Origin of the sequence: Hymenobacter cyanobacteriorum (assembly GCF_022631375.1) — a bacterium.
GTDB classification, from domain to species: Bacteria; Bacteroidota; Bacteroidia; order Cytophagales; family Hymenobacteraceae; genus Hymenobacter; species Hymenobacter cyanobacteriorum.
In genome coordinates this window covers 113,045-228,387 of sequence record NZ_JALBGC010000005.1, presented here as the reverse complement: position 1 = coordinate 228,387, position 115,343 = coordinate 113,045, and the positions used below count along the sequence as shown (strand labels likewise).

Sequence of the window (115,343 nt, the reverse complement as noted above, 5' to 3'; positions counted from 1 at the left end):
GGTTTTCATTGGAAAGAAGAATCAAAAGCGTGCGTCATTCTGAGCGCACTAAAACCGGAACGTTTTGCTGAACGAGGGCAGAATGGGAAACAGCGACACCTGCCGGTAGCTGGGGGCGGTGGCACCCGCCGCCCGGCCCAGGTAGATGAAATAAGGGTTGTGCCGGTTGTAGGCGTTGTACACGCTGATGCTGTTCACGACTTCGCCCCACTTCTTCTTTTTGGTGTGGCTCAGGTCGAGGTCGAGGCGGTGGTAGGCGGCCATGCGGTAGCTGTTGCGCGGGCCGTAGTCGTCGTAGGTGGCGTAGGGGCCCAGCTGGTAGCGGCCCTGGGCCAGCGTCACGGCGTTGCCGGTGCCGTACACAAAGGTGCCCGACAGCGTGAGGCGGTTGTTGAACTCGTGGATGACGACCAGCTTGAAATCGTTGCGCCGGTCGTACTTGTAAGGATACAGCTGGCCCTGGTTCAGTTCGGCGAAGCGGCGGTTGCTCCAGGCCAGGGTGTAGCCAATCCAGCCGGTGGTGCGGCCGGTTTTCTTCTGCAGGAATAGCTCGGCCCCGTAGGCCCAGCCCTGCCCGCTCGTGATTTTGCTCTCGTAATTGTCGTCGGTCGTCCCAATGAAATCCGCCCCTTCCCGAAACTCCACCAGGTTCTGCATGGGCTTGTAGTAGGTTTCCACGCTGAACTCGAAATCTTCGCCACCGTAGCGCAGGTTGCGGGCCGCCCCCAGGCTGAACTGCTGCGCTTTTTGGGGCAGCGTGCGGGCCGTGCTGGGCACCCACAGGTCGGTGGGCAGGCCAATGCCGCTGTTGGTGAGCAGGTGCACGTACTGCGTGGTGCGGGCGTAGGCGGCCTTCAGGGCCCAGTCCTCGGTGAGCAGATAGCGGGCCGACACGCGCGGCTCGAGGCTGGGGTACAGCTTTTTTTCCACCAGAAAGCTGTTCAGCCGCAGGCCCACGTTCACCTTCAGGCGGTCGGTCAGCTTCACATCGTCTTCGGCATACAGGCTGGCCTCGTTGGCCCCGATGTTGCGGCCGGTGGCCTGGTTATCGGCGGGGTTGGTGCTGTTCGCCGTTTGCATGGCCCCGGGCCGGAACTGGTGCCGGATGTACTGCCCGCCAAAGCGCACGTAGTGGTTGGGATTGGGCACGTAGTCGAAATCCAGCTTTGCGCTCACGTCCTGAATGTTGGACAGGTAGTTCAGCGAGAACTTGTCGGTCTGGGCCTGGCCGTTGGTGGTGTAGCGGTCCTCCTGCGTGATGCCCACATCGAACTGGTAGCGCGTGTAGGTGAGGTGGGTGTTGAGAAACAGCCGGTCGTTGATGATGTGGTTCCAGCGCAGCGCCGCAATGCGGTTGCCCCACCCCAGGGCGTTGTTTTGCAGGCTGTAGTCGCCGTTGCCGCGGGTGCTTTTGTCGTCGGCGTAAAACTCGTCGCGGCCAAAATAGCCGCTCAGGTACAGGCGGTCGCGCGGGCTCAGCTTCCAGTTCAGCTTGCCGTTCAGGTCGTAGAAGTAGTAGCCGGCGGTGGCCCCGTCGGTCTGGGCTTTGATGAGGGGCCGGGCCAGGATATCGATGTAGGTGCGGCGGGCCGAGAAGATGAACGAGGCCGTGTCCTTCTTGATGGGCCCTTCCAGGGTCAGGCGCGAGGCAATCAGGCCGATGGCGCCTTCGCCGTGCAGCTTCTGCATGTTGCCTTCCTTCATCGTAATGTCGAGGACAGACGACAGCCGCCCGCCGTAGCGCGCCGGAAACCCGCCCTTTATCAGCTCCACGTTCTTGATGGCATCGGCGTTGAACACCGAGAAGAAGCCGAACAGGTGCGAGGCGTTGTAGATGGGCGTGCCGTCGAGCAATATCAGGTTCTGGTCGGGCGAGCCGCCGCGCACGTAGAGGCCGCTGCTGCCCTCGCCGCCGGCCTGCACGCCGGGCAGCAGCTGCAGCGCCTTCAGCACGTCGGTTTCGCCAAACAGGGCAGGTAGCAGCTTAATTTGCTTCACCGGGATGTTGATGGTGCCCATGCGCGTGCTTTCGGCAATTTTCTCCTCGCGGCTGCCCACCACTTCCACGCCCGCCAGCTCGGCCGACGACGGCTTCAGCCGAAAGTCGTAGGTGAAGCTGCGCTCGGCTTTGCGCGTCAGCCGCAGCTTCTCGTAGCCCAGCGCCGACACCAACAGCCGCACCGAATCGGGCGCGGCGGCCAGCGTGAGCGAGTAGAAGCCGTAGGTGTTGGTGCTGGTGCCCTGGCCGCTGGCCGGGTGCACCACGGCCACGCCGGGCAGGCTTTCGCCGGTAGCCCCGTCGCGCACGTAGCCGCTGATGGTGAGCCGATTGGGTTGTTGCGCCAGCGCCGTAGTCGCGCCCAGCAACGCCACGCTGCTGAGCGCGGCCATCCGGAAAAGTGTTTTCATGCAGCAGAAAAGGTGGAAAGGAACCGGCCCTCAACCGGCCAGCGCACGGCTCCAATGGTAGCGGGGCCGTTTTATTGGCAAAGATGAGGGCACAGTGAAGAGTGTATTTTGGTGGCCAGGGTTGCCTAGAATTAATGGAAGTCACAAAAAAAAACGTCATGCCGAGCGTAGCCGAGGCATCTCGCGTGCGGCAGTAATCAAAGTCGTTTTAACGATTGAATTACTATCCCACGCAAGATGCCTCGGCTACGCTCGGCATGACGTGCTTTTCGGACGTTTAAACCTCGCCCAACAAACCGCCGCCTACTTCTTGCGGTAGTTGGCGTTCAGGTAAGCCAGCACCGGGGCCGTGATGTCGAGGTTTTTCTCGCCGTAGGCAATAGTGCCGCTGGGGGCGGCAATGAGGATGAGCTTGTAGCCGTGGGCTTTGCCGTAGGCTTCCACCTTTTTGTTCACGCTTTCGAGCACGCTTTGCGTCAGCTTGCCTTCTTCCTGCTGGGCCTGGGCCTGCAGCATCTGCTGCTGCTGGGCTACCTGCTGCTGCTGCTCCTGCAGCTTCTGCTCGGTGGCGGCGCGCTGCTCGGCGCTCAGGGTCGGGGCCTGCTTCTGGTAGCTTTCCACGTTGGCTTTGAAGGTGGCCAGCATTTGCTGGTTCTGCTTTTCCCAGCCGCGGGCCTTGCCCTCGAACGACTTGCGCGCGTCCTTCATGCCCTGGTAGCCGTCGAGCATCTTGCCCGATTCCACGTAGGCCAGCTTGCCCGAGAAATCGGTGGTGTTGTCCTGCACCGGAGCGGTGGCCACGGCGGGCGCAGCATCAGCGACGGGCGTTTCGGCGGCGGTGGCGGCCGTGTCGGCAGCGGCTTCGTTGGAAGTTACCACGGCCGTGCTGGTGTCGGTGGCCAGGTTCGGGGCCACGGGCTTCTGGTTGAAATGCAGGAAATACAGGGCGGCCACGGCCAGCGCCAGCACAACGTTAATGGTAAGCTGAATCGGGTTTTTCATTGAAAACAAGAGATGAGGAAAGGACAAAAGTAGGGACGCAAGCGGGATGGAAAGTGTGGAGGCGCGAAACCATCGTCCGTCATGCAGAGCGCCGCGCAGCATCTTGCCCGCAGGCAGTAATTCAATAAGAATGATTAGCGGTGGCGGGCAAGATGCTGCGCGGCGCTCTGCACCACACTCTTTGACCTTCCTGCCCCATTTTCAGCGCTACTCCGGCACCCCGATGTGCAGCAGCGCGTCGCCCTGGTTCACCACGGGCATGTAATTCAGGCCTATCACGTAGCCGCTCACCGGCGACTCCAGCCGCACGGCCTGCTGGCCGTATGGGTCGGCAATAGAGCCGTAAATCTGGCCCTTTTCGATGAACTGCCCGTTCTCGACGTGCGACCGGAACAGGCCCGCCCAGCGCGCCCGCAGCCACGTATGCCGCCGGCAAATGATGCCCGCCCGGGCCGGCGGCGGGGCCTCGGGGCCCATGCCCAGGTGGTGCAGCACCCGCAGCGTGCCCGCCAGTGCCTCCTCAATGCCGGGTTCGTCGAGGCGCAGGCTTTCGCCGGTCTCATACACGATAATGCGCTTGCCCAGCTCCTGCGCGGCCTCGCGCAGCGAGCCGCCCCGCAGCCCCGCGTGCAGCGTGAACGGGGCCGCGAAGGCCGCCGCCAGGGCATCCACCTCGGGGTCGATGCCCAGCAGGGCACGCACCTGCGGGTAGTTGGCGCGCGCCGCGCCGCCGGTGTGAAAATCGATGCCGTAGTCAATCAGGGGCATGATTTCGCGCATGAAGCGGTGGGCCACCCGCCCGGCCAGCGACCCGCGCGGAAACCCCGGGAACGAGCGGTTCACGTCCTTGCCATCGGGCACGTCGCGGCTAAAATTCAAAAAGCCGTAGATGTTGAGGATGGGGATGGCGATGACCGAACCCCGCAGCGGCATCAGCATCTCGCGCCGCACCAGCCGCCGGATGGTTTCGATGCCGTTCACCTCGTCGCCGTGCATGCCGCCCATCAGCAGCAGCGTGGGGCCGGGCTCGGTGGCGCGCAGCACGTGCACCGGCACGTCAATCACCGTGCCCGAGGGCAGCTTCGAAATCACCAGCCGCGTGAGCACCTGCTCGCCGGGCTGAATGGTGAGGCCATTGAGGTAGAACGGAGCGGCGGGGCTTGGCATGGGCAGTGAGGGTTTGAAAACAGGTGTAGGGGCGGGGCTTGCCCCCGCCCGGACGGTCGCACCGAGTAGAATGGCACTGTTGTAACGAGGCGACCGTCCGGGCGGGGGCAAGCCCCGCCCCTACCGCCAACGTCCCCTCCTTACTTCCCGCCCGGCACGTCCGATTGTGCATCGACGGCCTGGGCGGCACCTTTTTTGGGTTTGGCCTTTTCCTTTTTCTTGCTGGCCAGCGCGGCCGTGTATTCGATGATGCGGCCGGCGATGTCCTGTCCGGTGGCTTTTTCGATGCCTTCGAGGCCGGGCGAGGAGTTCACTTCGAGCACCAGCGGGCCGCGCTTGCTTTGCAGCATATCCACGCCCGCAATGCCGAGGCCCAGGGCTTTGGTGGCGAGCAGCGCCGCGGCCTTCTCGGCTCGCGTGAGCTTCACGAGCGTGCCCGAGCCGCCGCGGTGCAGGTTCGAACGGAACTCGCCTTCCTTGCCCTGGCGCTTCATGGCGCCCACCACTTCGCCATCGACCACGAAGGCGCGCAAATCGGCCCCCTTGCTTTCGGCAATGAATTCCTGCACGATGATGCGGGCCTTGAGGTTGTGAAAGGCTTCAATGACGGACTGCGCGGCTTTGGCCGATTCGGCCAACACCACGCCCAGGCCCTGGGTGCCTTCGAGCAGCTTGATGATGACGGGAGCGCCGCCCACCTGCTCAATCATGGCCGGCACATCGGCCGAGAAGTTGGTGAAGGCAGTTTTGGGCATGCCCACGCCGGCGCGGCTCAGAATCTGCATCGAGCGGAGCTTGTCGCGCGAGCGCACAATGGCCTGGCTGTCGATGGCCGTACGCACCTTCATCATCTCGAACTGCCGCACCACGGCCGTGCCGTAGAACGTGACCGAGGCCCCAATGCGCGGAATGATGGCGTCGAAGCCTTCCAGCCGCGCGCCTTTGTAGATGATGCCAGGCTGGCCCTTTTCGAGCACCAGGTTGCATTGTAGGTGGTCGATAACCACGGCCTCGTGGCCTAGGGCGACGGCAGCCGCCACCAGCCGCTGGGTCGAGTAAGAGGTCGGCTCGCGCGAGAGAATGGCCAGTTTCACGGGAAGGCGGCGTTTGTTTTAAGAGAGAAGAGCAGCAAAGTTTCAGGCCGCAAATACGGCACAAATCAACTCAGGAACGGGCGCGGCGGGCGGCGGCGCGGGCCTGGGTTTTGTAGGAAAGGTTGCGCCGGCCCACATCGACCACGAAGCGCCCCTCGCGCAACAGGCTGCGGCCCAGCAACACCGGGTACTTCATGTCGGAACGGTCGGAGAGCGAAAACTCAGCCTCAAAATGCTCGCCGTAGAGCTGCACCACGGCCCGAATAACGTAGCGCTCCTGCACCTCGCCGTTGCTGGAGCGGATGTCGCGCAGCACGAAATCGGGGAAGGTGAGCGACCGGCCGTCGGCGCCCTCGTGGCCGGGGTCGAGCAGGTTCACCACCAGCACGGGCCGGCCCTGAGCGTCGGTTTCGAGGTGAATGTTGGTGCAGTGGATGGCACTGGTGTAAGCCCCGGTATCGACTTTGGCCTCGACGCCGCCCAGCGCGAAGGCCGGAAAATCAACAAGCTCGCGGCGGCCGAGCAGGCGCTTGGGGGGGCGGTTCATGCGGTGAATATAGGGCGCGGCCCTGATGCGGCACATTAAATTGGCCGCGCCGGCCCTGGGGCCCGAAACAAACCGGCCGAATCCGTCGGGCTGTCGGGGAATCCGGCGGGCCCAACGGCTTCGGCCGGAGCAGAAAAAAGGAAGGGATAACGGTGCGCAAAGCCGGCTCGGCTTAGCGGTACTTGTCGAGTGGGTCGGTAAATTCGCGGGTCAGGCGGTCGTACTCGCGCTGGGCGCGCTGCTCGTAGGTAAAGCCGCCGTAGGCCGCAATGCCGCGCTTAATCAAGCCCAGCCCCCAGAAAAACGTCACCCACAGCGGCCAGGGAATGCCCACGTGGAAATGGTGGCCGTAGTGGTGCGAGGATGTGAAGGCCCAGATAACCCACAGCGTCGCGTTCACGAACAAAAACGACAGCAGGTGCGCCTGAAATTTGGCGCGGGCTTTGGCTTTTTGCCACAGGTAAGGGTCGCGTTGCAGGGGTTCCATGAGCGGGAGCGGTTGGGGTTGGTTGGAATTGATGATTAAATATAGCAGTTGGGCTAAGCCGTGCGCAAGCGGCTGTTGCCGAACGGTCGGGAAAGGCTTCCCAAGCGTCGAAACCGGGGGCTGAACCGGGCGGCGTGGCAGCCGAATCAATTGCCGCAACTGCCGCTTACTGCATCAATCGCCAACTTGCGCTTTCCATTACAGCCCATTTCCGCATGCCTGCTTCTCCCCTTTCCGCCCGCATCCAGCTCGTGCAGGGCGACATCACCCGCCAGCCGGTTTCGGCCATCGTGAATGCCGCCAATTCCAGCCTGCTCGGGGGCGGCGGGGTCGATGGGGCCATTCACCGCGCCGGCGGGCCAAAAATTCTTGAAGAGTGCCGGTTTTTGCGCGAACGGAAATATCCATTCGGCCTCCCTTCCGGCCAAGCGGTAGCAACAACCGGCGGAAACCTACCAGCGGCTTTCGTTATTCATACTGCCGGCCCAGTGTGGCATGGCGGTAACCAACACGAAGCCGAAGAATTAGCAGCATGTTACCAAAGTTGCTTGCGAATTGCAACGGCACGGAAGTTTGAAAGTGTGGCCTTCCCCGGCATCAGCACCGGCATCTACGGCTACCCAAAACCGGCCGCCGCCGCCGTGGCCGTGCGCGAGGTACGCCAGTGGCTGGCGGCACACGAATGGCCGCAGACGGTGGTTTTCGTGGTGTTCGATGACGAAAACCGGCGGCTGTACGAGCAGGAATTGGCGCGCTAGAACACTATCTTGCAAGTCAATGCGCCGTAGCGGAGTAGCAGACTGGCAGCACCAGCACACTCACGGCCAAACAAGCGTCACCTAACAACATCTTCAGGCTGTTTGTACTGTGTTTGTACTACAAGCGCGCTTTCTCAATCAACTTTTTTACTGCTTGTACCGTGGTTGTACTACAAGCGTGCCATTTGGGTAAGCATTATTGGCTCAGACAGCCAATTTAGGGACTTATCTGAATTTGCGGCGGCTACGCTTCCGGCGGGCTGAACGGGCTGGGCACCTCCGTCTGCTTCGCATTCAGCACCGATTTATCGGCCTGATATTTCTCGTAGATGCGCGGGTCAATCTGCTTGCGGTCGATAAAGAACAAGCCAGCATTGAAGCCCCGGCGGCGCACCCACTCGTTTTCTACGAAGGCCACCAGCCGCTCCACGAAGTGCGAGCCCGGCACCGGCTGCCCGTAGCTGGCGGTGAAATACTGCCCGGCCGCCAGCGGCGGGCGCAGAAATGAGGGTCGGCCCCGGCGCAGCGCGTCCACGTCGCGCACCCAACTGCCGTTGATGATGTTCATGGCGGCATAGGGGGCGGGGTTGCCCCACATCACCTTTTTGCCCGGCCCGTTCACGTTGGCAAACCACGGAAAATTGGCCATGATGAAGCCCGAAAAATAGGCGTACTCCACGGGGTCGTACTTGCGCTCGCGGAATACGAGCGTGACTTCGCGCCGCTCCTGCCGCACCAGCCGCACAAACTCGCGCCGGAAGCGGGCATCGGCGAAGAAGTGCTTGGCCTCCTCAAAATCATTGAACAGCAGCCACATGCCGTTGAAGTGCACCGAGCCGTGCAGGTAGTTCACCACGTGGGGCATGCGCCGCTCGGGGCCGTGCGGAATTTCGGGCACTGGCGTCGACTTCTTCACCATATCGGCCAGGAAGCCGCCCACTTTGGTCAGAATCGTTTCGTCGGGCTCGTAGCCCGCGCCGGGCGTGGGCGTGGTCCGAAACACCACGTTCTGGGGCCACACGGGCTGGCCGGTGGCGGGGTCGAGGCCGGTGGCCCAGGCGTGCTGCCGTCCCACGAGGCCCGAGGTCAGCTTCTGCACGTGCCAAAGCCGCAACACGTGGAAGGCCCCGAAGGTGTTGTGAATAATGTCGCCCCGAATGATGTTAATCAAGCCCTTTACATTGTAGAGGCCGGCGCGGACGCCGCGTCGGCGGCGGGCGGCGGGCAGCACGGCGGGCGTGGGGTGGCTGGCTTTCAGGGCCGGGCCAGCATGCGGAGCTTCGGAGGAGTCGGACATGTAGTTAAAGTTAGGTGAGAAAGAACTCCCGCCACTTTCGGCAGCGGCCTGTAACTTGGAGGTAATATCGACGCGGTTTGGCGGCCCTGGCTAATACTTCAGAACGTCATGCTGAGCTTGCCGAAGCATCTTTACCGCGCAACGCAATTTCGCCGATTGCATTGCGTTGCCTTTTGTCGGTTGGATTACATTGTGCGGTAAAGATGCTTGGCTACGCTCTGCATGACCCGTCTGACAATTTCCCTAACCCGCCTACCCCGCCCCGCCAATGAGCACGCAGCTGAGCAACTTCCGCTATTTCTTTCTGGCGCGCATCTACGACGCGGCGTTGCTCTGGTTCTACCAGCCGCTGGTGCGCCGGCTGGTGGAAGCGGTGAATGCCGAACCAGGCAACCAGGTGCTGGAAGTGGGCGTGGGCACCGGCATATCGCTGCCTTACTACGCCGCCCGCAAGCACGTCACGGCCATCGACTGCTCGCTGCCGATGCTGCAGCGGGCCCGCAAAAAAGCCGCCGAGCACCCCAAAGTGCAGGTCGAGTTGCAGCACGCGGCGGGCGAGGATTTCCAGCACGAGGCCGGCCGGTTCGAGCACGTGGTGTTCTGCAATTCGCTGTCGGTAGTGGAGAACCCGAGCGCGCTGCTGGGCGCTTATTATGCGTCGCTGCGGCCCGGCGGACATATTTATCTGCTCAATCATTTCACGCCCGAGCGCGGCCCGCTCCGGCAGCTCGACCGCCTGCTAACCCCGGCCGGCAAAGTCCTGGGCTTTAAGTCATTTTTTCCGTTGAGCCCGTTGCTGGCTCCCGATGCCATCGTGCGCACGCACCGCGGCCGGGCCGGCTATTGGCGCATCGTGCACATTCAAAAACCCCTTTTGCCCACATGCTAACCACGCGCCGAACGCTGCTCTATTGCCTGCTGCCGCTGCTCATCAGCTTCACCATCTACGCCGGGTTCCGCTCCCCGAACACCATCGTGAACCAGGTGCTGCTGGCTTTCTGGCCCGCTAAGCCGCCCATGCTGCGCCTGCCGCAGGCCGCGTGGTTCGTCTACAACCTGCCCGGCGCGCTCTGGCTGTTCGCCTTTCTGTGGATTGGCACGCTCTCGGCCAGCCGCCGGCTCACGCTGCTGCCGCTGGCCCTGGCGCTGGGCATCGAAGCCGTGCAACTGCTGCACTTCACCGATGGCACCTTCGACCCGCTCGATGTGCTGTTCTACCTGCTGGCGCTGAGCGTATTCGCCGCCCTCGGCGGCCTAGCCAAGCAAGCGCCCGCCGTAGCCGAAACCACCGCCGAGCCCATCATGCGCCACCTTTCGAAGCGCTACAAGCTGGCAATGGCCGTGTTCGTGGGCATGGTACTGCTGTCTGATGTGTGGGTGAAATGAGTGCGGCCCCACTCCTCTCCGTCATCATTCCCACGCTGAATGAGGCGCACAGCCTAGCCGCCACGCTGGCCCACGTGCACGCCGCCGTGGGCGCGGGCATCGCCTACGAAGTGCTGGTGAGCGACGGCGGCAGCACCGATGCCACGCTGGCGCTGGCCGCCGCCCACGGGGCCCGCGCCCTGCCCGCACCCCGGCCCGGCCGGGCGGCACAGCTCAATTTCGGCGCCAGCCAAGCTAATGGCTCCATCTTATACTTCCTGCACGCCGATACGCTACCGCCGGCCGGGTTCGGGCAGCTCATCCGGCAGTACCAGGCGCGGGGCTACCGCAGCGGCTGCTTCCGCCTGCGCTTCGATGTGCGCCACCCGGTGCTGTGGTTCAGCGGCTGGTGCTCACGCTTCAATGCGCCCGCCTTCCAATTTGGCGACCAGAGCCTGTTCGTTGAAAAAGCCCTTTTTGATGAATTGAGCGGCTTCAACGAGCAAATGCTGTTGATGGAAGACGTGGACCTGCCCATTCGCATCAAGCACCGCGCGCGCTTCGTAGTGATGCCGCAAAGCGTGGTTACCTCGGCCCGCAAGTACGTGGTGCACGGCGTGCTGCGCACCGAGCTCACGCATTTGGCGGTGCAAACGCTGTTTCTGGCCGGCACGCCGCAGCCTACGCTACTGCGGGTGTACCAGCGGTTGCTACAGCGCCGCCGGCCGCGCCAGATGCGGCAGAGACTCGGTTGAATGGAGTAGGGGCGGGGCTTGCTCCCGCCCGTCGTTGAACGGAATCGTTGTAACAATGCGACCGCCCGGGCGGGGGCAAGCCCCGCCCCTACTCCATTCAACCCCGCCCTGTTTACGCCGGCTCGCCCACGCCTTCCACGCGCTCGGCGACTTGCTGCATCAGCCACAGCGGGGTGCTGGTGGCGCCGCAGATGCCCACGGTTTGCGCGCCATTCAGCCATTCATCTTCCACCTCGTCGGCGTTTTCGATGAAGTAGCTGCGCGGGTTCACGGCATTTACCACCGAGAACAGGGCTTTGCCATTGGAGCTTTTGCGGCCGCTCACGAAGAGCACCACGTCGTATTCGGTGGCGAATTTGGCCAGCGCGGGCTCGCGGTTACTCACCTGCCGGCAGATGCTGTCGTTGGCATCGAAGCTGTCGAGCGTGCCGCCGGCGGCCTGGATGCGGGCCTCCATCAGGGCCTTCATTTTGTAGAAGCCAGCCGTGCTTTTGGTGGTCTGGCTGAACAGGGTGACGGGCCGGGCGAAGTCAATCTGGTCGAGGTCGGCCTCGTTCATCACAATAATGGCGCGGTTGCCGGTCTGGCCCGTGAGGCCGGCCACTTCGGCGTGGCCCGGCTGGCCGTAAATCACAATCTGACCATCCTGGCGCTGGCTTAGGTCGAAGGCATGCTTCACGCGGTTTTGCAGCTTGAGCACCACCGGGCAGCTGGCGTCAATCAGCTCCAGGTTGTTTTGTAGGGCCAGTTGGTAGGTTTCGGGCGGCTCGCCGTGCGCCCGGATGAGGACTTTGCAGTCGTGCAATTCGGCCAGCTGCTCGCGGTCGATGATGCGCAGGCCCTGCTGGTGCAGGCGCTCCACTTCCATGCGGTTGTGCACGATATCGCCGAGGCAATACAGCGTTTTTTCGTGCGCCAACTCATCTTCGGCCATCTGAATGGCGAATTCTACGCCGAAGCAGTAGCCGGAATTCTTATCAATCGTAACCTTCATGCTGGGCCGTTAACACCACTGCGGCGGCGAGGAGTTCGCCGGGGGGCAAAGGTACGGCAGTTGCGCGGGGGATGGGCATGCGTGAAAAACGCCTGTCATCCTGAGTGTATCGAAGGACCTTATCACGGCTGCTTGCTTTTAATTACGGCAAGCTGCTCAAACATGACAAGGTCCTTCGCTACGCTCAGGATGACAGAAGTTAATTCCAACTATTTACTCCCAACCCGCCGCAAACAGTGCCGACGACACCCTATCGAGCACAAAGTCGACCTGCTCGGAAATGGTAATGTGCGTGGTGTCGAGCAGCACGGCATCGGGGGCGCGGCGCAGGGGGCTTTCGGCGCGGGTCGAATCGAGGTGGTCACGCTTGCGCAGGTTCTCGATGATGTCGTCGAGCGGCACGATTTCGCCTTTCTCGGCCAGTTCGTCCTGCCGGCGCTTGGCGCGGAGCTCCACTTCGGCGGTCATGAAGATTTTCACCTCTGCATCGGGAAACACAGTGGTGCCGATGTCGCGGCCGTCCATTACCACGCCGCGCTTGCGGCCCATGCGCTGCTGCTGAGCCACCATGGCGTGGCGCACCATCGGAATCACCGAAACTTCGCTCACGGAGTTGGAAATCCGCATCTGGCGGATGTCGTCCTCCCGGTTCACGCCGTTCAGGAACAGCTCGTTGCGGCCGGTGCGGCGGTTGCGGCGGAAACTGATGCTGATGTCGCGCAGCGCCTGTTCGATGCCGGGCAGGTCGTCGAAGGCGATGCCTTGCTCCAGCAGGTAGAGCGTAACACCGCGGTACATGGCCCCGGTGTCGACGTAGGCGTAGTGCAGCAGGGCCGCCACGGCTTTGGCGGTGGTGCTTTTACCACAGGAAGAGTAGCCGTCAATGGCGATAACGAGTTGTTTCATAACGACGCGGGCGGCCATTGGCCCCGCAAGATTACGAAATCCAACCCTTACGAGCGGCGACCGGCGCTTTTAAGCGCTGCGGAACGGAGGCAAAAAAGGCCGCTACCGACGCGCTTTCTCCCTCATTCAGTTGCGCATCGACTAAATGGAAGGGATTAAAAAAAAATCGACCGGCCAGTCCCACGCCGGTGGTGCCGTCCTTGCCGGTGGCCCATTCGCCCCCATAGGCCTGCACCAGGCACTGCCCCAGGAAGCAGCCCAGCGCCAGTACCACGCCCGGCCGCTCGGCCGCGGGCAGTTGCCCGCGCTGGGCCTGAATAAAGTTGGCCAGGTGTGCCACCCCTTCGGCATCGAAGGCCTTGAGTTGAAGCTGCTGCCGCACCTGCTCGGCGGCGGCGTTAATGGAATCGAGGGGAGTGGGCTGGGTGTCGGGCATGGGGCAAAGTACGCCGAAAACGGGGCGACGGGTTACTTGCGGGCCTGCAAAATGGCTTCACGACGGTCGGCCGCGTAGGCCGCCAGCAGTTGCGGCGCCTCAAAGCGCGCATTCAGTTCGCCGGCCCGCAGCCGGGCGCAGAGGGCCGGGTCATCGGCCAACAGCTGCAGCATGCGGCGGCGGTAGGCGCCCGGCTGGGTGGGCAGCGCCTCTACTTGGCCGGCATGGCGCAGCAGCGTGGTTTGGTAAGCCCGCGGAAACACGAACATGTCCATTAGAAAACCAAAAAAGGAGGTAGCGTAGGCATCCGAAGGGTTCGCCACCGGCTTGGGCATCGACTCCAGCCCAGCGGCCGTTACGACCGGCCCGTTGGGCACCACCGGGGTATTAAAAGTGCGCAGCACTTCGGGCGTGGGGGCCTGCACCAGCAATACCTCGTACTGATTGTCGCGGTACTGGCGCCGGGCAAAGCTGGCCGGCACCAGCCGGTGGCCTTTGCGCTGCACAAAGGCCGGCACGGTCACAAACGTGTCGCCGCGCACCACGTATGCGCTCACCTCGCCGGGCCAGAACACGGCGTAGTCGGTCAGGTTTTCGGGGCGCAGACGCACGCGGTCGGCCATATCGGGGCCGAATATTTCGGCCGGGTGCCAGCTGCCATCGGGTAGGCGGTAGGTGCCGGGATGGCCGCCAGTGGCGTAGTGCGGCGCGGGCGTGAGCGGATAATCGGCCGGGCGGGTGGTGGCTGGTGTGGTAGCACCTGCAGTAGCTGCTGGCCGCGGGTTGCGGTAGGGTATTCGGGCAAAGCTGCTGAAGCTTAACAGCAACAGGGCCAGGAGCAGCCCATCGGAAAGGAAAGGGTTTCGCATGACGGGTAGAGTCGGGCGAGCGATAAATGGTTGCGTAGAAACCCTTTGCATAGCCATTATTTCTGTCATTCCAACGAAGGAGGAATTCGAGGAACAGCTGTTGCCGAATTCCCTCAGATTCCTCCTTCGTCGGAATGACAAGAGACGGTTGCCTAGTGCCCGCAGGGGCAGGGCACCGACTTACCGCCGCTGTGGTGCTTGTACCACGAGGTTTTTTTCTGCTGAGCGGTGCGGCGGGCGCAGCCGCTTTCAGCCAGCAACAGCGGCAGCACGAGCAGCAAAAGGGCCAGGTTCTTTTTCACCGGAAACGGTTTTTTGTCAAATATAAGGTTCTTTGCCGGCGGGGGGGCTGGTTGTCGGTTGTTCGTTGTCAGTTGTCAGCTGCGACTCTAAACGCAACCAAACCAGCCGAAATGCCCAAAAAGCGGCGTTTCGGCAGCCCCTGCTAACAACTGACAACGAACAACCAACAACTAATCATGTCCGCTGATTTCTCGCTCACCGCCAACGTCGTCGACGTTTTTTCCCGTTCCATTCAGCCCGCCATTATTTCCGTCGAGGGCGGCCGCATTGCCAGCATCGCGCCCATTGCTGAGGCCGAAGCCGACCCCACGCTGCCCTACGTACTGCCCGGCTTTGTCGATGCTCACGTGCACGTCGAAAGCTCGCTGCTGGTGCCCACCGAGTTTGCCCGCCTGGCGGTGGCCCACGGCACGGTAGCCACCGTGAGCGACCCGCACGAAATCGGCAACGTGCTGGGCGTGGCCGGCGTCGAGTTCATGCTGGAGAACGCCGCGCACTCGCCATTCAAGTTCTGCTTCGGCGCGCCCAGCTGCGTGCCGGCCACGCCGTTCGAAACGGCCGGGGCCGAAATCACCGCTGATGATATCAAAAAGCTGTTCGAAAACCCCAAAATCGGCTATCTGGCGGAGATGATGAACTGGCCCGGCGTGCTGCACCGCGACAGCGACGTGATGGCCAAAATTGCCCTCGCCCACGCCGCCGGCCGCCCCGTGGATGGCCACGCCCCCGGCCTGCGCGGCGACGACGCGGCCCACTACGCCAGCGCCGGCATCAGCACCGACCACGAGTGCTTCACCGCCGCCGAAGCCCGCGACAAGCTGGCCGTGGGCATGAAAATTCTGATTCGTGAAGGCTCGGCGGCCCGCAACTTCGATGCGCTCATCGAGCTGATGCCCGAGCATTACTCGAACCTGATGTTCTGCTCCGACGACAAGCACCCCGATACGCTTATTCTCGGCCACATCAACCAGCTGGTGCAGCGGGCCGTGGCGCTGGGCCACGACGTGTTTCAGGTGTTGCGCGTGGCCTGCGTGAACCCCGTAAACCACTACCACCTGCCCGTGGGCCTGCTCGGCGAAGGCGACCCCGCTGACTTCATCGTGGTGAAGGACCTGGTGAATTTCGAAGTGCAGCAAACTTACCTCGACGGCGAGCTGGTGGCCGAAAACGGTCAGTCGCGCCTGCCCGCTGCGCCCATTGCTGTGGTCAACAACTTTCACGCCCAGCCCGTGCAGGCGGCCGACTTCGCGCTGCCCGTGCCTAACGAGCAGGCCACGCTGCGCGTCATCGAGTGCTTCGACGGCCAGCTTATCACGGCTCGCGTCGACTTGCCGGCGCGCGTTGAAAACGGCCTTGCCGTGTCCGATATGGAGCACGATGTGCTCAAGCTGGCCGTTATCAACCGCTACCAGCCGCACGTGGCGCCGGCGCTGGCCTTCATCCGCGGCTTTGGGCTGAAGCACGGCGCGCTGGCCAGCAGCGTGGGCCACGACTCACACAACATTACCGCCGTGGGCTGCGACGATGCCAGCCTGGCCCGCGCCGTGAATCTTGTGATTGAAGCCAAGGGCGGCCTGGCCGCCGTGGGGGCCGACGGCCGCGAAATTCTGGTGCCGCTGCCCGTGGCCGGCCTCATGTCGGACCAGCCCGGAGCCGACGTGGCGGCGGCATATGCTGCCGTCGATGCGCTGTCGAAGGAGCTAGGCTCGCCGCTCGGCGCGCCGTTTATGACGCTGTCGTTTATGGCCCTGCTGGTTATTCCCAGCCTCAAGCTCAGCGACAAAGGCTTGTTCGACGGCCAGCAGTTCGCCTTTGTGGATGCGGTGGAATAAGGACCGGCGCAATTTTTAGCGCGGTTTCTGCGTAGGGAGCGGGGTTGTCTTCTGCTTGTCTTTGAACGTTACCTGCCGCAGGTCGTTCAACGGCGGTCGGGGCAAGCCCCGCTCCCTACGTTTTGCTCATGAAACTGCTGCCTCTCCCCCATTTCCTCCGCTCCGCCGGTTTCCTGCTCCTACTAGCGTTGCTAGCGACGCGGCCCGCCGCCGCGCAGAAATACCGCACCGCCGCCGGCCTGCGCAGCGACGGCAACAACTACGGCCTCACCATTCAGCAGGTGTTTCTGCCCAAAGCCACGCTCGAAGGCTTGGCCATGTTTGCGCCCCGCGAGCGCAGCTACACAGTGCTGGCCGAGCGGCACTTCGGCATCCTCGGCCCCAGCCTGAACTACTACTTCGGGGCGGGCGCGCACTACGGCAACAACCGCGACTCCGGCGACTTCTGGGGCTTTGATGGCCTGGTGGGGGCCGAGTATAAAATTGCCTTCACCCGCCTCGTGGTATCCTTCGATTTCAAGCCCACTATCGAGCATGGCTCCGACGACTGGAACCGCTTTCCCACAGCGCTGTCGTTGCGCTACATCATCGTCAAACAAAAGAATACCGGCTTTTTCCAGGGTATCCGCGACAAATTTGGGAAGGATTAAAAAAGCCCCGCCTTCATCCAGAAAGCGGGGCTTTTTTATTGAAAATTTCAGGCCGTTTACTGAAACCGTTTTTCCAGCAGCTTGCGCATTTTTTCTTCGGTCAGCGGCTTGGTGAGGTACTCCACGTTGGGATACTGGGCCACGCGGGCGGTATCGGCGCCGTGCATCGAGGTGGTAAGCACGGCCATCACCGTCTGCTCCTGCACGGGCTGGGGCAGGGCGTTGTAGAGCTCCAGAAACTCGAAGCCCGACACGCCGGGCATTTTCAGGTCGACAAATACGAGGTCGGGTGCGGGCGTGCTGCCTTCGCTGGCCTGCTCGCCCCAGAGCTGCTCAAACGCCTCGTCGGCGCGGGCAAACGTGCTGACCTGGTTGGCCACGGCCAGCCGGCCCAACAAACGGTTGTTGAGGAAGCTCGTGGTTTCGTTGTCGTCAACGAGTACAATGTGATTCAAATTGGCGGACATGGATTTGGATGATATTGCTAGCTGATACGAAGATACGAACCCGGCGGCGCGCCCACAATGGCCCGGCTGGCTACAGCCAGCCCTGCGCGCGCATCCAGTCGTCGTTGTAGATTTTGCCGAGGTAGCGCGTGCCGTGGTCGGGCAGCACAATTACCATGGTGTCATCTTCTTGGAGGTGCTCGCGGGCGTATTCCAGCGCGCCGTGCACGGCCGAGCCGCAGCTCCAGCCCACAAACAGGCCTTCTTCCTTGGCGAGGCGGCGCGTCATCACGGCCGCGTCCTGGTCGGTTACTTTAATGAACTGGTCGATGACATCGAAGTTGACATTCTTGGGCAGAATGTCTTCGCCTATGCCCTCGGTTTTGTAGGGGTAAATTTCGTTTTCGTCGAAAATGCCCGTCTCCTTGTATTTCTTGAACACCGAGCCGTAGGTATCGAGGCCCAGCGTGAAGATGTCGGGGTTCTGCTCCTTCAGGTACTTGCTCACGCCGCAGATGGTGCCGCCCGTGCCCACGCCGGCCGCCCAGTGCGTGATTTTGCCTTCGGTCTGGGCCCAGATTTCGGGGCCGGTGGTGTCGTAGTGCGCGGCGGCGTTCGAGAGGTTATCGTACTGGTTGGGGTAGAACGAGTTGGGCGTTTCCTGATTCAGGCGGCGGGCTACCGAGTAGTAGCTGCGCGGGTCGTCGGGGGCCACATCCACGGGGCAGACCACCACCTGGGCACCCACGGCGCGCAGAATGTCCTGCTTTTCCTTGCTCTGCTTGTCGCTCATCACGAAGATGGTTTTGTAGCCCTTCGCAATGGCGGCTAGGGCCAGGCCCATGCCGGTATTGCCGCTGGTGCCCTCGATGATGGTGCCACCGGGCTTAATCAGGCCGGCCTTTTCGGCATCTTCAATCATGCGGATGGCCATGCGGTCCTTCACCGAGTTGCCGGGGTTGAAATACTCGACTTTGGCCAGAATGGTGCCCTTGATACCGTCGGTTACCTTGTTGAGCTTGACGAGGGGCGTGTTACCAACAGCGTCGATTACGTGGTTGAAATACATCAGAAAATGATGGGTGGGGAGATGGGAGGTGAGGCCGCAAAGGTACAAACTCTCATCCGGCGCAAGGCCGCGCCGTGCCCCCGGCCGCTGCGGGCCGTTTGGCCCGCGGCCTCAGTGCGCACCCGGGTGGAAGGCGTCGAGCAGGGCCTGCAGGTCGCGCAGGCGGCTTTCGACCTGGGCCAGAAACGCCGCCGGCACCGGCACCAAAGTACCGTGGCGGGCACCAAGGTAACGCACTAAGGCGTTGAGCGCCTGTACTTCTTCTTCCAGCTCGACGCTAAGGCGGGCCCACTGGGCCTCGCCGGTTTGGGGGTAGAGGCGGCAGAGGTGGCGCACGGCCACGGTGCGGCTCACCAGCGCCGCCAGCAGCTCCAGAATGCGCTGCTCTTCGAACGTGAACGCGCGGGGTACCCGGTCGATGACGCACAGCGTGCCGAGCGGGCGCTGGTCGGGCAGCAGCAGCAGCGCCCCCGCGTAGAAGCGCAGGCCGTTGGCTTCGGCGGCGCGCAGCGCCTGCGGGGGCACGTCCGGCAGCTCTTCCAGCAGCAGGTCGTGGTACACCACGGCCCGGGCCTGCGCCACGGCGGTAGAGCACAGGGCCGCGGCCCGTGGCTGCTGCTTGTTTTCGGGCATGCCCACGTTGGCGGGGTAATACACGTCGGTTTCTTCCACCACCGAAATGAGGGAGATGGGCAAGTTGAAAATACGGGCCGAGAGGGCCACAAATTCGCTGAACACCGGCTCGGTGAGGGCTGGCAGCAATTCGACCGCGCGCAGACTGCGCAGGCGTGCGGCTTCGTCAGGGGGCAGGGCGGAAAACGGGATGGTAGCCAAAGCGGGAGCGAACAGGCGTGGGGAAGCGCCGCTAATATACAGGCCAGCCCCGGGGCACGGCGGCGCGGCCAGGCGGCGGCCGGGAAAGGCCCGGCCGGGCGACCCGCCCTTTGCTCGCCGGCCCCGAATCTTTTTCGGACGTTTGCAGGCCCCGGCTGCCCCGGCCCTGGCGGCTTTTCCGCGCGCGCGCGGCTTCTCTGCGCCGGGCGGCTTGCCCTAGCCCCAAAATGCCCTACTTTTGCAGCGCCGCAGCCCGACCGGGCCGGGGCGTCCCACCCCACCAATCTCCTCAAAAACACCTCCGAATGAGCGTTCTGGTCAATAAAAATTCCAAGGTTATCGTGCAGGGCTTCACCGGCTCCGAGGGCTCGTTCCACGCCCAGCAAATGATGGACTACGGCACCAACGTGGTAGGCGGCGTGACGCCCGGCAAAGGCGGCACCGAGCACCTCGGCCGTCCCGTGTTCAACACCGTGGCCGAGGCCGTGGAGAAGGCCGGCGCTGATACCAGCATCATTTTCGTGCCCCCGGCTTTCGCCGCCGATGCGATTATGGAAGCGGCCGATGCCGGCATCAAGGTGATTATCACCATCACCGAAGGCATCCCGACCAAGGACATGATTGCCGTGAAGCACTACCTGAAGGACCGCAAGGGCATCACCATGATTGGGCCGAACTGCCCCGGCGTGATGACCGCCGGCGAGTGCAAAGTGGGCATCATGCCCGGTTTCATCTTCTCGAAAGGTAAAATCGGCATTGTGAGCAAGTCGGGCACCCTGACTTACGAAGCCGTTGACCAGCTCACCAAAGCCGGCCTGGGCCAGACCACGGCCATCGGCATCGGCGGCGACCCCATCATCGGCACCACTACCAAAGAGGCGGTGGAATTGCTGATGAACGACCCCGAAACCGAAGGCATCGTGATGATTGGCGAAATCGGCGGCGGCATGGAAGCCGAAGCCGCTCGTTGGATTAAAGAAACCGGCAACAAGAAGCCCGTGGTAGGTTTCATCGCCGGTCAGACGGCCCCTCCCGGCCGCCGCATGGGCCACGCCGGTGCCATCGTAGGCGGTGCCGACGACACGGCCGCTGCCAAAATGGCCATCATGCGCGAGTGCGGCATCCACGTCGTGGATTCGCCCGCCGAGATTGGCGACACCATGCTGCGCGTGCTGGGCGGCAAGTAATTCGCACTGCTTATTTAAGTTTTTGAAAAAGCTCCGGCCATTGCGGCCGGAGCTTTTTTATTTACCTTCATTCATCCTTCACTTTTCCGAGCAGCTCTATGCGCCAACCCTTTACACATTGTCTTTTGGTTCTGACGCTGCTCATCACCAGCCTGGTGGCCCATGGGCAAACGTTGACGGCATTACCCGCTAGCCTGGGGGGCTTCACCACGGCCGTGGGCACGCCTTCGGCGCAGCAAAGCGTGCTGGTGAACGGCAGCGGCCTGACAGGCAACGTGACGGCTACGGCGCCCGCAGGGTTCGAGGTGTCGTGGACGTCTGGCTTTAGCTTCGGCTCGTCCATTGTGCTAACCCAAGCCGGCGGCCGATTCGTCAACATTCCGCTGTATGTGCGCCTGACCGGGGCCGTGCTGGGGCCGGTGAGCGGCAATATAAGCATCAGCAGCCCGGGGGTTGCCACCCAAAACGTTGCCGTATCCGGCACGGTGACAGCCGCTCCCACGCCCAATCCGGCCAGTGTTCTGAATAGCATTGCGCCTACATCCGGGCTTGGCGGCACCCAGGTTGTCGTTAATTTTTATGGCAGCGGGTTTGTACCGGGTGCCACTGTTGGGATGCAGGCCGGCTCCGTCAGCATCACGGCCACCTACGTTTCTTCCACGCAGCTAACGGCACTGGTTGCGCTTCCGAGCGTGTCGGCCCCGGTAACTACCTATTTCAACGCGGGCAATCCGCCGCCCGGTGGCGGGGGCAGTTCCATGGGAGGCATGAAGTTTTTCACCATCAACCCCGGTCCGCCTACCATCACCGGTTTCACCCCCACCAGCGGGCCGGTTGGCACCAGCGTCACCATCAACGGCACCAACCTGGCGCCCGGCAGCTTCGGCTCCAGCATTTTTTTCAATGGCTTACAGGCGGCGCCTTTCCCCAGGGTGCCGAACCCGACGGAAATCTATGCGGTGGTGCCGCCTGGCGCTACCACTGGCCTCATCAGCGTGACGAACCCGAACGGGGCCGCCGTGAGCGCCGTGCCCTTTACCGTAACAGCCGCGCCACCGTCTTTCTTCGAAGACTTTGAAGCCGGCACGAAAACCGCTTATGCTCCGGCCTCGGTGCAGTTGCAAAGCGGCGGCTGGACTTTCGGCGAAGCGCTAATTGGCACAACCAGCGGGGCCGACAAATTCAACGGCCTTAAATCGGCGCGACTGCGCGGGGGCGGGTTCATCGAAATGGACGTGGACAAGCCCAATGGCGCGGGCGTGGTGACGGTGAGCGCCGCCACCTACGCCACCGAAACCGGCGCCTCGTTCGTGCCCGAAATCTCAACCGACGGTGGCGTCACCTTCACCAGCCTGCTGGGCACGGCGACTGCGCCCACGCTCACGGGCACGCTCTCGCCCTACACCTTCACGGCCAACCGGACGGGCAACGTGCGCCTGCGCTTCAGCAGCACCAACACCGCCGGCGCCACTAATCCGCGCATCAGCCTCGACGATATCGGCATCACCGACTACCGCCTGGGCACTGCCACCACACCGGGCCAGCACCTGCCGGAGCTGCGCGTATTTCCCAATCCGGCGCGGAGCCGTGTTACGGTACAGGGCACTGGCACGGGACCGGCGCGGTGCAGCCTCTACGATTTGGCCGGGCAACGGCGAACGGTACCAGTTGCCTTGCCAGCAGATGGCACGCTGGCCCTGCCGCCTGATTTGCCCACCGGCCTTTACCTGCTGCAAGTGGAGACACCGGCGGGCCGGCGCACCCTGCGGCTGGCCACCCAATAAGCACCCACGACACGGCCGCCGCTAAATATGGCCATCATGCGCGAGTGCGGCATCCACGTGGTGGATTCGCCCGCCGAGATTGGCGACACCATGCTGCGTGTGCTGGGGGGTAAGCAATTGCCCGCTGCTACTTCAGCTACGAAAAGCTCCGGCCGTTGCCGGGGCTTTTTTTATGGATATTCATCTGCCGTTGGGCTAGCTTTGCCAACTGTTTCCGCTTCCTTTCTTCTGCATGAAATTTCGTTTCTATCTCCTGGCCGGCAGCTTGCTGGCCGGCGCTACTGCCCGCGCCCAAACCACCTCGCCCCTGCCCACCATGAAGGCCACCCTCGATACCGTGGCCGTGACCGGCACCACCCGCGTGCTCACGCTGGCGGCAGTGCCAGGGCCGGAAGTCGTAACGGCTTCGCTTACACCGGGCCGAAAATTTGCTGTGTTCCACAAGCCGCCTACCCGTTCGCACGAATACGACCTCACCGGAATTCGCGTGCTGGTGTCAAAACAGTATAACCGTAGCAATACGGGCCTGTTGCTGCTGAACTTGGCCTTGCCCGATAGCAGCACGCACGCTCCTTCGGCGCAACTGTTGCTGCCCGCGCCGATTGCGGTAACCGACCGCGAAGTGCGCCGTGCCCACGACAGCGTGCTAACGCTCGACGTGCGCGCTTATCACATCACGATGCCAGCCAAAGGCCTGTTCGTCGTGGCTGAAGGCGCGCCCGAGCCGCCTTATCAGTTTTTGGGCGATACTACTTTTGCGGACCACGGTTTCGGCAAACCGCGGCCCTTCGTACACGTGCGCTTGGGGAATCCGGCTACCCCACATAAACAGCTCTTCGTGAATGCCATGGATTTCATTAACGTGCGCGGCATTCGCACCACCGGGCAGCCCCAAACCTGGGACTACGTGCGCCGAAAAAACAGTTGGCAGCAGCGGCTGGCTTCCTATCCCAACTGCCCGCAATGCGCCATTAGCAACGCGGGTCTGGAACTAGTGGTGCGGGAGCTGTAGGCCGAACCCCAGACACCTCAGTCGTCCAGCGTGGTGTTTTTGTCGAGGTTGATGACGATACCCACCTGAAAAACCGAGTTGGCGGCTTTCAGAAACTCGTTGTTGCGCAGGCCGAAAATCTGGCCGCTGATGAGCTGCAGCTGCACGGGGCCCGCAATCTGGGTGCGAGTGAAGGTGATGGGTTCGAAAAACACGTTGTTTTCGCCGGGGGCCGCCGCGCCGTTGATGGTGAAGTTGTTGAGCTGCATGTAGCTCAGGCGCATGGCCGCGCCGTAGGTGAGCGGGAAGTCGCGGTTGAAGAGGTGCAGGCTGTTCTGCTTCTTCTTGGCGTAGTTTACCTGGGCGAAGATTTTGGACAGGCTGCCGTCGAGGGTGCGGGTGGTTTGCTGGGCGTCGTTGCGCTCGATGCGCTCGGTAGCCCCGCCGCCGCCGCCCACGTACACTTCGAGCACGCGCTTGTCGGGCAGGCGGGTGAAGTAGCCGAGGCTGGCTTCGGCGAAGTCGATGTTCTCGGTGCGGTTGGCCTTTTTGCGGTGCAACGACGAGAACGTGCCCGCCACCGCCAAGTGGTTGGTGAGGCCGTAAGCCCCTTGCAGGGCGTAGTTGGTGTGCTGGTTGGTGCTCACGGCCCCGTAGAACTCGCCTTGGTGCGTGAGCATGGGCGCGTGTGGCGGCGGCGGAAAATACAGCGAGGCACAGCCCGATACCCCCAACGGCCCCAGGGCCCACAGCAAACGCGAGAATGACTTCATGGTGCAATAATCGGCACTGGCGGCCGCTGCGCTAACGGGCGGGCGCGGAATTCCGTGTATCGCGCCGCCATTCCTACCTTTTCACCGCCCGAAACCGGCCACCGGCTTAGCCCAACCGTAAGGAGTAGTCCACGTTCCCTCACCCCCCAAATATGCCCGCTGCTGATTCATTCGATGCCCTCATTATTGGCGCTGGCCAGGCCGGCACGCCGCTGGCCTACGCGCTGGCCGAAGCCGGCCGCCGCGTGGGCTTCATCGAGAGTGACCACCTGGGTGGCTCCTGCATCAACTACGGCTGCGCGCCCACCAAGGCATTGCTGGCTTCGGCCCAGCGGGCGCACCACGTGCGCACGGCCGGCGAGCTGGGCATTGGCGCGATGGAGCCGGTGGTGGATTTCGCGGCCGTGATTGCGCGCATGCACCTGCTGCGCCAGCACTCGCGCGACAGCCTGCACCGCAAGCTGACGGAAGACCGCGAGGGCATTACCGTTATCCGGGGGCGGGCCCGGTTCACGGCCCCGCACACGCTGCGCGTGGTGCTGGCCGAGGGCGGCGGCGAGCAGCTGCTCACGGCCCCGCTCATCTTCATCAACACCGGCACCAAGGCCGCCGTGCCCGACCTGCCCGGCCTGCTCGAAAGCGGCTACCTCACCAGCGACTCGCTGCTGCTGAACCTAACGGAGCAGCCCGAGCACCTCATCATCATGGGCGGCAGCTACATCGGAGTGGAGTTTGGCCAGATGTTCCGGCGGCTGGGCTCACGCGTGACCATCGTTGACACCAAGCCGCGCCTGATGGCTCGCGAAGACCCCGACGTGAGCCACCCGCTCGAAGAATGCCTTGTGGAAGCCGGCGTGGAGCTGGTGCTGGGGGCCACCGCCCGCCGCGTGAGCCGCGCCGCCGATGGCCACCTTACCCTAACGGTGGATACCAAAGACGGCGAGCGCCGCCTGCGGGGCAGCCACCTGCTGGTGGCCGTGGGCCGCGAGCCCAACACCGCCGACCTCGGCCTCGAACACACCGGCATCACGCTCGATAAGAAAGGCTACATCGAAGTGAACGAGCACCTGCAAACCGGCACCCGCGGCGTGTATGCGCTGGGCGACGTGAAGGGCGGCCCGCAGTTCACCCACATCAGCTACGACGACTACCGCATTGTGCGCGACGCCCTGCTGCACGGCAGCAAGCGCACCACCGAAGGCCGGGATATGCCCTACGTGGTGTTCACCGAGCCGCAGTTGGGCCGCATCGGCCTCTCGAAGAATCAGGCCAAGGAAAAGGGTATCCCCTACCGCGTGAGCCGGCTGCCGGCCCGCACCATCGGGCGGGCGGTGCAGACGGGCGAAACCGAGGGCTTCGTGGAAGTGCTGGTGGGCGAGGACGACCGGCTGCTGGGTGCGGCCGTGTTCTGCGAGCAGGGCGGCGAAATCATGACCATGTTCCAGCTGGCGATGGCCGGCAAGCTGCGCTACCAGGACTTGCAGGATATGATTCTGGCCCACCCCACCTGGGCGGAGGTGCTGAATAACGCATTCCAGCGGCTGAAGCCGGGCGAGTAGCGCCGTTGGTTTGTGTTGCCGTAGGGGCGGGGCCTGCCCCCGCCCGCTCGTTTGCACCTTATAACGATTCCATTAAACGAAAGGCAATTCGTTCAACGACGGGCGGGGGCAGGCCCCGCCCCTACTTCCAGAAACTCGCGCACCGCGGCTGAGTCGTTGAGGACCTTCAGCACCACCAGATGCAGCACGGTGGTCAGGCTGTAGCCTAGGTACGGAGCAGAAGCATATTGCTCACCCATTTTCCAGCTCCACCACACGATAAAAACGGAGGCCAACAACTGCAAGCCACTCAGCAACATGATGAGTTTGCGAACTGGCTGCCATTTCGCAAACAATAGAATAACCAGCACCAAGTTGAAGGTTTGGTTGTGGCCAACGTTACCTGTTTCACTCACGAACCATAGCTTGTGGTGGGCTGGAAGCCAAGAGGTAAGCAACAAACAGATTGCCGCGAGTACCAGTAGCCAGAACCCTTTGTTGTTGGTGCGCATGATGGAGCGGAAAAGCGTTTGTTAGGCGAATTACAGCAGATAAAGAAAAGCAAGTCTTTTGGCAGATACAAGTTTCTTTTAGCAAGCTATTGTGTACTTGCTCGACGGCAAAAGCCTCTACAAAACCAGCGACAAAACCAAGCTCAAAGACTACCCCTTGCGCAACGTGCGCCAGCAAGTGCGCAAGAAGCAGGGCGATGCGGTGCCGCCGGTGGCCCAGTAGCCGGGCCAGCCTTTTTTATGTGCCTTTGAAAGAACTGGCGCGAGTTTAGCGCAGTGTAATTTATACCCTGAAAACACGAAGAATTATTTCTTTATCATCTTCTCTGAAATTAACCCAACAGCTGTTGCGCTATCACCATATCCCCATGCTATTCTTTGAATGAAAGCCCCGCTATCACGATATGTTTTCAAATACAATTCGTCCTGCTGTTTCACTAACGAATCACCTTTTCGCAAATAATACTTACACGCCGTTGGAATCCGCGGATAAAGTCTTTTGCCTTTTATTAGAATAATTGGAGTTCCCTTATCGTATTTATACACGGTATCTATTTTGCCATTAAGCGCTAATTTCAAATAGGCATCTCCGCTAATTAGAGGAGGAAGACTGTTATCCCGTTGTCGCTGATTTAAGAAAAAACACAGTACTGCGAATCCTAGGATATTGCACAGGACGATTTTTGTTATTTTATTCATTGTTGCAAAACCAAAACCCCCGCGCCAGCCAAAGCCGACGCGGGGGTTTCTGTGAGTGCTTAGGCAGCAGCCAAGCTACTACATATTCTTGATAATCTCCTGGCCGAATTCGCTCGTTTTGAGGAGGGTGGCGCCTTCCATCTGGCGTTCGAAGTCGTAGGTAACGCGCTTGCTGGCGATGGCGGCTTCGAGGCCTTTGTTGATGAGGGCGGCGGCTTCTTTCCAGCCCATGTATTCGAGCATCATCACGCCGGAGAGGATAACCGAGCCGGGATTCACCTTGTCCTGGTTGGCGTATTTGGGGGCCGTGCCGTGGGTGGCTTCGAAGATGGCGTGGCCGGTGCTGTAGTTGATGTTGGCGCCCGGCGCGATGCCGATGCCGCCCACGATGGCAGCCAGCGCGTCGGAGATGTAGTCGCCGTTCAGGTTCAGCGTAGCTACTACCGAGTACTCCGAGGGGCGCAACAGAATCTGCTGCAAGAAGGCGTCGGCGATGCTGTCCTTCACGATGAGCTTGCCCTGCTCCACAGCCTGCTTCTGCAGCGCGTCGGCTACCTGCACGCCCTGCTTGGCCACGATTTTATCGTACTGGGCCCAGGTGAACACCTTGGCGCCAAATTCCTTCTCGGCCAGCTCGTAGCCCCAGGTTTTGAACGCGCCCTCGGTGAACTTCATGATGTTGCCCTTGTGCACGATGGTCACTGAAGGCTTCTTGTTGTCCAGCGCATACTTGATGGCGGCGCGCACGAGGCGCTCGGTGCCTTCCTTGCTCACCGGCTTGATGCCGAACGAGGACGACTCGGGGAAGCGGATTTTCTTCACGCCCATCTCATCCTGCAGAAATTCGAGCATTTTCTGGGCCTGGGGCGTGCCGTTCATGTACTCGATGCCGGCGTAGATGTCCTCCGTGTTCTCGCGGAAGATGACCATGTCGGTCAGCTCCGGGTGCTTCACGGGCGAGGGCACGCCGTCGTAGTAGCGCACGGGGCGCACGCAGGCGTAGAGGTCCAGTTCCTGGCGCAGGGCCACGTTGAGCGAGCGAATGCCGCCGCCCACGGGCGTGGTCAGCGGGCCTTTGATGCCCACGAGGTAGTCGCGGAAAGCGTCGAGGGTTTCGTTGGGCAGCCAGTTGTTGGTGGCTTTGTAGGCTTTCTCACCGGCCAGCACTTCCTTCCACACCAGCTGCTTTTTGCCGCCGTAGGCTTTTTCCACCGCGGCGTCGAACACCAGCTTGGAGGCGCGCCAGATGTCCGGCCCAATTCCGTCGCCCTCGATGAAGGGAATGGTGGGTTTGTCCGGAACGGTCAGCTTGCCGTTTTTAATGGTGATTTTTTGCTCTGCCATGTGGTGTTAGTTGTCAGTTAATAGTTGTCAGTTGTCAGTTTGTTGGAAGCGTTGCCGGGGGCGCGGGGTGAAGCTCACCGGGGCGCGGGGCCATCAGCCTGACAACTGACAACCAACAACCGACAACTAGAAAATCAGTACCCGAAAATCTCTTTCAGCGTGAGTTGCTGCACCTGGCCATACTTGGCCAGCTCCTTGAAATTGAGCCGGTCCTTCGAGCCAATCACCAGAATAACCTGATTCTGGCCGCGCACCTTGGCCTGCTGAAACTTTTTCAACTCGTCGAAAGTCATTTTCTGGGTGCTGGCGTACACGTCGCGGCGCAGGTCGTAGTCGAGGCCGAGGCGCTTGGCGCGCTCGTAGCTCATCAGGATGTCGCCCTTAGTGATGCGCTCGGTGCTGATGCTGTTGCGGATGGCGTTGCGGGCGATTTCCAGGTTGGCTTCGGCCACGGGCATATCGGTGAGCAGGGCTTCCATGCCGGCCATGGCCTCGGGCAGCTTGTCGCTCTGTGTGCCGATGTAGCTCAGGTTGTAGTTGGAGCGGCCCAGCTTGTCGGCGCTGCTGTAGCCGGAGTAGGCCGAGTAAGCCAGCGCCTTGCTTTCGCGCAAATCCTGGAATACGATGCTGGCCATTCCACCGCCGAAATACTCATTGTAGAGCGCCAGCGTGGGGGCCAGCTCCTTGCTGTACAGGTCGCCCTTGGTCAGGAACAGGATTTCGGCCTGCACCATGTTGTAGTCTACCCAATACACCTTTTTGTCTTTCAGCGGCTGCTCGGCGAAGTCCTTGGCCGCCGGTACGGGCATGAGCTTGGTGGGCGTGCGGTGTTCGGTTTTGATAACGGCCACCGTGGCATCCTGGGCGCGCGGCCCATAGTAGAGCACGTGGTGCTCGTAGGTCGGCAGCTTCTGAATGAGCGCCGTGAGCTGCTCCGGTTTCAGGGCTTTTAGCGCCTGCTCGCTCAGGTTGTTGGTAAAGGGGTTTTTCGGGCCGTACTTCACGTAGTTCACCATCGCGGCGTTCAGAATAATGCCCTTGTTGAGCTTGGCATCCTGGCGCTGCTTGAGCACGCCGGCCACCATATTTTGCAGGGCGGCGGCATCGGGCTTGGGCGCGGCCATGAGCTGTTCGAACAGCTTCAACACGGGCTCCAGGCTAGTGTCGAGGCCATTCAGAGTCACGTAAATGCGGTCGGCCCCGCTTGTTACCCGGAACGAGCAGCCCAGCTTGAAGAACTCCTGCTGCAGCTGCGCGGCGGTGTACTGGCCGGTGCCGAGGTATTTGAGGTAGTCGGAAGCCAGGCTCCAGCGCGGGTCGTTGTTCTTGCCCAGGTCGAAGACGTAGGACAGGTTGAACAGGCCGTTTTCGGCGTTGTGCGTGTAGTAAAGCGGCAGGCCGGGCTTGATTTCCGTTTCCTGAATGTCCTTTTTGTAATCCAGAAACACCGGCTGCAGCTCCGTGCTCGGCAGCGAGGTGAGCTTTTTGTAATAAACCGAAGCCACGTCGCGGTTGGCGGGCACGGGCGTGATGGCGGGCTTCACCACCTTCACCTTGTTGGGGTCGACGCCGGTGCGCTTGAACACGGTCACGTAGTTCTGGCCGTAGTTGTCGTTGGCGAATTTCACGACTTCGGCCTTCGTAATGGTCCCGAAATCGTTTTGCTGCGCCACATAGTCCTTCCAGTCGATGCGCTCGATAAAGGCCTCGTACATGGCGCTGGCGCGGGCCTCGTTGCTTTCGTAGCTCTTGGTGCGCGTCAGCTTATCGTTGTTGATGATGGCCGGAATCAGCCAGTCGGGGAAGTTGCCGGCTTTGGCTTTGTCTAGCTCGGCCAGCATCAGCGCCTGCACTTCCTCCAGCTTCTGGCCCTGGCGCGGCGAGCCCTGCAGCGTGTGGGTGGAGTAGTCCACCATCGGGTCGAAGCCCGAATAGGCTTGCAGTACCTTCTGCTTCTGGTTCAGGTCGAGGTCCATCAGACCGGCCTGGCCGTTGCTGAGAATAGCATCGAGCATTTTCAGGCGCAGGCCGTCGCGGGTGGCCTTGCCCGGCAGGCGGAAGCCAATGAGGACGTTTTCGGCCTGCGGCCCCAGCACTTCCCGCGTGATGGGCGCGGTAATGGGTTTCTCCACGGGGGCCACGAACGTGGGCACCGGCTTGGCCGGCAGCGAGCCAAAAGCCTGGTCGATAATGCGAATGGTCTGGTCGTAGTCCAAATCGCCGCTCAAACACAAGGCCACGTTGCCCGGCACGTAGTATTGGCCGAAATACTTTTTAATCTCGGTAATCGACGGATTTTGCAGGTGGTCAATCGTGCCGATGGTCGTCTGCGTGCCGTAGGGGTGCGTGGGGTAGAGCGCGGCGTTCATCGTCTCGTACTGCTTCCAGCCGTCCGAATCAAGCCCGCGGTTTTTCTCCTCGTACACGGCCTCCAACTCGGTGTGAAACAGGCGCGGCACCATCTCACGCAGGCGCTCGGCCTGGATGGCCGCCCACTTCTCCAGCTGGTTGCTGGGGATGTCTTCCTGGTATACCGTTTCCTCGTTCGAGGTGTGGGCGTTGGAGCCTTTCGCGCCGATGGCGCCCATCACCTTGTCGTACTCGTTCGGCACGGCGTACTTGGCGGCTACGCCCGAGATGGAGTCAATCTGGTGGTAGGTGCGCTTGCGGGCGGCGGGGTCGTTGCGCTGGCCGCGGTACACTTCGTATAGCGCCTCAATCTTATCCAGCTCTACCTTTTCTTTGGCCCAGTCCTGCGTGCCCAGCTGCGAAGTGCCTTTGAACACCATGTGCTCCAGGTAGTGCGCGAGGCCGGTGGCGGTGGCGGGGTCGTTCTTGGAGCCCGCGCGCACGGCTAGGTAGGTCTGGATGCGCGGCGCGTCTTTGTAGTCGGACAGATAAACCGTTAAGCCGTTATCCAGCTTATAAATGCGGACGCCCAGCGGGTCGCCGGGCACCGATTCGTAGCGGTATTCTTTGGAAGTTGCTGCCGGAACAGCGGGCGCGGTGGCGGGGGCAGTCGTGGCAGTTGCAACCGGCTTACTCGATTGACATTGCGTAGCAACACCCAACACCGCCAGGGCCGGAATCAACAGCAGAAAATTCTTTTTCACGAAGGGCGCAGGCGGGTGCAGTAGGGGATTCAAAAAACAAAGGTAGCTGGCTGATAGGGGAATAAAAAACAAAATTTCACCTTATCTTGCAAGGTTATACCGTGCTCAAGCACCGCCTGAATTTGGCTGGCTGCTTATCCCCAAACGTTTGCGGAATTTGATGAAGTAGAGACGCCATATTTTGCGTCTCGTCGTTGAACGACTGAGGCCGCGCCGCTTGCAATGCCGTGATAACAACATCAGCAACGACGAGACGCAAAACATGGCGTCTTTATCTTATTCTGCCCTTTTCCTTAAAACTCGTTTTCCAGGCCCAGTCGCTGCTTAGCCTCACGCAGGGCGGGAAACTTCTCGGCCAGGTACTCGAACTTATCGGAAGACGTGTAGAGCTTTCGGGCGGTGGGTGCAGCCTCCGTCACCACGGGCTGCACGTTGAGGCGCGGGTTGCCGGTGCGGCGGCGCAGGTCGGCCAGGAATTCCACGCGCATTTCGTTGAACTGGTCGACCTGGATGGGGTTGTCGACGGCCAGCTCGATGTGGTGCTCCTCATTAGCCGATACCGGACGGTTCAGCACCCAGAATTCGCTCATGCGGTCCTGGGCGCGGCGTTCTTCGGCCAACTCCTTCCACACACGCTGCAACAGAGCGGGGTCGGTGGGGGCCTGCGGGCCACTGGTTGTCACCGGCTCAGCCAAGGCCGCGGCCGATGGGCCGGCGGCCGGCCGGGCGCTCATGTTCTTGAGGCTGGGCAGCTTGCTAGCCAGGCTGGGAATTTTGGCAAAAGCCGCCTGCGGCTTGGCACGCGGGGCCGGCTCGATGCCCTCGAAGCTGGGCACGCCGATTTCGACGTGCGGCAGCGTGTCGCGCATCTGGTGGCGCTCAGTGATAGCGGCGTCCGGGTCGGCTTCGATGCTGGGGGTATCGTGCAGCTCCTCCACCCCGTTTTCAACGGGCAGCGGGTCGGGGCCATCGGCCGGGGCCGGGCCGGTGGCTACGGGCGCGCCGGCTGGCATGGGCAGCGGCGCAGGCGCAGCGGCCGGCGCGGGTCGCGGGGCAGCCGTGTAGGCGGCGGCCGGCGACTCGGTGGCGTAGGCAGCCGGCGCGGCGTGAGAAACTGCCGGGACCGGAGTTGCTTGCGCTGACTGAGTTACGGCTGACGGAGCAGCTGGCGCGGGCTGGGCGTGGCCGCTGATGTTTCCCCCATAGCTGCCGTTGCTGCTTGGCGCAGCAGCAGCCGAAGCTTCGCCGTCGCTTAGGCTGCTAGTTTTTTTTTTAGCCTCGCCGTTGGCGGGGCTTAGCTCGCGAACGAACTGCACGGCCCCGTTCAGGTAAGCCAGCTTCATCAGCGCCAACTCGACGTGGAGGCGCTGGTTTTTGGCCTGCTTGAACTCGCGGTCGCACTGGCTGATGAGGTTGAGGGCCGAGAGCAGGAAGGCCAACGGCGCGGCCTGGGCCTGCTGTACGTACTTCAGCCGGATGCCCTCGGACACTTCCAACAGCTGTACGGTCACGGCGTCTTTACACACGAGCAGGCCGCGCAGGTGCTCGGCAGTACCTACCACGAAGTTGTGCAGGTCGAAGCCGTTCTGCATTACCTCATCGAGCAGCAGCAACGCAGCCGAGAGGTTTTCGGTGAGCAGACTGTCGACTAAGCGGAAGTAGTAGTCGTAGTCGAGGATGTGCAGGTTTTGCACCACCTCTTTGTAGGTGAGGTTGTTGCCGCCGAAGGTGACCATCTGGTCGAACATCGACAGGGCGTCGCGCAGGCCACCGTCGGCCTTCTGAGCCAGCAGGTGCAGGGCGTCGTCTTCGGCCGTGATGCCTTCCTGGGTGGCCACGTAGCGCAGGTGCCCGCGCATGTCCTCCACCTTGATGCGGCTGAAATCGAAAATCTGGCAGCGCGACAGGATGGTGGGAATAATCTTGTGGCGCTCGGTGGTGGCGAGGATGAAAATGGCGTAGCTCGGCGGCTCCTCCAGCGTTTTCAGAAACGCGTTGAAGGCCGCGTTCGAGAGCATGTGCACCTCGTCGATAATATAAATCTTGTACTTGCCGGCCTGCGGGGCGTAGCGCACCTGCTCCACCAGCGAGCGGATGTCTTCAACGGAGTTGTTGGAGGCCGCATCCAGCTCGTGTACGTTGAACGAGGCGTTTTCCTGAAAGGCTACGCAGGAGGCACACTGCCCGCAGGCCTCGGTTTCGGGGCTGAGGTTGGTGCAGTTGATGGTTTTGGCCAGGATGCGGGCGCAGGTGGTTTTGCCCACCCCGCGCGGGCCGCAAAACAGGAACGCCTGGGCCAGGTGGTGGCTCTGGATGGCATTCTGCAGCGTGGTGGTAACGTGCTGCTGCCCCACCACGCTGCGAAACGTAGAAGGACGGTACTTGCGGGCCGAAACGACGAAATTATCCATAAGTTCTGTCTACAAAGTTACCCAGAAACGGGCGGCTTTGGAAGGGAAATCGGGTGGGTCTGGGACCAACTAGCTTTACCGAAACGGTCATAGTGAGCGCAGCCGAAGCATCTCTATCACGTAAGTAATTCACTGCTTGCGACGAAGCGGTAGAGATGCTTCGGCTGCGCTCAGCATGACCGTTCTTTTATTCCAGCGCCTTCCTTTTTTCCACCTGCCAAACACCCAAACCACGGGAAACCTTCCCTCCTCCCCCGTCGTTTCAACTTCACCGCGTACCTTCGCGGCCCGCCTGGCCCTAACCGGCCATTCGGGACTCGTTCTTTACCATTTGGGGATGACCGGAATTGACAGCTTGCGCAAATTGCGGGTAAGCGTGCCAGGAGTTGATGGAAGCTCTCCTGTCAAAAAATCTATCAACAATCAACTGGCGACTATTCGTACGCCATGGCTGCCTAGTTCAGAATTAGGTAATTGCCATCGTGCCGCCCGGGTAAGTTTCTACACCTGGGAGTTCGGCGCGTCGTAAGTAGAAAATAGCCTTCGAGGAGCTGTGACTCGGGGGCGAAACCCAACTGCAGCTAGGGGCGGTGCAAAGGCCTGATGTGCGCCTGTACCGCCATGAAAATCCAAGCATAGATACGCACGTAGAAAGCACGTTGATTTCCTTGTCTGGACCAGGGTTCGAATCCCTGCATCTCCACTTTAAACCCCGTTTGCCTGGCGCAAACGGGGTTTTTTGGTTTCCGGCCCGGGCCGAAGCCAACCGTTTGCACATGCTGTTCCCACTTCTTTTTCCCCGTTTGCGATGCTGAACTATACCCGCCGGCTGCTGGCCCTTTGCTGCTTGGCTTTGCTTTGGAACTACGCCCAGGCCCAGTCCATTAAGTCGCCCAACGGGCAGCTCACGCTACAATTTGCGCTGCAGGTCGACGGCGCGCCCACCTACCACCTCACCTACAAGGGCCGCGACGTTATCAAACCCAGCAAGCTGGGGCTGGAGCTGAAAAATGCGCCCGCCCTCACCAACGGCTTTGCCGTGGCCGAGAGCAAGCAGCGCAGCTTTGATGAAAGCTGGACGCCGGTTTGGGGCGAGGTCAAAACCATTCGCAACCACTACAACGAGTTGGCCGTGACGCTCGCGCAGGCCGCCACCGGCCGCAGCATGCGGGTGCGGTTTCGGGTGTTCGACGACGGGCTGGGCTTCCGCTACGAGTTTCCGCGCCAGCCCAAGCTCGACTATTTCACCATCAAGGAGGAGCGCACGCAGTTTGCGCTGGCCGGCGACCACAAGGCCTTCTGGTTGCCCGGCGACTACGACACGCAGGAATACAGCACCGTCACCTCGAAGCTTTCGGAAGTGCGCGGGCGGATGAAGGCAGCCGTGACGGGCAACGCCTCGCAAACCACCTTTTCGCCCACCGGCGTGCAGACGCCGCTCATGCTCAAAAGCCAGGACGGGCTCTACATCAACATCCACGAGGCGGCGCTGATTGACTACTCGTGCATGCACCTGGAGCTCGACGACAAGACCTTTGTGCTCGAATCACACCTCACGCCCGACGCAGTGGGCGATAAGGGTTTGATTCAGACGCCGGCGCTCTCACCCTGGCGCACGGTGATTGTGAGCGACCGAGCCGGCGACATTCTGGAATCGAAGCTGGTGCTTAATCTGAACGAGCCTACCAAATTCAAGGACACGAGTTGGATTAAGCCGGTGAAATACGTGGGCGTGTGGTGGGAGATGATTACGGGCAAAAGCACGTGGTCGTACACCAATCAGGACAATATCAAGCTCGATTCCATCGACTACAAAACGGTGAAGCCCAACGGCACGCACGGCGCCAACACGGCTCACGTGAAGGAGTACATCGACTTCGCGGCCCTGCACGGCTTCGACGCGGTGCTGGTGGAAGGCTGGAACACTGGTTGGGAAGACTGGTTTGGCAAGCACAAGGACTACGTGTTCGATTTCGTGACGCCTTACCCCGATTTCAACGTGGCCGAATTGCAGCAGTACGCGGCCAGCAAAAAGGTCAAAATCATCATGCACCACGAAACTTCGGGCTCGGTGCGCAACTACGAGCGGCACCTCGATTCGGCCTTTGTGTTCATGAACAAGTACGGCTATAACGCCGTGAAAACCGGCTACGTGGGCGACATCGTGCCGCTGGGCCACCACCACTACGACCAGTGGGTGAATAACCACTACCAGTACGTGCTGGAAAAAGCGGCCGAACACAAGATTATGGTGAACGGCCACGAGGCCGTGCGCCCCACCGGCCTGTCCCGCACCTACCCCAACCTCATCGGCAACGAGGCCGCCCGCGGCACCGAGTACGAAGCATTCGGCGGCAGCAACCCCGACCACACCACCATCCTGCCCTTCACCCGCCTCATCGGCGGGCCGATGGACTACACGCCGGGCATTTTCCAGACGCAAATCAGCGCCATTAATCCGCAGAATAAGTCGTTCGTGCACAGCACGCTGGTGCGCCAAATGGCTCTGTACGTGACGATGTACTCGCCCCTGCAAATGGCCGCCGACCTGCCCGAAAACTACAACAAGCACCTCGATGCCTTCCAGTTCATCAAGGACGTGGCCGTGGACTGGGACGACAGCCACGTGCTCGAAGCCGAGCCCGGCGACTACATCACCATTGCCCGCAAAGCCAAGGGCAAGAGCAGCTGGTTCATCGGCAGTACCTGCGACGAAAACGGTCGCACCTCGAACATTAACCTGAGCTTCCTCGACCCCGGCAAGAAGTACGTGGCCACCATCTACGCCGACGCTAAGGACGCCCACTACGAGAAGAACCCGCAGGCCTACACCATCCGCAAAATACCGGTGACGCGCAAAACCAAGTTGGCGCAGTACTGCGCGCCGGGCGGCGGCTACGCCATCAGCGTGGTGGAGGCGCGGTAACAGGCCTTGTAGCGGTAACCCATTCACAATTCATTCCAGAGCAGGCTTTTAGATGAGCTTCGCTGGAATGTTTTGTTTTACGGCCGACTGAAGCCAGCAGCGGCATCAATAATAAGTGGAATGCAGCGTTGGGTGCTTGGTCGCCAGCGCTTTTGGGCTGACGCGCAGCCGCCCTTTGCCAGTGGTAACTACTTCGGCCAGTGGGTCGCGGAAGAAATAAGCGCCATCTTCAACCACAAGTTGTCCGGCAATGGTGACTTTGGTGTGACGCAGAATTTCCAGCGCGCCACCCTTCTTTACTACCAAGCGCGAGGTGGGACCGATGTAAAGCTCGGGCACCTTACCCGGCATTTCATTAATGACCAAGGCATTGCTACTGGCGATTATTACTTTGGCCGAGTCGCGGGCACGGGCTGGCTGCCGGCCGATGTCTAGTCCGCCGATTACTAGATAATATGAATTGGGAGCTAGAAACTGCAGGCTGCCGGGGACCCGCAACACCGTAGTACCCGGCGTGCTACTGTTGCCTAGCATGAAATCGGTGCGGTGCGGGCTAGTGCGGCGCGGTCCGTTTTGAAACACCGTGTTGCCGCTAAACACACCACCCAATATTTTATCGTAGGAGTTACGGGGCGGCTGCGCATAATCGTATAGGAATGCGCAGTTGCGAAAATGAAACAGGCTGGCGGTATCTATAGCAGCAGGCACAGCCTGAATGAGATAGCCGTGCGTGCCAATGAACCGGCAATCGGTGAAGCTCATGCGGGTGGCGTGCGAGTCCGAATGCATGGTGAACGGCCCGTAGGCCGATTGGCCATGGTAGGGCCGGTCCTCGAAGGTGCAGTTCACAAAACGAGTGGCTTCCAGGGTCGTAGCCGCGTGGCAGCCATGTACGAATGCACCATAAATGCGGCAGTTTCTGAACAGGTAGCCCTTCTGCGTAACCCAGGCCGACCAGTTGCTGGTGCTCCAAAGCAGGCTATTAGATATTACAATATTGCGAGTGCCCGAGGGATGGCTTTCGTCAACCCAGTCGGATACGATACCTTGGCCAGCATTGTCTATGAAGCGGCAATTTTCCAGGCTTACGTTGGTCACGAAGCCATCCTGCGGCTCCAAATCGATGCCCGCACCGGGGTTCGAGAACAGAGCCTTACTAGTGGAGGCTGGTACGATGCGCCCAGTATGGCTGAAGCTGCAGTTCACGGCCCGAAAACCGTTCACGCCGGTGAGCGATAAACCTTGGCGGCCGTTGTAGTTACAGGTAGAATTTTCGAGCAGAATATCTTCGCGGTTGGGGTCGTCGAGGCTTTTGGCGAGGTGATTGAGCACTTGGATACCGTCGCGCCCAAAGTGGTGCAGCGACAGCCGCCGCATTGAAATCCGGCGTGAATCACTCACAAAAATGCCATCGAATTGCAACTGAATTCCGGTATCGCCCCAGTGCCCACCCACTTCCAGCTTGGCACTGCTCCCATTGAAGGCCAGATTAGTTATCTGAATATTATCGCAGCCCTGAAGCACGAAACAGGTTCCCCCGCTAAAGGCGTATTTCCAGTCGGTAAAATAGGCATTTGGGGACTCAAAGGAGCGTTTCGAGACAGGTTCGAACGAGCCGTAACGCATGCCATCGGCATAACGGATTTCAGTGGTAGCACTATCGTCGCCAGTCACTGTCAGGTTGCGGCAGCCCGAGAGCTGCAATACGTTGATACCTTGATTAGCGGCATCTTGCCGGCCCACCAGGTACACGCCTTTGGGTATGCGCAGCACAGCGGCCCCGGTGCCGGTGGGTGTTTGGGCGCGTTTATTGAAAAATTCAGCGGCCCGCTCGAATGCGGCCTGGTCATTGGTTTTGCCATCGCCCACGGCGCCGAAGTCGGTTTTCAAGTTTTTACGCAGCACTGCGGGGGCCTGCCCGTACGTGAGGCTACTGGCCAGCACCAGCAGTAGCACGACCCAAAGCCACGAGGCCTTTAACTGCTCCCGCACCATCTTCATTTGTACGGTTATAACGTTCATATTGCGGCTACCATCATATGTTGGCTGTACCCGATATTGGCCAGCTTCAAGTCCAATTAACTTAATCCAACGCAGCCTAGCGGGTTACGCAAGCGCTTATTACTGTGCCAGTTCCTCAAACAGCCGCTCCAGCGTGGCAGCCGCGTCGGCGGTGCGGCCGGGATGCAGCGGCGAGCACTGCACTACCGTGCTGCGCGTGGCCGTGAGCCAGCGGAACCGCTCGGCCACCGGCAGTTGGCCGATAACGCCGCCGGCGGCCCGGCCCTGGCAAATTTGCTCAAACGCCCGCAGGCGGGCGGCCACTTCGGTCTGGTCGAGGGCCGGGGCGAAGGCGTGCAGGCGGGCTTCGGGCAGCTGCCAGCGCACCTGCAAAAAGCCCAGCCCGCGGCAGTACAGCACCACGCCCACGTTCAGAAACTCTTCGCGCTCCACGCGGGGCACCACCCGCAGCACGGCGTACTCAAATACGTGCATGGCGGGCGTCGTTGATTTCCTGAATGAAGGTTTCGGAATGCGCCAAGCGGTTTTCCAGAAAGCTGATGTAGGCTTCGCGTTCCTCGGCGGGCGTGCCGGCGGCGTGCGCCAGCCACTCATCGGGCACCAGCGCCACAATGCCACGAATGACCTCGGGCGTGAGGCGGGCGCGGCCCAGGGCATCGGCCGCGGCCAGCTCGGTGGCCTGGGGCAGCAGCACGTGGGTTTTTATCTGGGGGAAAGGGCGCGGGCGCGGCGCGGCCCACTCGGGGCCGGCGTGGTGCACGTAAAGGGCCGCGCCGTGGTCAATCAGCCACAGCTCCTTGTGCCACATCAGCATGTTGGTGTTGCGGGCGGTGCGGTCCACGTTCAGCGTCAGCGCATCGAGCCACACAATGAGCGAGGCCAGGCCGGGTTCCACGGTCGTCACCAATGAGTCGAACGTGATGGCCCCCGAGAGGTAATGCAATGCCAGGTTGCGGCCGGTGCTAGCCTGCAGCAGGTCCTGGATTTCCTCGTCGGGCTCGGTGCGGCCGAAGCACTCGTCGAGCTCGCAAAACACCAGCTCGGGCACGCGCAAACCCAGCACGCGGGCCATTTCGCCCACAATCAGCTCGGCAATCAACGCCTTCACGCCCTGGCCCGCTCCGCGGAATTTCACCACGTACAGGAAACCGTCGTCGGCTTCGACCAAAGCCGGCAGCGAGCCGCCCTCGCGGAGCGGAGTCACGTAGCGCGTTACGGCCACGGTGCGCAGTTCAAAGGGTTCGGGCATTGGCGGGAATGGATGTATTGAGAACAAACCACAAAGAACGTCATGCTGAGCGCAGTCGAAGCATCGCTACCGCCTCGTTGCAGCGAGTAGATTACTCCTGCGGCAGAGATGCTTCGACTGCGCTCAGCATGACGTTTTGTTTATTCGAGGCACCTCCCTCGGTGGTTACGTCTCTACTTCCGCTTGCGGAAATACACGTCGTTGCTGATGGATTCGAGCTTCACCACCGGCCCGCTGCCTTTGAGCTTGCCCTGCAACCAATAGCCAAAATCGGGGTTGCGGCGCAGAGCGGTATTGAATGCAATATCCTGGTCGGTATATACTTCGCCGTTCAGGGTTTTTAGCGAAATCTCGGCGCCTGTATTTGAAGGCCAGCTCACGTCGATAAAGCCACTTAATGACTTGGCTTCGATGGCGTTGCTGAAACCCACGATATCCACATTGCCGCTGTAGGTGAACACGCGCAGGGCCACGTCGGCGGGCAGCGTAATTTCGTAGGCGATGTCGTCGCACACCTGCTGGCCGTACCACATGTTGCGGCCGTGGCCGTGGTCGTCGTAGCTGGCACAGTCGCCAGGCTGGGCTTTTTTCAGCATTTCCTTGTCGAAATCGGCCGTCACGCGCAGCTGCTCGGCGGTCGGGACCACGGTTAGCTGCAAGGCGTCATTCAATCGGTTCTGGTTGATGCTAACGGTGGCTTTCAGCGCCATCTGGCCCGGCGCACCGGTGCGCACCCGGATGCTGGTGGCCTGGCGCAGGTCGAGAAACACACGCTGGCCGGCCGCGACGGGGGCCGTTTTTTCGATGATTTTCTGGGCGACGGCCGGCCGGGCCATCGCCACTACGAGCAATAAGTACAGGAAGCGGTGCATGGGATTGACAGAATTAAGATGAAAGAACAGGCCGCCGGGCGCCGGCAAGCCAACGCCACGGCAGCCGCTTTATTTGGCCTTGCGAACATAAATATCGCCGCTCACCGTTTTGAGCGACAGCGCATTGCCTCCGCCGTTGATACTACCATCCACCACTTGCCCGCCAATGTGCTGCATGTCGTTCTGCTTGCCCGCCAGGTTCATGTCGAAATCGGTGTACACTTCGCCCGAAATCGAACGCATGCGCATGGTGGCCTTGGTGTTCGTGGGCAGGCTGATGTCCACGTCGCCGCTCACCGTCGAAATCGAGCTCGGCCCCTGCCGCAGCGGCGTGAAGCGCACCGTCACGTCGCCGCTCACGGTGTTGGCCACCACGGGGCCGGCCACGTTGGTCAGCTTGATGTCGCCGCTGGTCATGCTCACCTCCAGGTCGCCGCTCACATCGCGCACCGACACGTCGCCGCTGCCGTTCCAGCCGGCCTGCTTGTACTGCACGGCCGAAGCGCGCGGCACCCGAATAACGTAGCTAGCCGAGCGGCGCGAAGCCCGCGCGATGCGCACTACGTTGCCTTCCTGCGTCACGGCCAGCCCCAGGCGGGTGTTGTCCACGGCCGTGTTGTACATCGGGCGCAAGCCGTCGGCGCGCTTGGGCGGCTCTTCGTAGCCGTCGCCCTTGATGATGAGTTCGTCGCCATCAATGCCTTCGACGGTCACGTCGTTGCCCTGCATGTCGATGACAATTTTGGGGCTTTTGCTGGTGAGGCGGGTTTTGAAATCCTGGGCCTGGCCCGACGCGGCGAGCAGCACGCCCGCCAGCGTTAGTAAAAACAGATTATTCATGGTTATTGCAATTGAAAGCGAGTGAAATAAAAGTCCCGACATTGCGCCGCGAGCCGGCGTCGGTAGCGCAGTTGGGGAGAAAAATCGGTTTGATTGTCGTTCCGACGAAGGGAGAATTTGGGGAAACTCGGGAAGAGGCATTCCCCCAGATTCCGCCTTCATCGGAATGACAGATGCTAAATCAGTTTGCCGATACCGGCCTCGGCCTGGGCGCGCACCACAGGCAGCGCATCAGGGCGCTTGGCGAGGCGTTGGAGCTGGGGCACGGCGCGGTGCACCCGCAGCGATACCACCATGTCAATCAGCGCAATCTGCACGTTCGGGTCGGTTTGGATGGGCAGCGAATTGGCGAGGCCTTCGCGCACGCCGGGCGCGTCGCGCAGGCGGTAAAGGGCCTCGCAGGCGGCCAGCCGCACGTTGGGATTGGGGTCGAAGTTGAGGGTATTGAGCAGCACCTGAACCGTGGCGTCGTCGGGCTCAGCAGTCTTGGTTGAGTTGGTGACGAGGGCAATGCGGCTGCTGGCCGATACCGCGTGGCCGCTGTCGCCGCTCAGGGCGGCGGCCAGGGTGGCGGGAGCTGCCTGCCCGGTGGCCGGGGCCGTGGTAGCCACAGTATTGCCCGGCTGGCTGCTCCAGGGTAGCTGCCGCCCCAGGAAGACGCCCGCTGCCACCAGTACAATGCTGGCCGCAATGCGCACCCAGTTGCTGGCCAGCGCTGTGGGCCACATCGAAATTACCTTGGCGGCGGGCTGCTCGGCCACTGGCGCAGCCGGCCCACCAAAAGCAGCTTCCGGTTTCAGCTGCTGCTTTTGCTGCTCCAGCATGGCCATGAAATTGTGGCGCAGGGCCGTACCGGGCACTTCGGGCAGGGCCGCGTCGAAGTCGGCCGAAAGGGCGCGCAACTCGCGTAGCTGCTGCTGGCAGGCCGGGCACCCCGGCAGGTGGGCCACCACACGTTCGGCCTCGGCAGTGGGCAGGCTGCTCTCGGCGTAAGCCGGCAGTAGGCTTTCCAGTTCGGAGCAGGTTGAAAATTCGGACAGTTTCATAGTCGATTCAGTCTGGGGCAGTTAGTAGCAAGTGTAAGTATCGAATAGCGGATATTTTATGCATCGCATTGTCAATCACATAGTTAATAAGCCTTTCATCTACTTATTATCTTCTTGATATTCACTACTAATTCAAGCGAAATAGATTTTCCGCAGTGCCTGCAACGCGCGGTGGGCTTTCACGCGAGCGGCCTCGGCCGTGCAGCTCAGCAGCTGGCCAATTTCGTCGTAGCTGAAGCCTTGGAAGCGGTGCAGCACCAGAATCTCGCGCTGCGGGGCAGGCAGCAGGGCCAATGCTTCGTGCAGGTCGTCGTGGCTGCTGCTGGTGCGTTGTTGGCTGAAGGCGGCGGTGCGCAGGCCGCCGGTGCGTTCTACTTCGTCCACGTCGTCGGCGCGCTGTTTTTGGAGGCGGTGCCAGTGGTCGGCGTGCACATTGCGGGCCATCTGGTACACCCAGGCTTTGAAGGGCTGGGTGGGCTGGTAGCTGCTGCGGTATTTCAGAATGCGCTCGAACACAGTCTGGGTGAGGTCTTCGCCGGTTTCGCGGTCGTTGGTAAGGCGGGTGAGGTAGTTGAACAAGGGCCCGTGGTAGCGCTCGAACAGCGGCACCAGCTGGTCGAGGTGGTCGGCCCGCACGGCCGTCATCAGCGCTTCGTCGCTCGTGGGTTCCACGGAAAGGGTTATAGGGGTTGGAATGCAGGGAGTACCCGGCCCGGTGCCAATCGTTACAGCGGGGTGCGAATATTTTTCCGGCAAGGTCGGCGATGCGCTTTTCCGCAGCAGAATCAAGTATTTAAGACTAGCATTTATTCATATTTAAACAGCTGAGCTTAAATAATTTATTAAAATAAAATTTTGGCTTTATGTAGCTTTTGTCTGGCCAGATTGCGTACAAGGCCCAGGCAACAGCCTTGCTGCCAAGCCTACCTATTCTTTCTCCTCTTCTCTAATATTCACCTTCATGAACACCTTCAAAACCGCTCTCGCCCTCATTCTGGCCGCTGGCCTGAACACCGCTGCTTTCGCTCAGACCACCCCAACCAGCCCCAGCGGCACTGTACCAACCACCCCGGGCACGACTACCACTGGCCGCGACGTGAACCAAACCACTCATGGCAATGCCACAATGAACAACGGTACGGTACGCGACGGTGATATGCAAAACGGAACCATGCAAAATGCCAACGGCACCATGCGCACCCGCACCGGCTCGACCGACCGTCGCATGAAAACCAAAGGCAACATGACCAACGGCAAAAGCAAAATGAAAGCCAAGCCCATGAACTAACCATTTGTCGCTCAAAAGCGTACAAGTAGTAAGCCGGCTGTTTCTTCCGAAGCGGCCGGCTTTTTTATTTCTCTTACTTTCCGTGCCATGAAATATTCCCTCCTCCTCGCTGGCCTGTTGCTGGCCGCTACCGCTCAGGCCCAAACCGTCCCCTTCGACCCCACTGCCCCCGTGCGCGGCGGCAGCCAGGGCCAAACGGTGGTACCGCCCGTCAACCCGGCCCTCAACCAAAGCACCATTCAGGGCCCACCCGATGTGCAGCGCACCACCACCAACCGCGATGCCCAGCCCAGCCGCCTGCTCAACGACCGGGGTTTCTCGCCAGCCGCCACGCCCGAAACGTCGCCCAACACGATACCCGACGTGCGCGAGCAGCCCATCATCCGCGACCGCCGGCCGCGCCAGTCCACCGACGTCGTGCCCAGCCGCTCGCGTCAAAGCAGCAGCAGCAACGTACGGCCTAATTAATCGGCTACGACCAGCCCCAACAAAAAGCCCCGATTCGAAACGAGTCGGGGCTTTTTGTTGGGGCTGGTCGTAGCTATTTCTTCGTTTTCTCGGCGTGGGCCAGCAGGTCGCTGCCGTGGCGGCGCAGCAGGTCGGCCAGTTCCACGAGGGGCTTTTTGAGGTCGGCCGGCGCTTGGGCGCTGGCTTGGCTGGTCTGGTCGCCGAGCATGCTCAGCGAGTTGCCAATGGCGCGGGCACTCAGCACGCCGCCCGTGAGCAGCGACTGCAGGTTGCCGATTTCGCGGGCAATGTCCTGCAAGCCAGGCAGGCCGCTTTGCAGAAACTGCTGCTGCCAGGTTTCGGTGTTGTCCATGGCCGAACCCAGGGGCAGGCTGGTGAGGCCGTTTTTCAGGGCGCTGATGGTGGCGAGAAGGTGGTCGGAGGGCATGATATTCAGGGGTTTATTAGGGAGAATGGAGGCGGCAGCGGTCAACTATTCGGCCGCGAGAGAAGAAGTGCGTTTGGGTTTGGGCACGCCCGGCAGCTGCAGGGGCGGGCTGGGCAGGCCGGGGGCGGCGGGGCTCAGGCCGCGTTCGCGCAGCTGGGCCACGGCGCGCAGGGCGCTGGCTTCTTTGTTCTTGATTTCGAGCATGATGTCGAAGTCCAGCCCGTGCAGGTTATCGAGAAAAGCCGCGAAAAGGTCGTCCACCAGGTCGTCGGTGTGCTTGCCTTTGCGCTCGCCGAGGGCCTGCGAGCTGTAGTCCATCATCGGCACGCCGTCGGCCACGGGGTGCCAGGTGCCGGCGGCCAGGCGCAGGGCCTCCGCCATGGGCTCGCCGTGGTTAAGGCACTCGTGGTGGAAATTATCGAACAGAATTGGCACTCCCGTCAGCTGGTGCAGTTCCAGGCAGTCGCGTAGCGAGAACAGCCGGTCGTCGTTTTCGACCACCAGCCGGGCCTGCACGGCGGCGGGCAGCGTGGCATACACCTGTGCAAACCGGCTGATGGCCAATTCTCGGTCGCCATACAGCCCGCCCACGTGAATCTGCAGCTTGGCTGTGCTGTCCAGGCCCATCAGGTCCAGCATCGAGCCCTGGTACACCAGCTCCTGAATGCTGCGCTGCACGATTTCGGCGCTGGGCGAATTCAGCACCACAAACTGGTCGGGATGAAAGCTCACCCGCAGGTTGTTGGCCTTGATGTAGTCGCCAATAGCCCGAAACTCGGCCGCGAAATGCGTTTGCCACGGGAAAGTATTCACCGGGTGCGAGCCGAAGGGCACAATGCTGGAGCCGATGCGGAAGAACAGCAGGCCATGGGCCACGTTCCACTCCAGCATGCGGCGCAGGCAGGCCAGGTTGGCCGCTACGGCTGCTTCCACTCGTTCGTCGGAATACGAAGCCAGCCGAAAGGTGGTGCTGGAGCTGCAATCCATGGCCGCGTTCACGCAGGGATACCCGATTTTCATACTCCGGGCTTACGCGGATACACAATGAACAGTTATTGGTAAAACCCGGAACGTCATGCTGAGCGCAGCCGAAGCATCTCTACCGCAGCAGTAAACCTAACTAGCAGGGTCACTTGCGCAGTAGAGATGCTTCGGCTGCGCTCAGCATGACGTGCTTTTTTGTCTGCCGTGTTCGCCTACGGCTCGTAGCCGCGGTTATCTTTGAAGGCCTTGTTGTATTGCGCGCGGGCTTTGCGGGCTTTCTCGGCTTTCTGCTCGGCTTCGATTTCCTCCATTTTGCGGCGCTGCTTGCCCTCGCGCGAAAACTGGTCGTAGATGAAGCTGACGGGATTGGCAATGGTGGACACCGGTGCCTTGGGCGCCGTGGAGTCGACGGCGAAGAGCGGCTTGGGCTTGGGCGGGCGCTTCACGCCACTCACCACGGGCGGGGCGGGGCGCTTGATGTTGCGCAAGGCCCGGTTGATGATGGCGCGGTCGGGCCGGTCGGCCGTCACCTGCACGTTGCCCAGCTGCACGCTGTCGCGCACCAGCTGAATGCGCACCACCAGCTGCGAGAGGCCCGAGCCGCCCAGCGGCATGCGCTGCGCCTTGAAGCCCAACGCCCGAAACAAAATGGTGTCGGTGGGCAGCGCGTCGATGCTGAACTCGCCGGTAGTGCTGCTCACCACCCCCCGGCGCGTGCGCTGTACCTGCACCGTGGCCCCCGGAATGGGCAGGCGCGAACGGGCCTCGGCCACACTGCCGCTCACCCGAATGGTGTTGGGGGCCTGGGCCTGGGCACGGGTGCCGGCCAGCAGCCACAGCCCCGCCAGGAGCCCCAGCACGCGGCTCAAATTAGGCCAACGCCCACTTACACAACGCAATACTTCAGAATTCATCCGGAAAGCAAACTCAACTCTACCACAAAGTAGCAACCCCGTGAGCCAAAAAAAGCCCACGCCGTTGCAGGCGCGGGCTTTTCAGCGATGGTTCGGCCGATTGCATCGACCAAACGGTTAGTTTTTTACTTTGGTGCCGTCGGCGTCTTTCGTTTTCACCTTGCCGTTTTCTTTCACCTTGATTTTGCTGCCGTCGTCGGCTTTGGCTTTCATTTTCGATACCGACGTGCCGCTCATGTCACCCGAGCCGCTCATGTTGTCGGTGGTGGTGGTGGTCGAAGTCGACGACATGGTCGACGATGACATCGAACCCGTCGTGTCCGACATCGACATGTCCGACGAAGCGTTGTCCATCGGCGCGTTGTCTTCGTCGTAGTACGTGGTACGGCTGGTTTCGTAAGCCTGGTACTGCGTGGGGTCGGTGAAGACCGATTTGAACTCGGTGTCGGTGTTCATGTTCGACTCGCGCATGGCGGCAGCCATACCGGTGGTATCGGTGCCGTACTTGGTGCGCATTTCATTCATGCGCTTGTAGCGGTTCACGTACACGGTGCGGATTTTGGTTTTCGTGGCCTCGTCCGTGATTTTCATGTTGGCCGCCATTTTATCGGCAATGCGCTGGGCGCGGGCTTCGATGTCGGCATCCGACATCGGGCCGGTGGTCGTGGTGGTCGTCGTGGTGGTGGTACCGTCGGCGGGGGCTGTAGTTACCTCGGTGGTTTTTTCCTGCGAGCAGGAAGCCAGAGACAGGGCGGCAGCGCCGGCGAGAATCAACAGGGAATTTTTCATGACTTAGGGAGGGGGTGAGAAAGTTAACCCAAACGGGTTTGGGGGCACTTTACGGCAACCTTCTAAAAGATGTTACTTCAGCGATATAGCCCCGCCCGTTTTTTTAAGCGCGCCGCAGCTCAAACACCGTGATTTCGGGCAGGAAACCCACCCGCCCCGGGTAGCCCAGAAAGCCCAGCCCCACGTTCACGTACAGCTTCTGGCGGCCTTTTTCATACAACCCGGCCCACTGCTTATACACGTACTGCACGGGGCTCCACTTCATAAATGGCAGGTTCACGCCGAACTGCATGCCGTGGGTGTGGCCGCTCAGGGTCAGGTCGATGTCGGGGTAATTCAGAATGTTGGTTTCCCAGTACGAGGGGTCGTGCGAGAGCAGAATTTTGAACGGCGCGTCGCCGCTGGCCGCGTGGGCTTTGGGCAGGTTGCCGTAGGTGTGGAAGTTGGCGTGCGAACTGCAGTTCTGGATGCCCACCACGGCGATTTTATCGCCGCCGCGCTCGATGTGGTGGCTGGTGTCGTTGAGCAGCGTCCAGCCCATGGCGGCGTGGTTGCGCATCAGGCGCTCCAGGTTGGCGCGCTTCTCGGCGGGGCTTTCCCAGGCCACGTAGTCGCCGTAGTCGTGGTTGCCGAGGCTGGAAAAAATGGGCAGCTCGGACTTGATGCCGCGCAGGGCCGGAATGTGCGGCTCGACCTCGGTGGCGCGGTTGTTCACCAAGTCGCCGGTCATCAGAATCAGGTCGGCGCCCTGCTGGTTTATCATGGCCACGGCCCGCTCCAGCGGCTCGGTCGAGTTGAAGCTGCCGGTGTGCAGGTCCGAAATCTGCAACACCTTGAAGCCATCGAAAGCCGGTGGCAGGTTCGGGAATTTCAGCGTGACGCGGCGCACCGTATAATCAGTGCCGCCCTTCAGCATGCCCCACAGCAGCGCCACGGCCGGAATGGCCCCCAGCGCCAACGTGAACTTGGCCAGAAACTCGCTGCGCGGAATCGTCACGGCCTCGCTGCCGGTGGGCCGGCCGCTGTTGCCCACGGCCCAGCGGCCCAGGCGCGTAAGGTCCTCCAGCAGCAGCGGCAGCAGCATGAACAGCTTGCCGGCCAGCAGCAGCAGCGGCAGGCTCATCAGGTAGCTTTTGAGCACGGTGTTGCCCGTCTGGCGGGTGTTGCCGGCCCAAAAGGCCACGCCCCATACCAGCACCGTGCCCACCCAGTAGGCGGCGGCCAGCCCGCGCCGCGTGCCCGGTGCCAGGTGCTGCGTGGCCGTGCGCACGGCCTGATACCCATAATATTCGGCCAGCACAATCGCGGCCAGCACCAACCATAAAACCAACGGATTTCGCATATCGAACCAGAATCACCTAAACCCGCCGCGCATTGGTGCGCCGGCGGCTGCGAGGCTTAAACGCGGCTGGCCGGCTTTTGCTTTACATTTAATGCACTTTTTACCATCTACCACCGCCCTCCTGCATGGAAACGCCTGACCAGCTGCCCGAACTACCCGCCTCCTACCCCACCGCCAGCGTCTCCGGCATCAAGAGCTGGGCCGAGGACGACCGGCCCCGCGAAAAGCTGATGACCAAGGGCCGCGCCACGCTTTCCGATGCCGAACTGCTGGCCATTCTCATCGGGTCAGGCACCACCAAGCTCACGGCCGTTGATGTGGGCAAGCTCATGCTACAGGGCGTGGGCAACGACCTCAACGCCCTGGCGCGCGAAAGCGTGAAGCAGCTCTGCCGTCACCCCGGCATCGGCCCGGCCAAGGCCATCACGGTGGTGGCCGCGCTGGAGCTGGGCCGCCGCCGCAAGGAAGCCGACGCCGCGCCGCGCACCACCATCACCTGCTCGCGCGACATCTACAATTTAATCCGGCCTAATTTGATGGATTTGCCGCACGAAGAATTCTGGGTCATTCTGCTGAACCGCGCCAATGTGGTGATGCGCAAAACCGCCATCAGCCGCGGCGGCGTGGCCGGCACCGTGGCCGACCCGAAAATGATTTTCAAAGAAGCCCTGGAGCAACTGGCCAGCAGCATCATTCTGGTGCATAACCACCCGAGTGGCAACCGGAACCCTAGCGCGGCGGATATTCAACTCACCAAAAAATTAAAAGAAGCCGGCAATTTTCTGGACTTGCCGATTCTCGACCACCTTATTTTTGCCGAGTCGGGCTATTACAGCTTTGCCGATGAGGGGATGTTGTAGCAGGAGAACACGGAATGCCAGGCCACAAAGTTGACGGGTTTGCCCACAAACCTTGTTGCATTGGCCACACGGCGTTGCCAGGGGCGTGAGGATGCACTTGTTTCGGAGCATCAACCACTCCACCCCCCGTGCCCATGCGACGCTTCTTATTTTTACTTCTGCTGCCGGGCCCGGCAGCCATGGCCCAGGCCGTGGACTCGGCCCAAACTGCTACCATTCCGCCCAAGAGCAATTTCAAGTTCAGTGTCATCACCGAACTGGGGTTCTCGATGGGCTCGACCAGCACGCCCAATATGCAGGCGTTTTTTAACCAGAACAATATTGAGCGCGACTCGCGCGCCGACCCTTTTGTGCATCTGAACTTTGGCGGGCGCTACAAACGGCTGAAGATGCTGCTGCAAACCGGCTACGGTTTCAATTACTTCCCGCCGAATGAAAAGGACGCGCGCGTGGCGCGGCGCACCTACGCCAGCTACTCGGGCGCAATGCTGGGCTACGACGTGCTCAACGACCGGAATCGACGCCTCTACCTCAACGTGGGCGTGGGCGGGCTCAACTACGACTACGCCGTGATTAACCGCACCGGCCAACCCGTGGTGTTCCAGAACCTGCCGCAGTACAGCCAAGCCGGCAATATTCCGTCGCTGCAGTTGCGCAACACCTACTGGGACATCAACCTGGAGCTGTCGCAGCGCGAGAAGCGCAAATCCAGCATTGCCAGCGTGCTGCGCATCGGCTACCGGCGCGGCTGGCAGGCCAGCGCGTGGCAGTCGGCGGCCTTTCAGCTGCTCGATGCGCCCCAGGACCGCATCAGCCAGTTTTACTTTCAGGGCGGTTTCTACCTGTCGCGCAACTACAAAGCCTCCAGGTAATGAAAGCGCACGTCCTCTTACCGGTGTGGCTGCTGCTGAGCGGCTGGACCGATGTGCCCCAACCCGCCCAGAGCAACCCTGCGCACCTGATTATTTACCGGCAGCGAGAGTTTGATGGCACGCCCTATACCATCAAAATCAACGACCAGAAGTTGGGCACGCTGCCCACCAATCGGTACTTGCAAATGGATTTGCCACCGGGGCGGGTGAAGATTGAGTCGGCCAGAGACTACTTTTCCGAAAACCAGACCTTGCAACTGGATGCCCAGCCGGGCCGCACCTACTACATCAAAGCCGTGGAGGAAGTCGATTTTCTATCCCAAACCCTGCTCCTGGCCCCCGTGAGCGAGGCGCAGGGCCAGCGCGAAGTGCAGAACATCAAACCCGCCGCCAAGCCCCGCGGCCGTTAAGTGTCGCCTATGCCTCGTTTCCGGCCAGCCCCGGCCTTGCTTTTTGGTGTTACCCTCTTTGTGCTGCTGGCCTACTGGGGCCGGCTGCTGTACGGAGCCATGTGGCACAGCGAAACGGGTGCGCCCGCCGTGGGCGGCCTGGCGCGGTACCTGCTGGGCATCGCACTGCTGCTGGCCGGCCTGGGCGCGGTGGCCCACCTCAACTACCGGCTGGCATTCCGGCGCTGGCTACTGCGCCGCGAAACCGGCTGGGGCTACTGGACGTGGCTGTGCGGGCTAGCGTGGGCACTGTTTGAACTGCTGCAGGCGCGCACCGACCACGTGCCCGATTTCGTTGACGAAAACCTGCTGATGACGGCCGTGCTTCTGGCTGTGATTGTGGCCTATGGTTACGTGGCCGACTCGTTTCGGGCCCGCCGGGCGCAGGACCACCTGCTCCAGCAAAAAGTTGAAGCCGAACTCACCGCCCTCAAGGCCCAGGTGAATCCGCACTTTCTATTCAACGCCCTGAACACCATCTACAATGAAGCCCAGCGCGTCGACAACGAAACCGTGGCCGACCTGATTCAGCAGCTCGCGGGCATCATGCGCTTCACGCTGCAGGAGTCGAAGCAGCTGCTGACGACCATCGAAAACGAGTTTTCGTTTCTGGAAAAATACCTCGCCCTGCAGCGCGCCCGCCTGCCCGAGCGCGACAGCCTGCGCGTCTCGACCCAGCTGGACTGGGACGGTCTGCCGGCTGCCATTGCCCCGCTGCTGCTGATTCCGTTCGTAGAAAACGCCTACCAGTACGGCATCAGCTTCGTCCAGCCTTCCTACATCGACCTGGCCGTGGTGGTAGAAAACCGGCGCCTGCGCCTGCGCATGGCCAACAGCATTGCCCCGACCGCCGCCGCCCGGCCCGGCCCGGGCACGGGCATTGCCACCGCCCGGCAGCGCCTGGCCCTGATGTACGCCGGCCGGCACGAGCTGCACATTCAGCAAACCGCCGATTCCTTCACCGTTTTACTCACCATTGACCTATAGGCCTTTATGCTACACGCCATCGCCATCGATGATGAGCCCGCGGCTTTGGAAGTGCTGCAACGCTACGCGGCCAAGGTGCCGTTTCTGCAGCTCACCCACACTTTTTTGAGCACGGCCGAGGCCCTGGCCTGCCTGCACACCGAGCGCGTCGACCTGCTGTTTCTGGACATTCAGATGCCCGACGTGCTGGGCCTGGATTTCGCCCGGCTGATTGCGCCCCTGCAAAAGCGCATTGTGTTCACCACGGCCCACGCCGAGCACGCCGTAGAGGGCTTTTCGCTACAGGCGCTCGATTATCTGCTGAAACCCATCGAGTTTGGCCGGTTTTTGCAAACCTGTAACCGCGCCTATGCTCAGATGCTGCCCGCCCGCGAAGGCCCGCCGGCCATTTTCGTCAAGGACGGCTACGACTGGATTCGGGTGAATGTAGAGCAGGTGCTCTACATTCAATCGGATACCAACCTGCTGTTCATCCACGAGCAGGACCGCCAGGTGAGCACCCGCATGACCCTAGCCGAAATGCTCGCCACCCTGCCAGCCGATGATTTCATCCGTGTGCATAAATCGTACATCGTGGCGCTGAAAGCCATTCGCAAAATTGAGCGCCACCAAGTCACTGTGGGCACAGCCACCATTCCGCTGGCCGAGAGCTACCGCGAGGCCCTGCAAAGCCGCCTGCTAAACAAGCCCACCCGCTGATGGGTATTTATTGGGTAGTTAGAACGTCATGCAGAGCGCAGCGAAGCATCTTTACCGCTCAACGCAATTCATCTACTATTGCGGTAAAGATGCTTCGCTGCGCTCTGCATGACGTTACGATTTTATTTTAAATTGAATAATGCTTAAAAAAATAGCCCTTGCCGTCGCCATTATCGGCATCATATTTTATTCGCTGAACGACGCGAAGCCCAATAACAGCACCTACCTGGCGGAATTAAATAAATTTCGCCGCGATAAGAACCAGTCGTTTCGGCAAGCAGAAGACTCTCCACTCGAAACTGCGCAGAAAACGCAATTCGACAGCCTGAAATATTATCCTGGCGACCCATCATTTATTCCGCACGCCGATATTTCGCGCAATAAAAATCCTGACACCATACAGCTGCAAACGACCGATAACAAAGCCGAGAAGTACCTGAATTGGGGCTCGGTCAAATTCAACATCAACAACGCGCCACAGGAATTGCGCCTGTACCTGAAAGCCGACGGCCGCGACTCCACGCTATTCATCCCGTTCACCGACCTCACCAACGGGCACGAAACCTACGGCGGCGGCCGCTACCTCGATGCGCCCGTTCCGAAACTGAACGACTCGGAAATTCAGCTCGATTTCAACCGCGCCTACAATCCATACTGCGCCTACAATAATGCGTATAGCTGCCCGGTGCCGCCGGCCGAAAATCGGCTGCAGGTAGCCATTCCGGCCGGAGAGAAATCATTTCATGAATAGCACCTCCTGTTTCGCAGCGACCGCACAAACGATAGTGCACCCGCTGCCAAAGCCCGGCGCTGCCCTTTATATTTACCCCCTGCTAAGGCCGCATTTATTTCGATACCGGCCCGCAACAACTTCTCCCTAAACCCATTGTAATGTCAAAAATTAAAGTAGCCAACCCGGTTGTCGAGCTCGACGGCGACGAGATGACGCGCATCATCTGGAAGTTTATCAAGGACAAGCTGATTCTGCCCTACCTGGAGCTGGACATCAAATACTACGACCTCGGCATCGAGTACCGCGACCAGACCAACGACCAGGTGACGATTGATTCGGCCAATGCCATCAAGCAGTACGGCGTAGGCATCAAGTGCGCCACCATCACCCCCGACGAGGAGCGCGTGGCCGAGTTCGGCCTGAAGCAGATGTGGAAGTCGCCCAACGGCACCATCCGCAACATCCTGGACGGCACCGTATTCCGTGAGCCCATCGTGATGAGCAACGTGCCCCGTCTGGTGCCCAACTGGACGGCTCCGATTTGCATCGGCCGCCACGCCTTCGGCGACCAGTACCGCGCTACGGACTTTGTAACCAAGGGCAAGGGCAAGCTCACCGTCACCTTCCAGCCCGAAGATGGCGGCGAAACGCAGTCGTTTGAGGTGTACAACTTCAAAGGCGATGGCGTGGCCCTGGCCATGTACAACACCGATGAAAGCATCCGTGGCTTCGCCCACGCCTGCTTCAACCAGGCCCTGAGCAAGGGCTGGCCGCTGTATTTGAGCACCAAAAACACCATCCTAAAGAAATACGATGGTCGTTTCAAGGACATCTTCCAGGAGATTTACGAGCAGGACTATAAGGCGAAATTCGACGCCGCCGGCATCACTTACGAGCACCGCCTGATTGACGACATGGTGGCCTCGGCCCTGAAATGGAACGGCAACTTCGTGTGGGCCTGCAAAAACTACGACGGCGACGTGCAGTCAGACACCGTGGCCCAGGGCTTCGGCTCGCTCGGCCTGATGACCTCGGTGCTCGTGACGCCCGACGGCGGCACCATGGAGGCCGAAGCTGCCCACGGCACCGTGACGCGCCACTACCGCGACCACCAGAAGGGCAAGCCGACGTCGACCAACCCGATTGCGTCAATTTTCGCTTGGACGCGCGGCTTGGAGTTCCGTGGCAAGCTGGATGGCAACCAGGAGCTCATCGACTTCTGCCACGCGCTCGAGCAGGTGTGCATTGAGACGGTGGAAAGCGGCAAGATGACCAAGGACCTTGCCGTCTGCATCCACGGCAACAAGGTGGAGCACGGCCGCGACTACCTCTACACCGAGGAATTCCTGGAAGCGCTGGACGAGAACCTGAAGAAGAAGCTGGCGAAGTAGGTCCGATATGCTGTAGAGACGCGACACTTCGCGTCTCGGCGTTGAACGGCTTTATCTCAACGGCGCAAACGCGGAGACGCGAAGTGTCGCGTCTCTACGTCGTTCTGACTCAAAAAGCCCATTCGGTCCGCCGGATGGGCTTTTTTTTACCCCTCCAGCAAATTCCGAAACCAATCAATTCCGTCTTTTCACCCCGCCGTACCTTTGTCCCGTCGTCCGCCCTCCTGATAACGGACAACTAACAACCGACAACTCCCGATGCGTATTTCCCTCGACTGGCTTAAAACCCTCATTCCGACCGATAAATCTGCCGCCGAAATCGGGGCCCTGCTCACCGGCTCGGGCCTAGAAGTGGAAAGCGCCGAGGAACTGGAAAGCATTCCCGGCGGGCTACGGGGCGTGGTGCTGGGCACTGTGCTCACCTGCGAGCGCCACCCCGATGCCGACAAGCTCAGCCTGACCACCGTGGACGTGGGCGACGGCACCCCGCGCCAGATTGTGTGCGGTGCCCCCAACGTAGCCGCCGGCCAGCGCGTGGTAGTGGCCCTCGAAGGCGCCACGCTTTACCCCGCCAGCGGCGAGCCGTTTAAAATCAAGAAAAGCAAAATTCGCGGCGCGGCCTCTGAGGGCATGATTTGCGCCGAGGACGAAATCGGCCTGGGCCAGTCGCACGCCGGCATTATGGTGCTTGACACGGAATTGCCCAACGGCACGCCCGCCGCCGGTTACTTCGGCCTGGGTTCCGACACGGTGTACGAAATTGGCCTCACCCCCAACCGCGCCGATGCCGCCTCGCACTACGGCGTGGCCCGCGAGTTGCGCGCCCTGCTGCGCCAACCCTGCCATTTGCCGGATGTGAGCGGCTTCGTGGCTCCTGCTTCGGCAGAAAAGAATATCAAGGTTACAATTGAAGATACGGAAGCCGCCCCGCGCTACGCCGGCCTATTGCTCGAAAACGTGCAGGTTGGCCCTTCGCCCGAGTGGCTGCAGCGCCGCCTGCACAGCATCGGCCTGAGCCCGATTAACAACGTGGTGGACGTGACCAACTTCGTGCTGCACGAGTTGGGCCAGCCCCTGCACGCCTTCGATGCCGACCAGATTACGGGCGGCCAGATTCGGGTGAAGCGCGCCGAAGCCGGCGAGAAGTTCGTGACGCTGGACGGCGTGGAGCGCAGCCTGAAAGCCGAGGATTTGGTGATTGCCGATGCCAACGGTGCGCCGATGGCGCTGGCCGGCGTGTTCGGCGGCAAAACGTCGGGCGTGAGCGAAAGCACTACTCGCGTGTTTCTGGAAAGCGCCTACTTCGGCCCGGCCGCCGTGCGCCGCACCTCGCAAACCCACAACCTGAAAACCGACGCCTCGTTCCGCTTCGAGCGCGGCACCGACCTCAACATGGTGCTGGTAGCCTTGAAGCGGGCAGCGCTGCTGCTACAGGAAGTGGCCGGCGCCACCGTGGCCGCGCCCATCGTGGACGAGTACCCCGCGCCCGTGCAGCCCGCCACCGTGCGCCTGCGCCTGCCCCGCGTCGAGCGGTTGGTGGGCCAGTACATTGCTCCTGAGCGCATCCGCCAGATTCTGACGGATTTGGACATCGAAATCACCGAAGAGAACCCCGACGCCGGCGACCAGGACACTTGGACGCTGACCGTGCCGCCCCACAAAGTGGACGTGACCCGCGAGGCCGACGTGATTGAGGAAATCCTGCGCATTTACGGCTACAACAATGTGGCGCTACGGCCCAACAACTCGGCCTCGTTCCTGGCCAAATTTCCGAACCCCGACCCGGAGGTGACGCGCGTGAAAATTACCTCGCTGCTCAGCGGCCAGGGCTTTTCGGAAATTCTCACCAACTCGCTCACCAACTCGCTGTACTTCGAAAAAGAAGGCGAAACGAATAACTCGCTGGTGCGGATTCTGAACTACAACAGCGTTGACTTGAACGTGATGCGGCCTACCCTGCTGCACTCGGGCCTGGAGATTATCCGGCACAACCTCAACCGCCGCCAGCGCGATTTGAAACTGTACGAATTCGGCAAAACCTACACCCAGAACGAGAACGGCAAATACCAGGAAAGGAACAAGCTGGTGATTTACCTGACCGGCAATGCCGCCGGCGAAACCTGGCAGCAGAAGTCGGAAAAAGCAGCTTTCCACGATTTGGCCGGTGCGGTGCAGCAGGTACTGGCGGCCCTGGGCTTCGGGGGGGCGGCTTCGCAGCCGGTGCAGCACGAGTACCTGGCCGGTGGCCTCACGCTGCTGGTGCACAACCAGCCGCTGGCGCAGTTCGGCGCGGTATCGGCTTCGGTGCTGAAGCGGATGGACGTGACGCAGCCGGTATGGTATGCCGAGCTGGACTGGGACGCGCTGAGCAAGAAATACAAGCCTACGCTGGTGGCCCGCGAGTTGTCGAAATTCCCGGAAGTGCGCCGCGATTTGAGTATCGTGGTGGACGCGGCCGTGACCTTCGACCAACTCCAGCAGATTGCCCGGCGCACCGAGAAGAAGCTGCTGCAAAGCATCAACGTGTTCGATGTGTATGCCGGCGACAACCTGGGCGCGGGCAAAAAGTCCTATTCGGTGAGCTTCACTTTGCAGGATTTCAGCCAGACGCTCAGCGAGCAGGCCATCGACCAGGTGATGCAGAAGCTGATTCAGCAGTTCGAAAAGCAAGCCGGAGCACTGATTCGGAAGTAGTTTTTATTGACGCAGGTTAGAAAGCCCCAGCCTCTGTCATCCTGAGCGCAGTGAAGGACCTTGCCACGTTAGAACAATTCGTTTCAACGTGGCAAGGTCCTTCACTGCGCTCAGGATGACAGAGGCTGGGGTTTGTTAATTTTACCTAGCCCCGCACGTAACGCTTACGCAACCCTGCCGATGTAGTAGTTGCCCTTGCAACGCAAGCCCAACCGTAGCGACTACAGCCGTGTCGGTTGGGTTCGAAGCAGTAAGTTGCAGCCTGATTTACTTCCCTCACTTCCACTAACTCCTCTTTTTCTTCAAGAATGAATCTTCGTTTCCTGTCAACCCTGGGCCTGGCCCTGATTACGACGGCCAGCTTTGCCCAACAGAAGAAGCCAGCCACCAAAGCCCCAGCCGCTAAAACTGCGGCCCTGATGACTACGCCCGGCGGCACCAAGCTCGTCGAGAAAGTGACCAAGCAGCCCGGCCAGCTCGTCATTCCTTACGAGAAGTACGTGCTGCCCAACGGCCTCACGCTCATCGTGAGCGAAGACCACTCCGACCCGCTGGTGCACGTCGATGTGACCTACCACGTGGGTTCGGCCCGTGAGCAGATTGGCAAGTCGGGCTTTGCCCACTTCTTCGAGCACATGATGTTCCAAGGCTCCGACCACGTGGGCGACCAGCAGCATTTCAAGCTGGTGACGGCCGCTGGCGGCAGCTTGAACGGCTCGACGAACGAAGACCGCACCAATTACTACGAAACCCTGCCCAGCAACCAGCTCGAAACGGGCCTGTGGCTGGAGGCCGACCGCATGGGCTTCCTGCTCGACGCGGTGAGCCAGAAGAAATTTGAGATTCAGCGCTCGACGGTGAAGAACGAACGCGGCCAGCGCGTCGACAACGCCCCTTACGGACAGTCGGGCGAAATCATTGGGCGCACCCTCTACCCCTACGGCCACCCTTACTCCTGGTCGGTTATCGGCTCGCTCGAAGACCTGGACCGGTCGAACGTGGACGACCTGAAAAACTTTTTCCTGCGCTGGTACGGCCCCAACAATGCCACCCTGACGGTGGGCGGCGACGTGAAGCCGGCCGAAGTGGTGAAAATGGTGGAGAAATATTTCGGCCCCATCAAGCGCGGCCCGGCCGTGGCCAAGGCCAAATACGCGGCACCGGTACTGCCCACCGACCGCTACGTGAGCTATTCGGATAACATCCGGTTCCCGATGCTGCAAATGGTGTTTCCGACGGTGCCCGAAGGCCACCCCGACGACCTGCCCCTGACGGCACTGGCGCAGTTGTTGGGCAGCGGCAAAAACTCGCTGCTGTATAAAAACCTGGTCAAGAACCAGAAAGCGGTGCAGGCCCAGTCCTACCAGCGCGGCTCGGAGCTGGGCGGCCAGCTGACTTTTGTGGCGCTGGCGTTTCCCGGCAAGGGGCTCGACAGCCTCGAAACCACCGTACGCAACACCATTGCCGAGTTTGAGAAGCGCGGCGTGAGCGACGAAGACCTGCAGCGTTTCAAGGCGCAGGTAGAAGCCCAGCGCGTGAACAGCCTGGCCAGCGTGAGCGGCAAGGTGAGCCAGCTGGCCGCCAACCAGACCTACTTCGGCAACCCCAACTACATCACCGTTGAGAGCAAGGAGCTCAAGGCCTTGACCAAGGCCGATGTGCAGCGCGTGTACGAGAAGTACCTCAAGGGCAAGCACGCGGTTATTCTGAGCGTTATCCCCAAAACGGGCGGCGTAGCGGCGGCTAAGCCTGATAACTTCACCCTTGACAAGTCGGGCTACACCGCGCCGAAAGACGAGTATGCCGGCCTGAAATATGTGAAGGCGACCGACTCGTTCGACCGCAACAAGCAGCCTGCGTCGAGCGGCAACCCGGTGGTAAAAGTGCCGGTGCTCTATCAGGAAACGCTGGCTAACGGCCTGAAAGTGGTGGGCACGCGCAACACCGAAATTCCGGCCGTAACCATGCGCCTCACCATCCGCGGCGGCCACCGCCTCGAGCAGGCCATGCCGGAGAAAGCGGGCATTGCCCAACTCACGGCCAGCCTGCTGAACGAAGGCTCGGAGAAATACACCGGCGAGCAGTTTAGTGCCGCCCTCGAAAAGCTGGGCTCGCGCGTCAGCGTTAGTGCCGACGACAACGAAACCGTGGTCAACGTGCAGACTCTTACCGCCAACCTGCCCGCCACCATGGCGCTGCTGGAACAGCGCCTGCTGCACCCCCGCTTCGATGCCCAGGACTTTGCCCGCCTCAAGAAACAGCAACTGGAAGGCATTGGCAACTTTGCCACCCAGCCGGGCGTGATTGCCGACCTCACCTACAACCGCCTGCTATACGGCACCAGCAACATTGCCGGTACCGCCGTGGCCGGTACCGCTGCCTCGGTGGGCAGCCTGACGCTCGACGACGTGAAGGCCTTCTACAACAAGTACTACGCGCCCAACGTGAGCTACCTCGTGGTGGTGGGCGATGTGGACCAGAAGACGCTTGACTCGCAGTTGGGTTTCCTGAACAACTGGGCCAAGAAAGACGTGACCATTCCGACCGATGTGACGGGCGTACAGCCCGACAAAACCACGATATACTTCGTGAACAAGCCGGGCGCGGCCCAGTCTGAAATTCGGGTGGGCTACCTCACCACCATGCCCTACGACGCCACCGGCCCCTACTACCAGGCCACGCTGGCCAACTACGTGCTCGGCACCGCCTTCAACTCGCGCATCAACCTGAACCTGCGTGAGAACAAAGGCTATACTTACGGCGCCCGCTCGGGCTACGGCAGCACCCGCTACGCCGGCCCGTTCACGGCTTCGGCCGGCGTGCGCGCCGATGCCACGGCCGCCTCGGTGAAGGAGTTCATGAACGAAATCACCAATTACCCCAACGGTATTTCGGACGAAGAGCTGGCCTTTACCAAGTCGTCGATTGGCCAGAGCGATGCCCTGCGCTACGAAACCGGCCCGCAAAAAGCCGGCTTCCTGGCCCGCTTGGTGGAGTACAACCTCGAGCCAAGCTACGTGCAGCAGCAGAGCGACATTCTGAAGAAGCTGACCAAGGAAGACGTGCAGGCTTCGGCCAAAAAGAACCTGCCGGCCGATAAAATGTACATCGTGGTAGTGGGCGACGAGAAGCAGTTGCCCTCGTTGCAGGCCCTGGGCTACCCCGTAGTGCAGCTCGACCTGGAAGGCAAGCCCGTGGTGGCGGCGGCGCCAGCCCCGGCGCCGGCCGCGCCGGTGGTTGATGACAAGACCAAAATCAAAACCGAAGATGGCGGCAAGCTGAAAACCAAGACCAAGAAAAGCTAATCCAGCTTTTAGCCTGACGAACTGTTGAACGTCATGCCGAGCGTAGCGAAGCATCTTTACCACGAGCGTAATCCAATCGACTGGATTTACCACTGCGGTAGAGATGCTTCACTTCGTTTAGCATGACGTTCTTTTTTTCATCCGGCTATCTTCCCATAAGCCAGCACCAAAATCAAACCTCTCTGAGGCACAAGCCGCGAGCAAGTGCCGGGTAAAGCGTAGCTTTCGGCCCGCCGCTTTATCTTCACGCAAAAAATTACCTGCCCGTGGCCTCTTCTCAACAGCTTGCGCAACTCGACCGCCTCGAGCGGCAGATTACCACCTTAGTGGCTGCCTATCAGCAATTGCGCGAAGAGCTGGCCGACGCCAACACCACGGTTCAGCAGCTGCGGGGCGACCTGCGCGAGAAAGACCGGCAGTTGAAGGAGCGCCAAAACCAGGAAAATATTGTTAAACTTGTACACACCATAGCTGGGGAACCCACCCACGCCAACGAACTTAAACTGCGCCTCAACGAATACATCCGCGAACTGGACAAGTGTCTTGCCTATTTGAGAGACTAAACCGAACGACCCTCACCCCACTGCCTTAACTTTCGCCCCATGAGCGAATTAGCCATTAAAATCCGAATTGCTGACCGGGACTATCCCATGCGCGTTGACGTGCAGGATGAGGAACGGCTGCGCCTGGCCGGCCGCCTGTTGGGCGACAAGCTGCGCGAATTCCGGGAAGGCTACGGCATTCAGGATAAACAGGACCTGCTGGCCATGATTGCCTTGGCCACAATGGCCGACCAATTGAAAGTGAGCAAGGAAAAGGATGGCACCGATGCGGCGCTAACCGAACGGCTGGCTCGTTTCGACGAGCTACTATCCGGCGTGGTGCTCACGAGCTAAGACGGCTCGCGCGGGCACCGCACATACTCGTTGGCCCGGCTGGGCGGCGCGGCAATCGGCCGCTACCGCCCGGCCCGGGCAAAATCGTTCTTTCCGGTTATGGTGTTGAACCCATTCAAAAACCATAATCTATATGACCCCTTTAATAATGTACTGCCTGATTGCGGCGGTGGTCGCCCTGGTGGCGGGCATCCTGGTAGGCAGGCAGTTGGCCGGCAAAGCCCGGCTCGACCACGAAGGCGAGGCCACGGCCCGCGCCCAGCAAATTCTCCGCGACGCGGAGGAGAAAGGCACCCGCCTTCGCGATGAAAAAATCAAGCAGGCCGACGAGCGCCTGGAGCAGTCGAAGAACAAGTTCAAGACGCTGCGCAACGAGTTCGACCAGGAAAGCCGCCGCCTCAAGCAGGCCCTCGACCAGGAGCTGACCGAGCGCCGCCAGGGCGTGAATGAGCAGGAGCAAAGCATCAAGCTGCTCACCGAAACCACCCAGCGTCAGCTGGAACAATTGCAGAAGAAAGAGGCTGATTTAGAGCGCATCCGCGAGAAAAACCAGGCCGACACCCAGCAGCTGCGCGACAAGCTCGAAGCCCAGGCCGAAAAGCGCCGCCTCGACCACGAGGAAACGATGGCCGAGCTGGAAAACAAGCAGCGCGAGGCCGACGAGCAACTGCACTCGGTGCAGCGCCAGCTCGAAACCATTGCCAACCTCACCGCCGCCGAAGCCCGCGAGCAGCTGGTAGAATCGCTGAAAAACGAAGCTCAGATTCAAGCCAGCTCCTACGTGAAGGACACCGTGGCCCAGGCCAAGCTGACGGCCACTAAGGACGCGAAGAAGATTGTGCTGGAGACGATTCAGCGCACTGCGTCGGAACATGCCATTGAGAACTGCGTGTCGATTTTCAACATTGAAAGCGACGACGTGAAGGGCAAAATCATCGGCCGCGAGGGCCGCAACATCCGCGCGCTGGAAGCCGCCACGGGGGTTGAAATCATCGTGGACGACACGCCGGAAGCCATCATCATCTCGGGCTTCGACCCGGTGCGCCGCGAAATTGCTCGCCTTTCGCTGCATTTGCTGGTGAAGGACGGCCGCATTCACCCGGCCCGCGTGGAGGAGATTGTGGCGAAAACCCGCAAGAACATCGAGGAGGAAATCGTCGAAATCGGCGAGAAAACCATCATCGACCTAGGCATTCACGGCCTGCACCCGGAGCTGATTAAGATGGTGGGCCGCATGCGCTTCCGCTCATCGTACGGCCAGAACCTGCTGCAACACAGCCGCGAAGTGGCCAACCTCTGCGCCACGATGGCGGCCGAGATGGGCCTCGATGTGAAGAAAGCCAAGCGCGCCGGCCTGCTGCACGATATCGGCAAGGTGAGCACCGAGGAGCCGGAGCTGCCCCACGCCATTTTGGGCATGGAGATGGCCAAGAAGTGGAAAGAGCACCCCGACGTGGTGAATGCCATCGGCGCCCACCACGACGAGATTGAGATGACGGCCATGATTTCACCGCTGGTGCAGGCCTGCGACGCCATTTCAGGCTCGCGCCCCGGTGCCCGCCGCGAGATGATGGAAAGCTACATCAAGCGCCTCAAGCAACTGGAAGAAACCGCCAACGGCTTCAAGGGCGTGAACCAGTGCTTTGCCATTCAGGCCGGCCGCGAGCTGCGCGTGATGGTGGACGCCGAGAACGTGACCGACGAGCGCGCCGCCGAGCTGAGCTTCGAGATTTCGCAGAAAATCGAGAAGGAAATGCAGTACCCCGGTCAGATTAAAATCACCGTGATTCGGGAGATGCGCGCCGTGGCGTACGCCAAGTAAGCTGTAGCGCACGCTTCAGCTTGCGCCTTTGATTGAGCCTTAAGAAGCCCTCGCAACGAAAGTTGCGGGGGCTTCTTTTTTAGCGGTAAGCCTGTATTTTCACCGCTCCTTTCCACGGCCCGGCAGTTATAAACGCTGGCTTTTTCCTCACTAATTATGAGGTTACTCTACCGTTTGGTTACCTATATTGCGCTACTTGGTGCGGGCTCATTGGCGAGCTGCGCATTGTACGCGCCGATGCATTGTGCTGCACCAAGCATCCGCGCCAAGGGTGAGGCCGAAGTGTCGGCCATCTTGCACGTCAACACCCGGGTAGAGGGGGCGGTGGCTTATTCGCCGTTATCGCACGTGCTGGTGCGAGCAGCCGGCAGTCTGAAAAAAGACCAGAACGACAGCATCTACTTTCGGGTGAAGCAGTTTGAGGCCGCCGTGGGCGGCTACTGGCCGCTGCGCGAGTACTGGGTGGTGGGGGCGCTGGTGGGCGGCGGCGCGGGCCACAACCAGCGCGGTTTTCGCGATGTTGGGCTATTCGGGTCTTCGTCGGTCGTCACCTATCGGCAGTATGATGGGCAATACCGGAAAATATTCGGCGAGGCATATGCGATGTACCAGCGACGCATTGGCAGTGTGGGGGTTGCGTCGCGCCTCACCCAAGTGCATTTCGATGAGCTGAGCGACCGGGGAATCGCGCTGGGGCCGGCTTCTACGCTACGGCTGGAGCCCATGGTTTTTGGTCGCATGGGGCCTTATGCCGGCCGCTTCAACTGTCTGCAGTTCCAGGTGGCGGCCGGTTTGTCGGTTGATTGTAGCAGCCGGCGCGCAACGGACTATTCGACCCGCAATGTGTTTGACAATAGCTTATTCGTCAGCTTTGGGGCGGTATTCTACCCACACCGGCTTTCCAAACGGGCCCCGCAGCCATAATAATGGCCTTTTTCATGGTTGCAGCGGGCTTGCCGACGTACTTTCACGGCGATGAAACGTTGCTTCCCCTTTGACTATTTGGGCCTGCTGGCTATTGGTACCTTGGCCGCCTGCACTACTGCTAAAAATCCTTACGCCCTCACCAACAAGTCGTACAAAGCCCAGGTGAAGGCCTACGCCGCCGCCCTGCGCGCCACGCCGCCGCCCACGCCGGGCGGCGACAGCCTGCTGGGCAAATACTGGGTGGGCACCACCAATTTCAACCTGCGCAAGCCCAACTACGTCGTCATTCACCACACGGCGCAGGATTCGACGGCGCAAACGCTGAAAACCTTCACGCTGACGCGCACGCAGGTAAGCGCGCACTATGTGATTGGGCGCGATGGCCGGGTATACCACATGCTGAACGACTACCTGCGCGCCTGGCATGGCGGCGTAGCGCGTTGGGGCAACAACACCGACCTGAACTCCTGCTCCATCGGTATTGAGCTGGATAACAACGGCACCGAGCCTTTCGCCGAGGCCCAGATTACCAGCTTGTTGCACATTCTGGCGGGGCTGAAAAAGGACTACGGAATTCCCGCCGCCAACTTCATCGGCCACGCCGACATTGCGCCCAGCCGCAAAAACGACCCCAGCGCCCGCTTCCCCTGGAAGCGGCTGGCGGATAGCGGCTTCGGGCTGTGGTACGATGCCGGGCCGCTACCCAGCCCCTTCGGGCCCGACAGCGCCGCCGCGCTGGCCGGCCGCCTGCTAACGCCGCGCCTGCCCGAAACCGACGACACCGCGCCGACTACTCCCCTGCCCGTCGATACCAGCCGGGTTGACGCCCAACTGGCCCGATTGAACGGGCCGATTACGGTATTCAATCCGCGCGAGGCGCTGCGCATTATCGGCTACGACACGCGCGATTTGCCGGCGGCCATTCGGGCGTTTAAGCTCCACTTTATTCAGCAGAACGTGAACGGGCCGTTGACCGATGCCGACAACCGCATTCTATACAATCTGTATAAGAAGTGCTTGTAACCGGCCGTAGGCCGTTAACTTTAGCTTTTATGGGTAAGGGCGGGCCGTATTGGAGGCGGCCGGGCCCTACCGTTTGATTCTTATGCCAGTAGTATCCCAACGTGGGCAGGACATGCCCGTTTCGCCGTTTCGCAAACTGCTGCCCTACGCCGAGGCTGCCCGCCGCCAGGGCAAAACCGTGTACCCGCTCAACATCGGCCAGCCCGATGTGCTGACGCCCCCCGCCCTGCTGGAAGCCGTGCGCACCGCCGACGTGGCCGTGCTCGGCTACGCGCCCGGCGCGGGCACCGAGAGCTACCGCCGCAAGCTCGAAGCCTACTACCAGCGGGCCGGCATTCCGGCGCGCTACGACGACATACTGGTGACCACGGCTGGCAGCGAGGCCATTCTGTTTGCCCTGCTCACCTGCCTGAACCCCGGCGATGAAGTCATCATCGCCGAGCCCTTCTACGGCACCTACACGGCGTTTGCCATTGCGGCGGGCGTGCACATCGTCACCGTCACGGCCCATATTGAGGACGGTTTTGCGCTGCCGCCGCTGGCCGATTTTGAGGCCGTGATTACGCCCCGCACCCGCGCCGTGCTCATCTGCAACCCCAGCAACCCCACAGGCTACGTGTACACGCGGGCCGAGCTGGACGCCCTGCTGGGCCTGTGCAAACGGCACGACTTGTACCTGCTTTCCGATGAAGCCTACCGCGAATACTGCTACGATGGCGCGCAGGCCACCAGCGCCCTGAGCCTGGAAGGTGGCGAAGAGCACGTGGTACTGCTCGATACCATCTCGAAGCGCTACAGCGCCTGCGGGGCCCGCGTGGGCGCGCTCGTCACGCGCAACCCCGAGGTGTGGCAGGCCGCGTTCCACTTTGGCCAGATGCGCATTTGCCCGCCGGTGCTGGAGATGATTGCCGCCGAAGCCGCTGCCGACCTGCCCAGTACCTACTTCGACGAAACCCGGGCCGAATACCAGGCCCGCCGCGACCTCACCGTGCGTCGCCTGCGCGCCATGCCCGGCGTGACGTGCCCGGTGCCGGGCGGGGCGTTCTACGTGGTGGCCCGCTTGCCCGTGGATGATGCCGAAACTTTCGGCCAGTGGCTGCTCGAAGATTTTACGCTAAACAACCAGACGCTGATGCTGTCGCCCGCCAACGGCTTCTACCAGACGCCGGGCCTGGGCCGGCAGGAAGTGCGCCTGGCCTACGTCATCAACCAGACCGACCTGGCGGCGGCTTTCGACTGTTTGGCACAGGCGCTGCTCGAATATCCCGGCCGCGTGGAACCAGCGCCCGCAGCCTTCGTAGAAGCTGCCATTGCTTCTTAGTTTTTAATCTCTTTTTAATTCTGAATGGACACGAGCATTGCCCCCGCCGTCGAAGTACCCGTGAAAGACTACCGCGGCCCGCTGCGCTTCTGGCACTGGGCCAACGCGCTGCTGATTAGCCTGCAATTGATGACCATTCTGTTTCAGAAGGTGATTGTGAAGGCTAAGACGGCGGTACCCGAACTGCAGTCGTCGGGCAAGGAGGTTTCGGTGCCGCAGGCGCGCGAGCTGGCGCATATTATCAGCGAGCGCATCTGGGCGTGGCACATCTACTTCGGCTGGACGCTGGTGGCGCTGTGGGTTTTCCGGCTGGGCCTGCAGCTCACGGGGCCCTCGAATCTGCGCTTCTCGGCGCGGCTGATGGAGATTCTGCGTCGCTATCGCCTGGCTCCGCCGGCGGATAAAAGCAAGGCGGGCAAAATTCTGTTTGCCAAAACTACTTACGCGCTGTTCTACCTTTTTATCACCATCATGGTGTGCACCGGGCTGATTCTGGTATTCGAGGACGTGTCGTGGCTGAAAGGCATTCACCACACCGCCGAGGAAATTCACAACGTGACGATGTACCTGATTATCGGCTTCATCCTGATTCACGTGGTGGGCGTGGTGTGGGCCGAGAGTAAAGAAGACCACGGGCTGATTTCGCGCATGGTGGGCGGCGAGGCCCCGAATATCCAGCCGAAAGCTTAGAGGCAGTTGTCATTGCGAGCGTAGCGCGGCAATCCTTCCCCTCGATGCAGAAACCCTTGAGACGCGACAAAGCCTTTTTTTGACGCACAATTCTTATCAGCAAAAAGCCCCGGCACTGCGCAGTGCCGGGGCTTTTCACATTATCAGGATTTCTGTATTGAGAGGAAGGATTAGCTGCGCTGAACTTCGTTTGCCGCGTTCCGCTGCGCTCCACTCGCAATGACAGATGGCGCGATTAATTCCCGCTGCTGCCGGGCTTCTGCTCCAGCTTCTGCATGGGGCTGGCCGAGGCTTTGGCGGCCTGCTGCATGGGGTTGGCGGGGGCCTGCGGGCGCTGCTGCTCAAACAGCTCGAAGCGTGAGGACGCGGGCTGGCGCGGGAAAGCGTTGTTGCTCAAATCCGTGTCGGCCGTTTGCTGGAAGGGGTCGATGACGAAGCTGATAACGGGCTTCTTGGTTACGATGACCTTGGTAACCTGGGCGTTGTTTTTGCGCCAGATTTCGGCCGGGATGGTCTGGATTTCCTGGGTGTTGTCGGCGTAAGTCATCTGCACGATGACGGGCATCACCAGGCCGCCCACGTTGCGCAGGCTCAGCTCGTAGAAGTTGCTCTGCGAGTCGCCGAGGCGCTGCTGCTGCTCGGGCGTGAGGCCGTTAAGCATGGCGGTGTAGCGCTGCTGGTCGGCGGGCGTCACGGCCAGCGGGTCGTAGTTGTTGTAGAAGTCCTTCAGCTCGGGCTTTTCGTCCACCAGCGTTTTGGGAATGTCGGTGGCGTTGCGCTGGGCCGTGATGGACTGCGGCGCGGCGGCTTTCTGCTGCTGCAGGCGGGCATTTTCAATCTGCGGGTTGCGGGTGCTGGCGTTGTAGCTCTTCACCGATTCCAGGGCAATGTCGGTGTGCTCGGTGGTGTAGAACCAGCCGCGCCAGAACCAGTCGAGGTCGACGGCCGAGGCATCTTCCATGGTGCGGAACAGGTCGGCGGGCGTGGGGTGCTTGTAGGCCCAGCGCTTGGCGTAGGTCTTGAAGGCGTAGTCGAACAGCTCGCGGCCCATCACCGTTTCGCGCAGCACGTTCAGGGCGGTGGCGGGCTTGCCGTAGGCGTTGTTACCGAATTGCAGGGCCGACTCCGAGTTAATCATAATCGGCGACTGCAGGTTGTCGGCCGTGGCCATGTAGGCCGCGATGTTGCGGGGCTCGCCGCGGCGCGAGGGGTAGTTGCGCTCCCACTCCTGCTCCGTCAGGAACTGCACGAACGAGTTCAAGCCCTCGTCCATCCACGTCCACTGCCGCTCGTCGGAGTTGATAATCATGGGGAAGAAGTTGTGGCCCACTTCGTGGATAATCACCGAAATCATCCCGTATTTCGTGTTCTGCGAGTAGGTACCGTCCTTCTCGGGGCGGCCGCCGTTGAAGCACAGCATCGGGTACTCCATGCCGCCCACCGGGCCGTGCACCGAAATGGCGACGGGGTACTGGTACGGGATGGTGTATTTCGAGTAGGTTTTGATGGTGTGCGCCACCACCTGCGTCGAGTACTGGCCCCAGAGCGGGTTGCCCTCCTTGGGGTAGTAGCTCATGCACATCACGGGCTTGCCTTCTTCCTTAATCTGCATGGCATCCCAGATGAACTTGCGCGAGCTGGCCCAGGCAAAGTCACGCACGTTTTTGGCGGCGAAGGTCCAGGTTTTGGTGCCGGTGGCGCGGCTGCTTTCGTTTTTCACGGCCTCGTCCTGGCTCACGATGAGCACGGGCTTGGTGGCTGATTTGGCCTGCTCCCAGCGCTTCATTTGCGTAGCCGAAAGCACCTGCGCGGCGTTTTGCAGCGTGCCGGTGGCACCCACGATGTGGTCGGCGGGCGCGGTGATGCTCACCTTGTAGTCGCCGAAAGGCAGCGTGAATTCGCCGTTGCCGAGGAACTGCTTATGCTGCCAGCCTTGGTTATCCGAATACACAGCCATGCGCGGGTAGAACTGGGCCATCTCGTAGAGGTAGTTCTTGTCATCGGCGAAGTACTCGAAGCCGCTGCGCCCGCCCTGCTTGTACTGGTCGGTGATGTTGTAGTGCCACTTCACGCTGAACGACACCGACTGGCGCGGCAGCAGCGGCGTGGGCAGGTCCACGCGCATCATCGTGTTGTTGGTCACGGTGTGCAGGGCGCGGCCGTCCTTGCCGGTCACGGCTTCGATTTTGAAGCCACCGTCGAAGTTCGAGGTCATGCCCTCCACGGCCTGGAACGTCATCTTGTCCTGCAGCTGGCCCACCTGGGTGGCGTTGGCGATGGAGTTTTTCTCGAAGATGTTCTGGTCGAGCTGCACCCAGAGGTAGGGCAGCGCATCGGGCGAGAGGTTGGTGTAGGTGATGGTTTCGCGGCCGGTGAGGGCCTGCTTGGCATCGTCGAGCGTGACTTTGATGTCGTAGTCGGCGCGCTGCTGCCAGTAGTCGGTGCCGGGCGCGCCGCTGGCGGTGCGGTAGCTGTTGGGCGTGGGCAGCATCGTTTCGAGCTGCGCAAATTTGTCGGTGCCCGAATTGGTGTTCTGGGCCACGGCGGCCTGCCGGCCCGCCACGGCCAGCACCAGACCGGCGAATAAAAGACGACGCATAGAAAAAGCGTGAAGTGGGAAAATCAGATTAGAAATTTGCGACCGATAAGGTCGCTTAAAGTTACGGCAAGGTTGCGGCAGTGTCAGCGGGTCGGCAACAAGGGGCAAATGGAAGAGCCATCGAAACGTCATGCCGAGCGCAACCGAGGCATCTTGCGTGTGGCCGTGATTCAATCGTGAAGCCGTGTTTGATTAGTGGTGGCACGCGAGATGCCTCGGCTGCGCTCGGCATGACGTTCTTTTTCGTTCTCTGATTCACCTCCCGGCTCTCCCCCGCCCCTACGGCCATAGCAGCTGCACCAGCAGCAGGACGGCAATACCCAAGGCCGCACCGCTCATCGTGAGCAGCCAGTCGCGCCGGGCCACGCCGAAACCGCGCAGCAGCAATGCCCCTAGCAGCAGAATAGCTGCCACGATGAGCACCTGGCCCAGCTCCACGCCCACGTTGAAGGCCAGCAGCTCCTGCACCGGCCGGCTATTGGCGCCCAGCAGTTGCCGCAGATAGTTCGAGAAGCCCAGCCCGTGAATCAGCCCGAAGCCCAGGGCCAGCGCGTTGGGCGCGGCCGCCAGCACCGGGGCCGGCCGCAGCGTGGGCCGCGCCGTAGCCGCCCCCGCACCGCGCAGATTCCACAGCGCTGTAATCATAATGGTCACCGGAATCAGCGCTTCGATAATGGTGGGCTTGAACGCCACTAGTCCCAGCGTGGCCAGCGCCAGCGTGAGCGAGTGGCCTACCGTGAAGCTCGTGACCAGGGCCAGCACGCGCCGCCAGTCGGCCAGCACGTAGGGTGCGCACAGCGCCAGCAGAAACGTGAGGTGGTCGGCCGCGCGCGGCGTGCAGATGTGCAAGAAACCGAGCTGGAGGTAAGTCGTGAAAACACTCATAAGGAAAAGCAAAGCCCCGCAAAAGTCTGGTAACTTGGCGGGAAATTTACCCTTTCCACTTTTTATGAAAATTCGCTACGTTCTTCTGTTGCTATTCGGCTTGATTATCCACGGGGCGGCCATCGCCCAAACCGCCCCGGCCCCGATGAGCAACTTCGCCAACGTCCCTCTCACCCGCCAGGACACCGCCCGCGCTGTGCACGAGCTGTTCCAGAGCCGGCGCGGCGGCGGGTTTGGCTGGCTGGCATTTGGCGGAGCCGGCATGGCGGCTTCCATTATTCCGGCGCAGCAAAGCACCAGCGCCGGGGTCTGGACGCCGGGCGTGGTTATTGGGTCGGCGCTGGCGCTGCTGGGCACCAAAAAGGTCATCCAGTTTGGCTGGGGGCGCGAGCACCGCGTACTGCGCGACCTGGCCGCCACTGGCCATCTGCCGGCCGACGTGAAGCGCCGCCTGCGTGGCAACTTCGCGCCGCTACACGGCACGGCCTCGTCGCTCAACCCACTGCTGGCCCTGGAGGGTGCGCCCGCCGCGCCAGTGCCGGTTCCGCCAATGCCCAGTTCTGGCAAACCCGCCGCCGCGCCGGTGGCCAGCGTGCCGCCCGTAGCGACGGCTACGACTCCGGCAGCAACGGCTCCGCTGCAAGCGCTGGCCGATGCCCGGCAGGATACGCTCGATGCCGTGCTTGGACTGTTCTTGGCGAAACGGTTGGGCGGGCAGCTGCCCATTCTGCTGGCTCTGCCCGGCCTGCGCCTGATGACGGGTGCCACCCAAACCAACAATTCGACATCACCCTACGGCCAGCCCCAAAGCAGCGCCCCACCCGCCGGACAAGTAGCCCTCGGGCTGGCGCTGACGGCCGGCGGCGTGGCGTACATGTTCATTCACAACGCGCCGTATTCCGACGCCAAATTCGATGCCCTGCGCACCAGCTACCTGGCCGGCACGCCCCTGCCGCCCGCGCTGCGCACTCAGCTCAAAATCAAGCACATGGCATCGGGCCGCACCTACCGCGAGCGGCTGGAGCGGCGGGCTGCTCGTCGTCGCCGTTAGAGGTGTTGCGGCCCCGCCGCCGTGGCGGCCGCGGCCGGGGTAGCGGGCGTTTTCTGCAAGCACATCTGTGTTCCAGGCTCTGTAGTGCTAAAGCTGCAACAAATTCTTATAAAATAATTATTTTTTACTATATTAGACAATCATTGCAAGTAGCCTTTGTTTGTCATGAAGCGCTTCATCTTTTTACTGCTCTTGTTGTCGCTTGTTGGTATGAATTGCGATGCCCAAATGTTGAGTGCACCGATGACAAGTAACCGAATTTTCACGGCTGCAGACACGCTACAGGCGCTACATGCCCTTTTCCACAGGGGTCGCAAGTGGGGTAAAGGGGTAACTGCCCTGGCACCAGTCGCTATCGGAATCGTACTCTACTCAGGTTCACGAATGGATATGGGGGGTTATAACATGTTGGGAGGCAACTCCACTGCCCCCAATAACTACGCCTACACCACCTTTCTTGGTGCCCCCGTTGCCCTTACGCTTTCGCTGGTTGGGCCACTTTCCTGGAACACTAACACTAAAGATACCGAGCAGAAAATCATCCGAGATTATGAACAACGACGCCCTCTAAACAAGCGCACGCAGCGGCGATTGCACAATCAATTAGAACGTATGCTGATGGGCACAACTATGCTGAGTCGATAAAAAAAGCCCCGCCAGCACGACGCTGACGAGGCTTCCAGATGTCCCTGCTGGTTTCTTCGTTCCACCCACCCCGCCGCCGTGGCGGCCGCGGCCGGGGTAATGGGAGTTTCTCGCGGGCGTGCCCAAGAGCCAAGCAGGCCGCGAAAGTTGTTGGGGCTCACTTAGCTCCCAGGTAGGGCCTAAAAGTCCTTTTGGGGCTTCCCAAGGAACTGGGGAGGCTGGAGAAGCGGCTGGGGACAAAAATACTAGCCGGCGCGGCAGGCACCATTTTTTGAGTGGACAGCGTTATCTTGCTTCAACTACCAAGCTCCCGTTCGACATGTCGCCCAATACTTCCGCTCAGCCCACCCGCCTTACCCCCATTCAAGTGCGCTTACTCCGCCTGTTTGAGCGTGGCATGAGTGATGAAGAAACCTTGGAGTTACAACGCGTTATGGTCGCGCACTTATCGCGAAAGATGCTGGACGAAGTGGAACGCATCGATACCGAACGCGGCTACACGGCTGAAGACTATGAGCGGATGCTCAACGAGCCTTCCTGATGTGGCGGGCCGTTATCGACACGAACTGCCTCTTGGCTTCGCTCAACCGCAAAAGCCCTTTCCACCGCTTGTATGAGCTATTTGCGACTGAAGCATTTCATTGGGTGCTCAGCAACGAGATACTAACCGAGTACGATGAAATATTGACGCGTCACTACTCGGCCAGCACGGCCGCTCATGTGTTGAAATCTTGCTATCGGCTCCCAATACATCGTTTCAGGAGGCCTGTTACAAATGGCAGCTCATCGAAGCCGACCCCGACGACAATAAATTCGTGGACGTAGCCATTGCCGCCAGCGTCGATTACTTGGTCACCAATGACCAGCACTTTGCGGTGCTCAGGCAGTTGGAGTTTCCCCGGGTGCCCGTCGTCAGCTTGCAGGAGTTTCTGAGCAGCTTTTGACAAATTGGTTTCCAACGATAAAAACCCCACCAGCATTGCGCTGACAGGACTTTTTGTGTATCTCCCCCGCCCCGCCGCCGTGGCGGCCGCGGCCGGGGTAGCTGAAGTTTATCGCAGGCGTGCCTTAGCGCGAGGATAGCAACTTAATCAAATTAGCCCATAATATTCTTTCCCATAAGGGATTGAAACTTGTGTAAATCTACCTGTTTTGTGACCACAAAACCTGTTCACAACGCAATTAACGCATTTCTTTGCATCCAACTTATCACGGTCAAATTCCAAATCAAACCCTTCATTAATCCAAGAGACATCCTGAAATACGCTTTGAATCTCCTCCTCATCTGTCTCGCTTTTCTCTACCTTGAATACAATACATTCTTTAATGCGTTTGGAATCATCTTCGCCGACGTAATACCAATAGACAATATACCCATACAATGCGTCGATTGAATCCAAAAAATTTATATACGAAACAACTTGAGCTTTGTGGCTACTGCGCAGAATATTTGACCTTTTCTTTGCGTTTCTAAATTTCTCTTGCACAACATAATTCTGGCCATTCTCATTTGCAAAAATATAGTTTGGTGAACCAAAGAAATTGGCTTTGCTGCTTTTAAAATATTTTTTACTGTTTGCATCATACCCTGCGTACACAATTTTTGATTTACGCAAATCATCAAAGAAATAATGATTGTCCTTGTTATAATATTGGTCACCAATTACGTTTCCTCCAAAAACTAAACTGCGTTTTGATGCATCAGTATAGTAAACCAATCTGCTATACTCATGAAAACCCGTTCCTATCTGTGCTTCAATGGTAGCCTCATCATCTATAAAGCTTTTTTTAATACAGTAGCTAGCAGGACAGAATACATAACTTGAGATATCCGTAGCTGTAATATAGCCAGCATCTATCTCATTTATTACGTATTTGGTAATTACATCTACACCTTCAGACTCGTCAACAAAACTCGCTTTTTTAAATACAAACTCTTCTCGTATATTTGAATACACAATCCAAGCAATTGTTTCCAAGGATTTATACTCCCTTAATTTTTCATATACTTTTTGATAAAGCTTGTCTAAATAATCATTTTTTAAACTCTCATTATGAAAGCCTAATTTTTTCAATGCATATCCAAGATGAGCGAATTGCGCGCTATCTAGGTATGCATATAAGGCCTCTTTGAGGTTGGTTTGATTTCCCATTGACGCTTCTAAATTAAGCTTTGGTGATGCCCTCACCCTGTACTCAAAGCTATAACAAATCAGTCTTTTTCATTCAAACGTGGGAAAGCCCCGCCAGCACAACGCTAACGGGGCTTTCCCATTCAAAACCGGCTTGACAAATTACACCGCCGGCATTTCCACGTTCTCGAACTTCACCGCGCCGTCTTCCAGCACGGCCTCTACCACGGCGTCTTTGCTCACGCGGCCCGAGAGGATGTCCTTCGATAGCTCGTTCAGAATCACGCGCTGCAATACGCGCTTCAAAGGCCGCGCACCGAACTGCGGGTCGAAACCGGATTCGCCCAAGTAGTCGAGCACTTCGTTCGTGGCCTCCAGTTGGATGCCGGCCTCGGCCAGGCGCTGCTGGATTTGCTTGAACTGGATGTCGACAATCTTGCGGATTTCCTTGCGCTTGAGGGGCTGGAACATCACGATTTCGTCGATGCGGTTCAGGAACTCGGGGCGCATGTGCTGCTTGAGGCGCTCCACCACTTCGTCGCGGGTGCGGTCGACGACCTCCTCGTGGTTGAACTCGTTGAGCTCCTTGAAGTTCTTCTGGATGATGTCGGCCCCGGTGTTCGAGGTCATGATGATGATGGTGTTCTTGAAGTTCGCCACCCGGCCCTTGTTATCGGTGAGGCGGCCATCGTCGAGCACTTGCAGCAGGATGTTGAACACGTCGGGGTGCGCCTTCTCGATTTCATCGAGCAGCACCACCGAGTAGGGCTTGCGGCGCACGGCCTCCGTGAGCTGGCCGCCTTCGTCGTAGCCCACGTAGCCGGGAGGCGCGCCGATGAGGCGCGAGGTGGCGTGGCGCTCCTGATACTCGCTCATGTCGATGCGCACCATGGCGTTTTCATCGTTGAACAAATACTCGGCTAAGGCCTTGGCCAGCTCGGTTTTGCCCACGCCGGTGGTACCCAAGAAAATGAACGAGCCGATGGGCCGCTTGGGGTCTTGCAGGCCGGCGCGGGAGCGGCGCACGGCGTCGGAAATGGCCGCGATGGCCTCCGACTGCCCCGCCACGCGCTTGCCCAGCTCGGCTTCGAGGTTCAGCAGCTTCTCGCGGTCCGATTGCAGCATTTTGCTTACCGGAATGCCCGTCCACTTGGCTACCACTTCGGCGATGGACTCGCTGGTCACAACTTCCTGGAGCATGGCGCCGCCGTCTTTGTTGGCGTTGGCTTCGTCTTGCAGGGCTTTCAGCTTGGCTTCGGCTTCCTGAATCTTGCCGTAGCGCAGCTCGGCCACGCGGGCGTAATCGCCCTGGCGCTCGGCCTGCTCGGCTTCCAGCTTGAACTGCTCGATGGCTTCCTTTTGGGTCTGGATGCCGGTGAGGACGCCTTTTTCGCTTTCCCAGCGGGCTTTCAGGGTGTCGCGGCGGTCGTTCAGCTCGGCCAATTCTTTGCTGAGGATGGCTTCGCGGTCGCGGTTGTCTTCGCGGCGGATGGCTTCGCGCTCGATTTCTAGCTGCATGATGCGGCGCTGAATCTCGTCCAGCTCCACGGGCATGGAATTCAACTCGATGCGGAGCTTGGCGGCGGCCTCGTCCATGAGGTCGATGGCCTTGTCGGGCAGGAAACGGTCGGTGATGTAGCGGGCGCTCAGCTCCACGGCCGCAATTACGGCGTCGTCGGTGATGCGCACGCCGTGGTGCAGCTCGTACTTTTCCTTGATGCCGCGCATGATGCTGATGGCGTCCTCCAGGGTGGGCTCGTCCACCATCACGGCCTGGAAACGGCGTTCGAGGGCCTTGTCCTTCTCGATGTATTTCTGGTATTCCTTGAGCGTGGTGGCCCCGATGGCGTGCAGCTCGCCGCGCGCCAGGGCGGGCTTGAGCAGGTTGGCGGCGTCCATGGCGCCCTCGCCCCCGCCGCCGGCCCCGATGAGGGTGTGCATCTCGTCAATGAAGAGCACAATCTGGCCGTCGGAGTCGGTCACTTCTTTGATGACGGCCTTGAGGCGCTCCTCAAACTCGCCCTTGTACTTGGCCCCGGCCACGAGCAGGCCCATGTCGAGGCTCATGATGACTTTGTCGCGCAGGTTTTCGGGCACGTCGCCGGCCACGATGCGCTGGGCCAGGCCCTCCACGATGGCGGTTTTGCCCACGCCGGGCTCGCCGAGCAGCACGGGGTTGTTTTTGGTGCGGCGCGAGAGGATTTGCAGCACGCGGCGGATTTCCTCGTCGCGGCCAATCACGGGGTCCATCTTGCCAGCGCGCACCTGCTCGTTGAGGTTGCGGGCGTAGCGGTTCAGGCTCTGGTACTGGTCTTCGGCGCTCTGGCTCGTGACTTTGCGCCCGCCGCGCAGCTCCTTGATGGCGGCCTTCAAGTCCTTGTCGTTGAAGCCGGTGTCTTTGAGCAGCGTGGCCACGGCGTCCTTGCCGCCGAGGATGCCCAGCAGCAGGTGCTCGACGGACACGAACTCGTCGCCCATGTCCTTCATGGCCGTGTTGGCGCGCTGCACGGCGGCAGCGGCGTCGTTGGCGAAGTAGGGCGAGCCGCCGCTCACCTTGGGGTAGGCGGCCACAATGGCATCGAGCCGCGGCGTGAGGATGTTGAGGTTGGCGCCCAGCTTATTGGCCAGAAACGAGAAGACGCTTTCGTCGCTCTGGAAGAGGCCCTTCAGCAAATGGCCCGTTTCGACGGCCTGCTGCTGGTTGCCCCCGGCTATTTCGGTGGCCTTCTGCACGGCCTCCTGCGCCTTGATGGTGAAGTTTTTAAAGTCCATGTTGGGTTGTCTCTAAGTAGGTGCTTCGGGTTAGGAAGTTTGTACGAAAGGACTAGCAAACGGGGTGCGAGAGTGATTTTTCGGACTTTTTGGCTGGGAATTTCGGTTCTTAAGAGCCTACATACAGACATTATTGCAGAACGGGCCAATTCATTCATTTCAATGCATGTGCCATACATTTGTACCAAACTTAGTCTTATGAAGATTCATTTCAAAAATCTAGGACCTCTAAAATCAGGTGAAATTGATTTGTCAAAAAGAGTTAATCTTTTTGTTGGTTATAACAATAGCGGCAAAACTTATGCTTCATTATTACTATGGAGCATGTTTGACTACGAAACGCAACCACAAGGGTTCAAAGGGAATTCCCTTAACTTTTCATTTGATTTAGACAATCACAATAGAGAGTTAGAAATAACTCATGAAATGCTGAATACAGCGGAAAATGAGTATCTCTCACAGGTCAAGAGCAAAAGCATTGCCACAACATTCAACATATCACCTGATAACGACTTAATTAATAATATAAAATTAAGTTTAAGAGGGGAAATATCAGACGCAGTGCGTCATTATGGCGAGAAAATGCTATTCATATTCATCTCAAAAGAGAGAACAACTAGAGCTTATTCACTCATCAAGACTAAAAATAGCTTTAAAATCAGGCTCAAAAAGGAAAAAATAGACGGGTTCGAGGATTCTTTTAATTTCCAAAATCTGCAAAAGGCATTCCCAACATACACTTCATATTCAATTACATATGACAATGAACCTAGCTATATAAACAAAAGCATTAATAGGTCAATTGAGAGGATTATATTTAATAGTATAATTGGCTCAAGGTTTTTACCTTTTTTCTTACCTGCAAACAGAACATTCTTTCCAGCCTACTACAAATACGTCTATACTGCTGCTAAAGACGAGTTGGATTTAATGAATGGCACACGTCAGATTACTGCAGATAATGTAGTAAGCGAAAACAAACCAGTCAATCCTTTTACAAAACCATTAAATAGACTGGTTAAGCAGATGTTCGACTTAGGCAAGCAGCCTAAACCAAACAATTATTACAAAGATTTATTAGATGAATTAAGAGAGCTTATTGGTGGCGATATAGAACACCAAGCAAATGCAGGCCTATCACCAGTTGAGTTTAAATTGCGCCATCATGAAGGGCAAGAGCTAGAAATGCATCTTTCCAGTTCATCATCGAATCAGTTAGCAACGCTATACCTCTATTTCAAATATTGGGCTAACGATAAAAACAATTTTTTGTTTATTGACGAACCCGAAGAGAATCTTCACCCATCCAACCAAATCAAACTCATCAATATCCTGATGAAGTTCGCTAGCATGAACAATAATCGTATACTTATAACTACTCATAGCCCTCTAATGTCAGAGGCTATTAATAACTACATGCACTTAGCACACCTAAAGGAATCCACCAGTTTTGCTTTCGAAAAAATAAAAGAGATTCAGGGCGAGCTAGATTCTAAATTTGACCTTAAAAAGAATGATTTCGGTTTATACTTCTTTGATGGTTCTCACATTAAAGAATATGCTATAACAGCGTATGGAACACTCTTTAAAGAATTTAAGGAAGTGGAAACCCGCATGAAAGAAATCTCTTCCGTACTCAAAAACCATATTTTCGAATCGGAAAAATGATTAATAAGTTTTTGCAAAATCGAAATCGAGTTCAGGATTTGATGAAGAGTTCTGAATTCATAATGCCCCTTACTCATTATGATTCGGATGTGGAAATAGAGGAAAGAAAGAAGACAGCCAAATTAAGAAAAGTAAAATTTGAAAATGTTCCTGTCTGCAAGAAAGGTCAGGATAGTATATCTTGGCTTATTGATACAGAAGTAGAGGACTGCATTTTCTCTTTACCTCCTGGTGTCAAGACAGTTGACAAGACTATAGCCATATTCTCTTGCACAACATTATATTTTATAATGATTGAGCTAAAAAGCAGTTTATCAGCTATCGATGCAGGCCTTAATGAGGGTGGAATTAACGAAAAAATTAAGGATACAATAAGCAAAATATCTTCGTCAATTCCTTTGCATGTCTTCAAAGACAAGTACAAAGATGTAGAGCAACTAAAATATATTTGCATTGTATGCTATAATAAAGATGAGGTTGCGTTCAAAATACAAGAGTCGGGATTTGATGGACTTGATTTAAACGCGGAGATGTTTAGGGAATACGAGAAGCATATTGAAGCTATAGATATTGAAAATGGTGTATTGCAAAGCCCAAGAAAAGGTCCAAAAACTCCTGTCAGTATCATGGACGCCACTAATCATATGAATAAAGTAGACGTCTATTTCATAAGAAATCCTGATGAGCAAAGCCAATCTATGTCTGTCGATTTAACGCAATTTCTTTCTCACATTGCAGACTTTGAATACTGCCAATATACTGAATTCACACTCCCGTAAGAATGTTACATAACCCGGGATAACAGCGACACATAGCAAGCTACCTAAGAAACCCCCTTTTCTTCAGCGGCGGGGGCGGCGGGCGGGGGGTGGTTGAGGCGGGGGCATTGGAGAGAAGCTGTGGTATCGTTCTAGCGGCGAGGGCAGCGGACGGGGGGTGGTTGGGGCCGTTGGAGAGAAGCTGGTGTATCGTTCTAACGGCGGGGCAGCGGGCGGGGTGAGGCGTTGCCGTTGGAGAGAAGCTGTAGTATCGTTCTAGCGGCGGGGCAGCGGGCGGGGGATTACGGATTGTCAATCCAGTTTTCCTGCACCAAGCCGGATATGTCGGCAAAGTGGCGAGTGTTGCGCGTGACGAGGGTGAGGCCGTGCCGGATGGCGGTGCATCCTATCATCAGGTCGAAATCATCGACGGGGCGGCCGGCGCGGCGTAGGCGGGTTTTCTCGGCGGCGTAGTGTTCGAAGCAGTCCGCAATAAGCAAAATGTGGCCTTCAAAGGCGGTGCGCAGCCCATTTAGTGCCAACCGGTTGGCAGCCTGCTTTGTTGGGGCGCTGTTGGCCACGCCGTACAACATTTCGGCAATGGTCAGCTCACTGATGAAGCAATTATCGAAACCGATATTATCTAGCTTTTCGACAATGCCGTATTCGTTTTTGGTAAAATGAATGCATATGTTGGTATCAAGCAAATAGTAGCTCATAACTCTATATCGCGGTCGCGGAAGTGCCGCGATTCCATCAGCATCTTATTGATTTCATCCCCGCTTTCGTCGGATTGCCAGGAACCTGCTAGCGCTAAAAAGCGCTGCCGCCGCTCTTCCTCGGAAATAGCAGTGACCGGAGGCGTAGTAGTAGCTTTCACGCCCAACCGCCGCGCCAGACTCAGCAGCAAGTGCAGGTCGGAATCGTTAGTGGGTTCTAAGACGAGGGTGGTAGTCATGATTGGCAGATACTGAGTGACGAAGTGAAACGATGCCGCTTCTAAAGCTAAGTTACGCAGAAGCCTCAGTTTCTCTTGGCGGCGCGGGCAGCGGGCGGGCGATGGAAATGTGAAGGCAGCAGCCGTAAGGCAGAAGGTGCAGCCGGAGGTCTGGGTTTCGCACTAACTATTCTTCGTCACTCACATAAACCGATTGCCTGCGTGCAATTGATTGCACAGCAAATGAGCAATGGATTGCACGCGGAAAATTCCGAATTTAATTGAAAAACAACTAGCTGAAAGGGCTTTTTCATTTGAAAATCATTCGGCAAGCAGTATTTTCGAATCATAATTCCCATCACTCATTTTTCAACCTTACCCAAGATGAAAATTTCTACGCTTAAGCTCAGCGCTCTGCTGGCATTCCTGCTCTCGGCTACCATGTCGATGGCACAAACCACCAATTACACCTCCATTGGCATCATTGGTACCGCTACTCCAGGCGCCTGGACCACGGAAACCGGCATGACGCGCACGGTGGCAGGCGGCCACGACTGGGCCTATACCATGACCCTGACCGCGGGCGAAGCCAAGTTCCGGGCTAATAATGACTGGACGGTGAGCTGGGGTGCCAATACCTTCCCTACCGGAACTGGCAGCACCCAGAACGGCCCCAACATTCCGGTAACGGCCGGTCGTTACCTCATCAAGTTCAACGACCAGACCGGCGTTTATTCGTTTACGGTAGCCGCCGCTGCTAAGTCGAGCAACGATGCCATCCTGAAAATGGCCCTGGCCCCCAACCCCGCCAGCGGCTCGCTGCGGGTAGCCTACGAACTGCCGGCTGCCAGCAATGCGGTTATTGAAGTGCAGAACCTGCTGGGCCAGCGTGTGCAGGCACTCGCTCCTGTATTTCAGGCAGCAGGCGCCCGCGAGCAGCAGCTTTCGCTGGCTGGCGTGGCCCCCGGCATCTACCTGGTGCAGCTGAAAACGGCTGACCTGACGCAGACGACCCGCCTAGTGGTAGAATAACGCATCTGCTGGCATAGCCTGTAGCGGCTACGCAGTGTATTATTGAGAAAAAGGGCTGCCACTTGGCAGCCCTTTTTTTTGCTCCGAATCGTCAGGCCGCAGGTTCTGAGCGGCGGGCGGCCAGCACCTCGCGCACCGGCGTCCACCGGATTTCGGGGTATCGGCTATTGTCGAGCGGATTCAGCTTGGGCAAGCCCGTGAACATGTTGTGCAGGTACTGCATGCCCTGCCAGGGCGGAAACACGTCATCGCTACTGGGCATCAGGGCTTTGGTCACGTTGATGAGTGTACCCAGCACCCACAGCCCTCCTACCCGCAGTAGCCCGAAGGCCTGGCCGGTGGCTTCGGTAGCGGCTTTTTGCAGGCCGCGCACGGTGGCTACTTCGCCGGCTACGCGCAGGTAACGGGGCGTGGTGGGGTCGAGGGCGGCGGCGGCCGTGAACTCGGCCGTGTTGGCGATGGTCGTGAAGTCGAGCGGCTGGTCGGTGCTGCCGTAGTAGAGCACGCGCTTCAGCCCGAACAATACCACCGGGGCCTGCCCGGTGAGCAGGTCGGTGAACATGCCATTGAGGATGGACGTGGCTTGAATAGGGGCTTGGTCGAGGCGTTGGTTGAACTCGCGGCGCAGGTCGAGGTTGCGGTTGCTGCCAGCGGGCAGGTGGGTATAGTCGATGCAGAAATCGGAGGGAATGAACCGGGGCACGCTGGCGGCCACGGCGGCATCGAGCAGGCGTTTCTGGGTGTCCACAATCACCTCGCGCAGGCCCGAAAGCGCGGAAACGACGCAGGCTGCGCCCGCGCAGGCTTTGGTGAGGGCCGTGACGCTGTTGAAATCGACTTCGACCATTTCGGCCCCCAGGTCCTGCAAAGCCGTTGCTGCGGGCTTGTGGTTGCCGGGGCGCACGAGCGCACGCACGGTGGCCCCGCGCTGCAACAGGGCCTGCGCAATGCGAAAACCAAGGTCGCCGGTAGCGCCGGCCACAACGATGGGAGCAACCGGGCGGGCCTGAGCCGATGCAAAAGAAGAGGAAGCCGGCATAGCAGGTTACGGGAATACATAAGTGAGCAGGCTGAGGCCTGGCCGTGAATGACAGCCCGGCTAATACCGCCGGCACCCGGGAAAGGTTGTTTCGCAACCGCCAGTGCCGCAAGCAGGCACGGGGCTTTCCTGTCGGCCTCGGCCAACCTTTTTCTTCGGCCCCACGAGTTGTGCGTGAGGACGTATGCCAGGCCGCCATTGCCTATCTTCGAAATACGTAGCACAGCCCCTTCCCTTCTTCCCCCTTTGTCCGATGCCAGTTTCCGTACTCCGCAGCCTGTTGCTCTTGCTTTGCTGGCTGCTGGCTAGCAGCTTGCCGGCCACTGCCTCGCACCTGGTAGGCGGCGAGCTAAGCTACCGGTACCTGGATGCCAACGGCCCCCAGAGTACGCCTTATCGCTACGAAATCATGGCGCGCGTTTACCTGCGCGCGCAAACCCCGCTGGGCGCTACCGGACATATTACGGTTAGTTCGAAAGATGCGGCGAGCGGCTTTCCGGTGCTGGCCGACCAAACCGTGGCTTACAACAGCGCGACGGGCGTGACTCCGCCGCCTGTGCTGAGCTGCGGTGGAGTGCAGGTGCCGGAAGTGGAATTGCGCATCTACACAATTACCGTGAACCTGCCGGCCGTGCGCGAAGGCTACCAGGCCACTTACGATGCCAGTGCGCGCACTACCGGCATCACCAACATCAACAATCCCGGAAACCAGCCTATGCTGCTGGGGGTTGACATCACACCGCCCACGCTGCCCAATTCGTCGCCCACGTTTTCGGCCGATGCGGTTGACCTGATTTGCCTGGGCGATACCAGCGCGATATTGAACAACGCCGTCGATGCCGATGGCGACCGCCTCAGCTACAGCTTTGCCGTGCCGAATTCCGGCGCGGGCGCGCCCATCAGCTACGCACCGGGCTTCAGCGAAACGCAACCTTTTGGCAGCACGGGCTACATCGAACTGAACCCGCTTACTGGCCTGGCGCGCTACGTGAGCCAGCGCCAGGGCCTCTTTCTGCTGGCAATTGATGTGGCCGAATACCGCACCGTGAACGGCCGGGAAATCCTGCTGGGCAAAGTTCGGCGCGATATTCAGGTAACGGTTCGGGCCTGCACGCTCACGGCCAACCAGGCACCGCAGTTTTCGGCGGCCACGCTGGCGCACAAAGACTTTGTGATAAGCGAAGGGCAAACGCTGGCCTTCGACATTACCGCAACCGACCCCGACCGCCAGGCCCTGACCCTAACGGTAGGCAGTGCGCTGCTTGATGGCCCCGGGGCAATTGAGGCAACATTTAATGGCAACCCGGGCGTGAACAACGGCGACCGGTCGATAGGCGTGGTCAATGTGACGGGCATTGGTACGGCATCCGGCACGTTCCGCCTCGTGGCCGGGTGCGGCGTTGCCCGCGCCACTCCCTACGATGTGGTGCTCAGCGCCAGCGACGACGTCTGCAATCGCAAAACGATAGTCGAAGTATTACGCATCACCGTGACCAGCAATGCGCAGCCGCCTACCACTATTCGCGGCGATTCGCTGCTGTGCAACCAAACCGAAGCCAACTACCGGGTGGTGAGCCCCGCCCTGAGCCGCTACCAATGGAACGTGACCGGCGGCGAACTGGTGGGGGCAGCCACCGGCCCGAGCGTACGCGTGCGCTGGCAGGAAAGCGGGCTGAAGTCGGTTTCGGCGCGCGGCGTATCGGCCAGCGGCTGCCTTACCGCCCCCGCCACGCAAGCCGTGACGGTGGCGGCGGGGCCGGTTATTGTGGGGCCGCGCACTTTTTGCCGAACGGCCAACACCGGCCTCAGCTACTCGGTGGCGGGCCCACCGGGCGCGTACCAGTGGACCATTACCAACGGGACCATCATCAGCGGGCAGGGCACCCAGGCGGTGGTAGTGGATATTACCCCGGGGGCCACCGCAACGTTGCGAGTTGAGAACAGCCTAGCGGTAATGTGCCGGGTTAGCGCCCTCAGCATCAGCCCCGACAATTCCTGCCTGTATTTCTACAACATCATCACGCCCAACAGCGACGGGTTCAACGACGTGTTCAAAATTGAGAACCTGGCCCGCCACCCGCGCACGGCCCTCACGGTGTTCAACCGCTGGGGTGGCCGGGTGTACGAGTCGGCTGACTACCACAACGAATTCGGCTTGGACGCGGCTCCGGGCATGTACTATTACCTCTGCCGCCTGGCCGATGGCACCACCTACAAAGGCTGGGTGGAGGTGGTGCGCTGAGCCGCTGGCTTAACCCAAAGCTGCCCGGCGACTAGCGGGCACTCACGCGCCAGAGGCGGTCGGCTGCGTCGTCGGCCACCAGCAGCGAGCCATCGGGCAGGGTGGCCACGCCCACGGGGCGGCCGTAAGCGTCCTTCGAGTCGCCGCCGGCCAGAAAGCCAGTTAGAAAATCTTCCGGCTTGCCAGGCTTGCCGTTGGCGAAGGGCACAAATACCACTTTATAGCCCGAGAACTGCGTGCGGTTCCAGGAACCGTGCTCGCCGATGAAGGCGCCGTTGTGGTACTTGGCCGGGAAAGCCGTTTTGTCATAGAACGCGAGGCCCAGCGCGGCCACGTGGGCCCCAAGCGGTACATCGGGCACCAGGGTTTTCTTGACGAGGTCGGGCCGCTCGTTTTTGCGGCGGGGCTCCTCGTTCGGGCCGAAGTACGAGTAGGGCCAGCCGTAGAAACCGCCTTCGCGCACGCTGGTGAAGTAGTCGGGCACCAGCTCGTCGCCCAGCTCGTCGCGCTCGTTCACCACGGTCCAGAGCTTGCCGGTGCCAGGCTGCCACTGCAGGCCGATGGGGTTGCGCAGGCCGCTGGCGTATACTTTCTCGCCGGTGCCGTCGGGGTTTATTTCGAGAATGTTGGCGCGGCGCACTTCGTTTTCGGCCCCGTGCTCCTGCACGTTTGAGCCCGAACCCACGGTGACGTAGATTTTGGAGCCATCGGCATTGGCCAGCAGGTTGCGGGTCCAATGGTTGTTATAGCCGCCCTTGGGCAGGCCGAGGATGCGCTGGCCGTCGCCCGTGATTTTGGTGGCACCGGGCTGGTAGGGGTAGCGCAGCACGCCATCGGTATTGGCCACGTAGAAGTAGTTGCCAATCACCAGCATGCCAAACGGCTGGCTGAGGCCCTGGGTGAGGAAGGTGGTGCGCAGGTCGGGCTTGCCGTCCTTGTTGGTGTCGCGCAGCAGCGTGATGCGGTTGGCGCTGCGGTCGCGCAGCGAGCGGGACTTATCGAGCTTGAGCTCAGCTACAACCTTTTTGGCCGTGCTCATCGGGATGGTATTGGCTTCGGCCACCAGCACGTCGCCGTTGGGCAGCACGTACATCCAGCGCGGGCTTTCGAAGTTGCCGGCGTACTCCGTTACGGTGAAACCAGCGGGCGCAACCGGCGTTTTGCCGGCCGGCCAGGGCTGAATGTTGACGCGGTTGGTGGTGGACTTGGTGGCGTAGGGCGCGGGCAGGTGCACCGAGTCGGCGGCGGGCGTTTCCACGGTCTGGGCGGGCGTGTTGGCGGCGGCTTCCTGTTTTTCCTGTTTGCTGGGGCCGCTGCAGGCGGCCAGCAGGCCCAGGCCGGCCAGCAGCAGGGCGGGTTTGTTCGTCGATGTCATGGGAAGAGTTGGTTGGGCCAGCCAGCAAGCCAGGTAGCCGGGCGGCATCCGTTTTTACTGCCGTTCCGCGAATTGGTTGCGGCTCAGCCTCTCCCCTGCCCTATTCGGCTAGCATGCCCTGCCCTTGCAGCCAGTCAAAAATCAGCTGGTCGACGGCCGAAACCTGCGCCCGGTGGCGGTAGCTCAGCCACACTATTTCGGCAATTTCGGCGGCCGGCTGCAGCGTGCCGGTGTAGCGGGCGTAGTAGCACGTCATGCGCACGAGCACGCCGGCCGGGTGGCCATGGGCGGGCGCTTCGAAGGTACCGGCATATTCCAGGCTGGCCGGGTCGAGGGCCACAGTCAGCTCTTCCGCGATTTCGCGCAGCAGGGTTTGCTGGTCGGTTTCGCCGGTTTCGCGCTTGCCGCCGGGCAGGTAGTACCGGTCTTTGCCATGGCTGCGGGTGCTCAGAATTTGGCCATTGTGCAGGTGCAGCCAGGCTATTTTGTCGATGGGTTCCGGCATTGTTCAGCGAATGGCAGGCTAGTGAAATTCCAGCCCCAGCGACAATCCCCAGGTTTGGGAAGTGGGGTTGCCGGCCCCCAGAACCGGCCGCTGCTGGTGGTGCTGGCCGTAGGCGTAGTGCAGCTCCAGCAGCGGGCCCACGCCAGCTACCCGCGGCAGCCGCACTCCGGCCCGGGCCAGGCCGCCGTAGCTCAGCTGCAGGCCCTCAGATTTGGTGGTCGTCGTGGCAACATCCTGCCGGAATGAGTAGGGCGCAACGGGTGTGAAAGCCAACGCGCGGGACGCAAATTCAGCGCCCCAGTTCACGCCCAGCGAAGCCCCTACGCCCAGATAGGGCTGCACGGGCCCGCGCCCGAAGGCGTAGTACACCACGTAGGGCAGCTGCAGCGAATGCAGCCGCAGGGATGAGCCAATGTCAAGAATTTCACCGGCATTGGTGGTGCCAGCGTAAGCAGCGGCGGTGTGGGTGGTGGTGCTTTTCTGGGTGGCATACTGCAGCCCCAGCGCCAGCGACCACGCGCTGCGCAGGCGGCCCCAGCGCAGCTCAGCGCTCAGCAGCGGGCTGGTACCCGCTACGGTGTGGCTGCGCTCGAATTCCTCGGACTCGCTGAGGTAGACCAGGCTGCGCTGCGCCCCGGCCCGCAGGCTCAGCCGCAGGCGGCTGGGGTTGGCAGGGTCGGGCCGGGCGCGCTGGTCGCGGCTGGGTGTACCGGCGTGGCACTGCGTGTTGTAGCGCAGGCACAGGTCGGCCAGGGCGGCCTCGGCGAAGCGCACGGTGCGGGCTTCGTTGGCCACGGCCGGACAGTCCTTCAGCAGCGCCCCCAGCACGGCCGGGTAGCTGGCCCGGCGCAAGGGCACCAGCGTGCGGCCGCTGGTGCTCACGAAAAACAAGACGGTTTCGCCCGGCTCCACAAGGCGCAGGCCGGGGTTGGCGGGGCCGAAATCGTAACGGTAGAGGCTGGCCGCTCCCATCACCACCTGCTGCACGAAAACTGTAGCCGAATCGGGGGCCTGCCCATTGGCGCCAGCGCCGTTGGGAATGGCACGCCGTACCAACTGCCGGCCATCTTGCAGGCCAAAGGCGCGCACCTGCTGGGTCGTTAGCTTCTGAGCCGGGCCTCCTTCGGTAGCCGAGAAGTGAATGCCGTGTTCGGTAGCAAAACGGGGCACGTCGAGCCAGCCGCGCAGAGTGTCGCCACGGGCATTCACCACGTAGCCGGCGGCGTGGTGTTCTTCAACCTGAGCCCTGGCTTCTTGGGTAGAAACGGCCAGCAAGGCACCCACCAGGGCACCGGAGGCAAGGATTTTCAACATGATAGTGAAATGCGCGGAAAGGATAATCGGGTAGCCGGGGCTGTCATCCTGAGCGCAGCGAAGGACCTTATCACGCTTGCGCAGACGAGATTGCCACGAATCGTTCAGGCGTGATAAGGTCCTTCGCTGCGCTCAGGATGACAAAGTCAATTATTCAGGCTAATTGGCCTGCGTCGGCGCGGGGCTCTTCACGTACTTGTTCAGCCACGAATCCATCTCCCACAGCATGTGGAGCAGGTTTTCGCGGGCGGCGTAGCTGTGGGCCTCGGCGGGCAGCACCACGTAGCGGGCAGTAGCGCCCTGCCCTTTGAGGGCCGCGAAATATCGCTCGGTCTGGATGGGGAAGGTGCCGGAGTTGTTGTCGGCCTCGCCGTGGATGAGCAGCAGCGGCGTCTTCATCTTATCGGCGTAGTTGAAGGGCGACATGGTGTTGTACACCTCCGGGGCCTGCCAGAACGTGCGCTCCTCGCCCTGGAAGCCGAAGGGCGTGAGCGTGCGGTTGTAGGCTCCACTGCGCGCAATGCCGGCCTTGAACAGGTTGGAGTGCGACAACAGGTTGGCCGTCATGAACGCACCGTAGCTGTGGCCCATCACGCCCACGCGGGCAGGGTCGACCACGCCCAGGCGCGCCCCTTCGTCGATGGCGGCTTTGGCGCTGCTCACCAGCTGCTCGGTGTAGGTGTCGTTGGGCTCCTTGCTGCCCTCGCCCACAATCGGAATGCTGGCGTTGGCCAGCACGGCGTAGCCCTGCGTCACCCAATACACGGGCGAGGCCCAGCTCAGGCGGGTGAAGGTGTAGGGCGAGCCGCTCACCTGCCCGGCGTTGTTCTTGTCTTTGAACTCGACGGGATAAGCCTCCATCAAAGTGGGCAGCGGACCGTCGGCTTTCTTATAGTTTACGGGCAGGTAAAGGTCGGCGCTCAAATCCACGCCATCGGCGCGCTTGTAGTGCAGCACCTGCTTTTTGAAGCTGCCGCCGAAGGCCGCGTAGGGGTTAGCGAAGTGCGTAATGGCCACCGGCTTGGCCTTTTTGCTGGCATCGCGCAGGTAGTAGTTGGGGTTCTCGGTCAGCGACTCGCGGCGGGTGAGCAGCTCGCGGTGCTTGCCGCTGGCATCGATAATGGCCACCGGAATTTCGTAGGCCGGGGCCTCGGAGCGCCACCAGCGGGTGGTTTTCTTGGTGCTCAGGTCGGTTTCGTCCACGAACGGGCGGTCGCCTTCGGGCGAAGCGCCCTGGCCCAGCAGGTAGATGCTCTGGCCGGTGGGGCCGCCGGTGAGCAGCACGTATTTGCCCTGGGCGTTGCGGTGCTCGTAGGGCGTGCCGGGGTTCTTGTAGGTGTCCTGCGACGAGCCATCAAACAGCACGCTCAGCGGCTGGGCGGGGGCGCTGGGGTTCAGCTGCCAGGTGGTTTGGTGGCGGTCGGCCCAGCGGTAGCCTTCGGCCAGCGCCAGCTTGTCGTTGCCCCACGTCAGGCCGCCGAAGCGCATGGGCAGCGCCGCCAGCTCCTGCGGCGCGCCGGTAAAGGGCGCGGCCTGCGTGAATACTTTATCCCGAATGTCGGCTTTGGTTTTGGGGTCGCCGCCGTCCTGCGCTTCTACATAATAGAGCGTGGCGGGCACGTCGGCGCGCCAGGCGTGGCCGCGCGGGCCGGTAGGCACGGCGTCGAAGTTGGTGGGCACGTTGTCGGCCAACGGCAGGTCGGCCACGGTTTTCACGGGCGCGCCGGTAGCCAAATCGAGCACGTCGATGCGCTGCGGGAAGCTGCTGATGGGCAGCAGGTAAGAATACGGCCGGTGGCGGGTGCGCAGCAGCACGTACTTGCCGTCGGGCGAGGGCGAAGCCGATTGGATGATGCCGGGCTGGCCCAGGGGCTGGGCGCTGCCGTCGGCCAACTTCACCTTCATCAGCTGCGAAGTGGCGTAGTAGTCGAACTGCCGCTCGTCGGCGGGGTTTTTCAGCAAGTCCTGGTAGGTGCGGGCACCCGACTTCTTGCCACCGCCGCTTTCCTGCAAGGTGGGGCCGGTGGGCGCGGTATCGGCGGCGGGGGCGGTGCCGCGGCCGGCGGGTACCACCCGGGCCAGCAGCGTCTGGCTATCCGACACCCACTCGAACGAGCTGCCGAAGGCGTCGTTCAGCGGCTGGGCCAGCAGGCGGCGGGCAGTAGCGGTGGCCACGTCGGCCACCCACAGCTCCACGCGGCCATCGGTGCCCGAGCCGGGCGTGGTGACGGCGAAGGCCATGGTTTTATTATCGGGCGACCAGCTTACGCCGCTGATGCGGGCGGCGGCCGGCAGGCCCTTCACGTCAGTTTCGGGACCGTTGGGCAGCTTTTTCAGCTTGATGCCCACGGCGTAGCTCACGCGGCTGGGGCCATTGGTGCGCGGATTGAAGCGCAGGCCGGCTAGGCGCAGCTCCGGCTGCGACAACTCGGCCACGGTGGGGAAATCCTGCACGGCCAGCAGGGCCATGGTGCGGCCATCCGAAGCCAGGCTGACGCGCGGCGTGGGCGGGGCCAGCAGCAGGTCCTGAATGGCCTGGGGCGGGGTCTGGTACTTGAAATCCTGGGCCTGAACCATGGCGGCGGTGCTCAGCAGAAAGGTGGCGGAAAGCAGAAGTTTTTTCATGCACGAAACGAAAAAGGCTGACACAAGCAGAGGCGGCGGGCAGCCGCTCCCGCAAGGTAGTAACGCCAACAAGAAGCCGGGCCTCTTTCACCGCAGTGAACGAAGCCCGGCTTTTCGGCAGCAGTTGCTACGGCTCAGGTTAAGCGCTTACGCCTCTTCTTTCAGCGAAGCCATGTCGATGACGTAGCGGAAGCGTACTTCCTCATCCATCATCCTGTCGAAAGCGTTGTTGATGTCCTGCATCGGAATCACTTCCACCTGCGGGGCAATGTGGTGCTCGGCGCAGAAATCCAGCACCTCCTGCGTTTCGGCGATGCTGCCGATGATGGAGCCGGCCACCGAGCGGCGGTGCATGGCCACTTCCATGTTGTTGAGCGATGCCTTATAAGGCCCGAGCAAGCCCACCGTCGTAATCACGCCGTCGCGCTTGGCCAGCGTCACGTAGTCGTTCACGTCGAAGGCATCGGGGATGGTGATGAGGATGAAGTCGAACTTCAGCTCGTGCGCCTTCATGGCGGCCGCGTCGCTCGAAATCAGCACCTCGTGCGCGCCCAGCTGCTCGGCGGCGGCCTGCTTCTCCTTGTCGCGGGTTACGGCCGTGACGGTGGCGCCCAGCGCCCGGGCCAGCTGCACGGCCATGTGGCCCAGCCCGCCAATGCCCACCACGGCTACGCTCTGGCCGGGGCCCACTTTCCAGTGTTTCATCGGCGCGTACGTCGTCACGCCAGCGCACAGAATCGGGGCGGCGGCGCTGATGTCCAGGGCCGAGGGAATGCTGAGCACGAAGGATTCCTTGACGGTAATGTTGGTGGAATAGCCGCCGAAGGTGTTGAAATCCTTGTTCTGCGGCTTCATGTAGCCGTTGTAGGTTGCCGTCCAGCTCACGGGGCCTTCGCAGTAATTTTCCTCTTTTTCCTGGCACGAAGGGCACACGCCACACGAGTCAATCATGCAGCCCACGCCCACAAGGTCGCCCACCCGGAACTTGGTCACGCTGCTGCCCGCTTCCACCACGCGGCCAATGATTTCGTGGCCCGGCACGCAGGGATAAATCGTGTTGTGCCAGTCGTTTTTCACTTGGTGCAGGTCCGAATGGCACACGCCGCAGTAGAGGATGTCGATGTGCACTTCGTCGGCCTTGGGGGCCTGGCGCTCGATTTCCATTTCCGACAGGCCGTTGAAGATAGAATTGCTGGCACCGTACGCTTTGGTTTTGAAAGTTTCCATGAGGTGTTTGGGGAAGTGTTGGGATGAGGTAAGGAGGAAGAGAAAGCGCAGGCCTACGTCAGATAATGAAGCTTAGCCGCTGGCGTAACTGCCGCTTTTCAACGGCTTTGGCGAGCGGCGGTTGGGGATTTGCGACCAAAAAATTCGGGCAAAAACCAGCCTCATCCGTAGCAAAGGCACATTTTAGTATTGCTATTCTTTTTCTTTAACGTTCCACAGCGAAGCAGCCGCTGCGCCCCGACGCTTCTGCTTCAGCCCCATCTTTGCCCCATGAAAACCCTGCTCGCCCCCACCAAAAACTACCGCCTCAACGGCCGCCTCTGGCTCGAAACCGACGAAGGCCGTTTCCTCGGCATCGGCCGGCTCGAGTTGCTGGAACGCATTGCCGAGCTGGGTTCCATCTCGAAGGCCGCGCAGGCCATGGGCATGTCGTACAAGCGCGCCTGGGATTTGGTGAGCTCCATGAATGCGCAGGCCGCCACCCCGCTGGTGAGCACCCAAACCGGCGGCACCAAGGGCGGCGGAGCGGTTGTGACTGAAGCCGGCCAGGCTGCCATTGTCGCGTTTAACGAGTTGCAGACACGCTTCCAGGAATTCATGGCCCTCGAAACAAACCGGCTGCAAGCGTAGTTGGCAGGCAGCAAAGCGTTATACATTTGCAAATACAACGCCTTGCTTCGCCGCCCACTTTCCTTGCTATGACCCGAAAGCTTACCGCTGCTGCTCCCCGATTTCCCCTCTTTTTCCTGGCCCTGCTACTCCTGTTGCCGGGCCTGAACCCCGCCAGCCGCGCCCAAACGCCCGCCAGCGCCGGCGTGCAGGTGAGCGGCGCGGGCCTCGCCCAACCGGCGCAGCTAAGCCCAGCGCAGCTAGCGAAACTGCCGCGCCTGCAGGTAATGCGCCCCGACCACGACGGCAAGAAGCGCACCTACTCCGGCGTGGCGCTCTACGCCGTGCTCACGGCGGCCGGGGCTAAGCTGGGGGCTGATTTGCCCCGCAAAGGCATGGCCCACTACGTGCAGGCCAGCGCTGCCGATGGCTACCAGGCCGTTTTTGCCCTCGCCGAGCTCGACCCGGCTTTTGCCACCCGCACCGTGCTGCTGGCCGACCGCTGCGACGGCCAGCCGCTGCCCGCCACCGCCGGCCCCTACCAAATCATCGTGCCCGACGAAAAGAAAATGGGCCGCTGCGTGCGCCAGGTGCAGGCCCTACGCCTGGTGGCTGCGCAGCCCTGAGCGCGGCAGGCGCTTTCAATCTCATCCAACAGTTCCTGATTCCTGATGCTACCACGCCTACTGAAGGGCGCGCGGTTCGCGCTGCTGCCCGCCGGGCTCGTTCCCGCTTTTGCCGCCCAGGCCCAAACGTCCGCGCCGGCCGATACCACCCGTAAGAAAGTTGATTTGGAGGAGGTCGTGGTGTCGGCTTCGCGGGTGGAGGAGAGCTTTTTGCAGTCGCCGGTGACGGTAGAGAAGCTCAATGCGCGCGCCATTCGGCTGTCGCCCGCGCCGTCGTTTTTCGATGCCATCGAGCACCTGAAGGGCGTGCAGGTGATTACGCCCAGCCTGGCCTTCAAGGTGATTAACGCCCGGGGCTTCACCAACACCACCAACGTGCGCTTCGCCCAGCTCGTGGACGGCGTGGACAACCAGGCCCCGCACATCGGCGGGCCGATTGGCAACGTGCTGGGGCCGACGGATTTGGATATCAACTCGGTGGAAATTGTGCCCGGCACGGCCGCCGCGCTCTACGGCCTGAATGCCATCAACGGCCTGGCCAATTTCCGTACCCGCAACCCGTTCGATTCGGAAGGCTTGAGCGTGCAGCAGAAAACCGGCGTGAACCATGTTTCTGACCCGTACAGCGGGGCGAAGCTGTTCTCCGAAACCACGCTGCGCTACGCCAAGGCGCTGAGCCCGAAATTCGCCTTCAAGGTGAATGGCAGCTACCTGCGTGGCTACGACTGGGTGGCCAACGACCAGACCGACATCAACCCCAACGGCAACGCCACCACCGGCCTGTTCGGGGCCAACAATCCGGCCCGCGACCCGGTGAACAGCTACGGCAACGAGTCGTCGGACCGCCGCAACATCACGCTGGGCGGCAAAAGCTACTCGGTGGCCCGCACCGGCTACGACGAGAAGGATTTGGTGGACTACAACCTGCGCACGCTGAAGGGCGACGTGGCGCTGCACTACCGTTTCCGGCCCGGCACCGAGCTGGCCTACACCTACCGCGTGGCCAGCTTCGACAACGTGTACCAGCGCTCGAACCGCTTTCAGCTGCAGAACTACCTGTTGCAGCAGCACGCCCTGACCCTGACCACGCCCGTGGTGCAGGCCCGCGCCTACCTCACCCAGGAAAACACCGGCCAGAGCTACAACCTGCGTTCGATGGGCGAAAATATCGACCGCAGCTACAAGCCCGACGCGCAGTGGTACAGCGAGTTCAGCAGCGCCTGGAACGCGGCCACGGCCGGCGGGCAGCCGGTGCCCCAGGCCCTGGCCACTGCCCGCGCCGCCGCCGATGCCGGCCGCCTGCAACCGGGCACCGACGCCTTCCGCCAGCGCCTGGGCCAGCTGCAGGACATTAACAACTGGGACGTGGGCGCGGCCCTGCGCGTGCGCGCCCGCCTGGCCCACGCCGAGGCCCAGGTGAACCTGGCCGAAGCCCTGCGCCGCGGCGGCACCGCCCTGCCCACCAACCTCGACCTGCTGGCCGGGGCCGACTCGCGCACCTACATCGTGGTGCCCGATGGCAACTACTTCATCAACCCCAACCCCGGCAAAGACCCGCTCAACGACAACCTCAGCTACTCAAAAACCGGCGGCTTCGTGCAGGCCGGCGGCCGGTTTTTCGGCGAGAAACTGCGCCTCACGGCCACGCTGCGGGCTGACAAAAACGACTACTTCGACCTGAAATTTAACCCGCGCTTCACGGCCGTGCTCTCGCCCACGCCGCGCCAGAACTTTCGCCTCAGCTACCAGAGCGGCTACCGTTTCCCGAGCCTGTTCGAGGGCTTTTCGAATGTGAACAGCGGGCAGGTGAAACGCATCGGCGGGCTGCGCGTGATGAGTGATGGCGTGTTTGAGAACAGCTACCTGCGCAGCAGCATCGACCGCTTCAACGCGGCCGTCACGGCCGGCATCAACGGTACGCCCAGCCAGACGCGCGCCCAGGCCATCGCGGCCAACCAGAACCTGCTGGTGAAAAACCCCTACACCTATCTGCGGCCCGAATACATCCGCTCGCTCGAAGCGGGTTATAAGGCCACCTTCGGCCCCGGCGGGCGCCTGCTGGTCGACCTCGATTTCTACTATAACTCCTACCGCGACTTCATTGCCCAGGTGGAGGCCTACGTGCCGGTGCAAAGCGGCGGCGGCGCACCCTTACCGCCCGATGCCAGCCTGAATGCAGTAGCTACGGCCCTCAACAACACCACGCTCACCAGCCCCAACCCTACCCAGGCCCGCTACCGCCTCTGGACCAACTCGCAAAGCCAGGTGTACAACTACGGCGGCTCGGCCGGCTTGCGCTACGAGCTGGCCCGCGGCTACCTTATCGGCGCTAACACTACCTACACCCGCCTCGACCGCACCGAAAACGGCGACGGCCTCGAAGACGGTTTCAACACCCCCCGCTGGGCCTACAACCTGAGCCTGGGCAACGAAAACGCTTATAAAAATGTGGGCTTCGGTCTCAACTACCGCTGGCAGCAGGGCTACTATTCCCAAACCTTCCTGGTGAATGGCAACGTGCCTGCCTACCATACCCTCGATGCGCAACTGAGCTACGCCGTACCCGCGCCCAACCTGCGCTTCAAGCTCGGCGCCAGCAACGTGCTGAACAAATACTACGTGAGCTACCTCGGCGGGCCGAGCGTAGGCGGGCTGTACTACTTGGCGGTGACGTATGCGGTAAAGTAGGCTGACAGCGCGCCAAATAGAACATCATGCCTCGGCTGCGCTCGGCATGACGTTCTGCTTACGGTTGGCAAAACGAATTACCCCGCTAGCTGCGGCTGGCGGTGGCTGTTGGGATGAGCACGAAATAATCGTAGCCCAGCAGAAAACCTGTCAACGTTGGGTCGGCCACCACCAGCTTGCCGTTGAGCAGGGCACGGCGGGCCGGGCGTAGGTCGAATACCTGCCAGGCCGGGCCTGGGCTGAGGTCAGCGAAGGGCTTCATGTAGGCGTCTTTCGAGAGGTCGAAGGGCACTACGTTTTTGCCGGGCTCGTCGGGGTTGAAACCGCCTACCTGCGTGCCCTGCTTGCCCATCACCAGCAGGTGCAGCGAGCGGGCATCCTGCGCGTCGGCCAGGTTCTGGGCCAGGTTGCCCACGTCGGTAATGCCGGCCCAGGGGCTGAGGGCGCGCGCCATGTGGCTGGCCCCGAACTTGAACAATAGCTTGGGCAGCGGCTGGCCTGGCTGCGGCGCCAGCGGCCGCAGCCGGGCCAGCAGGTTGCGCTTCATCAGGTTGATGCGGGCCTGGTGGCTGCCAAAACCTTTCACCTGGTTTTTGTAGATGCGGTAGCTGAGCAGGTACTCCTGCACCATGCGACGCGCTTCGGGGCTTTCGTTTTTTGTTAACAGCTCCAGGCTATCGAGCGCTGAAGGCTGCTGGCTCAGGATGCTGTAGGCCTGGCCGCCGCTCCGAAACTGCGAGTTGTCGTGCTGTTGGTAGGCCGCACCTTCGCGTTGCAGCCAGGCCCGGGTGCTCTTGCTTTTCACCCGGCCCGCCAGCTCGTCATAAAAACGCCCCAACGTAAAAATCCCCACCTGCTCAATGCCGATGAGCTGGGTTTTCTGCGCCCGCAGCTGCTGCGCCAGCTCGTACTCCTCGCCCCAGCTGAAGAACGACAGCGAACCGGGAGTAGCCTTCAGGTAAGCCGTGGGCAGGCCCGGCGCAGCGGTGAGGCGCGTGAGATTGGCAGCCTGGTATCGGTCGATTTCGGTGATGAAAGCCGCTGGCTGCAGCTCGCGCGCCACGGCCTGCGTGAACTGCGGAATCTGGGCCATGCCGTGGTCTTCGCCCACCAGCACAAACTGGCTCTGGCCGATGCTGGCCCGTATTTTTTCCCAGCCCGTGCCCGTCAGCTGCGTGCCGACGGCAGTGAGCGGATAAGCGTTGGTGCGCAGCAGACGTGTCAGGGTAGTGTCCTGGGCGCGGGCTGGTTGCAACAGGCCAGCCACGGCAACGATGAAGAGCAGTTTTTTCAGCATGTGCGCAAGAAGGCAAAACCGCCATTCCGGTTGCCTGAGCACAGGATGGCGGCGGCCAATTTCTTCAGTATTAGCCATAAAAAAACGGCCCACTCTCAGCGAGTGGGCCGTCTTCAGTCATCAGCTTGCGCCGAATCTATTTGCGCTTGGCCGGAGCTTTGCGGGCCGGAGCCTTTTTAGCCGGGGCCTTCTTCACCGGCGCAGCTTTGGGCGGAGCCGGGGCGATGGTCGGAGCCGGGCCATACTTCACTTCGGCAGCGTTGGGGTCGCCGGTGAGGTAGAGGTCGAACTCAACGCGACGGTTCAGCGCCTGGCCGGCTTTGGTGGCGTTGTCGGCAATCGGCTTGGTTTCGCCGAAGCCGTGCGACACTATGCGGTCGGCGGGCACTGCCTGGCTCAGCATGTAGGCGCGGGCCGAAGCAGCGCGGTCATCCGAAAGGCGCAGGTTATAGTCATCAGCACCTTTGCTATCGGTGTGGCCAGCAATACTCAGCGTGTAGTCGGGATACTCTTCCATTATTTTGGCGAGGTCCTTCAACGTGGGGTACGAGCTGGGCAGCAACACTGCTTTGTCGAACTCGAAGTTGATGTACTTCGTGGCTTCCTGCAGGCGCTTCTTGGTTTCGGCTTTCACCTCGGGGCAGCCTTTGTTGCTGGCCGGGCCGGGGCGGTTGGGGCAGCGGTCCTGGTAGTCGGGCACGCCGTCGCCGTCGCGGTCAAGCGGGCAGCCGTTGGCATCTACCTGCACACCGGCGGGGGTGCCGGGGCACTTGTCGTTCTGGTCAATCACGCCGTCGTTGTCGGCGTCGGGGCAGCCTTTCAGCTCGGCCTTGCCGGGAGTATCGGGGCAGGCGTCGTCGGCATCGGTTACGCCGTCACCGTCGCGGTCGGGGCAGCCTTGCAGGGCGGCCACGCCTTTCACGTCGGGGCATTTATCCTGGTAGTCGGGCACGCCGTCGCCGTCTTTATCGAGCGGGCAGCCATTGGGGTCAACCGCTACGCCGGCCGGGGTGCCGGGGCACTTATCCTTTTTGTCCGACACACCGTCCTTATCCTCGTCCTTCATTTTGCCCAGGGCCACCGTAATGCCGGCCTGGCTCAGCAGGAAACGGTCATACAGCTTATCGGCCGGGTTAACCGGGCCGTAGAGGTTGTCTACACGCTCAGTGAAGGGATAGTGTTGGCTAATGGTGAGGTCCAGGGCCACGGCTTCGCTGAGGCGGAAACGCAGGCCAGCCAGGCCAAACACCTCGGGACGGCGAATCTGGTTGAAGTAGTTAGCTCCGTTGGCTACGCCCTGGCTGTTAGCCAGGAACATGCCGCCGCCGCCCATCAGGTAGGGCTGCAGGAAGCCGTCCTCCTTCATAATCTTGCCGTTGTTCAGCTTGAGCTTCAGGCCCAGGTCAACCATCCCGGTGCGCGACTCGAAGTTGTCGCCATTCCGCACCTGGCTGCTGAACTTATAGGTTTCGTAGTAACCCAGCAGGCCCAAATCGAACGAGGGCGAGAGGTAGCGGGTGATTGCGCCGCCGCCACCGACCTCAATGTCGACTCCAGAGCGGTTCCAGAAGTCGGTGCCCATGTTGCCACGGTATTGCAGCAAGCCGATGTTGGCGCTAAGCGCAGTTTTGCGGTCAGCTGTTTGCGCCTTGGCATGCGGAGCAGCCATGCCGAGCACGACGGTTCCCAGCGCCAGACCGCGAAGGAGTTTTGGTTTCAAATCCATAAAAAGAGGGAGTAAAGTGAGCCGCACTTAAGCGGCGGGTGCACCATGCGGCACAAGCCTGCTGGCCCGGCCGAATGCGTTCCTATACCCTTCCCAGCCAAAAAAGTTGTGCTTCCACGGTTCGGCTTAGCCGAAACTTTTACTCCATCCCTTTTACTGAGCGCCATAAAAAAAGCCACTCGCGCAGGCGAGTGGCTTTTTTTATCTGTAGCAAAATGCGGAGTTAAAATCGGCTGAAGTTGAGCCCTAGGATGAGCACAATGCCCACTACCATCAGAATCAGGTAGGTTTCCACGGCTCCGGTTTGCACGTAGCGCAGCAAGGTGCCGCCACCATTCACGGCCCGGCCAAAAAGACCGGTTACGGGGTTGATAACACCATTCTCAACAAACTTGTAGAGGCCCGATGAGAGCCACATCACCGGCCGCGTGAAGAGCGTGTTGTACAGCTCATCGACGTAGTACTTGTGATACACCAGGCTTTCGGGGGCCGAACGCTGGGCTTCGTCCTCGGCCGGGCGCTGGGCGCGGGCCACGTACATCACGTAGGCCAAGATGATGCCCAGCACACCCGCCGCCACCGACAGGCCCATGAGCATCAGCTCGGTGTTGTGGTCGACTTCGGCCGAGAAGGCGGCCGGCATCAGGCGCTGCGAGTAAGTGAAAATTGGGGCCAGGTACTCGGCCAGGTAGTGGTGCCCGCCCGTGAACATGGGGGCGCCCATGAAGCCACCCACGGCCGCCAGCACGGCCAGCACAATGAGCGGAAACGTCATCGAAGCCGGCGACTCGTGCAGGTGATGCTTCTGCTCCTCGGTACCGCGGAACTCGCCAAAGAAAGCCAGGAACAGGAGGCGGAACATGTAGAACGCCGTGAGGAAAGCCGTGAGCAAGCCCATGGCCCACAGCACTTTGTTGTGCTCGTAGGCGTGCGCCAGAATCTCATCTTTGGAGAAGAAGCCTGAGAACGGCGGAATGCCTGAAATGGCCAGGCAGCCAATGAGGAAGGTCAGGAACGTGATGGGCAGCGCCTTGCGCAGGCCGCCCATGCGGCGCAGGTCCTGCTCGTTGCTCATAGCGTGAATAACCGAGCCGGCGCCAAGGAACATCAGCGCTTTGAAGAAGGCGTGAGTAAGTACGTGGAACAGCGACGTGGAGTACCCCATCACGCCCAGCGCCAGAAACATATAGCCCAGCTGCGACACGGTGGAGTAAGCCAACACTTTTTTGATGTCGTTCTGGGCCAGGCCGATAGTGGCCGCGAACAACGCCGTGGCCGCGCCTACGATAGCGACAACTTCCAGCGTGTCAGGCGAAAGGGTGAACAGCACGTTGGCGCGCAGTACCATGTAGATGCCCGCCGTCACCATCGTAGCGGCGTGGATGAGGGCTGAAACCGGCGTGGGGCCAGCCATAGCATCCGGCAGCCAGGTGTAGAGCGGCAGCTGGGCCGATTTGCCCATGGCGCCCACAAACAGCAGCAGCGTGATGTAGGTGCAGATGCCCGCGCCAAACATCCCAAACTGCCCCAATGAGGCTTTCTGGAACACTTCGGCGTACTGCACCGAATTGAAAGTGAGGTAAATCAGGAAGATGCCGAGCAAAAAGCCCAAGTCGCCGATGCGGTTGATGATGAAGGCCTTTTTGGCGGCGTTGTTGTAGCTGGTGTTCTTGTTCCAGAAGCCGATGAGCAAATAGGAGCACAAACCCACGCCTTCCCAGCCGATGAACAGAATGACGAAATTGCTGCCCATCACCAACAGCAGCATACTGAAAATGAACAGGTTCAGGAAGCTGAAAAACTTGCCCACGTTTTCGTCGTGGTGCATGTAGCCGATGCTGTACACGTGGATAAGGAAGCCCACGCCCGTCACGAGCAGCAGCATCACCAAGCTGAGCTGGTCAATCTGGTACTGAAACGGAATCTGGAGCGAGCCCACCGAAATCCAGTCGAACAGCTGCACGGTGTAGGCCACGTGCGTGCCGGTACCGGGAATGGCCCAGTTGGCCGCCGGGTGCTGAAATTCCCAGAACAGCGCCACCGAAATCAGGAACGAGCCCAGCACGGCCGCGCTGCCAATAAGGCCGGCCACGGTGCCGGAGAGCTTGCGGTTCAGTAACCCGTTCAGCAAAAAGCCCAGGAAGGGCAGCAACGGAATCAGGACGTAGAGCAGCGTCGAATACGGTGCGTTGGCCACGGGGAGAACAGTTTCTTGCATGTTAAGGACTTGGGGTCTTGGGGACTTGGGGTCTTGGAGCAGGCAACTTTGATTAAAACCAAGTCCCTAAGTTCCCAAGCCCCTAAGTCCCTGCTATACTACCACTTCAACCGGCTGAGCAGGTTAACGTCAGTGGTCTGGAAGTTGCGGTAAATCATGACGATAATACCCAGGCCCACCGAGACTTCGGCGGCGGCGACGGCCATGATGAAGAACACGAAAATCTGTCCGTTGGGGTCAGCCCGGTAGGCCGAAAAAGCCGTCAATAAAATATTCACGGCGTTGAGCATCAGCTCGACACACATGAAGATGATGATGGCATTGCGCCGCACCAGCACACCCGTAACGCCAATAGCAAACAGAGCCGAGGCGAAAAAGACATAGTACTGAAGCGGAACAGTCCGAATAACGTCGGGAATAGTAGGGGCAACAACAGAAGGGTCCATAGCAGGAAAGGTCGGCCAATGGGCATGGTGCAGCCGGCCGGCCGGCAAAGGTACCCGAAAACCCCTAGCTGCGAAAGCTGTCGGGCCGCACTTTCCCCCATCCCATTCCAAATGCGCTCGGTTGGCCAATGGCTCCTCGTGGTTTCCGGAAAGGAAACACCAGCAACAGAATTAATAAATTCATTGCTTAATCCAATATTATAGCAAGATTAAAAACGTTCTTTTATTGAACTAATCGATGATAACACTAACCTGAATAAAGATAATCCGGACTTTAATAAGCCTAGCCCCGGAATATGTTTTTATAACGAACTAAATTCGCAAACTTCGTATTTCGTAGAACTATAACAACATTTTCGCAGCTTCAAAACTTCGCTTTTAATTCTATTTTCCATTAACCTTCTTTTACATGAAAGCATTCCTACTTGGACTATTGGCCATCTTCTGGAGTACGCTGGCAATGGGCGGCACCTTGTATACGTTCAATGGCGGTGGCACCAGTGGCAACTGGACTGACCCAAACATTTGGACAACCGACCCGACGGGCTCGACGAGGATTAACTCCCGCGTGCCAATGAATGGCGATGCGGTGGTGGTGACCAACAGCTTCGTGGTGTTCGTCAGCGCTCCTGTCAGTACAGCCGGTCTCGACCTGACCATTCAGCGCGGGGGGGTGCTCGACCTGCAGTCGGCGACGGCAACCTTCCCTACCCTGAATAGCTTATCGGGCCAGGGCACGCTGCGCATCGGCGCGCCGTACTTCCCAACGGTAACAATCAACAATTTTGCGTCGGCAGGGACCGGTACGGTCGAATTCTACAACTGGCCGGCGGGCACGACGGTGCTTCCGAACCCGGCCGCTGGCTACAACAACCTGCGCTTGTTGAACACTTCGGCTACCGCTTTCACGGTACAGCTCAACAACACGCTGACGCTGGCCGGCAGCCTGACGACGACCCGCACCAATGCGGCCCTGACGCTCACCATCGGCGGCACGGCCAGCACCAGCCGCACGCTGAATGTGCTGGGCGACATTACCATTGGCGCCGGCACTACGCTTGGCGTAACGGCAGTAACTGGCGCGCACACGATTAACGTGAGCGGCAGCTTCCTTAACGCTGGCACCGTGAACCTGCATAACGGCACAACCGACGACACGCAAGTGGCGCTGCTGAACTTTACGGGTACGAACAATGCCAATTTTGCCTGCAACGGCCCAACCGACCTGGATATTCTGCGCGTCAACAAAGGCACAGACAGCCAGGTAACGCTGAACGTTACTTCTACGGTAAATCCGCAGAATGCCCAGGGTAACCTGCGGCTCAATCACTTGGGTGACGGCGACTTCCTGCAGCTATACAATGGCATCACCAAATTAGGCAGCAACGTTTACTTAGCCCAAATCACCAACGACCAGGCTACTGCGGCAGGCTTCGCGCTTGGCGCAGACGTTGGCGGCGGCGTGCATAACACCCCTACTCTCTGGATTGCAGGTGCCACGGTCATCAACACCAACGCTCACTTCATTTCTGTTTATGGCGTGTACCGCATTAGTGCCGGTAGCTTCATCAGCAACTACGATGGCGGTATGGTAGTGCGCGAAGATGGCCAGGTATTGGTGGAGGGTGGCACTACTACTGTAAACAAGTTCCGGCCATCGCGTACCTCCGCCAATCACCGCGGCTCGTTCATTATTACCGGTGGTGATTTCTACTGCACGGGGGCTACCGCTACTACTGTCGACGACAAGTTTGCCCGCTTTAGTGTGCCTTATCTGACGCAGGGCTTCCGCATGACGGGGGGTATCATTCACGTGCAGAATGTGCCTGGCAACACGAAAGCCGATGGCATGTTCCACATTGGTGTGAATCCCAATAATGCTATTGTAACCGGCGGCACCGTTGAGATTACCTTACCGGCCACGGCTGACCCGGCGCGTTTGCTCACCACGGCGCCACTCTGGAATCTGCTTGTTAAGAAAGCAGGGGCCGGCACGAGCAAGGTTATCAACCAAACGATGCCGTTTGATGCTAACTTTGCAGCAAATGCGACTATCGCCGCGCAGCCGCTGACTGTACAGAACGATTTTACCCTTGACCCGACGGTGGCCACCTGCTTCGATGCCAATAGCCTCAATCTGACCATTCAGGGCACTTTCACGATTGGCTCGGGCTGTACCTATCTCACGGGCACCAACAACACCATTTTCAGCGGTTCGAAGGACCAGCAGCTAGTCAACAACGGCACCATCGGTACCACGGCTGGCAGCAGTAACTTCAGCAACTGGACGCTGAACAAATCCAACGGCACGCTCCAGCTTGGCGGTAGCGTGGCTACTTATACTGTGCCCTCTGGCGCTACGCTCTCGCTGCTGGACGGCGTGCTGAATGACGGCGGTAAAATCATTTATGTAGCCGGCAACATGGTGAACTCGGCGGCGCACACCAGCGGCGGCGGCAGTGGCAACATCACCCTGAACGGCGGCAGCGGCCAAACGGTAAGCGGCGACGGTACCGGCGTGTTCGGTAACCTGCGGCTGAGCAACACGGCCGCCGCTGGCGCAGTGGGGGTAACCTTCGCTTGCAACCTCAGCATTGCCAGCAGCCTTACCATGGTGAATGAGAATATTCTGGCCATCGGCTCCAATCGCCTCTCGCTCACGAACGTTGTTAGCTCCGGCCCTGGCGCAGCCCTGATTGTGGGCCCCGGCCTAAATTTTGGCAAAACGTATTTCATCCAGACCGCCGGTAACCAGAGCGACCTGGGTTTGCAAAAAACGTACGGCAAAGGCGATACCTTCGTGTTCCCCGTTGGTACGGGCTCGGGCGCCAGTGCCATTTATGCCCCGGCCACCATTTCGCTGACCTTGGTAACCGGTGCGCCACTCGATAAATTTGGCCAGGTTAGCGTGAGCCCGGTAGCGAAAGCCAGCCCCTTCGTATCTGGCACCAATTACCTCAGCTATTATTGGAAAGTGCGGAGCACAGGCTTTGGACCCATCCCTCCCAACACTATCTCTGAGCAATTCCAAGCCACCAACTCGTTGGCCAACCCCACTACTTTGGCCGGCTATGTGCCGGGCCGCTACGTGCCCATTTCCTGGAACACTTATCCGGCCACCGATATCAGCGCTGGCGGTACCGTTTCCACAATCCTGTTCGATAAACTGAGTGAGTTCGACGGCGAATTCACGGCCGGTGTTCCAGCCTCATTTGGCCCGGTGACAGCATACTACAGTGTAGCAACTGGCAACTGGGAATCGCCCAGCACGTGGAATACCGTGGTGGGCACGGGCTCCCCTGCCGCAGCGACCAGCGCTCCCGGTGCCGGCAACCCGGTGTTCATCGGCTCGACTCCGGCTGGTGCGAGCGGTGCCAATCACCGGGTAACGGTTACGGTAGCCAATGCAAAGTCAGGCGCGCTGGTGATTGACAAAGGCTCGACGCTAGACGTGCAAGCCTTCACGGGCCTGAATTTTGGCGCCCTGCCTGATGCGAAGGTTGGCGGCTCGGGACTGCTACGCATTGGGGCGACTACTGCTAAATCGGGTAATGGTTCTAACACAATTTATACTACCACCGCCGTTTTTCCAGGGGGAGACTTCGGCTCCTTTTTGCAAGACAATGGTGGTACGGTCGAATACTATACAGGAGCTAGCGGGTTTGCGGGAATCAACCAAGCCCTGACTTTGCCAACTTCGTCGGCGTCGTCGCTAAACCTGAATTTATATAATAACCTGTGGCTTAACGCAATTGCTAACAGTTCCATCACGCTGCCCAACCTTAATCTGCGCGTTTTCTCGGAACTGAAAGCAGGCACGGCCACTACCTACACCGGCGACGCCTACCTGAGCGGCGCGGCCAACGGCGACTCGCGCATCGGCTCGGTGCTGGTGCAAGCCGGCGGCCTGCACTTCAGCAATGGCACGGCCCGTAACCTAACGGTGGATAACAACGTGCAGGTGAACAGCGGCGCTACTTTCGATGCCAATGGCGGCGGCACCGCAGCCACCAACGCCATCACGGTGAGCGGCTCGATTGTGAACAACGGCACGCTGGACTTCCGCATCGGAACCGGCCTGGCGAACCTGACCTTCGTGGGTGCCACGAACAACACCCTGACCAGCGCCGGCACTCTGACCGACCTCTCGACGCTGACGGTTGACAAAGGCATAGGCCGTAGCGCGCTGCTGACGCTCGACGGCGCGGGTACGCTTACCACGCCCAGCAACGGCTGGCTAACGCTGACCAACGGCACGCTGAACTATACCAAGCCTGTGGCCGCCCCGCTGACTATCCACGATGGCGTGGCTACGCCCTACCTCATCACCGACAACGCCGGCCTGACGGTAAATGCCAACGGCGGCACCGTAACAGTGGCCACTAACAACAACGCCGCTGCCGACCTGCGCCTAGCCGGTGCTTTGCAAGTGCTGCAAGGCACCATGAACGTGGGCAACGCTGGCAACGTCGGCAACGACCTGGAGTATGCTAGCGCCGGTGCTCCTACCCTGAATGTGACCAATGGCAAGCTCTACGTGAACGGCCAGATTCGCCGCACGGTGAACAACCTCGACGGCTCGCTGCGCTTCGACCAGAGCGGCGGCACCATCGACATCGACGGCCAGGGCGCTACGGCAGCCCAGAACAATGAGCGCGGCCTGTTTGAAGTGCAGGGCCCAAAGAGCATTTTCCGCATGAGCGGAGGCACCATGAACCTGCACCGCTCCAACGGCCGGCCCACCATCGCGGCCGACCTGTACCTGGCGCCCGATTCGACGGTGGTAACCGGCGGCACGGTGGTGCTAGGCAACGTGGCCGCGGGCGTGGGCAACGTGACCATCAGCGTTGACTCGTCGGTGCCACTTTACGACCTGCGGGTTGAATCCGGGGCCAATAATACCAACACCGGCCTGCATACCGGCGTGTTGCCCCTGGCTCTGAAAGGCACACTGACCATCGGCAACGACAACTCCTATTTCAACGCCAACGGCTTGCCGCTGGACCTGTACCAGAACCTAGTAAACAACAACACTTCGGCCAGCCCGGCCCTGAACGTTGGCGGCTTCCAGCCCATCACGGCGGCACAAACGACCTCCTTCCTGGGTGGTGCGGCCACGCAACTCCTCACCGGTACGGCCAGCAACCTGACCGTATTCGGCAGCCTGACGCTGAACACGCCGCAAACAAATGGCACACTCCAGCTGGGCGGCAACGCGCTGACGGCCGGCACCCTGACCCTGACCAAGGGCACGCTCGACGACAACGGCAAAACCCTGACGGCGCTGGGTGACGTGCTGAACCTGGCTACTCACACCAGCGGCGGCCCCGGCACGGGCAGCCTGATTTTGGCCGGTACGACCAACCAAAACGTGGGCGGTAACGGCAAGGGCCGCTTCGGCAACCTCACGCTCAACAACGCTGCCGGCGCTACCACCACGGCCAACCAGGAAATCACCAAGGTACTGAACCTGACCAACGGTGTCTTCACCATCGGCTCGAACCTGCTGTGGCTGAGCAACCCGGCCGCTGGAGCCGTGACGGGCTTCGGCTCGGCGAAATACATCCGCACCAATGGCATCGTGGCCGACCTGGGCGTGCGCAAGAACTACCCGACCGGCGCGCAGAACTTCGTGTTCCCGCTGGGCGTGGCTGCCAAGTATACGCCCGTCACGATGAACGTGACGGCCAACTCGACGGCTGGCACCCTCACGGTGCAGCCCATCGACCTGCCGCATCCGTCGACGACCGACCCGGCAACGGGCACGCCCAATAAGCTCGACTTCTACTGGAAAGTGAGCAGCACGATGGGCGCCCCCACCGTGAGCATGGCATATGCCTACAACACGGCCGATGTGATAGGAATTGAGTCTACGTATAAGCTTGGTCGCTTCTACAACGGCGCTTGGACGCCCACCGGCGGCATCGTAGGCAGCACCGTAGATGTTGTGAACCACACGCTGAATGTGAATGGCTACACCGGCACCGCCGGTAGCATCGATGGCGACTACACCGGCGGCGACGCCACCGAGTTTGCTAAGGTGTTCACTTACTATAGCCGTAACGCTACGGCCGGCCTGGCCGGCGGTGCGCCCTGGAACAGCGCTAGCACCTGGACATACAACGCCGACGGTACCGATTCGACGCCCATGCCCGTGGCATTCCCCACGCTAGCCAACCCGGTTACCATCCAGAGCGGCCACTTGGTAACGGCCGCGACAAACAGTAACGAGGCCGCCAGTCTCAATCTGCTGGGCATCCTCGACCTAGGCCCTTACGTTGCAAACAATTTCAGCACCATCACGGGCACGGGGACGCTGCGCATCGGGTCGGCCATTTTCCCGGCTGGCAACTACGCCAACTTCGTGGCAGCCAACACCGGCACGGTAGAATACACCGGCGCCGCACAGCTGCCCGCTCGCGACACGTACAACAACCTGCTCTTGTCGGGTGGCACGACCAAGCTGCTGAGCAACCTCGACCTGACCATCAACGGCACGCTTAACGTAACAGCCGGCACGCAGGTCGACAACCCCAGCAACCAGAATCTGACCCTGACTTCGGCCGCGAGCGGTGCCACTATCAACGGCACGTTCAACCTGTTCGACGGCAATCTGACCGTGGGCTCGTCGCTCACGAGCGGAGCCGGTGGCACCCTGAATCTGGGGTCGGGTACGGTAAGCACTGGCACCACGCTGGCGACGCTCAGCGGTGGCCGCATCAACCAAGGCTCGGGCCTGGTACAGGTTGGCACTGTGTTCAACAACGCCGGTACGTACAAGGCCAGCGCGGGCCGCACGGTGGTGGAGACCGACTTCAACAATACCGGCACGTACAGCGCCTCGACGGGCGACCTGCTGGTGCGCGGCAACACGACCAACGGCGCCTCGGGTGAGTTCACGGCGGGCAGCGGGGTAGTGGACATGAACGGCACCTTCACCAATGTTGGCACGTACACGGCCACTACCAACAACATTATGCGCGTGAGCGGCGACTTCGTGAACCAGGCAGGCGGCAGCTTAGATGCCGCTAACTCCAACGTAATCCTGCGGGCCAACTTCACCAACCAGGGCAACTTTACGCCTGGAACCAGCCTGGTACAGTTCATCACCGACGTGAACCGGATTATTACCGGCACCACGTACTTCTACGACCTGCAGAAGCTGGGCACGAGCAACCTGACTTTTGGCCCAAACACCGATGTACACGTGGGCGACCTGATGACCATTAAGAACAGCTACATCTTCACCGGCACGTCGAACAACAACATTCTGTACCTCGACAACGGCGCCATTCAGCCGATTGTGGGCAACACGCTCACCTCGTACGTAATTGGCCGCCTGGCCATGCGTCTGCCTAACGAAGCCGGCAACAGCCGCGTGTTCCCGGTAGGCGCTGGTCAACGCTACCGGCCGGTTACGATTAAGAACGTGGGCGGCTCGTCCGGGGCCGTGGTTCTGGTGGAAATCATCAATGGTAAGGCCCCTGGTGCCGCCGACAATACCACCATCACGAACTTCTCGGCCAACCGCTATTACCGCATCCAGACGTTGATAGGTACCGTCACCAACCCCACCATTCAGCTGAGCTTCAACACCGATGTGGTAGACGAACAAGTGAACGTGCCGGGCAACCTGCGCGTGGCCAAAGCTTCGGGGCCGCTCGGCGTGAGCACCATGTGGGCTTCGGCGGGTGGTGCCGGCGTGTACTCGCCTGATGCGCCTCGCGGCTACACCATCTCGGCAGCTAACCAGACGGTGATTAACGGTAACTCGTTCTTCGTATTGGCCTCGACCAACGCCGTCGATAACCCCCTCACCGGTGTGACTCCGCTGCCCGTGACGCTCGTTAGCTTCTCGGCTACCCGTCAAGGTTCGGCCGTGCAGGCATCTTGGGCCACGGCTTCGGAAAAGAACAGCGCCTACTTCGTAGTGGAGCGCTCGGCCGACGGCCGCAGCTTCGGCGAAATCGCCCGCGTAGAAGCCAAAGGCAACAGCACGGCCCGCGTAGAGTACGGCTCGCTCGACCGCTCGCCCCTAGGTGGCATCAGCTACTACCGCCTGCGGCAGGTAGACCGCGACGGCACCACGGCTTATTCGAACGTGGCTACCGTGCGCTTCGAAGGCAAAACCGGTGAGCCGACTCTGGTTGCGTATCCCAACCCGGCTACCGACAAAGGCTTCCGCTTGGCTACTGCCAATCTGGCCTCGGCCAATGGCACGGTGCGCGTGATTGACAACGTGGGCCGCGTAGTGTTCACCCAGACCATCACGGCCGGTGCTGCCGAAGTTACCGTGCAGCCGGCCCAGCCCCTGGCCAGCGGCATGTACTTTGCCACTTGGACCACCGCCCACGGGGTGAAGCTGACCACTAAGGTTTCGGTGGAGTAAACACCGCCCGAATAAGAAAGAAAGCCCGGCTGCGCCTGCAGCCGGGCTTTCTTTCTTATTCAGCCACGTGGCTGCAGGCAGTTACGGGGCTTATTGGACCGGGACAGCGGCTACTCTGCCAACCGCGGCGCTATCAGCCACGGATGTGGCCGTGGCCCATTTTCGGCGGCAGCGGCTATCTAGAAGCTTGTGCAGGTGCACTTTATCGCCAACGACGGGCGGAGCCTTCCTACTCCGCGCCGCTGCGGGGTAGCCCGCACACGTGGCGCATGGCTAAACTCGGGGGCAGCTAGCCGGCTCCTGCAGGGATTGGACCACGGCACTGCTCGTGGTTAATAGTGAAGTCTGGCAGCCTGGGCGCACTGTTCACCCTAGTGATGGAAGTCAGCGCGCTGCTGCTCACCTACCGCGGCCCCTGCGCCGCAACAGCGGCGCGCAAATACTCGCTCGCACCGGGCTCGGTTAATGCGGAGGTAAGCGAAGCGGCTTTCAGCTTTGCCTGTTCATGCGCGAACACAGCAGCGTCACCAACTTGGCCGGACGCCTTGCACCGCACTGCAGCTATTCAAGCAATTAACCCGGCCACAGTGGCACCCAGCGCACACCGGACGGCCCCTTAGGATGGCGCTGGCATTAGAATACCAGCACCGTCGCGCTGGCCCGAGCCACTGCAAGCCTTCATTTGGCGGCACAAGTCTGGCTTCCTACGTACCGGATGGGACGTCGCTACCCGACATGCGTGCAGTCAGCAAGGCTCGGGGCATCAAGGCGCACATTACCGGCAGACTTATGGCCGGTAGCGGCACGATGTTCGACCTACCGGCCAGTACAACCCGCAGTGCACTTGCAGCTGATAATCGTTTCCGCTTCTTTCTGGTACCATACTACTGCCACTTCGGGCGTAGTACGCCAAATCATTCTCGTCACCCAACTGCAAGTGGGACGGCTCAGTACCATACTGGTTCTGGCCAGGACCGGATGCCTGCGTGCGCCGCGCAGGCTTTTACTATATGGCAGGGTACCGTCGCTAACAGAAGCGTTTTTCAGCCGGCGAAGCTACGTAGAGCCCTGCCGGACGATGAGCGGCAGTGTCAGGATTCATGTGCAGCAAAAAGCCCCGCCCGGAAATCCGGGCGGGGCTTTTTGTGTTTGCCTTGCTCTAGCTGGTTAATTCTTCTCGATGCGACGGATGGCGACATCGTTGCCCTGGCGCACTTCGAGTAGGTACACACCGCTGGCCAGAGAAGCCGGCAGGCGCAGCACATGGTCGGCCCGCAGGGTGACGGGAGCCAGTACCAGGCGGCCGGTCAGGTCGCGCAGCGCCACCGTGGCCGGAGCCGTGGTGGGCAGCTCCACCATCATGCGGTCGGTGGCCGGGTTAGGATACACCGCCAAGCCCGGCAGGGCATTGGCCGCCAGCGTGGCCGACACCAGGTTGAACGGCGTGGCGCCGGTAGCCGTGCCGCCCGGTGTCGTCACCGAAATCAAGCCTGACACGCTGCCCGTGCCGCTGGGCACCACAAAGGTGATAGTTGTGGCATTCACCACGGTGAAATTCGTGACCGTGAAGGTGCCGATTTGCACGGCCGTTGCTCCCGTCAGGTTTGTGCCCGTAACCGTCACGGTAGCCCCAGGGCCGCCCGACGTGGGCGTGAAGCTGGTGATGGTGGGGACAGCCGGAGCCGTGTAATTGGTAATGGTGATGTCGTCGACGTTGATGCGCGAACCAGTACCTGCGGTCGTGTTGGTGTTGCTGATGCGCAAGCGCACGTTGCCGGCCTGGTTCACCGTGAAGCTGTATGGCGTGAGCGTAGTGCTCAGGGCCGTGGGCGCGCCCGGCACGACGGAGTACGACGTACCACCGTTGGTCGAGATTTCGAGCACGAACGAAGTCGCTGCATCGTTGCCGTACATGGCTGCGTTCAGCGTAATCACACCGGCACCAGTGGGCTTGTCGAAGTTCATGGCAATCGAACCGCCGCGGATGCGTGCCCCCTGAATCTGATTCACTTTATCGTTGAACTGGTTGCCGATGAGAGCGTCGGTGAAAGTCCAGTCGCCGCTGCGCAGCGTCACGGTAGCGGCGGCATAAGCCGTTTTGGTGCCCTGCTCAAAATCCTCGAACGCAACCGTCGTGGCCGGAGCTACCACCAGGAACGACAGGGCAGCCGACGTACCGCCGGCGTTGGTAACCGTGATGGGGTACGTGCCCGCGGCGGGTACACCAGCGGCCGGAATCGTCACGGTGTAGGCCGTGCCCGAGGAGCCCACCACCGTACCGGTGTAGGAAGCCCCGTTAAAGTTGACCGTGGTGCCGGCCGTCAGGTTCGTGCCGTTAATCGTCAGCGTAAAGCCTGTGCCAGCTAGGGCCCGGGCGGGCGTGAAGCCGGTAATCGTGGGCGCGGGGGGCGCGGTAACGGTGAACGTAGCAGCTGCCGAAGTCCCGCCCTGGTTGGCCGACGGGTTGGCCACCGTTACATTGTAGGTACCGGCGGTAGCAATAGCCGAAGCCGGCACGGCGGCCGTCAGCTGCGTAGCCGAAACAAACGTCGTGGTCAGGGCTGTGCCGTTGAAGCTAACCACTGAGCCGCTGAGGAAGCCAGTGCCGTTCACTGTGAGGGTGAACGCTGCGCCACCAGCCACCGCCGTGGCCGGGCTCAGGCTCGTGATGGTGGGCGCGGGCAGCGTCACGGTGAAGCTGGCAGTGCTGGTGGCCGTGCTGGCCGGCGTAGTTACGGCAATGGGGCCGCTGGTAGCGCCCGCGGGCACAGTGAAGGTGATGGTAGTGCTGTTTACCACCGTGAAGCCCGTGATGGCCACGCCGTTCAGCGTCAGAGCCGTGGCTCCCGTGAAGTCGGTACCCGTAACGGTTACCGTGGTGCCAGCCGTGCCGCTGGTGGGCGTGAAGTTCGTAATCGTGGGGGCTGCGACGGCCGCAACCGGCGCGAAGGCCACGCCCCGGAAGGCCGTGTTGGCAGTGTTGCTGGCCACGGCATTTGGCATGGCAGACAGCGTGGGCGCCGCATTGTAGCCCGACGCATCGCTGAGCACAAACAGGCCGGTGGGGCTAGTGGCCACCAGCCCTACCGTGGTACCGTTGGTAGTGCCGTCGAGGCCGCGCACCTGCACCGTAGCCGAGCTGGCAATGATGCCGTTGAACGTCCAGGAGCCGCCCACTAGGCTCCACTTCTGAATGCCGCCGGTAGCGCCGGCGTCGTCAGCCACGTAGGCCACGTCTACGCCAACTACCGTAGTGCTCAGGTCGGCGAAGTAGTAGCCGTAGGGGCTGTTGTTTGGGGTAATGCCGTTAACGGACGCAGTGGAGTTGAAGCCGGTCAGGCCCGTTACCGACTGGCCGGCCGTGGAGGGCAGTCCGCTGCCGATTTGGCTGATGCGGTTGTAGGTGCTGGTTGCCGTCGACAGATAGAGGTTGCCCCCGGCAATGTTCAGAACACGGCTTGTGAAGGTGGCCGTCGTGAGCTGGGTGGGAGCGAAGCCGTTCAGCGCAACATAGTGCACCCCTGCTGGCGTCCCGGTGCCGGTAGCGTAAAAAGCGGTGCCGTCAACCGAAGCGACCGACCGGGGCGAACCGCCGCTGAAGGCGCCACCCAGGCTGGTAGCCGTATTCACTGCTCCATTGGCGCCAACCAGTCCAATCACCCGCGCATAATCGGTAGTGGCCGAAGTGCTGATGCCGCTGATGCCGGGTACGGCTCCGTAGCCCGTCAGCACCAGAGCCTGCCCATCGGCAGTGCGGGCCAAGGCCAACTCGGCCGTCGAGGTTCCATTGACCGTGAATGCCCGGTTGTTGCCGCTCACGGCCGTAGGCATAGCAACCGTCTGCACCAGCATGCCCGCCGGCGTGTACTCATCCAGAAAAACCGCCGTTGAGGCCGAGCTCAGCGGCGCGGCGCCATCGCCCACCCGGGCAATAACGATATTGCCAGGGGTGAAGGGAGCCGCGACTGCCGCCGCGGGCCGCAGCAGCACCTGGACCATCAGGCCCAGTAATAATCCCAATCGATAAAAACACTTCATTGGTGGTTGTGGAAATTGGTGAGAGGAAAAACCTAAACATGGGTCAAGCCCACGCCAAAGGTACGTTCCCGGGCTTTACGCGAGGCACCCCTGGCTCGATTAATACGGCGGACTGGAGCAATGGCTGGCTATTACATTTTCTTCCCGGTTGGTAAAGTAATTTCGAAGCGCCCGCGTCTGTTTAGGCAGAATGAATGCCATGACTCTTTCGCTCCCCTCCTCCCTCGCGCCGATGACGGCTTCGCAGCAAGACCAGCAGATTGCCGAAGCCGTGCGCCAGCAGCGGCCCCGGCTGCTGCAGTTCATCCGGCGCCGCATTCCCGACGAAGCCGAGGCCGAAGACCTCCTCCAGGACGTTTTCGCCGAACTCGTGGAGAGCTACCGGCTGCTCAAGCCCGTGGAACAGGCCGCGGCCTGGCTGTTCCGGGTGGCCCGTAACCGCATCACCGACCTGTACCGCCGCAAGCGCCCCGTGAGCCTCGAAGCGGCTTTCGGGGCGGCCGAGGCCAGCGACGACGGCGAAGGCCTGCTGCTGGCCGACCTGCTGCCCGCCCCCGACGACTCGCCCGAAAACCGCCTGCTGCGCGAAACCCTTATGGAAGCCCTGGCCGATGCCCTGGCCGAACTGCCCGCCGCCCAACGCCAGGTGTTTGTGTGGCACGAGTTGGAAGACAAAACTTTCCGCGAGATGGAGGAGGAAACCGGCGTGCCGCTCAAAACCCTCATTTCGCGCAAGCATTACGCCGTGCTGCACCTGCGCAAGCGCCTGCAAGCGCTTTACACTGAATTGTTCACCGACTAACTGGTGAAGTAGTGAGTAGCGAGATGGTGAGCAAGCATTCTGCCCTCATTGCAATCCTCGCCACCGCACTGCTCGCCGTTTCGCCATTTCACTATCTCACCTATCATGGACCGTAAATTCTGGCTGCTGCGCGGCCTTCGCTTCTTCTTTTTCGCGGCGCTGTTCATCACCGTTGCAGGTTTTGCCACCCAAGCCCTCTGGAATTGGCTGATGCCGGCCCTGTTTCGCCTGCCCACCATCACGCTGGGCCAAACGTTTGGCCTGCTGCTGCTCAGCCGCATTCTCTTCGG

Annotated in this window: 95 protein-coding genes, 1 other RNA gene and 2 pseudogenes (2 of these 98 running past the window's edge); 47 read left to right on the top strand and 51 right to left on the bottom strand. The window is 60.5% G+C overall.

From position 1 onward, the window contains the following. The 7 genes from MON38_RS18820 to MON38_RS18790 all read right to left on the bottom strand — a co-directional run. Window positions 1-9, bottom strand: the 5' portion of a protein-coding gene (locus tag MON38_RS18820) for a DUF4249 domain-containing protein (RefSeq protein ID WP_241937706.1). It extends 981 nt beyond the left edge of the window; only the first 9 of its 990 coding nucleotides appear in the window; it begins with the start codon at window positions 7-9; its stop codon lies beyond the left edge, outside the window. Window positions 10-48: 39 nt separating this feature from the next. Then, window positions 49-2,409: a TonB-dependent receptor gene (locus MON38_RS18815; RefSeq protein ID WP_241937705.1), complete on the bottom strand. Its 2,361-nt coding sequence runs from the start codon at window positions 2,407-2,409 to the stop codon at window positions 49-51. Window positions 2,410-2,712: 303 nt separating this feature from the next. Continuing rightward, on the bottom strand, window positions 2,713-3,411 hold the full coding sequence (locus MON38_RS18810; protein WP_241937704.1) for an OmpH/Skp family outer membrane protein: 699 nt from the start codon (window positions 3,409-3,411) through the stop codon (window positions 2,713-2,715). A 207-nt stretch (window positions 3,412-3,618) separates the two neighbouring features. Continuing rightward, window positions 3,619-4,578 carry a succinylglutamate desuccinylase/aspartoacylase family protein gene (locus MON38_RS18805; RefSeq protein WP_241937703.1) on the bottom strand — a complete coding sequence of 320 codons (960 nt, stop codon included), beginning with the start codon at window positions 4,576-4,578 and terminating at the stop codon, window positions 3,619-3,621. Window positions 4,579-4,718: 140 nt separating this feature from the next. Beyond that, window positions 4,719-5,672 (bottom strand): 30S ribosomal protein S6--L-glutamate ligase, encoded by a 954-nt coding sequence (gene rimK / locus MON38_RS18800; protein WP_241937702.1) that lies wholly within the window; start codon window positions 5,670-5,672, stop codon window positions 4,719-4,721. A 70-nt stretch (window positions 5,673-5,742) separates the two neighbouring features. Next, window positions 5,743-6,219 carry an ATP-dependent zinc protease family protein gene (locus tag MON38_RS18795; protein ID WP_241937701.1) on the bottom strand — a complete coding sequence of 159 codons (477 nt, stop codon included), beginning with the start codon at window positions 6,217-6,219 and terminating at the stop codon, window positions 5,743-5,745. Between the two features lie 172 nt (window positions 6,220-6,391). Continuing rightward, complete coding sequence (locus tag MON38_RS18790) at window positions 6,392-6,706, bottom strand: 2TM domain-containing protein (RefSeq protein ID WP_241937700.1); 315 nt, start codon at window positions 6,704-6,706, stop codon at window positions 6,392-6,394. Between the two features lie 215 nt (window positions 6,707-6,921). Between MON38_RS18790 and MON38_RS18785 the strand changes: the two genes are divergently transcribed. Continuing rightward, window positions 6,922-7,464: an O-acetyl-ADP-ribose deacetylase gene (locus MON38_RS18785; RefSeq protein ID WP_241937699.1), complete on the top strand. Its 543-nt coding sequence runs from the start codon at window positions 6,922-6,924 to the stop codon at window positions 7,462-7,464. A gap of 244 nt (window positions 7,465-7,708) precedes the next feature. On the opposite strand, the gene MON38_RS18780 is transcribed toward MON38_RS18785, so the two are convergent. Then, window positions 7,709-8,761, bottom strand: coding sequence for a hypothetical protein (locus MON38_RS18780; RefSeq protein WP_241937698.1), 1,053 nt, complete (start codon window positions 8,759-8,761; stop codon window positions 7,709-7,711). Window positions 8,762-9,029: 268 nt separating this feature from the next. Here MON38_RS18780 and MON38_RS18775 point away from each other — a divergent pair, with 268 nt between their 5' ends. The 3 genes from MON38_RS18775 to MON38_RS18765 are packed head-to-tail and all read left to right on the top strand — an operon-like array spanning window position 9,030 to window position 10,881. Further along, on the top strand, window positions 9,030-9,650 hold the full coding sequence (locus tag MON38_RS18775; RefSeq protein ID WP_241937697.1) for a class I SAM-dependent methyltransferase: 621 nt from the start codon (window positions 9,030-9,032) through the stop codon (window positions 9,648-9,650). Continuing rightward, a complete protein-coding gene (locus MON38_RS18770) occupies window positions 9,644-10,147 on the top strand; it encodes a hypothetical protein (protein WP_241937696.1) in 504 nt (167 codons plus the stop codon). Before MON38_RS18775 ends, MON38_RS18770 begins: the two co-directional genes overlap by 7 nt. Further along, window positions 10,144-10,881 carry a TIGR04283 family arsenosugar biosynthesis glycosyltransferase gene (locus MON38_RS18765; protein WP_241937695.1) on the top strand — a complete coding sequence of 246 codons (738 nt, stop codon included), beginning with the start codon at window positions 10,144-10,146 and terminating at the stop codon, window positions 10,879-10,881. The genes MON38_RS18770 and MON38_RS18765 overlap by 4 nt, the downstream gene beginning before the upstream one ends. Before the next feature lie 112 nt (window positions 10,882-10,993). Here the strand turns inward: MON38_RS18765 and MON38_RS18760 are convergent, their stop codons facing one another. From MON38_RS18760 to MON38_RS18740, 5 genes are all read right to left on the bottom strand, one after another. Beyond that, window positions 10,994-11,875, bottom strand: a complete 882-nt coding sequence (locus tag MON38_RS18760; RefSeq protein WP_241937694.1) for a 4-hydroxy-3-methylbut-2-enyl diphosphate reductase — start codon at window positions 11,873-11,875, stop codon at window positions 10,994-10,996. 213 nt (window positions 11,876-12,088) lie between these two features. Further along, window positions 12,089-12,781 (bottom strand): (d)CMP kinase, encoded by a 693-nt coding sequence (gene cmk, locus MON38_RS18755; protein WP_241937693.1) that lies wholly within the window; start codon window positions 12,779-12,781, stop codon window positions 12,089-12,091. Window positions 12,782-12,812: 31 nt separating this feature from the next. After that, window positions 12,813-13,217: a hypothetical protein gene (locus tag MON38_RS18750; protein ID WP_241937692.1), complete on the bottom strand. Its 405-nt coding sequence runs from the start codon at window positions 13,215-13,217 to the stop codon at window positions 12,813-12,815. Window positions 13,218-13,249: 32 nt separating this feature from the next. Next, on the bottom strand, window positions 13,250-14,086 hold the full coding sequence (locus tag MON38_RS18745) for a hypothetical protein (RefSeq protein WP_241937691.1): 837 nt from the start codon (window positions 14,084-14,086) through the stop codon (window positions 13,250-13,252). Between the two features lie 152 nt (window positions 14,087-14,238). After that, the gene (locus MON38_RS18740) at window positions 14,239-14,388 is read right to left on the bottom strand and encodes a hypothetical protein (protein ID WP_241937690.1); all 150 of its coding nucleotides are present in this window, start codon (window positions 14,386-14,388) and stop codon (window positions 14,239-14,241) included. 177 nt (window positions 14,389-14,565) lie between these two features. Here MON38_RS18740 and ade point away from each other — a divergent pair, with 177 nt between their 5' ends. Both ade and MON38_RS18730 read left to right on the top strand, forming a co-directional pair. Beyond that, window positions 14,566-16,221 (top strand): adenine deaminase, encoded by a 1,656-nt coding sequence (ade, locus tag MON38_RS18735; RefSeq protein ID WP_241937689.1) that lies wholly within the window; start codon window positions 14,566-14,568, stop codon window positions 16,219-16,221. Between the two features lie 128 nt (window positions 16,222-16,349). Further along, window positions 16,350-16,871: a hypothetical protein gene (locus tag MON38_RS18730; RefSeq protein ID WP_241937688.1), complete on the top strand. Its 522-nt coding sequence runs from the start codon at window positions 16,350-16,352 to the stop codon at window positions 16,869-16,871. 56 nt (window positions 16,872-16,927) lie between these two features. On the opposite strand, the gene MON38_RS18725 is transcribed toward MON38_RS18730, so the two are convergent. The 3 genes and pseudogenes from MON38_RS18725 to MON38_RS18715 all read right to left on the bottom strand — a co-directional run bounded on the left by MON38_RS18725 (window position 16,928) and on the right by MON38_RS18715 (window position 19,220). Next, window positions 16,928-17,338, bottom strand: a complete 411-nt coding sequence (locus MON38_RS18725; RefSeq protein ID WP_241937687.1) for a response regulator — start codon at window positions 17,336-17,338, stop codon at window positions 16,928-16,930. A 73-nt stretch (window positions 17,339-17,411) separates the two neighbouring features. Beyond that, window positions 17,412-18,386 (bottom strand): annotated as a pseudogene (locus MON38_RS18720) (PLP-dependent cysteine synthase family protein); the annotation flags it as partial. Between the two features lie 111 nt (window positions 18,387-18,497). Then, entirely contained in the window at window positions 18,498-19,220 is a 723-nt protein-coding gene (locus MON38_RS18715) for a GAF domain-containing protein (RefSeq protein ID WP_241937686.1), read from the bottom strand. 305 nt (window positions 19,221-19,525) lie between these two features. Here MON38_RS18715 and sucD point away from each other — a divergent pair, with 305 nt between their 5' ends. From sucD to MON38_RS18700, 4 genes and pseudogenes are all read left to right on the top strand, one after another. Beyond that, entirely contained in the window at window positions 19,526-20,407 is an 882-nt protein-coding gene (gene sucD / locus MON38_RS18710; protein ID WP_241937685.1) for a succinate--CoA ligase subunit alpha, read from the top strand. A gap of 125 nt (window positions 20,408-20,532) precedes the next feature. Next, the gene (locus tag MON38_RS18705) at window positions 20,533-22,191 is read left to right on the top strand and encodes a T9SS type A sorting domain-containing protein (RefSeq protein ID WP_241937684.1); all 1,659 of its coding nucleotides are present in this window, start codon (window positions 20,533-20,535) and stop codon (window positions 22,189-22,191) included. 8 nt (window positions 22,192-22,199) lie between these two features. Continuing rightward, window positions 22,200-22,299, top strand: a pseudogene (locus MON38_RS23020) (succinate--CoA ligase subunit alpha); the annotation flags it as partial. Window positions 22,300-22,423: 124 nt separating this feature from the next. Next, window positions 22,424-23,203 (top strand): hypothetical protein, encoded by a 780-nt coding sequence (locus tag MON38_RS18700; RefSeq protein ID WP_241937683.1) that lies wholly within the window; start codon window positions 22,424-22,426, stop codon window positions 23,201-23,203. 17 nt (window positions 23,204-23,220) lie between these two features. On the opposite strand, the gene MON38_RS18695 is transcribed toward MON38_RS18700, so the two are convergent. Beyond that, entirely contained in the window at window positions 23,221-23,955 is a 735-nt protein-coding gene (locus MON38_RS18695) for a hypothetical protein (protein ID WP_241937682.1), read from the bottom strand. Between the two features lie 152 nt (window positions 23,956-24,107). Between MON38_RS18695 and MON38_RS18690 the strand changes: the two genes are divergently transcribed. After that, complete coding sequence (locus MON38_RS18690; RefSeq protein WP_241937681.1) at window positions 24,108-25,514, top strand: mercuric reductase; 1,407 nt, start codon at window positions 24,108-24,110, stop codon at window positions 25,512-25,514. Between the two features lie 92 nt (window positions 25,515-25,606). On the opposite strand, the gene MON38_RS18685 is transcribed toward MON38_RS18690, so the two are convergent. Beyond that, complete coding sequence (locus MON38_RS18685; RefSeq protein WP_241937680.1) at window positions 25,607-26,005, bottom strand: hypothetical protein; 399 nt, start codon at window positions 26,003-26,005, stop codon at window positions 25,607-25,609. Window positions 26,006-26,096: 91 nt separating this feature from the next. On the opposite strand from MON38_RS18685, the gene MON38_RS22765 reads away from it, so the two are divergent. Further along, window positions 26,097-26,228, top strand: a complete 132-nt coding sequence (locus tag MON38_RS22765) for a hypothetical protein (protein ID WP_277881569.1) — start codon at window positions 26,097-26,099, stop codon at window positions 26,226-26,228. 83 nt (window positions 26,229-26,311) lie between these two features. On the opposite strand, the gene MON38_RS18680 is transcribed toward MON38_RS22765, so the two are convergent. The 4 genes from MON38_RS18680 to MON38_RS18665 form a co-directional block, all read right to left on the bottom strand. Further along, complete coding sequence (locus MON38_RS18680) at window positions 26,312-26,704, bottom strand: hypothetical protein (protein WP_241937679.1); 393 nt, start codon at window positions 26,702-26,704, stop codon at window positions 26,312-26,314. A gap of 78 nt (window positions 26,705-26,782) precedes the next feature. Beyond that, the gene (icd, locus tag MON38_RS18675; RefSeq protein ID WP_241937678.1) at window positions 26,783-28,048 is read right to left on the bottom strand and encodes an NADP-dependent isocitrate dehydrogenase; all 1,266 of its coding nucleotides are present in this window, start codon (window positions 28,046-28,048) and stop codon (window positions 26,783-26,785) included. 134 nt (window positions 28,049-28,182) lie between these two features. Further along, window positions 28,183-31,194: a M16 family metallopeptidase gene (locus MON38_RS18670; RefSeq protein ID WP_241937677.1), complete on the bottom strand. Its 3,012-nt coding sequence runs from the start codon at window positions 31,192-31,194 to the stop codon at window positions 28,183-28,185. A 260-nt stretch (window positions 31,195-31,454) separates the two neighbouring features. After that, complete coding sequence (locus MON38_RS18665; RefSeq protein ID WP_241937676.1) at window positions 31,455-33,572, bottom strand: DNA polymerase III subunit gamma/tau; 2,118 nt, start codon at window positions 33,570-33,572, stop codon at window positions 31,455-31,457. Window positions 33,573-33,905: 333 nt separating this feature from the next. Here MON38_RS18665 and ssrA point away from each other — a divergent pair. After that, window positions 33,906-34,278, top strand: a transfer-messenger RNA (tmRNA) gene (ssrA, locus tag MON38_RS18660). 102 nt (window positions 34,279-34,380) lie between these two features. After that, window positions 34,381-36,498, top strand: coding sequence for a glycoside hydrolase family 97 protein (locus MON38_RS18655; protein WP_241937675.1), 2,118 nt, complete (start codon window positions 34,381-34,383; stop codon window positions 36,496-36,498). Window positions 36,499-36,603: 105 nt separating this feature from the next. On the opposite strand, the gene MON38_RS18650 is transcribed toward MON38_RS18655, so the two are convergent. The 7 genes from MON38_RS18650 to MON38_RS18620 all read right to left on the bottom strand — a co-directional run bounded on the left by MON38_RS18650 (window position 36,604) and on the right by MON38_RS18620 (window position 43,199). After that, complete coding sequence (locus MON38_RS18650; protein WP_241937674.1) at window positions 36,604-38,499, bottom strand: right-handed parallel beta-helix repeat-containing protein; 1,896 nt, start codon at window positions 38,497-38,499, stop codon at window positions 36,604-36,606. Window positions 38,500-38,619: 120 nt separating this feature from the next. After that, complete coding sequence (locus MON38_RS18645) at window positions 38,620-38,994, bottom strand: DUF3037 domain-containing protein (RefSeq protein ID WP_241937673.1); 375 nt, start codon at window positions 38,992-38,994, stop codon at window positions 38,620-38,622. Continuing rightward, the gene (locus MON38_RS18640; RefSeq protein ID WP_241937672.1) at window positions 38,981-39,769 is read right to left on the bottom strand and encodes a HipA family kinase; all 789 of its coding nucleotides are present in this window, start codon (window positions 39,767-39,769) and stop codon (window positions 38,981-38,983) included. The genes MON38_RS18645 and MON38_RS18640 overlap by 14 nt, the downstream gene beginning before the upstream one ends. A gap of 173 nt (window positions 39,770-39,942) precedes the next feature. Then, the gene (locus tag MON38_RS18635) at window positions 39,943-40,641 is read right to left on the bottom strand and encodes a DUF4097 family beta strand repeat-containing protein (RefSeq protein ID WP_241937671.1); all 699 of its coding nucleotides are present in this window, start codon (window positions 40,639-40,641) and stop codon (window positions 39,943-39,945) included. A 69-nt stretch (window positions 40,642-40,710) separates the two neighbouring features. After that, window positions 40,711-41,481, bottom strand: a complete 771-nt coding sequence (locus MON38_RS18630; protein WP_241937670.1) for a DUF4097 family beta strand repeat-containing protein — start codon at window positions 41,479-41,481, stop codon at window positions 40,711-40,713. A gap of 176 nt (window positions 41,482-41,657) precedes the next feature. Next, the gene (locus MON38_RS18625; RefSeq protein ID WP_241937669.1) at window positions 41,658-42,527 is read right to left on the bottom strand and encodes a HEAT repeat domain-containing protein; all 870 of its coding nucleotides are present in this window, start codon (window positions 42,525-42,527) and stop codon (window positions 41,658-41,660) included. Between the two features lie 132 nt (window positions 42,528-42,659). Beyond that, window positions 42,660-43,199 carry an RNA polymerase sigma factor gene (locus MON38_RS18620; protein ID WP_241937668.1) on the bottom strand — a complete coding sequence of 180 codons (540 nt, stop codon included), beginning with the start codon at window positions 43,197-43,199 and terminating at the stop codon, window positions 42,660-42,662. A gap of 289 nt (window positions 43,200-43,488) precedes the next feature. Between MON38_RS18620 and MON38_RS18615 the strand changes: the two genes are divergently transcribed. Together MON38_RS18615 and MON38_RS18610 are read left to right on the top strand one after the other, a co-directional pair. Next, a complete protein-coding gene (locus MON38_RS18615) occupies window positions 43,489-43,815 on the top strand; it encodes a hypothetical protein (RefSeq protein WP_241937667.1) in 327 nt (108 codons plus the stop codon). A gap of 87 nt (window positions 43,816-43,902) precedes the next feature. Then, on the top strand, window positions 43,903-44,283 hold the full coding sequence (locus tag MON38_RS18610) for a hypothetical protein (protein ID WP_241937666.1): 381 nt from the start codon (window positions 43,903-43,905) through the stop codon (window positions 44,281-44,283). A 73-nt stretch (window positions 44,284-44,356) separates the two neighbouring features. On the opposite strand, the gene MON38_RS18605 is transcribed toward MON38_RS18610, so the two are convergent. The 5 genes from MON38_RS18605 to MON38_RS18585 form a co-directional block, all read right to left on the bottom strand. Further along, window positions 44,357-44,710, bottom strand: a complete 354-nt coding sequence (locus MON38_RS18605; protein ID WP_241937665.1) for a hypothetical protein — start codon at window positions 44,708-44,710, stop codon at window positions 44,357-44,359. A gap of 45 nt (window positions 44,711-44,755) precedes the next feature. Beyond that, complete coding sequence (gene uvsE, locus MON38_RS18600) at window positions 44,756-45,730, bottom strand: UV DNA damage repair endonuclease UvsE (RefSeq protein WP_241937664.1); 975 nt, start codon at window positions 45,728-45,730, stop codon at window positions 44,756-44,758. 176 nt (window positions 45,731-45,906) lie between these two features. Then, window positions 45,907-46,554, bottom strand: coding sequence for a carboxypeptidase-like regulatory domain-containing protein (locus tag MON38_RS18595; protein ID WP_241937663.1), 648 nt, complete (start codon window positions 46,552-46,554; stop codon window positions 45,907-45,909). Window positions 46,555-46,725: 171 nt separating this feature from the next. Beyond that, a complete protein-coding gene (locus MON38_RS18590; protein ID WP_241937662.1) occupies window positions 46,726-47,397 on the bottom strand; it encodes a hypothetical protein in 672 nt (223 codons plus the stop codon). A 103-nt stretch (window positions 47,398-47,500) separates the two neighbouring features. Beyond that, the gene (locus MON38_RS18585; RefSeq protein WP_241937661.1) at window positions 47,501-48,739 is read right to left on the bottom strand and encodes a metallophosphoesterase; all 1,239 of its coding nucleotides are present in this window, start codon (window positions 48,737-48,739) and stop codon (window positions 47,501-47,503) included. A 125-nt stretch (window positions 48,740-48,864) separates the two neighbouring features. Here MON38_RS18585 and radC point away from each other — a divergent pair, with 125 nt between their 5' ends. From radC to MON38_RS18505, 16 genes are all read left to right on the top strand, one after another. Then, on the top strand, window positions 48,865-49,599 hold the full coding sequence (radC, locus tag MON38_RS18580) for a RadC family protein (RefSeq protein ID WP_241937660.1): 735 nt from the start codon (window positions 48,865-48,867) through the stop codon (window positions 49,597-49,599). A gap of 134 nt (window positions 49,600-49,733) precedes the next feature. Beyond that, window positions 49,734-50,471: a hypothetical protein gene (locus MON38_RS18575; RefSeq protein ID WP_241937659.1), complete on the top strand. Its 738-nt coding sequence runs from the start codon at window positions 49,734-49,736 to the stop codon at window positions 50,469-50,471. After that, the gene (locus MON38_RS18570; protein WP_241937658.1) at window positions 50,471-50,881 is read left to right on the top strand and encodes a DUF2846 domain-containing protein; all 411 of its coding nucleotides are present in this window, start codon (window positions 50,471-50,473) and stop codon (window positions 50,879-50,881) included. Before MON38_RS18575 ends, MON38_RS18570 begins: the two co-directional genes overlap by 1 nt. 9 nt (window positions 50,882-50,890) lie before the next feature. Continuing rightward, entirely contained in the window at window positions 50,891-51,907 is a 1,017-nt protein-coding gene (locus tag MON38_RS18565; RefSeq protein ID WP_241937657.1) for a sensor histidine kinase, read from the top strand. A gap of 6 nt (window positions 51,908-51,913) precedes the next feature. Continuing rightward, complete coding sequence (locus tag MON38_RS18560) at window positions 51,914-52,606, top strand: LytR/AlgR family response regulator transcription factor (protein WP_241937656.1); 693 nt, start codon at window positions 51,914-51,916, stop codon at window positions 52,604-52,606. Window positions 52,607-52,745: 139 nt separating this feature from the next. After that, window positions 52,746-53,357 (top strand): DUF1684 domain-containing protein, encoded by a 612-nt coding sequence (locus tag MON38_RS18555; protein ID WP_241937655.1) that lies wholly within the window; start codon window positions 52,746-52,748, stop codon window positions 53,355-53,357. Window positions 53,358-53,497: 140 nt separating this feature from the next. Beyond that, a complete protein-coding gene (locus tag MON38_RS18550; RefSeq protein ID WP_241937654.1) occupies window positions 53,498-54,730 on the top strand; it encodes an isocitrate dehydrogenase (NADP(+)) in 1,233 nt (410 codons plus the stop codon). Window positions 54,731-54,988: 258 nt separating this feature from the next. Beyond that, window positions 54,989-57,424 carry a phenylalanine--tRNA ligase subunit beta gene (pheT, locus tag MON38_RS18545; protein ID WP_241937653.1) on the top strand — a complete coding sequence of 812 codons (2,436 nt, stop codon included), beginning with the start codon at window positions 54,989-54,991 and terminating at the stop codon, window positions 57,422-57,424. 308 nt (window positions 57,425-57,732) lie between these two features. Beyond that, entirely contained in the window at window positions 57,733-60,729 is a 2,997-nt protein-coding gene (locus tag MON38_RS18540; protein ID WP_241937652.1) for a M16 family metallopeptidase, read from the top strand. Window positions 60,730-60,995: 266 nt separating this feature from the next. Continuing rightward, entirely contained in the window at window positions 60,996-61,292 is a 297-nt protein-coding gene (locus MON38_RS18535; protein WP_241937651.1) for a hypothetical protein, read from the top strand. A 39-nt stretch (window positions 61,293-61,331) separates the two neighbouring features. Continuing rightward, on the top strand, window positions 61,332-61,625 hold the full coding sequence (locus MON38_RS18530) for a cell division protein ZapA (RefSeq protein WP_241937650.1): 294 nt from the start codon (window positions 61,332-61,334) through the stop codon (window positions 61,623-61,625). A gap of 133 nt (window positions 61,626-61,758) precedes the next feature. After that, on the top strand, window positions 61,759-63,447 hold the full coding sequence (rny, locus tag MON38_RS18525; protein ID WP_241937649.1) for a ribonuclease Y: 1,689 nt from the start codon (window positions 61,759-61,761) through the stop codon (window positions 63,445-63,447). A gap of 237 nt (window positions 63,448-63,684) precedes the next feature. Continuing rightward, on the top strand, window positions 63,685-64,371 hold the full coding sequence (locus tag MON38_RS18520; protein WP_241937648.1) for a hypothetical protein: 687 nt from the start codon (window positions 63,685-63,687) through the stop codon (window positions 64,369-64,371). A 51-nt stretch (window positions 64,372-64,422) separates the two neighbouring features. Beyond that, window positions 64,423-65,397 (top strand): N-acetylmuramoyl-L-alanine amidase, encoded by a 975-nt coding sequence (locus MON38_RS18515; protein WP_241937647.1) that lies wholly within the window; start codon window positions 64,423-64,425, stop codon window positions 65,395-65,397. Between the two features lie 82 nt (window positions 65,398-65,479). Beyond that, window positions 65,480-66,718, top strand: a complete 1,239-nt coding sequence (locus MON38_RS18510) for a pyridoxal phosphate-dependent aminotransferase (RefSeq protein WP_241937646.1) — start codon at window positions 65,480-65,482, stop codon at window positions 66,716-66,718. A 24-nt stretch (window positions 66,719-66,742) separates the two neighbouring features. Next, on the top strand, window positions 66,743-67,408 hold the full coding sequence (locus MON38_RS18505; RefSeq protein ID WP_241937645.1) for a cytochrome b/b6 domain-containing protein: 666 nt from the start codon (window positions 66,743-66,745) through the stop codon (window positions 67,406-67,408). Window positions 67,409-67,643: 235 nt separating this feature from the next. Here the strand turns inward: MON38_RS18505 and MON38_RS18500 are convergent, their stop codons facing one another. Further along, window positions 67,644-70,007 (bottom strand): M1 family metallopeptidase, encoded by a 2,364-nt coding sequence (locus tag MON38_RS18500; RefSeq protein WP_241937644.1) that lies wholly within the window; start codon window positions 70,005-70,007, stop codon window positions 67,644-67,646. A gap of 279 nt (window positions 70,008-70,286) precedes the next feature. Continuing rightward, window positions 70,287-70,892 carry a HupE/UreJ family protein gene (locus MON38_RS18495; protein ID WP_241937643.1) on the bottom strand — a complete coding sequence of 202 codons (606 nt, stop codon included), beginning with the start codon at window positions 70,890-70,892 and terminating at the stop codon, window positions 70,287-70,289. A 64-nt stretch (window positions 70,893-70,956) separates the two neighbouring features. Between MON38_RS18495 and MON38_RS18490 the strand changes: the two genes are divergently transcribed. From MON38_RS18490 to MON38_RS22760, 5 genes are all read left to right on the top strand, one after another. Then, the gene (locus MON38_RS18490) at window positions 70,957-71,943 is read left to right on the top strand and encodes a hypothetical protein (protein WP_241937642.1); all 987 of its coding nucleotides are present in this window, start codon (window positions 70,957-70,959) and stop codon (window positions 71,941-71,943) included. 165 nt (window positions 71,944-72,108) lie between these two features. Next, entirely contained in the window at window positions 72,109-72,588 is a 480-nt protein-coding gene (locus tag MON38_RS18485; RefSeq protein WP_241937641.1) for a hypothetical protein, read from the top strand. 319 nt (window positions 72,589-72,907) lie between these two features. Further along, complete coding sequence (locus MON38_RS18480; protein WP_241937640.1) at window positions 72,908-73,129, top strand: hypothetical protein; 222 nt, start codon at window positions 72,908-72,910, stop codon at window positions 73,127-73,129. After that, complete coding sequence (locus tag MON38_RS18475; RefSeq protein WP_277881568.1) at window positions 73,129-73,413, top strand: PIN domain-containing protein; 285 nt, start codon at window positions 73,129-73,131, stop codon at window positions 73,411-73,413. The genes MON38_RS18480 and MON38_RS18475 overlap by 1 nt, the downstream gene beginning before the upstream one ends. Continuing rightward, window positions 73,320-73,532 (top strand): PIN domain-containing protein, encoded by a 213-nt coding sequence (locus MON38_RS22760; protein WP_277881567.1) that lies wholly within the window; start codon window positions 73,320-73,322, stop codon window positions 73,530-73,532. The genes MON38_RS18475 and MON38_RS22760 overlap by 94 nt, the downstream gene beginning before the upstream one ends. 147 nt (window positions 73,533-73,679) lie before the next feature. On the opposite strand, the gene MON38_RS18470 is transcribed toward MON38_RS22760, so the two are convergent. Next, window positions 73,680-74,741: a hypothetical protein gene (locus MON38_RS18470; RefSeq protein ID WP_241937639.1), complete on the bottom strand. Its 1,062-nt coding sequence runs from the start codon at window positions 74,739-74,741 to the stop codon at window positions 73,680-73,682. Window positions 74,742-74,882: 141 nt separating this feature from the next. After that, window positions 74,883-77,492: an ATP-dependent chaperone ClpB gene (gene clpB / locus MON38_RS18465; RefSeq protein WP_241937638.1), complete on the bottom strand. Its 2,610-nt coding sequence runs from the start codon at window positions 77,490-77,492 to the stop codon at window positions 74,883-74,885. Window positions 77,493-77,690: 198 nt separating this feature from the next. On the opposite strand from clpB, the gene MON38_RS18460 reads away from it, so the two are divergent. Continuing rightward, the gene (locus MON38_RS18460) at window positions 77,691-79,160 is read left to right on the top strand and encodes an AAA family ATPase (RefSeq protein WP_241937637.1); all 1,470 of its coding nucleotides are present in this window, start codon (window positions 77,691-77,693) and stop codon (window positions 79,158-79,160) included. Next, the gene (locus MON38_RS18455) at window positions 79,157-79,939 is read left to right on the top strand and encodes a hypothetical protein (RefSeq protein ID WP_241937636.1); all 783 of its coding nucleotides are present in this window, start codon (window positions 79,157-79,159) and stop codon (window positions 79,937-79,939) included. Before MON38_RS18460 ends, MON38_RS18455 begins: the two co-directional genes overlap by 4 nt. A 281-nt stretch (window positions 79,940-80,220) precedes the next feature. Here the strand turns inward: MON38_RS18455 and MON38_RS18450 are convergent, their stop codons facing one another. Next, window positions 80,221-80,637, bottom strand: a complete 417-nt coding sequence (locus MON38_RS18450) for a type II toxin-antitoxin system VapC family toxin (RefSeq protein ID WP_241937635.1) — start codon at window positions 80,635-80,637, stop codon at window positions 80,221-80,223. After that, the gene (locus MON38_RS18445; RefSeq protein ID WP_241937634.1) at window positions 80,634-80,876 is read right to left on the bottom strand and encodes a hypothetical protein; all 243 of its coding nucleotides are present in this window, start codon (window positions 80,874-80,876) and stop codon (window positions 80,634-80,636) included. Before MON38_RS18445 ends, MON38_RS18450 begins: the two co-directional genes overlap by 4 nt. A 363-nt stretch (window positions 80,877-81,239) precedes the next feature. Between MON38_RS18445 and MON38_RS18440 the strand changes: the two genes are divergently transcribed. Further along, window positions 81,240-81,887 (top strand): T9SS type A sorting domain-containing protein, encoded by a 648-nt coding sequence (locus MON38_RS18440; RefSeq protein ID WP_241937633.1) that lies wholly within the window; start codon window positions 81,240-81,242, stop codon window positions 81,885-81,887. A gap of 91 nt (window positions 81,888-81,978) precedes the next feature. Here the strand turns inward: MON38_RS18440 and MON38_RS18435 are convergent, their stop codons facing one another. Beyond that, window positions 81,979-82,926: an NmrA family NAD(P)-binding protein gene (locus MON38_RS18435; protein WP_241937632.1), complete on the bottom strand. Its 948-nt coding sequence runs from the start codon at window positions 82,924-82,926 to the stop codon at window positions 81,979-81,981. A 253-nt stretch (window positions 82,927-83,179) separates the two neighbouring features. Between MON38_RS18435 and MON38_RS18430 the strand changes: the two genes are divergently transcribed. After that, entirely contained in the window at window positions 83,180-85,168 is a 1,989-nt protein-coding gene (locus MON38_RS18430; RefSeq protein ID WP_241937631.1) for a T9SS type B sorting domain-containing protein, read from the top strand. A 31-nt stretch (window positions 85,169-85,199) separates the two neighbouring features. Here the strand turns inward: MON38_RS18430 and MON38_RS18425 are convergent, their stop codons facing one another. From MON38_RS18425 to MON38_RS18405, 5 genes are all read right to left on the bottom strand, one after another. Continuing rightward, the gene (locus MON38_RS18425; RefSeq protein ID WP_241937630.1) at window positions 85,200-86,543 is read right to left on the bottom strand and encodes a PQQ-dependent sugar dehydrogenase; all 1,344 of its coding nucleotides are present in this window, start codon (window positions 86,541-86,543) and stop codon (window positions 85,200-85,202) included. Window positions 86,544-86,643: 100 nt separating this feature from the next. Continuing rightward, window positions 86,644-87,048 (bottom strand): NUDIX hydrolase, encoded by a 405-nt coding sequence (locus MON38_RS18420; RefSeq protein WP_241937629.1) that lies wholly within the window; start codon window positions 87,046-87,048, stop codon window positions 86,644-86,646. Between the two features lie 18 nt (window positions 87,049-87,066). Beyond that, window positions 87,067-88,362 (bottom strand): outer membrane beta-barrel protein, encoded by a 1,296-nt coding sequence (locus MON38_RS18415; protein ID WP_241937628.1) that lies wholly within the window; start codon window positions 88,360-88,362, stop codon window positions 87,067-87,069. Window positions 88,363-88,521: 159 nt separating this feature from the next. Next, window positions 88,522-90,987: a S9 family peptidase gene (locus MON38_RS18410; RefSeq protein ID WP_241937627.1), complete on the bottom strand. Its 2,466-nt coding sequence runs from the start codon at window positions 90,985-90,987 to the stop codon at window positions 88,522-88,524. 147 nt (window positions 90,988-91,134) lie between these two features. Continuing rightward, window positions 91,135-92,214: an NAD(P)-dependent alcohol dehydrogenase gene (locus MON38_RS18405; RefSeq protein WP_277881565.1), complete on the bottom strand. Its 1,080-nt coding sequence runs from the start codon at window positions 92,212-92,214 to the stop codon at window positions 91,135-91,137. 270 nt (window positions 92,215-92,484) lie between these two features. On the opposite strand from MON38_RS18405, the gene MON38_RS18400 reads away from it, so the two are divergent. The 3 genes from MON38_RS18400 to MON38_RS18390 all read left to right on the top strand — a co-directional run bounded on the left by MON38_RS18400 (window position 92,485) and on the right by MON38_RS18390 (window position 96,137). Beyond that, window positions 92,485-92,844, top strand: a complete 360-nt coding sequence (locus tag MON38_RS18400) for a winged helix-turn-helix domain-containing protein (protein WP_241937626.1) — start codon at window positions 92,485-92,487, stop codon at window positions 92,842-92,844. A 68-nt stretch (window positions 92,845-92,912) separates the two neighbouring features. After that, window positions 92,913-93,449 (top strand): molybdopterin-dependent oxidoreductase, encoded by a 537-nt coding sequence (locus tag MON38_RS18395; protein ID WP_241937625.1) that lies wholly within the window; start codon window positions 92,913-92,915, stop codon window positions 93,447-93,449. Between the two features lie 45 nt (window positions 93,450-93,494). Continuing rightward, window positions 93,495-96,137 (top strand): TonB-dependent receptor, encoded by a 2,643-nt coding sequence (locus tag MON38_RS18390; protein WP_241937624.1) that lies wholly within the window; start codon window positions 93,495-93,497, stop codon window positions 96,135-96,137. Window positions 96,138-96,222: 85 nt separating this feature from the next. Here MON38_RS18390 and MON38_RS18385 read toward each other — a convergent pair whose 3' ends face one another. From MON38_RS18385 to nuoK, 4 genes are all read right to left on the bottom strand, one after another. After that, window positions 96,223-97,434 carry a hypothetical protein gene (locus tag MON38_RS18385; RefSeq protein WP_241937623.1) on the bottom strand — a complete coding sequence of 404 codons (1,212 nt, stop codon included), beginning with the start codon at window positions 97,432-97,434 and terminating at the stop codon, window positions 96,223-96,225. A 136-nt stretch (window positions 97,435-97,570) separates the two neighbouring features. Beyond that, window positions 97,571-99,154 carry an OmpA family protein gene (locus MON38_RS22755; RefSeq protein ID WP_277881564.1) on the bottom strand — a complete coding sequence of 528 codons (1,584 nt, stop codon included), beginning with the start codon at window positions 99,152-99,154 and terminating at the stop codon, window positions 97,571-97,573. Window positions 99,155-99,383: 229 nt separating this feature from the next. Beyond that, entirely contained in the window at window positions 99,384-101,378 is a 1,995-nt protein-coding gene (gene nuoL / locus MON38_RS18370) for an NADH-quinone oxidoreductase subunit L (protein WP_241937622.1), read from the bottom strand. Between the two features lie 98 nt (window positions 101,379-101,476). Continuing rightward, window positions 101,477-101,824 (bottom strand): NADH-quinone oxidoreductase subunit NuoK, encoded by a 348-nt coding sequence (gene nuoK / locus MON38_RS18365; protein WP_241937621.1) that lies wholly within the window; start codon window positions 101,822-101,824, stop codon window positions 101,477-101,479. Between the two features lie 4,444 nt (window positions 101,825-106,268). On the opposite strand from nuoK, the gene MON38_RS23015 reads away from it, so the two are divergent. After that, the gene (locus tag MON38_RS23015; protein WP_422388756.1) at window positions 106,269-110,213 is read left to right on the top strand and encodes a beta strand repeat-containing protein; all 3,945 of its coding nucleotides are present in this window, start codon (window positions 106,269-106,271) and stop codon (window positions 110,211-110,213) included. Between the two features lie 1,167 nt (window positions 110,214-111,380). On the opposite strand, the gene MON38_RS18355 is transcribed toward MON38_RS23015, so the two are convergent. Further along, window positions 111,381-114,251, bottom strand: coding sequence for an IPT/TIG domain-containing protein (locus MON38_RS18355; protein WP_241937619.1), 2,871 nt, complete (start codon window positions 114,249-114,251; stop codon window positions 111,381-111,383). 199 nt (window positions 114,252-114,450) lie between these two features. Between MON38_RS18355 and MON38_RS18350 the strand changes: the two genes are divergently transcribed. Next, window positions 114,451-115,053 (top strand): RNA polymerase sigma factor, encoded by a 603-nt coding sequence (locus MON38_RS18350; RefSeq protein ID WP_241937618.1) that lies wholly within the window; start codon window positions 114,451-114,453, stop codon window positions 115,051-115,053. 105 nt (window positions 115,054-115,158) lie between these two features. Then, a protein-coding gene (locus MON38_RS18345) for a hypothetical protein (RefSeq protein WP_241937617.1) crosses the window boundary here: on the top strand, window positions 115,159-115,343 show its 5' portion. 196 nt of this gene lie beyond the right edge of the window; the window shows 185 of its 381 coding nt (coding positions 1-185); its start codon is at window positions 115,159-115,161; its stop codon lies off the right edge, out of view.

What these genes read in the sequence shown, in the direction of transcription:
- MON38_RS18650 (WP_241937674.1), bottom strand. Translation starts at nt 38,499, where the DNA reads ATGAAGATGGTGCGGGAGCAGTTAAAGGCCTCGTGGCTTTGGGTCGTG.
- MON38_RS18405 (WP_277881565.1), bottom strand. Translation starts at nt 92,214, where the DNA reads ATGGAAACTTTCAAAACCAAAGCGTACGGTGCCAGCAATTCTATCTTC.
- MON38_RS18410 (WP_241937627.1), bottom strand. Translation starts at nt 90,987, where the DNA reads ATGAAAAAACTTCTGCTTTCCGCCACCTTTCTGCTGAGCACCGCCGCC.
- MON38_RS18810 (WP_241937704.1), bottom strand. Translation starts at nt 3,411, where the DNA reads ATGAAAAACCCGATTCAGCTTACCATTAACGTTGTGCTGGCGCTGGCC.
- sucD (WP_241937685.1), top strand. Translation starts at nt 19,526, where the DNA reads ATGAGCGTTCTGGTCAATAAAAATTCCAAGGTTATCGTGCAGGGCTTC.
- MON38_RS18490 (WP_241937642.1), top strand. Translation starts at nt 70,957, where the DNA reads ATGAAAATTCGCTACGTTCTTCTGTTGCTATTCGGCTTGATTATCCAC.
- MON38_RS18505 (WP_241937645.1), top strand. Translation starts at nt 66,743, where the DNA reads ATGGACACGAGCATTGCCCCCGCCGTCGAAGTACCCGTGAAAGACTAC.
- MON38_RS18435 (WP_241937632.1), bottom strand. Translation starts at nt 82,926, where the DNA reads ATGCCGGCTTCCTCTTCTTTTGCATCGGCTCAGGCCCGCCCGGTTGCT.
- MON38_RS18395 (WP_241937625.1), top strand. Translation starts at nt 92,913, where the DNA reads ATGACCCGAAAGCTTACCGCTGCTGCTCCCCGATTTCCCCTCTTTTTC.
- MON38_RS18440 (WP_241937633.1), top strand. Translation starts at nt 81,240, where the DNA reads ATGAAAATTTCTACGCTTAAGCTCAGCGCTCTGCTGGCATTCCTGCTC.
- MON38_RS18500 (WP_241937644.1), bottom strand. Translation starts at nt 70,007, where the DNA reads ATGCGTCGTCTTTTATTCGCCGGTCTGGTGCTGGCCGTGGCGGGCCGG.
- MON38_RS18540 (WP_241937652.1), top strand. Translation starts at nt 57,733, where the DNA reads ATGAATCTTCGTTTCCTGTCAACCCTGGGCCTGGCCCTGATTACGACG.
- MON38_RS18570 (WP_241937658.1), top strand. Translation starts at nt 50,471, where the DNA reads ATGAAAGCGCACGTCCTCTTACCGGTGTGGCTGCTGCTGAGCGGCTGG.
- MON38_RS18615 (WP_241937667.1), top strand. Translation starts at nt 43,489, where the DNA reads ATGAACACCTTCAAAACCGCTCTCGCCCTCATTCTGGCCGCTGGCCTG.
- MON38_RS18725 (WP_241937687.1), bottom strand. Translation starts at nt 17,338, where the DNA reads ATGTCCGCCAATTTGAATCACATTGTACTCGTTGACGACAACGAAACC.
- MON38_RS18455 (WP_241937636.1), top strand. Translation starts at nt 79,157, where the DNA reads ATGATTAATAAGTTTTTGCAAAATCGAAATCGAGTTCAGGATTTGATG.
- MON38_RS18625 (WP_241937669.1), bottom strand. Translation starts at nt 42,527, where the DNA reads ATGAAACTGTCCGAATTTTCAACCTGCTCCGAACTGGAAAGCCTACTG.
- MON38_RS18685 (WP_241937680.1), bottom strand. Translation starts at nt 26,005, where the DNA reads ATGCGCACCAACAACAAAGGGTTCTGGCTACTGGTACTCGCGGCAATC.
- MON38_RS18790 (WP_241937700.1), bottom strand. Translation starts at nt 6,706, where the DNA reads ATGGAACCCCTGCAACGCGACCCTTACCTGTGGCAAAAAGCCAAAGCC.
- MON38_RS18445 (WP_241937634.1), bottom strand. Translation starts at nt 80,876, where the DNA reads ATGACTACCACCCTCGTCTTAGAACCCACTAACGATTCCGACCTGCAC.
- MON38_RS18780 (WP_241937698.1), bottom strand. Translation starts at nt 8,761, where the DNA reads ATGTCCGACTCCTCCGAAGCTCCGCATGCTGGCCCGGCCCTGAAAGCC.
- MON38_RS18425 (WP_241937630.1), bottom strand. Translation starts at nt 86,543, where the DNA reads ATGACATCGACGAACAAACCCGCCCTGCTGCTGGCCGGCCTGGGCCTG.
- pheT (WP_241937653.1), top strand. Translation starts at nt 54,989, where the DNA reads ATGCGTATTTCCCTCGACTGGCTTAAAACCCTCATTCCGACCGATAAA.
- MON38_RS18510 (WP_241937646.1), top strand. Translation starts at nt 65,480, where the DNA reads ATGCCAGTAGTATCCCAACGTGGGCAGGACATGCCCGTTTCGCCGTTT.
- rny (WP_241937649.1), top strand. Translation starts at nt 61,759, where the DNA reads ATGACCCCTTTAATAATGTACTGCCTGATTGCGGCGGTGGTCGCCCTG.
- MON38_RS18605 (WP_241937665.1), bottom strand. Translation starts at nt 44,710, where the DNA reads ATGCCCTCCGACCACCTTCTCGCCACCATCAGCGCCCTGAAAAACGGC.
- radC (WP_241937660.1), top strand. Translation starts at nt 48,865, where the DNA reads ATGGAAACGCCTGACCAGCTGCCCGAACTACCCGCCTCCTACCCCACC.
- MON38_RS18655 (WP_241937675.1), top strand. Translation starts at nt 34,381, where the DNA reads ATGCTGAACTATACCCGCCGGCTGCTGGCCCTTTGCTGCTTGGCTTTG.
- MON38_RS18680 (WP_241937679.1), bottom strand. Translation starts at nt 26,704, where the DNA reads ATGAATAAAATAACAAAAATCGTCCTGTGCAATATCCTAGGATTCGCA.
- MON38_RS18590 (WP_241937662.1), bottom strand. Translation starts at nt 47,397, where the DNA reads ATGAAAAATTCCCTGTTGATTCTCGCCGGCGCTGCCGCCCTGTCTCTG.
- MON38_RS18565 (WP_241937657.1), top strand. Translation starts at nt 50,891, where the DNA reads ATGCCTCGTTTCCGGCCAGCCCCGGCCTTGCTTTTTGGTGTTACCCTC.
- MON38_RS18645 (WP_241937673.1), bottom strand. Translation starts at nt 38,994, where the DNA reads ATGCACGTATTTGAGTACGCCGTGCTGCGGGTGGTGCCCCGCGTGGAG.
- MON38_RS18430 (WP_241937631.1), top strand. Translation starts at nt 83,180, where the DNA reads ATGCCAGTTTCCGTACTCCGCAGCCTGTTGCTCTTGCTTTGCTGGCTG.
- MON38_RS18475 (WP_277881568.1), top strand. Translation starts at nt 73,129, where the DNA reads ATGTGGCGGGCCGTTATCGACACGAACTGCCTCTTGGCTTCGCTCAAC.
- MON38_RS18690 (WP_241937681.1), top strand. Translation starts at nt 24,108, where the DNA reads ATGCCCGCTGCTGATTCATTCGATGCCCTCATTATTGGCGCTGGCCAG.
- MON38_RS18640 (WP_241937672.1), bottom strand. Translation starts at nt 39,769, where the DNA reads ATGCCCGAACCCTTTGAACTGCGCACCGTGGCCGTAACGCGCTACGTG.
- MON38_RS18700 (WP_241937683.1), top strand. Translation starts at nt 22,424, where the DNA reads ATGAAATTTCGTTTCTATCTCCTGGCCGGCAGCTTGCTGGCCGGCGCT.
- MON38_RS18355 (WP_241937619.1), bottom strand. Translation starts at nt 114,251, where the DNA reads ATGAAGTGTTTTTATCGATTGGGATTATTACTGGGCCTGATGGTCCAG.
- MON38_RS18635 (WP_241937671.1), bottom strand. Translation starts at nt 40,641, where the DNA reads ATGCACCGCTTCCTGTACTTATTGCTCGTAGTGGCGATGGCCCGGCCG.
- MON38_RS18585 (WP_241937661.1), bottom strand. Translation starts at nt 48,739, where the DNA reads ATGCGAAATCCGTTGGTTTTATGGTTGGTGCTGGCCGCGATTGTGCTG.
- MON38_RS18775 (WP_241937697.1), top strand. Translation starts at nt 9,030, where the DNA reads ATGAGCACGCAGCTGAGCAACTTCCGCTATTTCTTTCTGGCGCGCATC.
- icd (WP_241937678.1), bottom strand. Translation starts at nt 28,048, where the DNA reads ATGGCAGAGCAAAAAATCACCATTAAAAACGGCAAGCTGACCGTTCCG.
- MON38_RS18785 (WP_241937699.1), top strand. Translation starts at nt 6,922, where the DNA reads ATGCCTGCTTCTCCCCTTTCCGCCCGCATCCAGCTCGTGCAGGGCGAC.
- MON38_RS18520 (WP_241937648.1), top strand. Translation starts at nt 63,685, where the DNA reads ATGCATTGTGCTGCACCAAGCATCCGCGCCAAGGGTGAGGCCGAAGTG.
- MON38_RS18730 (WP_241937688.1), top strand. Translation starts at nt 16,350, where the DNA reads ATGAAACTGCTGCCTCTCCCCCATTTCCTCCGCTCCGCCGGTTTCCTG.
- MON38_RS18560 (WP_241937656.1), top strand. Translation starts at nt 51,914, where the DNA reads ATGCTACACGCCATCGCCATCGATGATGAGCCCGCGGCTTTGGAAGTG.
- MON38_RS18400 (WP_241937626.1), top strand. Translation starts at nt 92,485, where the DNA reads ATGAAAACCCTGCTCGCCCCCACCAAAAACTACCGCCTCAACGGCCGC.
- MON38_RS18420 (WP_241937629.1), bottom strand. Translation starts at nt 87,048, where the DNA reads ATGCCGGAACCCATCGACAAAATAGCCTGGCTGCACCTGCACAATGGC.
- MON38_RS18610 (WP_241937666.1), top strand. Translation starts at nt 43,903, where the DNA reads ATGAAATATTCCCTCCTCCTCGCTGGCCTGTTGCTGGCCGCTACCGCT.
- MON38_RS18415 (WP_241937628.1), bottom strand. Translation starts at nt 88,362, where the DNA reads ATGTTGAAAATCCTTGCCTCCGGTGCCCTGGTGGGTGCCTTGCTGGCC.
- MON38_RS18765 (WP_241937695.1), top strand. Translation starts at nt 10,144, where the DNA reads ATGAGTGCGGCCCCACTCCTCTCCGTCATCATTCCCACGCTGAATGAG.
- MON38_RS18630 (WP_241937670.1), bottom strand. Translation starts at nt 41,481, where the DNA reads ATGAATAATCTGTTTTTACTAACGCTGGCGGGCGTGCTGCTCGCCGCG.
- MON38_RS18695 (WP_241937682.1), bottom strand. Translation starts at nt 23,955, where the DNA reads ATGAAGTCATTCTCGCGTTTGCTGTGGGCCCTGGGGCCGTTGGGGGTA.
- MON38_RS18485 (WP_241937641.1), top strand. Translation starts at nt 72,109, where the DNA reads ATGAAGCGCTTCATCTTTTTACTGCTCTTGTTGTCGCTTGTTGGTATG.
- MON38_RS18665 (WP_241937676.1), bottom strand. Translation starts at nt 33,572, where the DNA reads ATGGATAATTTCGTCGTTTCGGCCCGCAAGTACCGTCCTTCTACGTTT.
- MON38_RS18805 (WP_241937703.1), bottom strand. Translation starts at nt 4,578, where the DNA reads ATGCCAAGCCCCGCCGCTCCGTTCTACCTCAATGGCCTCACCATTCAG.
- nuoK (WP_241937621.1), bottom strand. Translation starts at nt 101,824, where the DNA reads ATGGACCCTTCTGTTGTTGCCCCTACTATTCCCGACGTTATTCGGACT.
- MON38_RS18770 (WP_241937696.1), top strand. Translation starts at nt 9,644, where the DNA reads ATGCTAACCACGCGCCGAACGCTGCTCTATTGCCTGCTGCCGCTGCTC.
- MON38_RS18745 (WP_241937691.1), bottom strand. Translation starts at nt 14,086, where the DNA reads ATGCGAAACCCTTTCCTTTCCGATGGGCTGCTCCTGGCCCTGTTGCTG.
- clpB (WP_241937638.1), bottom strand. Translation starts at nt 77,492, where the DNA reads ATGGACTTTAAAAACTTCACCATCAAGGCGCAGGAGGCCGTGCAGAAG.
- cmk (WP_241937693.1), bottom strand. Translation starts at nt 12,781, where the DNA reads ATGAAACAACTCGTTATCGCCATTGACGGCTACTCTTCCTGTGGTAAA.
- MON38_RS18470 (WP_241937639.1), bottom strand. Translation starts at nt 74,741, where the DNA reads ATGGGAAATCAAACCAACCTCAAAGAGGCCTTATATGCATACCTAGAT.
- MON38_RS18390 (WP_241937624.1), top strand. Translation starts at nt 93,495, where the DNA reads ATGCTACCACGCCTACTGAAGGGCGCGCGGTTCGCGCTGCTGCCCGCC.
- MON38_RS18515 (WP_241937647.1), top strand. Translation starts at nt 64,423, where the DNA reads ATGAAACGTTGCTTCCCCTTTGACTATTTGGGCCTGCTGGCTATTGGT.
- MON38_RS18795 (WP_241937701.1), bottom strand. Translation starts at nt 6,219, where the DNA reads ATGAACCGCCCCCCCAAGCGCCTGCTCGGCCGCCGCGAGCTTGTTGAT.
- MON38_RS18480 (WP_241937640.1), top strand. Translation starts at nt 72,908, where the DNA reads ATGTCGCCCAATACTTCCGCTCAGCCCACCCGCCTTACCCCCATTCAA.
- uvsE (WP_241937664.1), bottom strand. Translation starts at nt 45,730, where the DNA reads ATGAAAATCGGGTATCCCTGCGTGAACGCGGCCATGGATTGCAGCTCC.
- MON38_RS18750 (WP_241937692.1), bottom strand. Translation starts at nt 13,217, where the DNA reads ATGCCCGACACCCAGCCCACTCCCCTCGATTCCATTAACGCCGCCGCC.
- MON38_RS23015 (WP_422388756.1), top strand. Translation starts at nt 106,269, where the DNA reads ATGAACGTGGGCAACGCTGGCAACGTCGGCAACGACCTGGAGTATGCT.
- MON38_RS18815 (WP_241937705.1), bottom strand. Translation starts at nt 2,409, where the DNA reads ATGAAAACACTTTTCCGGATGGCCGCGCTCAGCAGCGTGGCGTTGCTG.
- MON38_RS18450 (WP_241937635.1), bottom strand. Translation starts at nt 80,637, where the DNA reads ATGAGCTACTATTTGCTTGATACCAACATATGCATTCATTTTACCAAA.
- MON38_RS18385 (WP_241937623.1), bottom strand. Translation starts at nt 97,434, where the DNA reads ATGCTGAAAAAACTGCTCTTCATCGTTGCCGTGGCTGGCCTGTTGCAA.
- nuoL (WP_241937622.1), bottom strand. Translation starts at nt 101,378, where the DNA reads ATGCAAGAAACTGTTCTCCCCGTGGCCAACGCACCGTATTCGACGCTG.
- ade (WP_241937689.1), top strand. Translation starts at nt 14,566, where the DNA reads ATGTCCGCTGATTTCTCGCTCACCGCCAACGTCGTCGACGTTTTTTCC.
- MON38_RS18550 (WP_241937654.1), top strand. Translation starts at nt 53,498, where the DNA reads ATGTCAAAAATTAAAGTAGCCAACCCGGTTGTCGAGCTCGACGGCGAC.
- MON38_RS18555 (WP_241937655.1), top strand. Translation starts at nt 52,746, where the DNA reads ATGCTTAAAAAAATAGCCCTTGCCGTCGCCATTATCGGCATCATATTT.
- MON38_RS18460 (WP_241937637.1), top strand. Translation starts at nt 77,691, where the DNA reads ATGAAGATTCATTTCAAAAATCTAGGACCTCTAAAATCAGGTGAAATT.
- MON38_RS18760 (WP_241937694.1), bottom strand. Translation starts at nt 11,875, where the DNA reads ATGAAGGTTACGATTGATAAGAATTCCGGCTACTGCTTCGGCGTAGAA.
- MON38_RS18350 (WP_241937618.1), top strand. Translation starts at nt 114,451, where the DNA reads ATGACTCTTTCGCTCCCCTCCTCCCTCGCGCCGATGACGGCTTCGCAG.
- MON38_RS18575 (WP_241937659.1), top strand. Translation starts at nt 49,734, where the DNA reads ATGCGACGCTTCTTATTTTTACTTCTGCTGCCGGGCCCGGCAGCCATG.
- MON38_RS18495 (WP_241937643.1), bottom strand. Translation starts at nt 70,892, where the DNA reads ATGAGTGTTTTCACGACTTACCTCCAGCTCGGTTTCTTGCACATCTGC.
- MON38_RS18530 (WP_241937650.1), top strand. Translation starts at nt 61,332, where the DNA reads ATGAGCGAATTAGCCATTAAAATCCGAATTGCTGACCGGGACTATCCC.